Here is a 115343-nt window from a genome sequence, read left to right on the forward strand (position 1 = left end):
CGCTCGAACCGATCCTCCCGCCGGAGGGCATCGTGGCCGCGCGCCTGCGCGACGTCGCCGCGCGGGTGGCCGACCGACCTGCGGGGCGCGTCGATGTCGCCGGGGTCAAGGGATGCTCCGGCGCCGCGCTGGTCTCCGCCATGGCCCACGCGGGAACGAAGCGCATCGTTTACATCGCGTCGGATCTCGACGGCGCCCGCCGCGCCGCCCAAGACTGCGCCTTTCTCCTTCGCGGCGCCCCCGACGATGCGCGCGCCGAGGAGGCCGCGCTCGGCGATGTGCTCCTCTATGCGAGCCACGAGTCGTCTCCGTATGCCGATGTGAACCCGGATCGGCGTGCGTCGATGAGCCGCATGGCCACGCTCTTTCATCTGGCGCACCTGCCATGGCGGGTGCTGGCGATCCCGGCGAACGCGCTGGTCCGCAAGGTGGTGCCCGCCGAGGCCGTGCGGGCGGCGACCACGAAAATCGTCGCGGAGGAGGAGCTCGATCGCGAGTTCCTGGTCGTCAAGCTATCGGAGGCTGGCTACATCCGCGTGCCGGTGGTGGAAGATCCCGGCTCGTTCGCCGTGCGCGGCGCGCTGGTCGACGTGTGGCCCCCGAGCAGCGACGCGCCCCTTCGCATCGAGCTGTATGGCGACTTGGTCATCTCCATCAAGTCGTTCGACCCCTACGAGCAGCGCACCCTCAAGACCTCTGGCAAAGACGTCACCTTCCCCCATGTGTGGCTCCCGCCCGCACGCGAGGGCGTGCTCACCCGCGAGGCCACGGCGCGGGCGCGCGCGAGCGTGGTGCAGCTCGCCGAGTCCATCGACTGGCCCACCACCAAGACGCGCGCGCTCACCGAGGACGTGGTGAGCGGCCGCGCCTTCTTCGGCGCCGACGGCTTTCTGCCCGCGTACTACCCCGAGCTGTCCCCGCTGGTCTCGTTCTTCGGCGACGACGCGGTGGTGGTGCTCGAGGATCCGGCGGCCATCACCGCCGCCGTGCGCGACGAGCTCGAACGCGCCCAAGACGACGCCACCAACTACGGCCAGAGGCCGCACTTTCCGCCGTCCGCCTTCTACATCGACGAGCCCTCCGCCGCCGGCGAGCTCACGCGCCGGCGCGTGGTGACCCTGCACGCGACCCCCGTCCTCGGAGAGGCCACCTCCGGCGGGCTCGCGGCCTTCGCGGCCATCGCCGAGCCCTTCGATCTCGCCTCGCGCGATCACGACGATCTCGCGCGCGCCGTGAAAATGGCGCGCGCGTCCAAGGGCAAATCCGCCACCTTGGCGCCGCTGGTGCGCCGCATCCGCTACTGGCGCGAGCACGGATTGCGCGTGTTCATCGCCGCGCGCGCCCAGACGCAGGCCGAGCGCCTCACGTCCCTTTTGCATCACCAGGGCATCTCGTGCACCGCCAGGCTCGGCACCTTCGATCCCGCGTGGCTCGCCGATCCGAGCGGCGCCGAGATGGCGCAGATCATCGTCGGCCCGCTCTCACGCGGCGCGCTGCTCCCCGCCGAGGGCGTCGTGCTGGTCACCGAAGAGGAGATCTTCGGCGCGCGTGCGCACCGCCGCAAGGAGCGCCGCGCCACCGATCCCACCCGCCCGTTCCTCGAGGATCTTCGAAACCTGAATGTGGGCGATTTCGTCGTTCACGTGGAGCACGGGATCGGGCGCTACCTCGGGCTGGTGCACAAAGAGGTGGGCGGCCACACCGTCGATCTCCTGGTCGTCGAGTATGGCGGCGGCGACAAGCTGTACCTCCCCGCGTATCGGCTCAATCAAATCCAAAAATATTCGGGCGGCGAGAACGCGCAGCCCAAGGTCGATCGCCTGGGCGGCAGCACCTTCAGCCGCACCAAGGCGCGCGTGCAAAAAGCCGTGCGGCAAATGGCCGACGAGCTCTTGCGCCTCTACGCCGAGCGCAAGGCGCAGCCGGGCCACGCGCACGACCCCATCGACGACGATTACCGCGCCTTCGAGGCCACGTTCCCCTTCGACGAGACGCCGGATCAACAGCGCGCCATCTCCGAGGTGAACCGCGATCTGGACGAGGCGCGCCCGATGGATCGCCTGGTCTGCGGCGACGTGGGCTTCGGCAAGACGGAGATCGCCCTGCGCGCCGCGTTCCGGGTGGCCATGGCCGGAAAGCAGGTGGCGCTGCTCTGCCCGACCACCGTGCTCGCGCAGCAGCACTTCCGCACCTTCGAAGCGCGCATGCGCGATTACCCCATCACCATCGCGTCGATGAGCCGCTTCCAGACGAAGAAGGAGCAGGACGAGACGGTCGCGCGGCTCAAAGAGGGCAAGGTCGATATCGTCATCGGCACCCACCGGCTGCTCTCGAAGGACATTCACTTCAAAGATCTGGGGCTGCTCGTGGTCGACGAGGAGCAGCGCTTCGGCGTCACGCACAAAGAGCGGATCAAGCAAATCCGCGTGCAGGTCGACGTGCTCACCCTCACCGCCACGCCCATCCCGCGCACCTTGCAAATGGCGGTCACCGGGCTGCGCGATCTGTCGCTCATCACCACGCCGCCCGTCGATCGGCGCGCGGTGCGCACGTTGGTGACCCGCTTCGACGAGCAGGTCATTCGCGAGGCGGTGACCCGGGAGCTCTCGCGCGGCGGCCAGGTGTTCTACGTTCACAACCGCATCGAGGGGCTGTACGAAAAGGCCGGACGCCTGGCGGAGCTGGTGCCGCAAGCGCGCATCGCGGTGGCCCACGGGCAGATGACCAAGGGCGGCACCGCGCAGGAGAACGGGGCCCTCGAGCAGACCATGTTCGACTTCGTGGAGGGGCGCTACGACGTGCTGGCCGCCACGGCCATCGTCGAGAGCGGGCTCGATATTCCACGCGCCAATACGATCATCATCGACCGCGCCGATCTCTTCGGTCTGGCGCAGCTCTATCAGCTCCGCGGACGGGTGGGTCGCTCCAAGGAGCGCGCGTATTGCTACTTGGTCGTCCCGCCGCCGGAGAAGATGAGCGACGACGCGCGCGCCCGCATCGAGGCGCTGGAGCGCCACACCGAGCTGGGGAGCGGCTTTCAAATCGCGTCGCTCGATCTCGAGCTGCGCGGCGCCGGTGATCTGTTGGGCGGCGAGCAATCGGGCAATGTGGCCAGCGTGGGCTTCGACCTCTTCTGCCAGATGCTCGAGGAGGCGGTGCACGAGCTGCGCGGCGAGCCGGTGGTGCACGAGGTGGATCCGGAGCTGTCGTTCGACGTGCCCTCGCTCTTGCCCGAAGATTACGTGAGCGACGTGGGCGTGCGGCTGTCGCTCTACAAGCGGCTCGCGAGCGCCATGGATGAAGCGCACGTCGCGGAGATCGCCGAAGAGATGGAGGACCGCTTCGGCCCGCCGCCCGACGACGCGCGGAGGTTGGTGCAGCTCATGTCCATCAAGACGGAGCTGCGCCGCTTGCGCGCCCTCGGCTGCGAAGCCAACGCGCAAACGGTCACGCTCCACTTGCGCGAGGACACGCCGCTCGATCCGAAGAAAATCCTCGAGCTGGTGCGCTCGCCCCGCAGCCCTTATCGGCTGACCCCCGATATGCGCCTGTCCCGCCGCTTCGATGGGCAAGGCAACGGCCTCACCAACGCCGAGGCGCTCTTGCACGATCTCGGCAAGTGCCTCAAGGCGTGATGCGGTGTTCGCGCTCGGGCGAAGGTCCCGCCCGAGCTACGGTTTTTTGCTGCGCGAGATGAGAAAGAGCAGGAGCGCCCCGCCGCCGAGCGGGATCAGCACTGCAAGGCCGAAGAAGACGTATTCGGTGACGTGCACGGGAGACGCAGCGTAGCAAGGTTCGAGGCCTGGCTCCCAGCGCCGCGTGCGCTGTCAGGCTACGAGAGGTGCCTCGGCCGGAGCCGAAGAAAGCGAATGAGGCATCCGCATGCGCCGCTTGGCCAGCACGGACGCCTTCATCGCGGCCTGTCCGCCTTCGCGGAACTCGTCCGCGAGCGGGGTGGACTCGAGCAGCGCCCGAAGACGGATGCGGGCGCGGTGCAGGCGGGAGCGAACGGCGCTCGGGCTGGTGTCGAGCTGGGCGGCGATTTCGTCGAGGCCCAAGTCGAAGTGGTAATAAAGGACCACCACGTTTCGCTCGTTCTCCGTCAGCTCGGAGAGGGCGTGGCGGACTTGTTCGTCGCGCTCGTTGTTGGCGGCGCGCGCCTCGACGAGATCGGGAACTTCGGCCATGTGCGACAGGGGGAACGAGCCGAGCTCCTCGAGGTCCATCCCCTCGACGTGGCGGGCGCGATGGCGGCGCTGGGAGCGCATGACCATGAGCGCCTCGTTGGCGGTGACCCGATAAAGCCAGGTGGAGAAGCTCGCGTCGCCTCGGAACGAGCCGAGGCGGCGCGTGATCTGAATCAAGGTCGTTTGCAGAAGATCGCGCCGGTCTTCATCGCTCACGGGGTAGCGCTGGAGTTGGCGCTCGATATGGGGGCGGAGCGCTTGAACGAGCAAGTCGAGAGCGCCCGCTTCGCCGGCGACGGCGCGGCGGACCAAGGAGAGATCGGCGCATGCCATGGGTGATTTCTTCGCTCCCCGCGCTCACACGGCGACGAAAGCCGCGGTTTCGCGAGAGAGCCCGCGACAAAGGTCCAAATACGTGATGATTCCTACGAGCTTCCCGTTTTTGTGGGTCACGGGAAGGGCTCCGACTCGGTGATGGGCCATGAGCGCCATCAGGTCGGTGGTGTCCGCGTCGATGTCGACCCGCGGTGCGACGCCGAGGAGGAGCCGCGCCACGTTCATGCTGAGCGCCTCCTGCAGACTGCCGACGTACTCGTTGCCGACGAAGTATGGGATTCGAATGGTGCGAAGCTCACGATCGCTCAGGAGCCCGACCAGCGTCTCGTCATCATCGACGACCGGCAGGTAGCGGACCTCGAGCGATTGCAGAATGTCCACCGCCGCGCGAATCTTGGACGATGCGCGAACGGTGGGCGGCGCTGGATTCATGATGTCCACCGCCTTGATCGACGCGATCGACGCCCGAGCCTTCATTCCGACCTTGCGGTCGTCGTCTTTCTCGAAGACTTGGCTCGTACGTCGTGGGTCTTGGAGCTCCGGGATTTCGCGGAGACTCCCTGGAATGAAAGCGTGATTGTAAGAGGTCATGTTGACTCGTTTCGCACGGGCTTCGTGGGAACGACGTCACCACTCACGCGCAGGGCGCGCCCCAACGACTCGACGACGGGAACCGTCGTTCGACTGGTCACCAGCACAGGTTTTCACCCCTCCTCTCATGTCAATTCATGAGTACGGGTTGCATCGTAAGAACGACCTATAGAAAAGTGAAGGGCGATCGCACGCCAGACGAAACAACTCTCCGCGTCCTTCGCCGTCCGGCAAAACTTCGCGTAAACGTTGCAAATCGGTATTCGTGAAGGCATTTGCGAAGGAGGTTCCCGCAATGGCCGGCCGTGGCGCTGTTCGCGTGCGGATGTTCAGGTGAGAAGGGAGACTTGGGCATCGATCGTTGCACCAACGGCTACAGAATGCGTGGCTTGCGCGGCTACAAGCGGAAAATCGGCGTGGCCGGGAAGCTGCCGTTCGGACATCACGGGTTTGCACCCGAACGGCGCTACTCGCGATTCGCGAGCGACAATAAAAGCCAATAGCAATGGCCAGATTGCTGATTGGCTATCTTCGTTACGGCATTAATTGGCAACAATTGGTTTATCGGGGCCGACGTTCCGGGCTAATTTCCGGCGTTGCAGCCGCCGCCACATGTGGCGGCCGCGGCTACGCCGTTGGCTCACCACCCCAGTCCCGGCAAACCTTCCGTGCCTGAGGCAGTACCCTAAAGATGGCCGCCCTTGGCCTTACATTCGGCCTTTTTTGTGTCACAGAGATTTTTTATTGCCGAATCGGTCGCGTACGCGGGATGACTGCAAAACCTCGCCGCCTGGGCGCATTCGGGTGGCTGCGCGCCGGACCCCTGGCCCGGTGAGGGACCAGGTGACGGAGCGGGATCCGTCGGCTTTTTCCCGGGATTCGTAGAGGGCGTGCCCGACGCCGGCGGCTTCGGCTTCGCCGACGGACCGCTCGGCGGTTTGCGTGAATCGCCCTGCGGCGGCGTCAGGGTGGCGAGAGGGGCCAGCGGTGCATCCGGCTCGCTCGCACTGGCGGCTGGATGGTCGTCTTTGACCGCACCCGGTTGCGTGGTCGCATTCGTGACAGCCGGATCCGCCACCGCCGTTCCGGAGTCGACGGACGTGATGTCAATTTGCTTTTTGCACCCCGTGCCAAACGCGGAAACCAACGACACTCCGCCAACCACGCACATTACGAGGGCGACTGCACGAAAACGAGCACGCGTCACGGATTGCCACCTTTGCTTTTGCACGCGGCTGTTTGATTGGCACACATCGTTGCAGCACGGCTGTCGGTCCCCGCGCGCGCGCACCAAACACGCGCTGCGGCGCACTCCGGGGGCTCGCCGGGACGGGTGACCGGCGGCGGGGGCGGCGTGGTCACGGGCGGCGGCGGCGTGGTGGTCACGGGCGGCGGTGGCTGGGTCGGGATCACCGTGGGGATGACAGTGGGGAAGCCCGGCGGCACAGTGACGGCGCCTGCATCTTTAGCACCTCCCGGATGCTTGGTTGGCGTGCCGCCGCTACCACCTGGAGATCTCGTGGGCGTCGTCGGCGTCGTGTTCAACGGTGGTACCGATGGCGTTGGAGGCGTGGGCGGTGGGGTGCTCGCGGCCTGACTCGGCTCCGGCGTTGCGGAAGGTGTTGGCGTCGCGCTGGGCGTTCCACCGGATCCGGGCCCGAAGATGTTCGAGTCGGCGGGCTTCGCGCTTCCACCGCCACTGAAGACGCCGAGCCCCGCGGCCACCGCCACGCCGCACGCGAGCAGCGCCACCACCAGGATGCCCACGACGAGCCCCGTGCGCCCTCCCTTGGCCTCTGTGCGCGGCTGCGCGGGTGGACGATAGCCCGCGTTCGGGGGAGGGCCCCCATATTGCTGGGGCATGGCTTGCTGGGGCATGGCCGGCGCCGCGCCTTGGAAGCCTTGCTGCGGCGGGGGCGCTCCATAGCCACCCGGCACATCGACCTGCGCGCCAATCTCGGTCCGCCCGCGCGGCGACACCGCGCCGAGATCGCCGGTGTTGTAGCCGGGCGATGGCCCGGTCACATAACCCGCCGAGACGCCGGGCGCGGTGCTGTAGCCCCCCGAAGCATTGGGGCCGGCGCCGGGAGGACCAAACTGCGGAGCAGCGGCGCCCAGCGCGGCGGTCGCCGCATAAGGGAGCGCGGCGCCCGGCGGCGCGGGTGCTTCTTTGCTGCCGTTGCCGCTGAAGGCATCGAGGAACTCGCGCACGGTGGGAAAGCGCTGCGCGGGATCTTTGGCCAGCGCGCGCGTGATCGCGTTGCGCATCGACTGCGGAACGCGGGCGCCCATGGGCTGCGTCTCGATGGGCGCGGGGGGCTGCACCATGTGCTGCGTCGCCCACTCGTAGGCGGTGTTTCCGTGAAAGGGCAGGCGCCCGGTGAGCATCTCGTACGCCATGATGCCGAGCGAATAAATGTCGCTGCGCGCGTCGATGGGGCGCCCCGTGAACTGCTCCGGGCTCATATAGGGCGGGGTGCCGAGCACCATCCCGGCCTGCGTGAGCTTGCGCTCCTCTTTGTCCTCTTCCTTCTGGCGCTTGGCGATGCCGAAGTCGAGCACCTCGACCCAATCCTTCTGGCCGGCGCGATCGCAGAGGACCACGTTCTCGGGCTTCAAATCGCGGTGCACGATGTCGTGCTGGTGCGCCTCTTCGAGCGAGCCCACCACCTGCGTGAGGATCTTCTCGACCCGCGGCGGGGGCATCGGTCCTTCCTTCTCGAGGACCTCGGCCACGCTCTGCCCCTGCACGAACTCCATGACGATGTACAGGATGCCGTCATCGGTCTTGCCGAAGTCGTAGACCTGGATGGTGTTCGGGTGCTGAAGCTCCGCGATGGTGCCGCACTCGCGCTCGAATCGGGCGAGGATCTTCGGGTCGTGGGACAGGTGCGGGTGCAGGGTCTTGATGGCGACCTTGCGAACGGTCCCGCCGAGCATCTGCTCGCCCACGTAGACGACCCCCATCCCCCCTTCGCCGAGCACGCGAACGACCTTGTATCGACCCCCGATGGTCTGACCGACGAGCCCCTCGGCGCCTTTATCCGGAGAATTCACGGCGCAAGAATCGCACAGCTGGTGCCGCGCGGCAGAAATTAGTTAGGGCGCGCCAGCGTCCTTCCGGGTGTCGGTCGGCGGCCAAGGGAGCGACCAGCGCTGATCCGTCCCGCGGTCCCAGAGCTCGAGCCGCGTGCCGCGCGCGGTAGCCGGGAACATGACGCCGATGCGGCTGACCAGCTTCGCGTCGAAATCGACCCGATTCCGCTCCCGCCCGGCGTCCGTGCCGCCGTCGATGCCGGCGTTCACGAGGAGCGGGAAGTCGAATCGGGCGCGCTCGATGACCGTGGGGCCCTCGTAGAGCTCGATGGCAAAGCGCCCCATGACCCGGGGTGTGGCCTGGGGGGCCGGGAGCGCCACCTCGTGCATTCCCAGCAGAAACACATCGCCATGGTCATACCGCAGGTCGAAAATCCATTGACGGCGTTCGGACAGGGCCGGCGGATCCGGTGCGTAGCGCGCCTTTTTGGGGTCGAAGGGCGTGGTGTCGCTGGTCTTGCGGGCGAGGGCTGCGTCTGCCTTGGTGCCGCCTGCTTCGGCGGTGGTGCCGGAGAGGACCGCCAGCACCCAGACGATGCCCGCGAATACCAAGCTCAAGACGATGGTCGACCAAGAACGCACGACACAGCGGTATCCCATGCACGCGCGTCGCCGCCAAGCATCGTCCATAGGTCCCGGAGCTTTCCTTCGCCGAGGCTGAAGCTTCCTGGGGCTGGTAATCCGCCCGCGGCGTTTTGCGCGGGTGTGCTAGCGGACGCCTCGAGGAGGCCGCCAAGGCGAACGCGTGCGGCAAAAAGGGCGATTTGCGTGACCTCGTGAACCCGCCCCGACGGCAAACTTATCCGGGGCCCGGCGCCATAGATGCGGTCGCCAACCAGCGGCGCCTTGGCGTGGCTGGCGTGCACGCGGATCTGATGGGTGCGGCCCGTGCGCGGTGCGATCGCCAAGAGCGCAAAAGGCCCCGCGCGCGCCACGGTGCGAAAGGCGGTTTCGGCGTGGGTGGCCTCTTTGCCGTCCACCGCGCGGTAGCGGGGATCGGGGGCGCGCCCGATGGGAAAAGCCCATATCCCCTCCGCGGGCTCCGGCGCCTGGGCGGCGATGGCCACGTAACGGCGTTCGTAGCTGCCCTCGTCGCGTGCGCGTTTGGCCATCTCGCGCGCCCAGGGTGTGAGCGCGAAAACGACCACCCCGCTCACGTCGCGATCGAGCCGCGAGGTGGGGTGCACGGCCGCCGCGTCCATTTTGACGATGCGCGCGGCGTGCGCGAGCAAGGTGCCTTTGGTGCCCCCGTGGTCGGGGATGGTCGGCATGCCGGGGGGCTTGTCGAGCGCCAGCCAGTCGCGCGTTCGGTGGAGCACGCGCACATCGCCTTCGCCGGGCCGCGTGCTCGGATCGCGCACGGGGGCGATGCGCACTTCGTCGCCGGGCTTCACCGGTTCATCGCCGCGGAGAGCGCGGCGGCGCCCCACGAAGACGCGGCCATCGTCGAGGGCGCGCGCATCACCGCCCGCGGCGGCCACGATGGCCGCCACCGTCTTCGGATCTCCTTCGCGCACAATCCATCGCATGTTCGGTCGCTCGGTCGCGTTTTTCGCGTTTTTCGCTCGGTCGCGTTTTCGCGTTCCGCGTTTCGGTCGAAGCCCTATTTGAGCAAAAGGGGCGGCTTGGCGTGCAACCACGGGCGGAAGAGGGCCCAATCGTCGCATACGATTTCGCCCGAGCACGAGGCTTTGCCGCTGGTGTCGCGCGGATCACGCGGGTCACGGCCCTCGCCCCCGCCGTCGGCGGAACGAGCACCCGCGTCGGACGGGCGGGCGCCTGCATCGAGCGGACGGGCCGTGTCGAGCGGGCGAGCACCCGCGTCGGTCAGCGGGCGGAGCGCGCGGCATTCCTTGTTCACCAAGGCCGTCAAGTCGGCTTCGCTCATGCCCCAAAGGCGCGCGCACGCCACGGTGTCGACGCTGTCGGCGCCCGGCGCGGCGGCGTCGCCGCTCGCGGAGGTCAGGATCGACTTGGGCCGGGCGGGGCAGGCTTTTTTCGCGTACGCCATGGCGTGGTCGTCGGCCGCCGCGAAGCTGCCGTCGGGGAGCGAATGGAGCACCAGCAACGGCCCGGCGATGCGTCGCTCGGTGACGCCGCAGGCGGCGAGCGTGGGGGATGCCTCGAGCACGTAGGGACCGTTGGTGAGCAAATCGGGCCGTCCGTCGTCGTCGATGTCTTCGACGGAACCGAACTCGGGGGCGCGCGCGTAGGGCTCGATCTTCTTTCCTCCTTTGAGGGTCCACATGCGCCCATAAGGCGACGAGGCTCCGTCGCGCACCCAGCTGGAGCCGGTGAGGAGCACCTCGTCTTGGCCATCGCCGTCGAAATCGAACACGGTGGGCTGCTCCAGATCGAGCGAGCGATCCACGCTCGACACGAAGGGCGGCTGCGGCAGCGCCATGCGCTCCCCTTTTGCCGACACGTAGACCACGTCCCAGAGCACCTCGATCTCGGCCGACGCGTCCTTGGGGCGCACCCCGGAGGGGACCATCGCCCAGATGCCGCCCGAGCGCGCGGCCACGCAGTGCGCATCGCGGAACAGATCCGGCAGAAGCCAGCCGGAGGCGTCCGCCAGCTCCGCGCCCAGCTTGCGCGCCGCCGTGGCCTCGATTTCCTTGGCGATGCCCTCGCAAAGCGTCTCGCCGCGCGAGGCATCGGTGCCCGCGTCGTCCGCCTCCGATGGGCCGGCGTCGGGCTCCGAGTCCCCGGCGTCCGATGCGGGCGAGCTCGCGCCGTCGTGGTCACCTGCGCCCTCCGGCTTGCCCGCCGTGGACGAATTTCCCTGGATGATCTTTGCGACTCCAATCGCCAGGGCGAGCACGGCCACAATCACACCAAACGACAAGAGCACCCGAACTGCAGCGCCTCGCTCCGAGTAGGCTTCCTTCATTCGCGGCTCCCAGCCCACCCCTCGTCCGAGCTCCTCACGATGGGGGGCGGCGCCGGCGACTGCAGCGACGTCGCGTCCCGCAGCCGCTCCACCACGCCCCGATCACCGTCCACGCGCACCCGATCGCCCGTGCGGATCACGCGCGTCGCCCCCACCACGCTCACCACGCTGGGGACGCCGAACTCGCGCGCCACCACCGCCGCGTGCGAGAGCGGCCCGCCGAGCTCGGTCACCACCCCGGCGGCCATGAGGAAGAGCGGGGTCCAGCCCACGTCGGTGGTGTGCACGATCAGCACCTCCCCCGGCTCGAGCTCGCCCATGCGCTCGGCGCCGATGATCACGCGCGCCCGCCCCTCGACCACGCCGGCGCTCGCGGGCACCCCGCGGAGCAAATCGCCGCCCGATGGAGGCAGCACCACCGGCGGCGGCGCGCCAATGAAGGTCGCCGGCGGATCGGGGCGCGCCTGATCGCGCGCAAAATCCGCACGCCGCGCGCGCACCAGCGGCGCCAGATCGCGGCGCGACATTTCGAGGGCGCGCACGATCTCGTCCACGGTGAGGAAGAAGACGCTGTGCATGCCCGCCAGCGGCGAGCGCGACGCCTGCAGCGCGAGCTGATCTTGCAAGAGCTCCGGCGCGAGCCGCAGAAGGCGCCGGTCCGCGTCGAGGAAGACCTCGCGCAGCATGCCCAGCACGCGCGTCACCCAGGTGCGCATCCGCTCGCGCAGGCGCGCCGCCTTTTGGGCGCGCGCCACCAGGTGCCGCAGCAGCGTCTGCTCGAAGATGCCGAGGCGCGGCATCAGCTTTATCATTTCGGCGTCGGCGTGGGCGCGGGCGCGGGCGAGCGATGACTCCACCTCGCGCACCTGCCCGCGGATGGCCACGCGGAGCATGGTGAGCACGGGCCGCACGTCCTCGCGCCAGCGCGGGGTCGAGAGCTCCGCCTCGCGCACGGCGCGATCGCCGTACAGCTCGAGGAAGTTTTGCAGCGCGCGGCGGGTCGGGCCGTCGGGGATCGCGTCGAGCCCCACCGTCGACTCGCGGTCGATGGCCGCGAACGCCATCGGCTCGCGCCGCGCCAGCTCCGCGATGCGCATCATGCCGATGGCCGGGCGCGCGCTCTCCAGATCGCGGATGCCCGCGGTGAGCGCCTGCGCCAATCGCTCCGCCGCCAGCGGCCCGATGGTGGCCGGCAAGAACAGGCGCCCCGATTGGCCAGGCTGCGCCACCTGCGACAGAACGGCCTTCAGCGCCAAGTGCGTCCCCAGCGCGCTGGAGGCGCACGTCAGCATCACGGTGCCCGTGCGCTCGAGCAGCCCCTGCACATCGCGGATCGTGCGGGCCAGGCCTTCGTCGGGCAGGATCGCCAGATCGAGCGCGTTGTGCGCCTTCTCGGCCTTGGTCGCCGCCTCCTCGAAGGCGTTCACGTCGGCGTCGAGGCGGAGCTGCTCGCGCAACAGGCGCGAGGCGGTCAGCGGAAAGCGCGCGTAGAAGCCGCGCCGCGAGACGTCGGCCACCTGGTGCGCCACCTCTTCGCCGCCGGAGCCTCCCGCGAGCTCCACCAAGGTGCGCGGATCGAGCCATGGCACCTGGGCCGCGATGCGCATGAACTGCGTCAGGTTCAAATAGAAGCGGCCGTACACGTTGCCCACGAGGCGCGCATGGCGGGGCACGCTGCAGCCGAGGGCCGCGAAGGCGCGGCGAAAGCCTGCCTCGCTGAAGTCGCCCGCCACCGACCATGTGAGCGGCGTGGCGACTCCAGGGAGCGCTTCGCCCACATTGACATTGCTCCACACGGTGAGCTCGTTGCCGCCCTCGGGAAAACCATGGCCGGTGATGGGACGCGCCTGCACCACCCACGTGCGCTCCGCGTCGCAGGCGAACTCCACGTCCCATGGCCCCACGTCGAGCTTCTCCAGGCGCGAGGCCACGTCGGCGAGCTCCTCGACCCGGGCGGGCCCGAGCGCGGGACGATCCGGCTCCTGAACGGTGATCTCCTGCATGGTGCCGTCGACGACCACCAAGGCGCGCAGCTTTCGTGCGATCACCGCCTCGATGAGGCGACCGTGGGCATCGATGCGCAGCATGTCGGGCGTGCTCACGCCATCGACCACCGGAGAGCCCAGTCCCACCGCCGCATTGACGATGCGCTGATCCTTCGTCAGCCCGCCCGGCTCGGGCGCCCTCGTAAACATGACGCCCGCCGCCTCGGCCTGCACCATGCGCTGGACGACCACGCCCATCGACACGTCGCGAACACCGTGCGCCGCCAGGTAAGCGAGCGCGCGGCCCGAGGCGATCGAGGCCCACACCTCACGCACCGCGTGCGCCAGCGCCTCTTTTCCTTGCACCGCCAGGCATGTCTCGGCCAACCCCGCCATGGACACCAAGGCGCCATCTTCGCAGGTGGCGCTCGATCGCACGGCCAGACCCCAGGGCGCGTTGGGTCCCACGGTCTGCCACAGCTCGTCGAGCTCCTCCTCGAGGCCCTTGGGCAGCGGGGCATTCAGGAGCTCCTGGCGTGCCTCGGCGGCGCGGGTGGAGCCGCTGCGGCCGCCGGCGGCGCGGAGCAAGGAGCGCGGATCGCAGCCGGGGGAGAGCTCGCGCAAGGTGGCTTGGAAGGCTTGCTGCCCGATGATCCACGCTTCGGGGACGGGAAAGCCGTGCTTGACCAGCCACACCAAGCGCGCGGCCTTGCCGCCGATGGCGCGCGCGTCGTCGCCGCCGCGTTTGCGGGCGAGGGTCTCGAGCGAGGTAAGCCAGGGCGACGACATGGGGAGTCGCCGATATTACTCGGTTGTTCGTCCCTCACCGCGTGCGAGCACTTGGTCGTGCCAAAAAAGTAGCTCCAAGGCGCCAGGCCCGCGGTTGAACACGTAGTCGTGCGGCCCCGGCAAGACGGCAAAATCATGCGCGATGCCCGACGCACGCCATGCTTCGTGGGTGCGGTTCACGGCGCGGCGAAAACTGTCCCGTTCGCTCGTGGTGAGCCGCAATTTCATGGCCGGCCGGCGCCCGCGTGCGCTCTTGGCCAGCTCCGTCAGCTCGGCCGCGCCGGCCGCCGAATCGCGAATCGCAGGCTGCAGCGCGCCCACGGCGCCGAACGCTTCCGGTCTGCCCAGCCCCACGCGCAACGCCACGATGCCCCCGAGCGATACGCCGTCGATCCCCGTTGCCTCCGCCGACGCGAGCGCGGGCGTTTCTTTTCGCACGCGCGGAAGGAGCTCGGTCGCGAGCACCTTGCCGTAGTCGTTCATCGCTTCGGCACTGGACAGATCGATGTCCGGCACATACGGGCAGGCTACGATCAAGCCACCAAAGCGTCGCGCGGCCAGCGCGCGGTTCATCTCCGCGAGGTGCGCGTTCTCCACGAGCCCTTCGAAGTCCTGCTCGACCAACGGCGGCGATGCCATGCGTGCGAATGCGCGCTCCAACGCATAATCGCGCGGCCATCCCATCGCGCCGAGCGCGGGGCCTTTCATCGCCTCACCGCGACCATGCAGCGCAATCACCACCGGAAATCGTTGCTCCGGCGTAGGTCCGCGCGGCACCAGGATCACCGCTCGCTCGATCGGGCTCGGCATGACCCACTCGAGCAAGGTCACGCCCGTGCTGCCGCCGTCGGCGCTGGCTCGCGCCGCATCGCCGTCCGCTTCCACGGCAGCATCGCTCGCCGGCTGCGGCTCCGCCAACGCGGCGGGTCGTTCAGGCGAACGAATTTCTTCTGGTTTCTCGGGCTTTTTCGATGCATCGCGCCGGCAAGCCGCGCTCGCCAACGATCCCGTCAACGCCCCCATGCTCGAAACGAGAAGGGCGCGGCGGGAAATCATCCGTCACGTGCCTTCGGCACCCGGCAAGGCCGGTGTTTGCCCCGAGGCCCCCTTCACCAGATCCGACAAGGTGGGATCGGTGGCGAGCTGCTCGCGGAGCGCGCGCTTGATGGTGTCGAGCGCTTGGGGAGACAGACCGCCAAGGCCACCGGTTCCAGACAAATGCGAGACCGCTTGGTGGACCTTCAAGTCGAGGTAGCCATTCAGATCGATTTGACCCGCGCGAAGCCTCTCCAAGGGAGAGGTGGCGGTCGCCTCCACGGCACCAACCGAGCTTGCCTTCTCGGCTTTGTCGGCTTTGTCGACCTTCTCGGCCAATGTGGCCTCGAAGGACTGCCCTGATTTTCCCACCTCCGCCGTCGTAGTCGTCGGCAGTGTGGGCCCTCCTTTCCCGATTCGGTCGATGCCCATGGCGTCCTCTCTTGACGATACTTCCATTCCACCCACGTGCACATCGGTCGCCGGCAGGAAGACGTTTCGAACTTTATTTCCATCCGACCGTAAGCCGCCTCACGCGTTCTTCTTCGGGTAAACCGTCATTGTAAAAAAGCGTCCCCCGGAGAAACGCGAGCGAGATGTCGAGCGAAGGTGGGCCGCTCAACGCAAGCAAAGGAAAGACGCGGGGCGGGGCGCTCCCGTGCAGCGAAAGCTCCACTGCATCCAGCGAAAGATCGTCGCGGGTGCTGCGGGCAAGCACCGCGCGTAAAGGTGCGTTGGCGGAGGCATCGGCGCCTCGGCCTTCGAAGATCAAAGCCGTTGGAAAGCCCGGGCCCATGCCGCCGGTTCGGACTGGCTCGCGCGCGGGCCTGGCACTCGCGTCCAGCCATGCCACCATGGCGCCGTACGCGGCAGAGTTGCTCGGCTCCGTCCCCATCGGCGCCTCCTCGATCCAACCGACGGCCACGCCATCGCCCGACGGCGCCAGCGCGGGCGAACGCGAGTGCGCTGCGGTCGCGAGCACGCGCGCCTCCTCCGTGCGCTTGCCATCGTTTCCTCGCAGGATCGCCACGTACACGTCGGCGAATCCATCGTGGGGGCTATCGCGCGGATCGGAGTAGGCGAGCCACACGCGATCGCCTTGCACGAGCAAGGTCAGATCGCTGGCGTCGCCCGGCGCGCGGGTGATGCGCTCGAGCGATGACACCTTGAGCTCCGGCGAGACGCGCGCCGCATACACCTCTCCATTGCCATCGCGCGCATCGACCCACGCGACGATCCAACCATTTTGGACCCAGCCGACGGCCACGTCGCTTTTGTCGCCCTTGCCGGTGGTGAGCTGTTGCTCGCGCAGCTTCTTTCCATGACGATCCACGCGCGCCATGTGCACTTGCGGCTCGCCGCCATCGCGCGCCACCCAGACGATCGCCGCCTCGTCGGCCGAGCCGCCCGCCGCCAAGGCGACACCGCCCACGCTCAGCGCGCGATTGGTGACCACGGGCGGCTTATCGCGCGCGGCCACGCCTTTGGCGTCGAGCTCGAACAGGCGGATGGTGTCGCCCGATGGCGCGACCGGAATTTGTGCGGCCACCGCCTTCGATCCGCGCTCGCGATCGCGCGGGCGATTGAGCGCGGCGGGCGCGGGTCCCGCTTTCGACTTGGGGCGCTCTTCGGCCGCGGGCGGCGCCGAGACCAGGGCCAGCAAGGTTCCATCGCCCATGCGCGCGGCCGCCAGATCGGTGAACGCATCGTGCGCGGCGATGGTGGTCAATGTGAGCGGACGCGGCGCGTCGGGCGCAAGCGGGGTCGAGATGGGCGCGCGGTAAGCCGACGCGCGGGGCGCCAAGTGAACGGCTTGCACCTGGGTCGTGGGCTGCGCTGTCCCCGCGTCGGGGATGGCCGCGAGCGCCAAGCAGTCGCCCGGATCCTGCTTGCTGCACTGGAGCCCCCACGCCAGCGGTGCGTCGCGTTGCTCGCGAAGGCGCATGGCCTCCGACTGCACCGGGGCGAACTTTTCGTCGAGCCGCACGAACATGGGCATGGGCGACAAGGCGGCACATGCCTCCGCCGCGAGCGTGGACTGGCACGCGCGCCCGTTGACGAGCAGGCCGATCCCGCGGCCCGCGGGCACGAGCACCGGCGGGGTATCGCTTTGGACGTCCAGAGTGGCCGTCGCGTCCTGCACCAGCTTTCCGGATGGATCCAACTTGGTCACGTGAAGGCGGCCCGAGCGCCCCGTTCGACCCGACTCGTCCCACGCGAGCGCAGCCGTCTCGCCGTTGGCGCTCGGAACGAGGCCCACCAGCCGGGCACCTCCAATGGACGTCACCGCCGGAGCCGGGGGGCGCGGGCCGGTGCGCTCATCGAACGCCGCCGTCATGATCTGCGGATCGAATCCGGATCGATCGGTCCACGCGAAGACCCAGGCGTCGCCGACCTTGGCCACGTCGACGTCCGTGCCCACGAACGCGCGCGGTGCGATCGCCTCCGGCGCGCCAATGGGACGAGCGTCGCCGTCGAGCTTCATCCAAAGGAGGTTCCCTTTGTCCGAGCCAGCTTTGTCCGAGCCGGCCTTGTCCGCGCCAGCTTTGTCCGAGCCGACCTTGTCGGCCTTGTCCGCGCCAGCTTTGTCCGAGCCGCGCGTGACCAGCGCGAGCCCGGCGCCCATGGTGGTCGGAACGGCTTGCCAGCCGACCACGCCTTTGGCGAGCGGGGTCGGCACCCCGCGGGGGCGGCCATCGGGATCGAGCGCCACGCCGAGGATGTTGGCGGCCTGGTCGCGCGTCTCTTCCGCCCAGACGCAGATGGCGCCGCGCGGTGTGGCGATGACCTCGACCCATACGATGTTGTCGTTGGTGCGGGCCACCTCGATCGATTGCCCGCGCGGTGCGCCATCGTCGGCGATGCCCACGAGCTGAATCGATTCGCCGCGTTCGGTCAACGAGGTCCAGAGCGCCACGAACCCCGGGCGGTTCCCGGAGGTGGCACGCAAGGTCAGCATATCGACCTCGCCGGCGGCGGCGGCCACCACGCGCGCGGTGGCGAAGGGCCTTCCGCTCTCGGCCGCCAGCGGCTGGGCGATGATCTTTCGGCCGCCGGCCTCCACGATCATGTACGTGACCATGGCGGCGGCATCGCGGCGCGCCAGGAAGGGTCCAAGCGTTCGCTCGGGTACGGTCGTAATCCGATACGACTCCAGCTCGGGCCGGGAGACCTTCACGTCGCCCGACGGTGTCGGCCGCGTGTCATAAGGAGAGACACCCAGGGGCTCCCGGGCCTTGCCGCCGCCGCAGGCCCATGCGAGCGACGCTGCCACCATCCACGCACACCGCACGAAAAGCTTCATCGTCGAATGACTTGGTCCGAAAAGGTCTTCTTCAGGGTAATGACCCCCGCCTTGCTCCGTGGAAACGCGGCACCGGACAGCGCGCCGCGGATGCAGTCGAGGAGCACCTTGTCCTCGGGCGAACCCTTCGGCGCCTTCACGCCAATCAAGGTCCCTTCCTGATCGATCCCGAGCTCGACCCGGATCTCGGCGTGCGGGGTCTTGCGACGCTCCCGCGCGGCGGCCACGCAGGTCTCCACCTCGGCATGACGGGTCTCCACGGCCTCATCGATGTACGACGTAGCCTCCTGCGGCGTATTGGCAAAGGGCCGCCGCGTCTTGGCCGCATCGCCGCCCGCGGGGGGTGCTGCGCCGGGGGCACCCTCGCCCTCGCGCAACGCCACCGCCGGGTCCCCTTTTGCTCCTTTTGCAACCGGGGTCACATCGCGATGCGCCGGCGCAACAGCGGGCGCGCTCGCGACATCCGGGCTCTCGGTTCCAGAAGAAGAAGAAGAAGAAGGTGAGCCCTTCGCCTCCGTCGCACCGGTCGCCCCCGCGGTGTTGGCGTTCTGCGCACAAGCAAGCATGACCGAGGCCCCAACGAACCAAGCGCCCCATATCGTCCAGCTTTTTCGCATCCCCACCTTTTATCAGACCCTTCACGGCAGGGGGACGCGCGCGAACGCGCGCATGATTCGACGGAGGCGGGGCGGCGCTACGAGCGGAGCAAACGCCCGATGTGGGCCTTTTCCCAACGAAGTGCGCGCTCGAAGTGCCGGAAGTCCTTCTCGCGCTCGCGGAACTCCGGTGGATGAAGCTGCCGGTGGCCCTCGCCACCCTTGCGGTGCCGCTCGCTCGACTTGGCCGGGATCACGTGGTGGAGCATCTCGTGATAGACGATGTACGCCACGAAGTAGCGGGGAACCCAGGCCCGATCGAGCGCCGGGTGGATGCGAATCAGGCGCTCGGTTGCGCTGTAGCTTCCCAGCTTGATGGTCTGACGCGAGGTTCGCTTGGCGGGCTTGCGACCGGCCTTGCCCCACGTGATGAGCGCGTTGACCGAATTGTCGAAGTAGCGCGCGTTCAAGTCATCGAAAAGAGAAAGCAAATCGTGATGCTCGCCCGCGGTGACCAGCTTCTGGTGCCGCGAGCGGCGCGCCAAGCGACCGCCGTTCTCTTCGATGTAGTGCCCGATGCGAAGGCTGGAGTCGCGATCGCTGTGGGTCACGTAGCGCACGAGCGCGTTCACGATGCTCGGCGGCGCGTCCAAGAACATGTGGTGCACGCGGGCGCGGAGCATGCCTCGCTCCCAGCAGTGCGACACGATCGAGTGCCGGTTGTCGGTGATCGCCAGACTGACCGGTCCCGGGTAAGCCGCCATCAAGCGCCGCTCGAGCGCCTGCCGCGCGCCCTCGTGGATGAAGATGTGCGGTGACGCCGACGGAAAAAGATGAGAGAGCTGCGCGCTCATCCGCTCCGGCATGCGGATGGCTACCGCCCCCATGGGACGCGCCAGGGTTTTGCTGCGCGCGCCGTTGGAGGGCCGCTCATGGGACATGCCCCACGCGGTCGGCTGCAGCGTCAGTACGTTCCGGGCGCCCATGTGATGTCCTACAGGGCGAACTAGGAAATGGGTCCCGGGTTGTCAAGGAAGCGGAATTACCTAAGCAATTTCAAGCACATGGTCGTGAGGCCATTTACCCCCAAACCACCCTTTTTGTGGTAGGTAAATGTAGTCAAATATACTCTTGGTGTTTTCCCTTGACGCAGGACTCGGACCAGGCCAACGGCGGGGCTCTCTTCACCCACGGTCGTCTCGTTTGTCCAAGATGCGAGGGCGCCATTCGATGCGCTCACTTCGCGCCCCCTCGCTGCTACCTCGCATCGAGCGCTTGGACGAGGGGGGGAACTCGTCGCGGCCACGCTCGGGCCACGGGGACGATGCGGCCTCCCCCCGCAGGCGCTCCGCCTTGCGGCGCTTTCGTTCCTCTACGACCTCCACCTCGGGCACCTGGACGACGATGGGTCCCGGGCCCGATACGCGGGACTGACAGGCGAGACGTAACCCCACGATCTTGGCGACATTCCCGAGGTGCACGAGCTCTTGCGGTCGAATGGGCGACAGCGACTCGGCGCCGCGCACGACGGTGAGCCTGCACAAGCCACACGATGCGACCCCTCCGCACGACGTGGCAATGGGATACCCGTTCGATTGAAGCACCTCGAGGAGGTTGGCCCCCTCGGGTGCATCGAACGCAACATCGGCCCCGGCGATGCGAACCTTGGCGTGCACGGGTTCAGTATAGCGGCATCAAGCCGGCGTGCGACTGCTGCCCGGACGCCGCAAGAACTGGAGCGCCTTGGGATCGAGCACGAACCGAACGCGCGGGGCCTCCTCGCTCTTGATGCGAACGGATACGACCATCGCTTTCTCGACGTTGATCTGCAGTCCCACCAGCTCGCCAATCAGTCCCGAGAGATCCGGTTGATGCCCGATGAGCATCACGCGCTTGCGGCGAGCCGCCGATACCTCCCGAACCAACTCGAGGACTCGCGCCCCCATGGCCAGCTCGCGCCGGGTCTCGATGGGCGCCGCCAGCTGGCACTCGGTGTGGACAATCTCCGCCGTCTGCACGGCGCGCACGAGCGGGCTCGTGAGAATCACGCGGGGCACCTCGCCCTCGGCGATCAGCGCCCGCGCCACCTGCCGCACCCGCTCACGCCCGGCAACGGTCAGCGCACGATCGTCGTCCCGGCCGCTCGGGGCAGAGTCCTCCGCCGGCCCATGCCTCATGACGTAGAGCTTCATGGTTCGACGCTTATATCATCTCCCGCGCGCTGTCCCGACGGTCCGGTATGGGCCCGGTCCTAAGCCCGCATGCCCCGTGCGCGTGTCCGTGACCGATCCGGCCATCGGCAAACTGGGGGGGAATGGGAAGACGAGGCACCGGGGGCACGGCCTACGTCCACGCGCACGGGATACGGGAAGAGAAAGAAGAAACAAGAAAGCGAAGCTCAGTGCACCTTGGTCGGCGCCCCGTTCGGGGGCCGCTTGGCGCCTTCGGCCTTGGCCTTGGGGTCGTCCTTGTGCGGCGAGTCTTTGCCGGCGGGGGCGGGATCGGGGGCGCCGATGCGCTTTACGCCGTGCTTCTGCAGGATCATGTGCTCGAGCCGGTCCATGAGCTCGGGGTGCTGCTCGAGGTAGGTCTTGGCGTTCTCGCGACCTTGGCCGATGCGCTCCCCCTGGAACGAGAACCAGGCTCCGCTCTTCTCGACCAGCCCTTGGTCGGTGGCGAGGTCGATGATGTCACCCGCCCGGGAGATGCCCTGGCCGTAGAGAATGTCGAACTCCACCTCGCGGAACGGGGGCGCCATCTTGTTTTTGACGACCTTCACCCGGGTGCGATTGCCCACCACCATCGGGTCCTTGCGATCGCTCGAGGCGGCGGCCTCCTTGATGGCGCCGATGCGCCGGATGTCGAGGCGGATGGATGCGTAGAACTTGAGCGCGTTGCCGCCGGTGGTCGTCTCGGGCGAGCCGAACATGACGCCAATCTTCATGCGGATCTGGTTGATGAAGACCAGCAAGCAGTTGGAGCGCGACACGGTGGCCGTGAGCTTGCGCAGCGCTTGCGACATGAGGCGGGCCTGGGTGCCGACGTGGCTGTCGCCCATGTCCCCTTCGATTTCGGCCTTGGGCACCAGCGCGGCCACCGAGTCGACGACCACGATGTCCACCGCGTTGGAGCGCACCAGCATGTCGGCGATTTCGAGCGCCTGCTCGCCGAAGTCGGGCTGCGAGACCAAGAGCTCGTCGGTCTTCACCCCCAGGCGACGGGCGTACGTGGGATCGAGCGCGTGCTCCGCGTCGATGAAGGCCGCGACCCCGCCTTGCTTCTGCACATTGGCGATGGCGTGAAGGGTGAGCGTGGTCTTGCCGCTCGACTCCGGGCCGTACACTTCCATGATGCGGCCGCGCGGGTAGCCGCCGATGCCCAGCGCGAGGTCGAGGCCGATGCTTCCGGAGGGGACCACGGGCAGCTCGGGCTGGAACGTCTGCCCGTCTTTGAGCCGCATGATGGAGCCTTTTCCGTACTCCTTCTCGATGCTTGCGACCGCAAGCTCGATGGCCTTGCCTCGGTTCTTGTCGTCCTTTTTCTCGTCAATGCTCATGGCACGGCTCTCTTCTGACAGGGGTCGCGTTTGGCGCGAACATTCATACTGCCCCGATGTTCAGGTGTCTAGTACTAAGCACAGAGATGAAGACGACTCTACACACATGCGGGGGCGGCGACGCGCGTAGGAGCATGCGCGTCCGAGCGCGTCAACAGCCGCGAGCGATACGCTGGGAAACACTAGAGAAATGTGGGAATCAAGAAGTAACGATTCAATCAAGTCCAAATTGGACGGGGTACATGGTTTGCGTTAGGAAGGTGGCCATGAACCTCGCGGAACAGATCATCCACACCCCCTCGCCCCAAAAGGCTGAGGAAGCACGTATCCCGCAAGAGCCGCCACCTAGCAGGCGGCGCGAAGAGTATTCGGCGGAGGAATTCGCATCCGACGATGACCTCTACGCCAACTTGCCTTGTACGGACTGAGTTCGAAGTAAGGAAGCAACCTGCGGCCGGTCCTCCAGCGCGTCGTCGATGAGCTGCTAGCGCGACATTCCGATCATGTGTCTCTCGACGCGGTCGGTGAAGCGCTGGGCTCCCTGTCGGTCACGACAGATGAGATCGACGACCTGATAACGGCGCTCGAGGATGCGGGCCGGCGGGTCGAGAACGAAGACGAAGGAAGCGGCGTCGAACGCCTTCGACAGGTGTTGCCCGCGATCCGTGTGCTCAAAGCCCAGCTGGGTCGAGCACCCACCCCGGCCGAAATCTGCGCGCACACCGGCCTCTCGCCCTTTGCGGTGAGGCATGCGCTGGCCCTCGCGCGCGTGATGCGGCAATAACTCGGGCATGAAAACCTTCTCTCGAAGCGCCACCTTCGTCGCATCGGCCTTCGTTGTCGCAGCTTGCGTGGCGGGGTGTGGTCGCAACACGCCCGAACCCATGAGCAGCACCACCACGAGCGGCTCCGCGGCGGGGCCGACGAGCGTGGGTCCCGCACTGGACAAAGGCACGGCCGGCGCGGTGACGGGCGAGCCGGCCGAAGTGGGAAAGCCTGCCCCCGATTTCAGCCTGCGCGATCTCGACGGCAAGACGGTGAGCTTGCACGACTACCGCGGCAAGACGGTGGTGCTCGAGTGGTTCAACCCCGAGTGCCCGTTCGTGCGTGCAGCGCACACCAAGGCGTCGCTCAAGACATTCCCGGCCGACCAGATCTCCAAGGGCGTGGTGTGGCTCGCCATCAACTCGAACGCGGCTGGAAAACAAGGAAACGGCCTGGCCGTCAACACCGACGGCAAGAAGCGATACGGCATGCCGTACCCCATTTTGCTCGATGAAACGGGTGAAACCGGCAAGCGCTATGGGGCGACCAATACGCCACACATGTTCGTGATCGACTCACAGGGTGTGCTCGTCTACCAAGGCGCCATCGACAATTCGCCCGACGGCGAAGGCGAGTCCCCGCACGGCGGCAAACTCGTCAACTATGTGCAAGCCGCCCTGGGCGATCTCGGCGCAGGCCGTCCCATCGCCGTCCGGTCGACGAAGGCGTACGGCTGCACCGTGAAGTACTGACGAAGGCTACGACGGCACGATGGTGCGCAAGCTGTCCACCGCGTGAACGGGGGCAGCGTCGCCGGCCATCAGGTGGGCGATGGCCGAGTAGACCAGGCGCTGCGCGTCCACGCGGCCGAGCCCCGAGAAGGCGACGGACGTGACGGCGATGGTGTAGTGGCCGCCGGCGCCGTTCACCTCGACCTTGCTGTTCGGGATCTTCGACTCGATGGCGGAGGTGATGGCGGCGATCACGTCGCCTTTGAACGTCGTTTCGTGGTGGCTCATACGTCAATACCGGGCAATGTTCGGGTCCACGTCGCGCGACCAGGCATCGATGCCGCCTTCGACATTGAAGACGCGGGTGAACCCCGCGGAGAGAAAGCGCTCGGCCGCGGCGCGGCTTCGCATGCCGTGGTGGCAGTGAAAGACGATGGTGGCGTCCTTGGGGAGGCCTTGCAGGTAGTCGACCCCCGCGTCGTCCAGGTGGCGCGCGATATCGAGGCGGGCGATGGCGCGCTCCTCGGGGGTGCGCACGTCGAACAGCTCGAACTTCTCGCCGCGGTCGATCATGGCCTTCAACGCCTTCACCGACAGGGGCTGAACGCGCGGTGGGCTGTTGGGGTTGTCGATCTTGAAGCCCGCTTCGCCGCCCTCGCCCTGGACGAAGTCGATGTGAACGCCGTTGGCGCGGAGCGCGGAGCCCGGATCGAGCAGGAGCACCAGACCGTCGGCCTCCACCTCGATGTCACCCGGCTGCTTCTCGTCGATGAACAGCTCGTGCTCGAAGCTCGACGGAATGTGAAGGCGCGGGTGGTCCTCGGAGCCGCCCAGCGCATCTTTGAAGGCCCGAACGGCCGAGGGGCTCAGGGTCACCTTGGGGGCCGCGGACGATGCGGAAGATGCGGACGGTCCGGAGGCCGTCCCGCCGCCAGCACCTGCCGCACCTGCCCCACCTAGAAGGCTCGCAAGCTCGCCGGATGCGCGCATTTCGCGCACGATGTCGCAGCCGCCGACGAACTTACCGTCGACGTAAAGTTGCGGAATGGTCGGCCAACTGGAGAACGACTTGATTCCGTCGCGGATGGCGGGGTCCGAGAGCACATTTACCGTCTTGTAGCTCGGCAAAAACTCGTCGAGGATGTTGACCACCTGCGCCGAAAATCCGCATTGCGGAAAATGGCGGTTCCCCTTCATGAAGAGAACGACCCGGTTTTCGCTCACGATTTCAGCGATGTGTTGGTGCGTAGGGTTCGAACTGTCGTTTCGATCAGCCATCGTATGTTCCGAGCCATGCTATACGCGGACAGTTCCGTCAAGCCAGCCCTTCGGATGTCCCCCGCTTGCGGCGGCCGACTTTCAACGCAGCGGCTAATCCCGACCCCTCGATGACCGACACCCAAAAGCCACTGGCGATCCGTTGCAAGGGCCTCATCAAGGTCTATTCGACAAAACATTCGGAAATGGTGGTCGCCGTCAACCGGCTCGACCTAGAGGTCAAAGCCGGGGAGTGTTTTGGGCTGCTCGGCCCGAACGGTGCCGGCAAGACAACCACGGTCGAGATCCTGGAGGGCCTGCTCTCGCCGAACACCGGTGACGTGGAGCTCTTCGGCAAGACATGGGCCCAAGACGAGCCCTGGCTCCGGGAGCGGCTCGGCATTTCCCTGCAGCACACCCACCTGCCCGAGCGGCTGACCGTCCGCGAGACCGTGGAGCTTTTCCGCTCCTTTTACGCTCCCCGGGGCCGGAACGTGGACGAAACCATCGATCTGGTCGCCCTCAAGGACAAGGAGGACGCGCGCTTCGAGACCCTCTCGGGCGGTCAACGGCAGCGGCTGGCCGTGGCCTGTGCGCTGGTGGGCGATCCGCAGCTTCTCTTTCTCGACGAGCCGACCACCGGCCTCGATCCGCAATCGCGCCGGATGCTCTGGGAGGTGGTGCTCGCCTTCAAGCTTCAAGGAGGTTCGGTGCTGCTGACGACGCATTACATGGACGAGGCGGAGCGGCTCTGCGATCGGGTGGGGGTCATCGACCACGGGCAAATGATCGCGCTGGGCACGCCCAAAGAGCTCATCGAGTCCCTCGGCGGGCAGCAGATTGTCGAGTTCACATTGGAAGATGGCGTCGAGGTGAACCTCGAACCGCTCGGCGCGCTCCCCAGCGTGCACGGCGCTCGCTGGCACACGGGACGCGTTTCGCTCACCGTGTCGCAGCTCCACGAGGCGCTGCCGGCCTTGCTCGCGCACATCGATGGCATCGGCGGAAAGCTGACCAGCCTCTCGACGCACCACGCCACCCTCGAAGACGTGTTCGTCAACCTGACCGGAAGGCAGCTCCGTGAATAGCGCGCGCTTCTCCGCCCTTCGTGAGCTGGTGCTCATGCGCTGGCGGGTGTTCTACCGGGAGCCCGGAACCATGTTCTGGACCTTCGGATTGCCGGTGGTCCTCTCGATTGCCCTGGGCTTGGCCTTTCAAAACAAGGAGCCGGAGGCCGTCCCCGCCGCCGTCCAAGACGGGCCGCGCGCGGAGCACGTGCAGCAGGTGCTCGTCAAAAACCACGAGCTCATCGTCAAGAAGCTCCCCGCGGCCGAGGCCCACGAGGCGCTGCGCACGGGCAAGGTGCACGTGATCGTCATCCCGGGGGAGACCGCCGACGCCAAGGTCACCTACCGCTTCGATCCCACGCGCCCCGATAGCCGGCTCGCGCGTCTTCTGGTCGACGACACCCTTCAACGCGGCGAAGGCCGTCCCGACACGGTGCCGACGGCCAAGCAGCACGTGACCGAGCCCGGCTCGCGCTACATCGATTTTCTCATTCCGGGTTTGGTCGGCATGGGGCTCATGTCGAGCGGCCTTTGGGGCATCGGCTTTGCGCTGGCCGAAATGCGCACGCGCAAATTGCTGAAGCGTCTGGTCGCCACCCCGATGCGCAAGAGCGATTTCATGCTTTCGTTCTTGATCGTGCGCGCGGGGCTCTTGGTCATCGAGCTGCCTCCGCTGCTGGTGTTCTCGTATTTGGTCTTCAAGGTCGGGGTCGCCGGCTCGGTCCTCACGTTGCTCCTGGTGGCGCTCCTGGGGGCGCTGGTCTTTGCCGGCATGGGGCTGCTCTTCGCGTCGCGTTCGGAGAATCCGCAGATCGTCTCCGGGTTGATCAATGTGGCGACCTTTCCCATGTACCTCTGCTCCGGGGTGTTCTTCTCCACGGCGCGCTTCCCCGATTGGACGCAGCCGTTCGTGAAGTTCCTGCCGCTGACCGCCCTCATCGATGGGCTTCGCGCGGTGATGATCGACGGCGCCGGTTTCGCGCAAATCACCTCGCCGCTCATCGTGCTCGTCATCTGGGGTTTCCTCTGCTTCGCGGGCACGTTGAAGCTGTTTCGTTGGCGCTGACCGGCTGACTCGGGCACAATTGCCCGCATCTCCGGATGCAGCACGCTCGCCAGGCCTCCGTTCGGCTCATCGTCGATCGCGAGCATTACGATTATCTCGTAAAGGACGCGATCGAGCGCGCGCGCGTGAGCGTCTGGATCGCCACCGCGAACGTGAAAGAGATGATGGTCGAAGCGCCCATCGGCACCGCGGCACGCGCGCGCGGGCGCTACCACTCCATCCTCGAGACCTTCGACGCGCTCGCCAAACGCGGCGCGGACGTGCGGTTGCTCCACGCGGGCGTGCCTTCCCGTGCGTTTCGCGAGGCGCTGGCCAAGCAGCGGCGGCTCGTTCGCGGCGGGCTCGTGATGCGACGTTGTCCGCGCGTGCACTTGAAGGTGATCGCCATCGACGGGCGCATTCTCTACTTGGGCAGCGCGAACTTCACCGGGGCGGGCCTGGGTGCAAAGGGTGAAGGCCGCCGCAACTTCGAGCTCGGCATGGTGACGGATGACGACGTCATGCTGGACACGGTGCAAGCGCGGTTCGATACCATTTGGTCGGGCCGCGAATGTGGCGCATGCAAGCTTCGCGGTGTATGTCCAAAGCCGCTCGATACGCTTCGAGAACCTCGCCGCGGTCGGTAGCAACGAACCCGGCAAGCTGCATCCGCAGCACGAACGACACGACACATGGAACGAAAGAAGGCCGTTACATGAAGCTACGTCCGTACTTCTCTCGATTCGGGGTGGGGAATCTGGTTGCAGTCTCCGTGGTGCCGCTGCTGGCGGTGACGGCGGCGATGGCTGTGGGTTGCGGTGGGCCGAGCGCCTCGCCCAATGTGCCCGAGTCGGTGGCCACACCGATACCGAACACCTCGTGGAGCGGAAGAACGGCGTCGGGCGACTCGCCCGCGTCGGGGGTGACCACGTCCTCGCACGAAGCCCCCGCCCCCGCCGCGCGCCCCGCACCGGCACCGACCGTTGCACCGCAGGCCACACCGGCGCAGCCCGTCCCCGCAGGCCCTTGCGATGCTTGCCACGGGCTCGTCTCGAGCGAGCTCCAGGCCGCGCTCAACAAGCGCGTCGAGCAAGAAGCCCGCAAGTGCTACGAGCGGGTGCTGACGAACAACCCCGCCGCGCGCGCGTCCCTGGGCGTGGAGATCCGAGTCGGCCGTGACGGCACGTCCTGCGACACCGTCGTTCAATCCGACTCACCCGAGTGGCCGGGTCTCGCCGACTGCGTCGCCACCGAGTTCCGCCGCGGGGGCTTTCCGAATCCGGGGAACAACTCGTGTGTGATCGCGAAGGTGCCGATTCTGTTCACACCGCGGGTGCGGTAGTCACATAGCGGCGGACGGCGCGGGGGGACTCGGGGGGGCCTTCGATTTCGAGGTAAGGACGGCCGGGGGAGCGTCCGGGGAACGAGAAGCTCCCGGTGTTGGCATAGTGGGGGCCGAGGGCTTCGCGGTGCGTGTGGCCAAAGACGACGAGCTTGGAGCCGGTGACGTTGGCCACGCGCGCGGCGCCTGCGGCCAGGCGTTCGACGACGGAGCCGGTGTAACGATCGTAGCCGGTGGCCCAGCTGGCGAGCATGGCGATGGCGCCGAGGGAGAGCGCGGCGCCGCCGGCGAGCTTGTGACCGGAGACGAGCGCCATGGCGCCGCCGGTGGCGGTGACCGTGGCGAGCACGCGATCGAGGTAGCAGCGCGCAAAGGTGGCGCGCGCGCTGGCGAGCGTGGGGCGCGGTGAGTCGGAGAGGAGCTCGTCGAGCAGCTCGCGGGCGAGGCCGACCGACTCGGCGAAGGCCGGTGTGAGCGCCCTGCCCCGCGCGCGCTGATCTTCCAGGCCGAAACGCGCGCCACTCTTGCCGAGCGCGCCAAATGCGGTGTGGAAGAAGCGGTAGATGACGTGGGGCGCGCGCACGCCGTACCACTGGAACGACGAGAGAAAGAGCTTTAGCGGGGTTCCGTCGTTGGCATTGAGGTAGCGGTGCGCGCCGGTGGGTGCGATGAACTCCTCCACGAAGTGGACACCCAGGCTGGGGCCGGAGGCCAGAGGGTGCGCGGGCGCGTTGTCCGGATCGTAGAGGTGGCCATGCTCGATGTGGATGCCATGGTCGCGAAAGAACCACGGCGTCGTGCGCAAACGTGCGCGGGCGGAGGGCGCGATCCCGAGGGCCCCCGCGAGACGTCCCGCAAAGTCGTCCTCGCCGACCTCCGCGTCATGGTTGCCGGACACGAGCCAGAGCTCGCCGCCCTGGTCCACATGCCGGGCCAAGGCCGCCCGCAGGGGGGCGTGGGCCAGAATGGCTCCCTCCGCCGTGCGGTGCCGGTCCTCGTGCCGTGGGCTTTCAGCGGATAAATCCAGCAGATCGCCGGCAAACACGAAGCGATCCCCCGGGTGCCGGGCGAGGAGCGCGGCCAAATCGTCGACCACCGAGCGGGGCGTGTGCCGGAAAAGATGAATGTCACCGAGGACAAAAACGCGAGGGGTACGACGGGGGGGCATGGTGAATGAGGCCGCGGCGACGCGAACCCCATAGCATACTCATTGTCGATGCGAGCCACGGAGCCCCCGCGCACCGAAATCGTCTTCCCCGATCCGCGCGGTACACCGGAACCCGGTATCGTCGCCGTCGGAAGCGACTTCCGCCCGGGCACGTTGCTCCAAGCCTACCGCAGCGGCATCTTCCCCTGGCCGCACGGCCACCATGTGCTCTGGTTCTCACCCGATCCGCGCGCCATCTTGCCGCTCGAAGGCGAGCTGCACTGGTCGCGCAGCCTGCGCCGCACCTTGCGGCGCCATCCCTTCGAGGTCACCGTCGACCAAGCCTTCGTCGAGGTGATGCGCGCGTGCGGCTACACCCGCGACGCCACCTGGATCACGCCGGCGCTCGCGCGAGGCTACACCGCGCTGCACAAGCTGGGCTGGGCCCACAGCGTGGAGGTCTGGGAGCACCAAGGCGAGCGCCGCGAGCTGGTCGGCGGCATCTACGGCATGGCCATCGGCGGCTTGTTCGCCGGCGAATCCATGTTCCACACGCGCACCGACGCCTCGAAGATTGCCTTTGCCACCCTCGCCGGCCGCTTGCAGACGCGCGGCTTCGTGCTCTTCGACGTCCAAGTCATGAGCGATCACCTCGCCTCCCTCGGCTGCATCGACGTCTCCCGTCACGAGTACCTCGCGCGGTTGGAGCGCGCGCTCGAGGTCGATGTGGGGTTTTGAGGCGGGTCGATGCCCCGTTTCACGGCGGCGCGCCGGTGCGCCGGTGCGCTACGGAGGCGGCGGGTTGATCGGGGATGGCGTGATGGGGCGCGGAACGATGGGCGGAGTTTCGCCGTTGGGGGCGGGAGGGTCGGAGCGGCGGGGGAGCTCGCCGGTGTTCGGTGGGGGTTGCGAGACCGGGCCGGGGGTTTCGGTGGAGGTCGTCTCGGGTACTTTGGGTTGGACCCGGTGCTCGTCTGTGCATTGCGTCGCCGCGAAAAGGAGCGCGGCCGCCGACGCAACCACGACCAGGGGCGGGTAACGAAGCGGGGTCATGCGGATCTCCTTGCAGGGTCGTCGGCGCCGCGTACGGGACCGACAGCTCTGGGGGTGCATGGGCGGTGCCCTATGCGTCATTTCCCGCAATTCAACGACTTGGGAGCACCTGCGCCCGTTACAGGGGTGGTCCTTTGTGCCTCACTGAGGAAAAATGCAACGCGATGACGACGGCGCTGCCGAAGAACGAAGTTCACCTCTGGTGCGTGGCGTGGACCCGGTTGACCGATCCCGCGCTGCTGGCTCGCTACGAGAGCCTTTTGACCGAGGAAGAGACCACCTCCTACCGGCGCTTCTACTTCGAGGAAGGACGGCGCGAGTACCTGATGACGCGCGCGCTCGTGCGCGACGTGCTCTCGCGCTACGAGCCCGATGTCGCCCCCGCGAGGTGGCGGTTCGTGCGCTCCAGCTATGGGCGGCCGAGCATCGCGCCCGAGCTGGGGGTGCGCAATCTGGTGTTCAACCTTTCGAACACCAAGGGCCTCGTCGTGTGCGCCGTGGGACGCGATGAGTTGGGCTGCGACGTGGAGCCCATCGACCGGGGCGAAAAGGTGCTGCCCATCGCCGACAGCGTCTTTTCGCCAAACGAGCTCGCGACCTTGCGCGCCCTGCCCGAGGCGAAGCAAACGCGCCGCGCCATCGAGCTATGGACCCTGAAAGAGTCGTTCATCAAGGCGCGCGGAATGGGGCTCTCCTTGCCGCTCGACCGCTTCACCATGGTGTTCGAGGGCGATGCTAGCGCCACGCCGGCGGGCGCGTCGCCGGCGGGCGCATCGCCAACGAGCACCACGCCGGCGGGCGCGTCGCCGCGCATCGTCATTCGCATCGACCCGAGCATCGACATCGCCGGCCAGCGCTGGCAGCTCGCGCTCCTGCCCATGGAATCGCACCTGGTCGCGCTCTGCATGGAACGCGGCGGCTCCGACGCAGACAAGTCCGTGCTGGTCCGGCACATCGTGCCGCTCGAAGGATAAATCGCGGCTGCCACGTGAAGCGCGCCCCATCGCCCGCCGCGAGGATCAGCCGCGCAGCACCAGCGCCTGCGGCACCAGATCGATCTCGAGCGGAAGAACGCCCACCGGCTCCCCGTCGAGATCGATCAGAAAGACGCTGCGCGCGTCTTCGTTCTCGAGGTCCATGAAAATCTTGTCGCACGGCAGGTGCTGCACGCCTGGCTTCCCCAGGTGCTCGCCTTTGTAGATGCGCTGCGAGGTCATCGCAAAGGCGACCTTGGACGCCCCGCCGATGGAGACCACCTCGAACCGACCATCGTCGATCTCGGCCATCGGCGCGACCTTCATCCCAGACCCGAAATAGCGACCGTTGCAGATCGCAATCATATAGGTCGCGATGCGGTGCTCGCTCGTCTCGCCATTCAACGAAAGGCTGGTCCGCAGCCTCCCCTCGCGGCAGCGCGCCAGCGCGCGCAAGGACGAGCCGAAGTAGGCCGCCTTGCCGCCGAGCGCGCGCGACGTGCTGGCCACGTACTGATCGACCAGACCGCCCATCCCAGCGGACAGGATGTTCACGAAGTAACGCTCGCCGGGGGTGCCCTCGTGGGTCGTGTAGCGCGCGCGCCCCACGTCGATCCGGCGCGTTCGGCCCGAGGTGATGGCGGCGAGGTAGCGATCGAGGCGGTGCTCGACCCCGAGCACCCGCAAAAAATCGCCTCCCGTACCTTGGCCGATGATCGCCACCGGCACCTCGGGGAAGCCCGACGACAGCACCCCGTTGACGACCTCGTTGAACGTCCCGTCCCCACCGACCGCCACGATGAAGGGAGCGCCCGCGCGCGCCGCGTCCCGCGCGAGCTCGATCGCGTGCCCCGTGCGCTCGGTGAAGGACGACTGCACGGGGCCCAGCGCGGCCTCGATCGGCGCCAGCATGGCCGCGAAGGTTTGCCCCGTGCGCCCGCCACCGGATCGCGGGTTGACGACCAGCAGCGGGCGGACGGCGGCGCGGCTCATCGGGTGCTCGCGGGCGACGGCCAGACGATCCCGCGCGCGCGCAGATCGTCCACCGTGTCGACGAGGGTCTTCTGCGGATCGCGCGGGCTCCACCCGAGCACCGTCTCGGCGCGCGTGGAGTCGAGGTACCAGAAGTACTGCGCCATATCGAGGCTGACCGGATCGACCGACACGTCCAAGCCGAGCTGCGAGCTCACGCGCCCCAAAATTTCGGCGCCGCGGCGGGCGAAGAGCGGCGCGCGCGGGGTGGGGAGCCACGGGGCCTTCACGCCGGAGGCGCGCTCGAGGCGCTCGAAGAAGGCGCGCACGGTGAGGTTGATGGCGCCGAGCAGGTAGCGCTGCCCGGGCTCGCCCCGATCCATGGCCGCGCGCATCGCCTCGGCCGCGTCGCGCACGTCAACGAAGGAGAGACCGCCCGCAGGCACCGCCGGGATCTTTCGCTCCAGAAAGAGGCGCACGTCCTCGGTGGACGAGCCGCGCGTATCGCCCGGCCCCAAGAGGAGCGTGGGGTTCACGGAGACCACGGAGAAGCCCTCCGTGTTTCGCTCCAGTGCGGCCCGCTCGGCGAACAGCTTGGAGCGGTAGTACGGCCACCGCGAGAGCAGGGCGATGGGCGTCTCGTCCTCCTCGCTCCCGATGTGCGCGGGATATTCGCTGACGGCCACGGTGCCGCTGGTGGATGCGTACACGACCCGGGTGATGCCCGCGTCCTTGCACGCGTCGAGGGTAATCTTGGTGCCCTCCACGTGAAGCCGGCGAAGCTCCTCGGCGTCCTCCGGCTTGCGCGACACCTTGCCCGCGCAGTGAAAGAGCCCCTGGCAGCCCGCGGCCGCGTCGCGGACGCTCGCGGCATCGAGCACGTCGCCGCGCCGGACGGTGACACCGCGCGCCGCGAGCGATGGCTCCTCGCCGCGGCAAAGCGCGACCACGTCGTGTCCGTGCGCGAGGAGCGATTCGACCAGGTGGCCGCCCAGAAAACCGGCCCCGCCGGTGACGAGATAACGAGCCATGTCAGCGCCAGTCGATCACGAAAGCTGAAAGGCTTTCTGGAAGGTGAAAAGCAGCGAAACGTCGTTCGATTTGACGGCGCCCGAGAGGAACTCCGCCGGCCCCGGCAAATACGACTCGCGCACGATCTTGGTGAAGATCTCGGGGCTGGTCTTGAGCACGCAATCGGCCGTCCCGCTCTCGGGCTTGCCCAGCTTGATCTGGCACGACGCCCCGTCGATGAGCACCGTCCACTTGGCGAAGGCGTCGCCGCCCAAGGTGAAATAGAAGGAGACCGACTTGTCGACCTGCCCCGGAACGAAGCGCTCTTCGAGCTCCGAGAAGACCCCCACCAGCGGATGCTCCCGCTCCTTCTTCAAATCCTCGGCCGAGGAGCGCGCCAGATCGAGCACCTTGCCGTCGGAGAGCGCGAGCACCGCTTGGCGTGCGTAGCGCGCGACCTCGCGGGCCGCGTCTTGGGCGTTCATGCCGGCCGTGAGCCGGCGCATGTCGGCCACCGTGAGCGGCGGGCCGATTCGGGCCACGATGTTGCGGCGCGTGGGCAAAACGGCGCCCTTGCGCATCGATTCGAAGGTGCCGCCGAGGTACACGGGGAGGAGATCGACCCCGTGCGTGAGCGCCAAGTAGCCGACCAGCGGCTTGAACTCGCCCACCTCGCCGGTGGTGCTGCGCGTCCCCTCGGGGAAGACGAGCACCGTGCGACCGCGCTCGATGACATCGGCCGCCTGGCGAAGGCTCTGACGAAGGCCGTTTTTGCGGTCGAACGCCTGCAGGTTGGTGAAGTTCTCGAAGAACGCGCGCCGCAGGCCGCCCCCCTCGAAGAAGTAATCCTGCGCCGCCAACGAGACCACGTCCTCGCCGTACTTGCCCAGCGCGTGCCGCACGAAGCCCATGTCGAGGTGGCTCGCGTGGTTCGCCACCACGATGGTGTTCCGGTTGTGCGGAATGAACGCGCGCCCGGTGACCCGCGGCTGCATCACCTGTCCGTAGAAGGCGTCCTGCAGCTTGCCGATGAAGGCCTTGGCCGAGTCCTGAACGGCCGGGGGTAGGACGATGGGCTTGCGCTCGGTGGTCTCGATCTTCTTGAAGTGGCGCGCCGGCGGCGCATGGGCGCTCTCGCCGGCCAGCTTTTCGATATCGGCCACCGTACGGCAAGCTTGCAGCGCCACGGGGTCGATGGTGCTGCCCTTCGACTCGAGGGCCTCGAGCAGCTCGGTGAGCATGAGCGAGTCGAAGCCCAGATCGCCCTGCAAGGTCGCCTGCGGCTGCGCCTCTTCGAGGGAGCGACCGCTCACCGCCACGATGGCCTTGCGAACATAGCCCGCGGAGGCGGTGGCTTCATCGGCCGGCGCCGTGGCCGCCATCATGCGCCGCAGGATGGCCGCCACCTCGCCGCGCTTGATCTTGCGCGTGGAGGTGCGCGGCAAGGGCGCATCGTAGAGGTGAACGATGGAGGGCTGCTGCCCGTAAGGGAGCGCGGCGATGGCCGCGCGCAACGAGCGCGTCGCCCGATCGAGCCGCACGGAGCGCGGCGCATCGTCGTCGGGCGCGGGGACCGCGAGGCACGCCACGCGCTCGCTCCCCTTCGACTCGACCCCCACGATGCACAGCTCGGTCATGTGCGCCACGGGGCCGAGGCGGCGCTCGACGTCCTCGGGGTACACGTTTTCCCCGGTGGCGGTGACGATCACGTCTTTGAGGCGGCCCACGATCTCGAGCCGGCCTTGCTTGTCCAGCTTCCCGAGATCGCCCGTGTGGAGCCACCCTTGCGGATCGATCACGCGCGAGGTCGCCTCGGGATCCGTGTAGCCGGCCATCACGTTGGGGCCGCGCGCGATGACCTCGCCCACCCCGTGATCGTCGGGGTTGTCGATCTTGATCTCGACCCCCGGGATCGCCTTTCCAACCTGCCCCGACGGGGAGTTGGGCGACGACTTGGCCACCGTGAGCACCGGCGCCGCCTCGGTGAGGCCGTAGCCCTCGGTGAGCCGCAGGCCCAAGCCCGAGAACAAATCGTGCGTCTCCTTGGGGAGCGCCGCCCCGCCGGAGATGAGCCACTTGATGTTCCCGCCCAGCGCCTGGTGCACCGGCCCGAAGAGGACGCGCCCCGCGTCCACGCCCAAGGTCTTGCCCAGGAGCCGATTGAGCTCCGTGGCCCACTCGAACGCCGTCTCCGCCAGCGCGCCGCGCTCGCGCACCTGCGACAGGATGCGCCGCTCGAGCATCTGCCAGAGCGCCGGTACGCCCACCATGGCGGTCACGCGCCCCGCCTTGAGCCCGGCCGACAGACGATCGGCGTTCAGCTCGTCGAGGTACGCGATCTTCGCGCCGCGCGAGAGCGGCAGCAAGAGTCCGCAGGTGAACTCGAACGTATGGTGCAACGGGAGAACGCTGAGGAGGCGATCGCCCGCCTTGAGCGGGAAGATGGGCGCCAGCGCCGCGATGAGCGACGTGAAGTTCGCGTGCGTGAGCATCACGCCCTTCGGCGATCCGGTGGTTCCGCTGGTGTAGATCAGGCTCGCCACGTCCTCGGGCGTGATCTCCAGCCCTGCCTCGGGCTCCAGGATGGGCGCGTCGTCGGCGCCGGCGGAGGAGAACGCCGTGTGCAGATCCCACACGTCGAGCCCCGCGATGTCGAGCGGACGATCCGACAGCGCAAAGCGGGCGCCGCTCTCGGTCACCAGGTTGGCGACCATCGGCACCTCGAGGCCCGCGTCGACGGGGACCGCGATGGCGCCCGCGCACAGAATACCGAAGTAGGCGAAGGCCCACGCCGGATCGTTCTTGGCGGTGAGCAGCACGGCGTCGCCTTTTTTCACCCCCGCCTCCACGAGCCGCAGGCCCAGGGCGCGCGCGCGCTTTCGCAGATCGAGGTAGGTGATCCGCGAGAAGCCGTCCTCCTCGAAGCGCTGGAGCGCCGGCGACCGATCGTGCCGCTTGGCCATCTGATCGAGGAGGCTGACCAAGGTCTCGTGCGCGCGCAGCGCCTTGACCGGGCGTTTCAGCTTCTTCTCCATCTCGGGGAAGATCCACTTCTCGAGGCCGGGCATGTGGACCTTCATCATGAAGTCCGCCCAGTCGAGCGACTCCGGTTCCCAGAGCAGCTTTTCGCGGTCCGCGTCGGTGAGGCGCGCGTAGGCGGCGCGCGTGTTGGTGCAGTCGAACGGCCCGTTTCGCTCGGTGGTGAACGGGCTGTAGAGGCGCATCACCTCGGCGATGCGCTCCTCGCGCTTCTTCACCGCGTCGAGGGTGGCCGCCGCCGGCTTCAGCGCGGGCACCTGCGACAGGGCGCGCGAGAGGCTCCCGGCCGCCTGCGCGATGAAGGGCGAGCTCAATGTCTCGAACTCCTTCACCGACACGGGGGTGAGCTCCAAGTGCGACTGCAGGAAATTGAGGAACGGGTTCCCCTTCCCGCGCCGCTGGTAGTACTTGCGCTTGTAGAGCCCCACCAGCTCCCCGAACCGCGACGCCGAGCACGGGTTTCGATCCGACGCGGCGTACTGGTACACGGGCGCTTGCTTGCCCTCGAGCAGCTCGGCCAAGGACAGGATCATCCCCGACGTGACCATGTCGGTGGGGATGAAATCGAGCGGGATGTCGCGCGCCGGGGTCATGATCTGGCCCTGGATGGACATGTAAATGATGGGCACCGAGGTGCTGATGCCCTCGTTCCACCCGGGGAACGGGAACTTCACCGTGGTCTCGCAGCACGCGGGGCGGCCGATGGTGAAGGGAAGGCCTGAGCGGGCGATCACCTGCTCGCCGATGCTCTTCGTATAGGTGTAAATGTTTGGCCAGCCCCAGTGCGAGGCGCGGTCGTTGCCGGCTTCCACCAGCAGATCGCTGATGAACTTCCGTTTGACGCGCGAGAGCTCGTCCGCGAATGCCGGGCCTTCGCTCGGCTCACCGCGCTTTTGGAGGTTCTTGCGCGCTTGCTCCGCGAACTCGCTCTGGCGGAAAGCGTCTTCACAGCGGTGTTTTGCTTGGGCGATCAGCTCCAGGCACTCTTCGATCTCGCGATCGGGATCCCAGAGCTCGGCCCCCAGCTCGGTGGCGCGCGGAAAGGGATAGGTGCGCGGGTCGACTTCCTTGATGAGGCCGCGACGCCGCCCCGCCACGTAGCAGGTGCTCGTATGGAAGAGAGGTGCATCGCCCAAGGCCCGAGCGAGCGCGACCAAATTTTGGGCGCCGAAGGCGTTGGCGTCGAGGGCCTCGTCCAGCGGTGGGTTGAAATCGACCACGCCCGCCACATTGACCACCGCGTCAATCGTGCCGCGAAGCTCCCGCACCAGGGATCCGTCCACACCGCAAAGCGCACGCCCCACGTCTCCATCGACCGGAACGATCTTTTCCCGCAGGAACGGCTCGAAGCGGCTGCCGTGCCGTTCGCGAAGGGGCGCGAGGGCGTCGGAGGTGGCCACCTTGGCCCAGAAGCGCTCCTCGCTGGTCATGTCCTTGGAGGAGCGCACCAGGAGGAAGATTTTTCCGATGTCTGGATAGCGATCCAGCAACATCACCCAGAAGACTTTGCCGAGAAAGCCGGTGCCTCCCAGCACGAACAGGCGGCTGCCCTCGAGGACCGCGGCCACGTCGAGCGGAGACGCGCCAGGCTGCACGTCTCCGGGAGACTCCACATCGGACGTCTTCAATCCGAGATCGGTGACTCCGTTCTCGTAGGACGGCTCTTTTTGGTCTTGCTCGTTAGGCATACGCGTGCGGGGGATGTCCTACAACACCCATTTCGGGCTGGCAATGTCACAGGGTGGCCGCGCCCTCATGGATATCGGTGCAGGTGCGTCGCATCCGACCCAGGTACGCGGCCGACGATCCGCCGCGCGCGCATGGAACCACCGCGCGATGCCCGCGCGTACCGCTCGAGACCAGTGCAAGACCAGAGGACGAAGAACGTGAGACCAGTGCAAGACCAGAAGTGCGCCGCACGGCGACGCACGCGCTCAGAGTCTCCCCTCCACATCCATCGACGACCATTCCGATCGGTCGAGAGCTCCACCAAAAAAGAGATCCTCTCCCCCCCGTTTACGGCGATTACGAAACGCGATTAAGGGATCGCGAAAGACGATTTTCGATTTCGTCACTTTATTTGGAGAAGTGACCAACTGCACGACCATGGCCAGTGTGCTGACCAGCGCGATCACTGCCTAAAAATAGCGCGAATCGAGGTACGCTGCTCCCGGTCACGTGACGTCGGCCATCACGATGGGCGCGTAGTGCATCAATGTGATTTCCGGTGAGGAGGGGGCGGTCTCTTTCGCCATGTCGATGGCATCGGTCATGGTGCGAGCGGTTTCCCAGCCCAAAAGTTTGGGGATGTACTCGTTGTCGGCGCCGACCACGATGACCCGACCCAGGTGCTGCCGCCCGGCCTCGCCCCAGTACCACATGAAGAACGGGTGCGCGGGGTGGTACGCGTGCCCGGTCCGGTACATCTGCACGTAGGCGGGGTTGGCCGCGAACTTGGCCTCGTAGCGCTTGTGGAGCTCCATGGCGTCCCGGGTCTCCGGGAGCAGGTTGTGCACGAATTCGATGTACGAAGCGTGGTGCGCTTTGTCGAATTGGTCGGTGCAGGGGTGCGTGATGATCATGGTGCCCCCCTTTTTGACCAGGGGCTTGCCCCGGTAGGAGTTGAACAGGTAGCCCTGCGCCATCACCTGCACCAACAGCGGATTCAAAAAGGAGTGAACGTTGTAAGGGCTGATATATGGAATCCCGGACACCAGAATATCGGCCTGGCCCTTGATCGGCACCGCATACTGCTCGAAACACTTGGCCAGGGTGTGCTGGTGCACCGCCTCGGTCTCGCCGGCGAACACCCCGGTCACCCCGTAGGGTGAAGGGACGCGGTTGAAGATGGCCTGGCGGGCGGGCTGCGGGACCTTGGAGAGGGTGAAGGTCAAAGCCTTGAGGCCGGCACGCTCGGCGGGCGAAAGATCGTCCTCGTTCTTGGCGAGGAACTCGAGCGGCGTGTCGAACATGCGGTTGTTGATGGTCGTTTCGATGGTGAACACGTTGAGGTGCTTGTTCACCAGACGGCCCATGCGCTCCACGCTGGTGGCCAGCGCGCTCGCCTTCGGATCCATGTAGCTGTGGCAGTCGCGCATGACCCGCGGGTTGTGGTGCGCGCGCAAGCTCTTGTAGCCGCAAAGCCCCACGGTGACGGACTTGTGGCCGCCATCCATGGGGACGAGGTTCAAGTTCACATAGATGACGAGGTCGGCCTCGACCGCTTTGCGATTGAGCTCCACCGTCTCACCGTGATCGGTGACCCCCACCTCTTTCATGCCGTGGGGATCTTCCGCGTCGTGGTTGTAGAGCCGGTCGGGGTAGTAGGCATCGAAGATGCGATCGCCCACGATGTGCCGGATTTCGCTCCCGGTCATGCGGCGGTGCACGGAGGTGGCGATGATCATCTCCACGTCCTCCACGCCATGGTCGGCCAGCATTTCGAGCACCACGGTGAGCACGCGCTCGCGCACATCGGGGCGGCGCATGGGCGGGAGCGGAAGCGAAATGTCGTCGATGGCGATGACCACCTTCATCCCTGGCTTGAGCCGCGCGTGCAGCGGATCGGTGCCGTAGGGGTGGTTGATGGCGTAGCGGATGGCGGCGTCGACGTCTTTGAGCGCGGTCAGCGGCGGGCGCGGATAGATGACGCGGGTGCCGGGAGGCAAGTCGACCTCGACCAGGCGATCGCCGGCGAAGATGGTGCGCGGGGCGCTCTTGCGATCGAGGGTGACGACGAGGGGATGGGTCACGAAAGCCTCCAAGGACCAATGCGAAGGGGCCCGCGGGCTCCCTTGGCTTCGAGAGAAAGAACCGGCCAGCCATACGTATGCGCAAGGCGCTCGAGGCGCAGGTCGGGGTTCACGGCGGCGGGGTGTCCCACCACCGAGAGCATCGGTACGTCGGAGTAGCTGTCCGAGTACGCGAAGCAATGGTCGAGATCGTGACCGTTCGCGCGCGCGTGCTCACGAATGAGGCGCGCCTTCTCCGGCCCTGCCACCACGGGGCGGAGCAGCCGGCCAGTGGCCAAGCCGTCCTTGATCTCGAGGCGGTTGGCGATGACATGGGTGGCGCCGAGGTGATCGGCCAGGAGCTTCATGAGGAAGTCGAGCGCGCCGGAGATGAGCACCACATCGTGGCCCTGGTCGCGGCACTTCTTGACCAGATCGCGCGCCTCGGGGAACAAGGCAGGCTTGATGACCTTGTCGAAGGCTTCGTCGGCCAAGATGTGCAGCCGGTCTTGGCTCATGTCCTGGTAGACCGAGAAGAGCAGCTCGTTGAACACGCGCCGGTCGCGCATTTCGGCCAGCGCCATGCGCGGTCCCTGAATGGCGGCGCGCGCCAGCCGGCCCAGGCTATGAAGCGGGGTCCTCTGGTTCAGGAGGTAGAAGACGGTCGGGTGGACGAGGTTGGTCCGCACGAGGGTCCCGTCGACGTCGAAATAGCTGGCGGTCACGACGCGGCGGTTTTCTCGCGCCAACGCGATGGCGTCAATAGGTTCGCGCGCTGGAACGGGGCGGCAGGCCAGGAGCGTGCGCTACAGTGGCCCCATGGACCCCGTCGAGGCGAAGGTAAACCTGGGAGACTACGAGGTGACAACGCTTACCTACGCCGCGCCAAAGGCGGCCCATCGGCTGGTGCTCGCCCACGGCGCCGGCGCCGATCAGCGGCATGCCTTCATGGTGCGGGCGGCAAAGACCTTGGCCGCAGCCGGGATCGAGGTGACCACGTTCAACTTCGGCTACACCGAGCGAAAGCGAAAGGCGCCCGATCCGGCCGAGGTCCTGGAGCGGTGCTTCCGCGCGGTCGTCCACGCCCAGGCGCAGCGCGCTCCGGGCCCGCTGTTCCTCGGCGGGAAATCGATGGGCGGCCGCATAGCTTCGCAGATCGTGGCGGGCGGCAGTCTGGAGGCCGACGTGCGCGGTCTGGTGTTTCTAGGCTACCCGCTCCACCCGCCGGGCAAACCGACGCAGCTCCGGGTGGCGCACTGGCCCAAGGTCGACGTGCCCCAATTGTTCGTGCAGGGCACGCGCGACCCGTTCGGAACCGTCGAGGAGCTCACGACACACCTGCCGAAGCTGGGCGCACCCTCCACCGTGCACACGGTGGAACAAGGCGACCACTCGTTCGCCGTGCCGAAAAAACTGGGCGTGCCGCAAGACGAGATCGATGCGCGCATGTTCGCGGCCATCGCATCGTGGATCGAGTCAACCACCAGGGCGCAAAAACCGTAACCACTCCGCCTCATGGCACTGCCAGAAAAACAAAACCTGCATCACCCCTGGTGCCCCTAGAGCGACAAACAGTTTGAATTTACCAGCAATTACGCAGCCATCGCGCTCTCAGTCCGGTGAATGGCCTCGAGGTTGACGACGGCTGCGTGGCGGCGGAGGTCGAAGACATTTTTTCGGACTCCAAGGTATCGCGCACGGCACCCCTGCTTGCGAGAGAGGTGCGCAAGAGCGTGCTCCACCTTGACGCGCTCGCGTAAGCGTTCGCGCCCTTTGGACGAGGCCATGAGCTTTCGTAGGCGATGCTGCAGGGGTTCGTCGCGTGCGATGGCGACTTTGCGGCCACGACCCGGTGCCGCGGATGTACATTTCGCACGGAGTGGGCACCGGCCGCACGCTTCGGCGTCGAATTCGACGAAGTCACCGGGGGTAAACGATTTGGTTTGCCCGGTGGGGCAGGTGATCGTGTGCGAGCGCATGTTGATGGTGAAGGCGCTCTTCGGAAATAGCGTCCCGTTGCGTGAAACCCAAGGTTTGCAGAGCACTTCGCCGCCACGCGCGAAGACTTCGGAAGCCATAGGGCTGTTGATGTAGCCGCGATCGATCGAGAGCTGCGCAATCGTATTGCGCTGGGGGATGCGCGCGATGTCGGCCTGCAGACTCGGCAAGGCCTCCACCTCGGGACGATTGGCAGGCGTGATCGCGCATGCGACGATCAAGTTTGTATCCAGGTCGCAGGCAATGTGTCCCTTGTATCCGTTGAAGCGCTTCGCCTTGCTCTTGTGCCCATGGCGCATGTCCTTGTCTTCGACGGACACGCGCCTGTCTTCAGCGGTGCCCTTGCGAATGCGCGGCTTGTTATCGGGCGGTTCGGGCTCGAGGTCTTGCTCGCGCAATTGTCGGAGGGTTGCAAGCGGTTCAGCGAGCGGTGGTTCGCCCGCTTCCTCGCCGAGCTCGCGCGCAATCCATCGCTCGAGACCATCGAGTTGCTTCACGAGTGTCCCGATGGCGGCCGCTTTTTTCGCTGGATCGCTCCATTCGATGTCGAGACCGGCCTTGATACTCGTGTCGAGAAGCAGTGGAGCGCCCGCATGCCGAGCGATCTCTTCGGGCGTCATGTCCACCAAGCGGGCCGCACACGCAAGGACTTTGCGCGCGGCGTGCGCCAACAAGTTGAAGGTGTCCTCGACGCGGCCGGCCCCCTCCAGCGGTCGCGAATCGATCGCGATACGTAGCTGTTTCGGAAGTTTCTTCCAATCGAATGCCGCCGTTCGGCGAGCCAGCTCGATCGTGCGTTCGAGCAGCCGGCGATCCATATCGTGAGCCATGAGCCGCTGGCGGAATGCGGGCAGCGCGCCCTGAGAAAACGGCGGGTCATCCTCGCCGAGCACCCCGAGTACCATCTGCCATCGAGCATCGACAATCGAGAGTTCAACCGCCTGCGCGTCCGAGGCGCCCGTGTATGCCTGCAGTAAAATGACCATCGCCAGCAGCGCAGGCGCCACGGGCTGCTTTCCTTCGCCAGACTCGCGGTACATCCCCTCGAGCTCCGACTGGAAGGCGTCGTCAAACAGCTCGTGGCGGTGGGTACGCAGGAACGCGAAGAGCTTCCCCGTGCGCGTCATGCGACCGATGAGAAATTTCTCTCGCTTGCTCATCGATACACTCGGAGACCAACGAATCATGATCCTCACCACCTCCGCGGAGCACGACAGCATCCGCGGGACCGAAAAGATCACACCGTGATCTCCGTGTCGATCCCCCTCGCGCAAATGATCGAGAATCGTCGAGAAAACGAACTGATCGCTGCTCTAGCGCCCCTGGCGGTTAAAAAACCGTAACCACTCCGCCTCATGGCGCTGCCAGAAAAACAAAACCTGCATCACCCCCTGGTGCCCCTAGCGCCCCTGGCGGCTAAAAAACCGTAACCACTCCGCCTCATGGCGCTGCCAGAAAACAAAACCTGCATCACCCCTGGTGCCCCTAGCGCCCCTGGCGGTTAAAAAACCCTAACCACTCCGCCTCATGGCGCTGCCAGAAAACAAAACCTGCATCACCCCCTGGTGCCCCTAGCGCCCCTGGCGGTTAAAAAACCCTAACCACTCCGCCTCATGGCGCTGCCAGAAAACAAAACCTGCATCACCCCCTGGTGCCCCTAGCGCCCCTGGCGGTTAAAAAACCCTAACCACTCCGCCTCATGGCGCCGTTCACGCGTCGTCCGGCGTAACGCGCAACGTGGCGATCACGCCGAAGTGGTCGCTGGCGAAGGTGCCCTCGTACGGCTCTTGGAAGCAGAGACGCGCGTCGAGGGGCTCGCCGCGGCCTTGGTCATCGGGGCCTTGGACGAAGATGTAGTCGATGCGGCGATCGGGCTCGCGCGCGGGGGCGGCGAAGGGGTTGGAGCGGCAGAAGGTAGCGCCGCTGCTGCCGTCTCCGGCGATGGCGAAGGCGTCGGAGAAGTACACGCTGGTCCCGCCGAGCGAGGTGCGGCCGCGGAGGAAGCGGATCTCGTCGGAGTCGGGTTCGGCGTTGAAGTCGCCCATCAGGATGGCGGGGTACCCGTTGGGTTGCGCGAGGCCGCGCACTTGGTCGGTGATGTAGCGGATTTGCGCCTCGCGGACGTGGCCCTCGTCGAGCTTCCAATTCAGATGCGTGCAGAATACATGCAGCGATCCGAAGGGCGCCTTGATCTCGGCGAAGAGGAGGGAGCGGTGCTCATCGGTCTCGACGCGCGGGAGGGGGAAGTCCAACGTGCGGAGGATGGGCCAGCGGGACAAGAGGGCGATGCCCATGGGGTAAGGGCTCTCGACATTGCGGCCGAAGCAGGTGGTGTAATCGAGCCCATCGGCGATGATGCGCGCTTGGTCGAAGCCGAATTCCGGCGATGCGTCGAGGTCGCCCATGGCGGATGCAGGCTTGACCTGTACGACCTCCTGCAGCGCGATGATGTCCGCGTCGAGCTTGGCGAGCTCGGATCGGATGGTGATGAGCCTTTTTTCCCAAGGCTCCATGCGGTTCCAGATGTTCAGGGTGGCGACGCGTAACGGCACCCTTCCATCGAGTACGGGGCCATCGCCGCGGCGTCAAGAGGATGCCGGCCCCATCGTTCATGGAAACGGTCCTTGCGGGGGTGAACGGATGGCATGAACGCTGCTCCCATTCTCACACATGAACGCCGTCGAGGTTCACCGCCACGTCCGCGCGGCACTCACTGCCGCTGACGAACTAAGCCGACAAGAACACACCCAACAGGCGGATCGTGCGTCACAAACGCTGGCTGCATTGCGCACCACGCTCGGAAACATCGATCTGGCGCTGGGGCGCTCGCACCGGGCGAACGACGCCCTCGTGGACGAGCTTCACACGTTGGTCGTCAAGCTGCGTCGGCTGCAAGAAGTCCACGACCGTGCGCACGTTCATGCGCTGCTGGACGAGGTCAGCACCTTGGAAAAAAGCCTGCGCGAGCGCGCGATGGAGAGGGACACCCGGCCGCCCGTCGATGGCACCGAGAGGCCCTCGGAAGCGCCGGAGCGTCGCTCGCAAACGGGCAGGCCGGCGCCGCCGAAGAAGAAGACGCGCCCTTCGCTGCTGGCACACTTGGGGTTGGGCTTGGTGCCGAATCGTCCGCTTCGCGAGCTGCCCATCTGGCGGCTCCTGGGGCTGTGCGTCGTATTTGCAGCGGCCAGCTTGACCATGCTCCTGTCCGCACGAGGCAGCCGTTCGCGCAGGCGGTAGACGCTGGATCCGCGTTTCCACGCGACGAGCGCCGCCCTCCCAAGGTTGCGGCCATGCACGAAGAGGGCGGCTACACGCGAACGGCGCGGCGCTCGAGGGTGGTGGAGAAGACCGGCGGGGGCCCCGCCAATCGATCGATCAACTGGAGCAGACCGTGGACTTCGAAGGACGACGCGCGGACGTCGTCGAAGCGGCTGGCGATGGCCAAGTACGAGATGCGCGAGAGGGCGGGGCTGCGCATCAAGGTCGTGTAGAAGGCGCTCTTGGTCTTGGCCGCCTCGCCGCAGACCAAGATGAGATCGGGAAGGCGGCCGGCCGCGTGAAGCATTTCCACCGCTTCGTCACCGTTCGACGTGGGGCAGACCACGTAACCCGCGGAGCGCAAGAGCCGGGTCAGCCTTTCGCGCGCGGGGGCCTCGTCGTCCACGACCATCACATAGGCGCGCTTCACGCGAACCTCCTCCCTTTCTTCTTCTTCTTCGTCTTCGCGGCTCGTCTCGTTCGTCGCACTCCGGCCTTAGCAACCGACGTTCCGCGCCGTGCGACCGCTCGGAGCCGCCGAAACGGGCCTTTTGGAGGTCGGTATCGGCCTCGGCCTTGTGGCAAGCTGCTACGGGATCGCGGGACGGCGTGCGCGCATCGGGGTGAGCGTGCACCACGCATCGCGCGCCGCTCGTGATAGACGTTTTGCCCGATGGGCAGCTCAGACGGTTCCGGATCGAAGGCGCGCAGAGGGCGAGGGATGGCGCTTACCGCGCTGGCGCTCGCGCTACCGCTGCTGGGTTGCGATTCGGAGGAAAGCGCTAACCCGCGCTCTTCTTCGGCGGAGCTCTCCGAGCTACGCCGCGCGTCGGCGAAGGTGTCGCCCGACGCGCTCCTCGTGTACGTCGGCGACGATGGGGTGACATTCATGGACGGGGAGCCGCTCCTGACCGACGGCAAAATCGCCGAGCGCGCCCAAGCGTTCCACGCCCAGAACCCGCGCGGCCGCGTGATCGTGCAGTCGCACGAGGCCGCGCTCCACGGGCGCACGGTGCGGGTGCTCGAGCTCCTGGAGGAGGCCAAGATCCAGCATGTGACGGCTTCCGTGCGGCGCGCGGCTAGTCGTTGACGATGTCGACCAGCTCGATCTCGAACACGAGGGTCGCGTTGGCGGGGATTTTTGGCGGGGAGCCTTTGGCGCCGTAACCGAGCTCCGGAGGGATGGTGACCCGACGCAGGCCTCCGAGCTTCATGCCGACGATGGCGGTGTCGAAGCCCTTGATCACGGCGTTGGTGCCAAGTTGGAACTCGAGTGGCGTATCGCGACGGCGGGAGCTGTCGAACTCCGTTCCATCGGCCAAGGTGCCCACGTAGTGCACGCGCACGGTATCGCCGCGGCGCGCTTCTTTGCCGTCGCCGGGCCGGAGATCGGACATCAACAGCTGGGGTATGGCGCCCGAGGATTTTCGGGCGGCCGCCGACTTGGCGAACGCGCTGTCGTCCCGGGTGATGGACTCGAGCTGCTGGCAGCGAATGCCGTCCCACTTCCAAAGGTCGCCGCACACGGGATCGGCGGTGGGGCTGATGAACGGCGCAAGCGCAGCCGCCCCCGAGTCCGTCGGTGCCGGCAGGTTGACGGCCATGGGTCCATCGAGCTTGGCCGGGCGTGCGTGCGCCCACTCGCGCCCCGCACATGCCGCGAGTGGGGCGGCAATGACGATGACGGCGAGGAGCACGCCGCCCGTGGCGGACGCGCGCGAGCGTCCGGACTGCGGAAAATGCGTGCGGCGCGGGGCGAAGGACCGACTGAAGTAGCTGCGCAAACCCATGAGAGGTAGGCACTGTAGTCGAGATGCTCGCGTTGCGACCTTTTCTCGCCATGGCCATCGTGGCCTTCCACGGATGTGATCGGCAGGAGCGAATTCCGCCGCAGACGCACGCCACCGAGACGGATCGCCCCGCGACCCCCGAGCAATTGGCGCGCGCCCTGGGCAAAGACGCGGCAGCCTTGCTCCCCCCGGCCGACCCGGCCCCGGCAGCTGGCGACCTAAAAGCCGATCTGGAGCACTTTACGACGGTGGACGCGTGCGTGGCCGAGCGGGCGGCGATCGATCCGGTGGTGGGCGACGCGCTCCTCGCCGTGGGCTACGACATGCTCGTCCGGGACGCGTGCCGGGTGCTCGAGGCGACCAAGGCCAAGGATCCCAAGCGGTGCAGCGGCATCGACGCGAGCGCGCTCCGGGCGCGCTGCGAAGCCTCGGTGGCCATGGCCACCTCGAACCCCGACGGCTGCCCGTTCGACATTCCAGGCGATCCATCGCGCGGGCGCGATCCCACGTGCATCGCGGTGGCCTCGCGCGACGCGCGCCTTTGCGCCGGGGAGGCCGACGCCAAACGCCGGGCGTGCGAGGCGATGGCGAGCGGCGATCCCGCACGGTGCGGCGGCGATGCCGCGCGGAATGTCTGCGCGCGCGACGCGACGCGCTGGAAGGCGATGCTCGCGCCCTCGCTCGCCGGATCGCGGTCGCGCGAGTCTGTGTCGACGGCCAAGTGGGGGGCGCCGAGCGGGGTGCTCTCGCTCAAAGGCGCGGAAGGGACGCCCGATCCGCCGCAGTCGGCCACGGATTTGGCCATGGAGGTCGAGCGCGGGGTGGTGCTGGTGCGGGAGCTCGGCTCGATGCGCGTGCGCGTGGGCGTGCTGCAGGAGCTCGGCGCGATCCCGCGGGTGGCGAGCCCGGTGGGGCGGCCGCGCATCGGCTTCGAGCTTCGCGTGACGGCCGATGCGCCGAGCGAGGCGAAGATCGAGCGGCTCGAGCTGGAGGTTCCGGGGGCGCTGACGATGATCGTGCCGGGCGCGCGCTCCACGTTGAGGGCGCAGGTGCACAAGCTCGGCAAGGGGCGCGGTGGGGAGGTGCGGATCGTGCTCGAGGGCACCGTGGGGAGCGCGTCGGGCGCTTACGCCGTGCGCGTGGAGCTGGACACCTTCGTGCGCGACAAGGTCGGTCGCTAGGTCACACGCCCATCGGGAGGCGGCGGGCGAAGTTGGGGTCGAGGCGGGCGCGGTGCACCTTTTCGACGGCGAGCTCGATGTCGTACTCGATTCGCTTGAATTCGAACCGCTTGGCCTTGGTGTCGTAGACGGTGTAGCTCGCGCGGTTGTCGCCGTCGCGCGGTTGGCCGACGGAGCCGACCGAGACGATGTACTTGCGGTCGGGCTCCAGCTCGAAGTCGATGGGGGAGAGCTCGTCCACCGAGCTGCGCGTGAGGGCGAAGACCTTGCACAAATGCGAGTGCCCGATGAGGGTCAGGTGCCCGATTTTGTCGTAGATGGCGAGGCACTCGCGGGCCTGCTCGGGCGCGAAAATGTACTCGAACTCTTCGAGGCGCACGGGCGAGCCATGGCAAAGGAGCACGTTGATCGCGTCGAGCCGGTGCTCGTAGGGCAGCGACTTGAGCCACGTCATGTTCTCGGCCGAGAGCATGGCCGCGTGCGCATCGAGCGCGTGACGCGCCGCCTCGTAGTAGTACGAGTAGTCCATACGACCGGACACGGCCGCGTCATGGTTGCCCAAGATGGTTACCTTGGCCACCTCGCGCACCAGATCGGCACATTCGTTGGGGGAGCCGCCATATCCGACCGTATCGCCCAGACAATAGTAGGCGTCGATGCTTTCCCGGCGGTAGGCCTCGAGAACAGCGCTCAGCGCTTCGTGATTGGCATGGACGTCGCTGAAGATCCCGATGCGCATCGTCTATGGAAAGACTAAAGCTGCTTCGTTGAAATTGCACGAAATTGCAAGAATGGGTGCGAGGAGGGATTTGTGGTGAGCGACGAGAAGTTCGACCAGTCCGGCGACGGCAACGGCGAAAATGGCTTTTTGAATGGGGCTCCGGAGCGGGATACCCTGGTGGATCATCCGTCTTTGGCGGAAAAAGAAGAGGAGCTCGAGCCGATGCCCGCCAACGTGGCGGAGCTCTGCGCCGCCTGCGTCCGATTCGTCGGGTCGAAATATGGGGTGGCGCTCGATTTTTCCCCCGATACGCTGAGCTTGCTGGATCAATACGTGCGCGATGCGCGCCAAGAGGTGCGCGAAAAGCCGGAAACCCTTGATCTTCTGCAAGCGACCTTGGGGGCCTACCTCGGCGAGGTAATCCGCCGGGCGCATTTTGGCCTCTGGGACGCCGATCGCGAGCACGACGCGGTGCGCGTTTTGATGACGCGGGTGTATCTGAGCTTCAATCCCATCGGAATGGTTCGGGAAGCGCTGCTCGGCGAGCAAGCCCCCGGCTGGAACGCGCACCTCGAGGCCGATCCCGCCGAGCGCGAGGCGCTGGATGAGCGGCTCGCGCAGTTGCCCGAGGTCGACGAGGAAGAATTTTTCGCCCCCACGACCCGGTTCGACGTCGTCGAAATCGCGGTCGACGCGCTCGCGGCCCACATGCGCCATACGGGGCTTGGGGACGTTCGCTTCACCAAAGAAGACTACAAGTAGCGCGGGCGACGGCGCCCGTTTCGGGGACGTCACCTCGGGGCGATGGCGTCCGTTTCGGGACGTCACCTCGGGGCGATCGCGCCCGTTTCGGGACGTCACCTCGGGGCGATGGCGTCCGTTTCGGGACGTCAGAGCGAGGCGATAGCGTCGATTTCCAGGAGCCAGGGTGACTCCAGGGTTTGCGCCACGATGACGGTGAGGGCGGGGCTCGTGTCGCCGAGGATGCGGCGGCGGATGCGGCTGTTTGCCTCGGCTTGGTCGCGGTGGGTGAGGTAGGTCGTCACCTTCACGAGGTGCTCGAAGCCCATGCCGGCGGATTTCAGCACCTCGTGGATGTTGCTCCACACGGCCTCGCACTGCGCCTCGAAGTCGGTGGGGACCTCGCCGCCCGGCCGCTCGGGGATTTGGCCGCTGATGTAGAGGGTGCGCGCGGGGCCTTGCACTTCGAGGCCCTGGCTGTAGCCGCCGATGGGGGCGGAGATGGTTTCGGGGTTTCGTGCGAGCTTCATTCGTGGCTTCTTTCCAGGGGCAGGGGCTAGGGCTCGCGCGCGGGATCGGATTCGAGCTCGGGGCGGGCCCACGGCGGGGTGTCGCCGGTGGTAAGGGCCTCGGCGGCGCCCCCGGATTCCAACACGGCCGACGCAAATGCGCCGACCGTGGTGGGAAAGAACGGTAAGCAGCCGCCGGGGTGGATCGACGTGACCTCCGGATCGTTCGCCAGCGATGCCCACGCCTTGCGCCCCTCCTCCGCATCGAGCGCCTCGAGGAGGAGCGCCGCGTAAACGCGGCCGCTCGGGGAGCCGGTGCGAAGGAGCGCGTCGATTTCGGGGCGCGCGGCGGCGCCCCGATCGCGAAGCTCGGTGTAGGCGATCATCTCCGGCAGCCTTGCTGCAGCAAAGCCGACGGTGTGGATCACGACGTGCGGCGCATGGCGAAGAACGTCGAGGGAAGACGTGGGGTCCGGGCGCGAGGTCATGCCTCCGATGGAGACACACGACGGGGCTTTGGGCAATTCACCTCGATGAGGATGTTGCCCGGCCCCATGAAATAAAACGCGACGCCGCGGTTGGTGCTCATGACCTCACTGGGCTTCATGCCGCAGGCGAGCATCTCCTCGTGCTTGTGGTGCACGATGGCCACGTCGTCGACGTGGAAGCCGATGTGAAAGCCTTCGGGGTACGACTCGAGCTCGCGCTTGAGACGCTGCAGCACGAGCACCATGCCCTCGCGGTCCGAGAGAACGATGATGGCCGGCGAGGTGCGGTTGGTGCGGATCTCGAAATCGAAGTGGCGCTCGAGAAACTCGGCGACCTCGGGGACATTGGGGACCTGCAGGTCGAGATGATTCAGCTTCATTTGGGGATGATCCTCTTCGGGCGGAACGCACACGCGTCCCTAGCGCCGTGGGACCTCACCCAATCGAGGGGGATCAAGAGCTCCCAACCATTGGGAGTTGACCGGGGCTCACCGAACCGGTCTGCCGTTTTTCGACGGGGAGACTATGGATCGCGTCCGCCGGTTTGGCAACTCCTCCTCGAGTCGTGCCCCGCGTGCGCGCCGTGCCCGCGCTTCGGCGTCTGCGCGCGGCGCATCAGGGGACCGACGCGTCCGTTCCCCCCGGCTCGCTGATGCCCGGGAGCGACACGGGGCGCGGTGGATCGACCACGTCCCCGAAGAAGGTGCGCCACTCCACGGCGCCGCGGCCTCGGGAGAGCGCGGGCACGTCGACCCGCGCGTTCGGGGCGAGCCACGCGAGGGGGATGCCATCGAGCCACGCAAACTGCAGAACGTCGGTGGGGTTGATGAGCGTAAGGACCGGGCGCCCCTCGGGGAGGTGCTCGCCGGTGCGCAGCGCATGAAGCTCGGCGGGGTTCAGCAGGAGCTCCGCCGCTTGCCCCGGCAGCGCGCCCGTCGCAAAGCGCGGGGTGGCGGGGGGTGTGGCCAGGGCCGACGGCGCGAGATCGAGACGGCGCACGATGGCCGTCGCCGTGAAGACGACCGCGCCGCGCGTGGTCCACCGAAGCTCGGCGAACATGGGGACCTCGTCGACCCCGCAAAGCTGCGTGGAGGGCGGGGCGTTCATCATGTCGAGGAGCGCGCGGCAGATGAGCGTGCCGGCGTCGCCCGCGTCCGCGACCCGCGCGATCTCGAAGGTGGCACGGGCCGCGCGGTTCACGACCTCCGCTTTGCGGGTGCGGTACCCCAGCCGGCGCGCGCCCTCCCCCCCGCCGGTGACATCCGCCGGGGAAAGCGGCGAGACATCGAAGCGGCGCTCGCCCATCAGCGCGCGCAAGGTGCCCTGCCCTGCGATGCGGTAGCTCGCGCCATCCGCCAACACCACCACGTGCCCATAGCGATCGGCGCGCGCGCGCAGCTCGGTGCCCAGCGGCAGCACGAAGCCGGAGCTGGCGATGGCCATCCGCATGCGCGAGGCGCCCAGATCCAAGTTGAGCCGCGCCTCCGTCTTTTTGCGCGCCGCCTCGACGGCAGCCGCCACGTACTCGCCGCCCCGCGGAGGGGCAGGAAGGTCGACGGCGTGGAGCGTCGCGGCAATCGTGTATCCTGCAAGTTCTTTCGCCGAGAGCGCGTCGGCCGCCATGGCTTGATCGGGGCGCAGCGGCTGCGGGGGAACCCCTCCGTCGAACGGCACCACGGGGTTGGCGCTCGAGGTGGTCGTCGGAACATTGGCCAGCGGCGCGGGGACAGCGTTCGCCTGCGGGCTCGCGGGCGCATCGGACAGCTCGCCCGTGGGGTTGTTGTTCCCCCCGCGGCAGCTCCAAATCGTGCAAAGCGCGCACGACACGACCAACGCGACCGACGCGATGCGCATCATCGGACGAAGTCGGCGAGCACGCGCACCCCGGGGCCCAGCGGCGGTGCGCAGGGCGTGTGCTGCGTGTCGATGAGCACACTCTCCGCGTGGGGGTACACCTCTTTGAAGGCGTTGCAGTTGCCCGGCTCGTTGTCGAACGACGCGATCACATGGCCGACGCGGGCCAGGGTGGGGGCCACCTCGCGCTTGAAGGCTTCGTCGGGCATGGAGAACTCGGGCTTGAGCACGAGCTCGGTGCCCGGCACGCCAATGGGGAAGCCCAGATCGCGCAGGCTGCGAAAGGTGCCAAGGCCCATGTGCGGAAGGTCGCGGCCGGTTAGGTAGACGAGCGTCGCTCCTGCGGCGTAGCAATCCTTGGCAAAGGACACCGAGCCTGCGAGCGGGATGTCGTGGACCAAGTGTTCGTCCCGAAAAAAGCGGACTCGCCAATATTCTTGTGCTTCGGTCACCAGATCGCTTCGCGTCACGCCGAGGAGCCCCAAGGTGTCGGTCATCATGTACGCGAGGGACCGCGGATCGGCGTTGCGAAGGCCGGCGGCGAGCTCGGGCTCGCGCGAGGTCCAGTGCTCGGCGAGCTCCCGCAAAATGGCGGAGGTCCGGGGGCGGTTGTCCATCAAGGTGCCGTCGAGGTCGAACACCACGATGGGCGGCGGTCCGCTGCTGGGCTCGTGCGCACAGCGGGCCAGGATCGCGCCGAGAAGCTCGCTCTGCTCAGTGGCCGACAGACGCGGATAGACGGGACGTGGGCGAAAAATGGGCGAAGCCGTGGCCATTGGACCTGCGGATACCAGCTTGGCGTTTGCCGATGCAACTCGCAAGAGTCGCACCGAACACGCTCGCTTATGTGCCGCACGTGTCTATGCTACTCAAGTCGAGCTCATGGCGCAGGTTCAGCGGGATCATTACGAGGTGCTGGGCGTCGAGCGAAGCTCGTCGGCCGAGGAAATCAAGGCGGCCTTTCGCAAGCTGGCATCGTTGCACCACCCGGACAAAAACCCGAACGATCCGCAAGCCGCGCTCCGTTTCAAGGAAATCGCCGCCAGCTACCAGGTGCTGTCCGATCCACAGCGCCGCCAGCTTTACGACCGATTCGGGCACACGGCGGAGGCCTCCGGCTCGCCATTTTCGGCCAGCGGTCCCTTTGCCGGCGGTGTGGTCGACATCAGCGACATCGCGGTCGACGGGATTCTGGGCGATTTGCTCGGCGTCTTCGGCGTAGGGCGCGGGGACAAAGGGGACATCAAGCGGGAGCTGGAGATCTCCTTCGAGGAGGCGGCATTCGGCTGCGAGAAGAATCTGCAATACGAGCGGATCGTCACCTGCACGGAGTGCCGAGGGACCGCGTCGGCCCCGGGCCATGTGCCGGAGACGTGTCCCGCGTGCAACGGCCGCGGCCGCGTACGTTTTCAGCAGGGGATCTTGCCCATCGCGGTCGAGCGCACCTGCTCTCGCTGCCGTGGAAGCGGCAAAATGATCACGCACCCGTGCGGCACGTGCAAGGGCAGCGGCCTCGTGTCGAACAGCCACACCTTGGTGGTCACGGTGCCTCCGGGGGTCGACTCCGGCCAGACGCGGCTCGTCAGCGGCGCGGGAAATCGCCCGCGGCCCGATCGCGCGCCGGGCGATCTGGAGATCACCATCGCGGTGCGTCCGCACCCCTTCTTCCGACGCGCGGGCGACGACGTATCGTGTCAGGTGCCCATCACGTTCGCCCAAGCCGCGCTCGGCGGCGAGGTGGAGGTGCCCACACTGGACGGCAAGGGGAAGCTTCGGGTGCCGCAGGGCACACAACCTGGGAGCTTGCTCCGCATCAAGCAAAAAGGAATGCCACGACGAAGCGGAATCGGTCGTGGCGATCAGCTGGTCGAGGTTACAATCGAAGTTCCGACCTCCTTGAGCGAGCGACAGCGCGAGCTGCTCGAGCAACTCGCCAAGGAGCTGGGCGAAGACGTGCAACCCCAGAGGAAAACCTTCATGGAGAAGCTCAAGGACCTTTTCGGCTGATCTTAAATGCGACGTCCCTCCGGCTATTTGGGAAATCTCGTCAAAGCGCGCGAAGTCGGGGAGTACTTCGCCCTCCGTGCGGAGCTGCAAGAAGCTTCGGTCCAAGCCTTCCGCATCCTCGCCAGCGATCTCGAAGCACACAGCGCGCCCGCCGCCTTGGTGCGCGCCGTGAAGCGCGCAGGCCGCGACGAAGAACGTCACGCCCAGATGTCCGCGTCGCTCGCCCGCCGCCATGGCCATGACATCGCGAGCCCCACCTTCGAGCGCCCCGCCCCGCGCTCCATCGACGACGTCGCCATCGACAACGCCGTCGAGGGCTGCATCCGCGAAACCTTCCTGGCGCTCATCTCCACCCGCCAAGCCGAGACCGCAAAAGACGACACCATCCGCGCGGCGATGAAGACCATCGCCCGCGACGAATCCGAGCACGCCGCCCTGGCGTGGACGCTCGCCAGCTGGCTCGAGCCCAGGGTGCAAGGCGAAGCCCGCACCCGCTACGGCAAGGCCGCACGCGCGGCGATCCAGGATCTCCGCACCGAGGTGTACGCGCCCTACCCGGAGCCGCTGCGGCGGGTGGTGGGCCTCCCCTCCGTGCGCGACGCGCTGGCGCTCATCGACAGCCTCGATCGCACCATGTGGCAAAAGCTGGCGCTGTCGACGAACGGGGCGGGTCGGTAGTCTTGGCCGTAGGGCCTGCGCCGCGCGTGGCTATCCGAATTTCAATCGCACTCTTCGCCAGGCTATGGAGCCGGCGGCTCGCCGTGCTCGTCGAACATTCGAAGGGCCATCAGCCCATGCCCGACGGCGCCGCCCGCCCGGAGCGCGGCCGCGATGAAGACGGTCTCCGCCAGCTCCTCGCGGGTCGCGCCCGCTCGGCGCGCGTTTCCGGTGTGCACATCGATGCAATAGGCGCATTGCGTGGTCAGGGCGACGGCGATGGAGATCAGCTCACGGGATTTCTCGTCCAATGCGCCGCCCGCGCGCTCGGCGCTGGCCTTGAATGCGAGGAATGCGCGCGCCTCGGGTTCGGCGAGCTCGATGAGCTCCGGTGCAAGGGAAAGATCGTCGCGATGCGCATGACGGGGATCGTGCATGGGTTCTCCGTGGGTAAGTTCCGACATGGCGAGGCTCCCGCTCGCCGCTCTCAGCTCGGCTCGTGGTCCGTGCTGCCATCGCGGTGGCGGAGGAGCTCCTCGCGCAGTCTCGTGCGCGCGCGATGCAGGCGTGTCTTCATCGTGGCCACGTCGAGGCCGAGCGCCTGACACGTCTCGCGGCCCGTGAGCCCTTCGAGATCGCGCATCACCAGGACTTCGCGGTAGGGCCGGTCGAGGCTCGCGATCGCGCTGTGGACCGTTCGTACGAGCTCCCAGCGCTCGAGTGCCTCGTGCGGATTGGCGTGCTCCGAAACGGCGGCGCCGGTCTCGTCGAGCGATTCGAGGCGACTCGAACGCCGTTGCCGGACGAACGGCCGCAACATGCGCCGGCACGTATTCCGAATGACGCTCATGAGCCACGACAGCGCGCTCGGATCCTGGGCAACGTCGGGCCGCTTCGCGAGCTTGATGAACGCCTCCTGCACGGCGTCGTCGGCATCGTAGCCGTCGCGACACACGCGAAGCCCAAAGCGGTAGACGCGATCGTGGTACGTCCGCACGAGAACGGCGAGCGCCTCGTCATTGCCGTACGCGGCGGCGATGGCGATATCGGAGCGAGCGCCTTCGGTCATCGGTTTGGCATCGCCGGGCACGTCGATCGCCCCATCAAACGGTACCCGAGGCACGTGCCCGCGATGGCCGTGACCAGAAGATACGCCCCCACGGCCCCAAATGCCGCGACCCGAACGGCGAGCGACATCGGCGCCATGACGCTGCACGTCAACATCGCCAACCCCGCCAAACCCCGCAAAATCCTGTCATTTCGCCCAACGTTGCTCTTCATGGTGCCGTCCTTTTTCCGGGAGAAGGCCGGCCGGGGCGAAAAGGATTCACCTCCGCTTCGAAAATCGACGGGTTCGTGCCGGCAGTGCCCAAGGCGTGAACGGCCTGCCAGCCTGCCCTCCCGCGCGGATCTTCCTCGGGCCTGGGAACACAGGAAAAATCGTGCACCAGAACGGCAACGGCGAAAACGGTGCATCGACCGCTCTCGCCGTTGGCTGCTCCACGTGCGAGCGGGAGGAGGTCTCCCGACGTCGCAAGCCCGCACGTCGGACATCGCCATCCGACACACGAAGCTCGATACCGAGGCCTACCTCTCCTTGGAGAAGCACTCCCCTTCCCCGCGGTAGTGCCCCACCGTCCGCGAGAGCGCGGTCACGAAGGCCGCCAGATCGTTGATGCCGGCGGCGCTCCCCGTGCGGTACGGGCCCTCGGTTTTGGGGATGTCGACGAGCTTCACCGCCGAGAGCTCCTCCAAGGTGACGGTGCCGTCGTTGTTCTTGTCGGCGCCGGCGATGTGGTCGAAGCGCAGCTTGGCTTCTTTGTCTTGGAGATCGTCGTAGTAGAGGTGGTCGCCGTGGATGGTGAGATCCGGCGCGTCGGAGCCGCCGTTGGTCACGTTGACGCCCTCGACTTCTTTGCCTGCGACCGAGCCCTTGCACTCGTCGTAGAGGGTCCGCGTCTTGAAGCCCCAGGTGTACTTCTTGGTGACGGAGCCTTTGGTGGCCTCGGCGTCGACGTACACGGAGTAGCCGCCGGCGAGCATGATGGCTCGATCGGCGTCGGTTGCGGGTCCCTCGATGACGGTGTCCTCGGCGATGGGACCAATTTCGTAGCTGACGTGGTCGTAAGCATTGGCGGGCACATTGGGGAACTGCACGATAAACTTTTGACCGGGACGGGTCATATCGAAGAGCTTGGAGCCCGCCATTTGGGCCACCGGCGCGCTGCCTTTTCGCGCTACGCGGATATCGCGGAACACGACCAGGAACTTCTTGTAACGAATGGTCCAGAGGTCGGCGAACTTCTCCGCCGGGATCTGCTCCTCGATGTAGTCCTCGCCAAAGGTGGTGAAGGTGACGGTTCCTTTGCCGCCGCTGCCTCCGCCTTTGTCGTCGTCGGAGCTGCATGCCGCGAGCGACGCGACGAGAAGGGCGGCGCATAAGCCACGGGCGTAGTTGGTCATCGCATTCATCATGGGATCCTCATGGAAGAAGAAGGCACTACGGGGCGCTGTACGAGAACACGTACGCTTTCCCAACTTGCATTCCGCGAACGAGCGCATTGCGCGGGCGGAGCTCGACGACCGAGCCCTCCGATGGCATCCGCACGGGCTTGCCATCCGTGCTCGCGGGGAGCGATTCGAAATCGACCTCGGAGAACCACATCGGCACCTGGATGGAGACCGTCACGGTCCCGTCGGCGCCCATTTCGGTCTCGGTGAAGGGACAGCCTTTGAGATCGGGGGTCGGATGCTCCGAGTCGAGAAAGTCTTTGGCGTCGATCTCGGCCCGAAAGATCCGCGTGGCCCCCGCCTTGCTCGCCGTTCCCTCCACGACGGCCACGTGGCCGCCGAGCTCCTGCGCCATCGCACCGACGGGCGGGGCATTGAACGAGAAGGTGCCCGAGCGAACCAGACCGGTAACCCCGGCGCCATCGGGCAATGTCACGACCCCTGCGCGAAGATCGGACGAGGCGCTGGTGAGCATCTCCCCACGCGCGGTGCCCTCCGCATAGTGGCCAGGGTGTGCAAATGCTTCGCGAATGCCAAATAGCGAACGAATGGGCTCGAAGGGCGAGCGTCGCACGGGCGGCGGCGCGTACGAGAAAATAGGGCTGCCCTCGTAGTAGCGGAGCGCGCCCGTGGAGATCACCAGCTTCGAGAGCTGGACGTTCCATCCCTGCGCGTTGGTGAACGGTGCCGTCGCCTCCGCCCCCGCCGTGAGGCGCGTGTGCAGAACGATGCGCTTACCGGTGGTGCCGCTGTCCGAATCGCTGCAGGCGAGCGGGAGGCCCATGACCAGGGCGGCCGAGAGGCCGATGGCGAAAAAGGAACGAAGGGATGTGCGCGGCATGAGGACACCTAACGGCTAGGGCAGAGTCGAATCCGTCGAGGATCGAAGGTCGTGATTACAAATAGAGGCCGAGCGATACGAAAAAGGTGCGCGGTGGGCCCACCGTGACATGACGAGCCGGGATCAGGCTCGGGGTGGTGCTGCGATCGAAGTTGGACGCGTAGACGAATTGGCCGTCGAACCAGGATGCGTCGAGCAGGTTGTAGACATCGAGCGAGAGCTCCAGCTCTTTCAGCCGAAGCGCCGCAGTGGCGTCGACGAGGAAGACGTTCTTGCCGAATTCGCCGTAGGGAAGCGGACGGCGCACCAGCGCGTCGATGCCCGTGCCGATGCGGGCGACCAAATCGCGTTCGAAAAAATGCGCGATCGTTCGCTTTGCGCCGATGTCGCTTCGCACGACGATTTGGGGCACATAGGGGAGCAAATCGCCGTCGCCGTACGAGGTGTTCGAGCCGGTGAAGCTGGCGCGCGCATAGGTGAAGCTGCCGCTGTAGACGAACCACGAGTTGGGGCGCATGGTCACCTCGGCGGTGACACCATTGCGCTCCGTTCCGGGGACGATTTCGTTGCGCGCGGTGAGCGGGTCGAAGACGAGGTCTTCGTTGAGCGAGGTGTGGAACGCGGCGAGCGAGCCCTGGAGGTATTTGCCGTCTCCGAGGCGCAACCCCGCTTCGTAGCCTTTGACCTTGGTGAAGGGCGCGTTCTGACCGTCGGAGAGGCTGCGCGCTTGCGGGGAGCGGAACCCTTCGCCGTAGCTCGCCAGCGCGTGCAGGCTCGGAAAAATCGCATAGTCGGCGGTGATCTTTTTGCCGACGTGGGTCGACTGCGAGGTGCGGCTTTGGGAGGCCGTCGCCACGGTGCCGCCGCCCGATCCGCCGGGGATGGCGCGGTCTTCGGCCGAGTACGAGAGGCTGTCGACGCGAATGCCGCCGCGCAGGGCGAGGTGCGAAATGGGGTGAAGCGATGCGTCGAGATAGCCTGCGACATCCGTCGCGCGGATGGTGGCGTCGACCAACGTTTCGGTCGGTGTATCGTTGATTTGCGAGAGCCTTCGCTGCGATTGATCGATCCAATCGTTGCGGCCGAAGAAGCCCGCCTCGATGGCATCGCGCGACGAAAACAGCTTGAGGGGCTTTCGGTACGAGGCGGTGGCGCCGATCATGATGTCGTGCTGGATCTGCTGCGAGTTGTCGCTATCCAGCTGTTTTTTGCCGCCTCGTACGCTGTCGGCCAGATACCCCGTGAAATTCTGCCGCAATGTCAACGAACGAAAAACAACGAAGGGGGCGATACTCCACCGTCCCCCCTCCGTATCTTTGTGGAGCTCCGTCAGGAGCTGGGTGCGTGCCGACGATCCGCCTTGCTTGGGATCGTAGGTGCCGAAGCGATCGATGCGATGGGCATCGATATCGCTCTCCCGGAGCACGCCCGCCGAATCGAAACGCCCCGTATACGTCGTAGCCAAAAGACGGAGCGCAACGCCGTCGCCGAAATCATGCGCCATTTGGGCCATGAGCGAGCTACGTCGGGCCGCGCGATTCGGACCAAATCCGTCGGTCGAATAATCCTCGAAGGCGGCAAACGTCTCGTCGGGCGCGCCCTTGGGGTGATACGCGAGAAAGAGGCGGCGGGAGCCGAACGATCCGAGCGATCCTTTGGCGGTCACCCCGGGCTCGTCGTAGCCAAGCCGCATGCGGACGCTTCCGGCCACTGCAAAATCGCCCTGCCGGGGATCGTAGGGGCCGGGGGTGGCCTCCACTTGCTTCACCACCTCCGGCATGACGAAGTGCAAATCGGCATATCCCTGGCCGTGAATATTCGAAACTTCGTTGATGGGGATACCGCCGACCCAGAGCTCGAGGTCTTGGCCGTGCACCGCGTCGTAGCCGCGGAGGAAGATTTGATGGGCTTTGCCCTCGCCGCTGTGTTGCGTGATGAAGACGCCGGGCACCAGCTGAAGGAGATCGCTGCCCGTTCTGTGCGGCGCCAGGTCGATGACGTCTCGGCCGCGAACGACGTCGGATGCCGTTCGTGCGGGGGCTTGTCCTTGAACACGGACCGAGGCGATGCCGCGTGGGTCGTCTGCGGCGGCGGGGGCGGAGGCGGAGGATGCCGCGGCGGGGGACGATGAAGATGCGGCTTGCGGCGAGGATGGGGACGCGGCGGCGGGTGAGGCGCTGACCGCGGGTGGCGCGCTCGTGGCGCCGTGCGATGCGGGTGCGGCGCCGGCGGGGGCCGTGGGTGCGCTCGTGGCGCCTTCGGGGAGGGCGCCGAGGAATCGGACGGCGGCGCGCACGCGGGTGGCGACGGGCTTTCCGTCGCGCATGCCGGGAACGAAGCGCCATGCGCGGGCTGCCTCGATGGCGGCCGTGTCGAAGGCGGGGCCGAGGTGCTCTTCGACGCGCACGTCGGTCACCTTGCCTTCGACGTCGACGACGAGCTCGACTGGGACGACCACATCGTGAAGCTCCGGCCTTCCGGGCCAACGGGCGATCGGCTGCTCCAGCGGCTTGGGGGGCTCCACGTCATGGGCGCGGGCGCGGGCGGATAGGAGCGCGATGGCGAGAACGAAGCAGCCAGACAAGCGCGCAAAGCGATCTCGTGAAAACACGGCGGGTGTCCTCGTAGCACGAAGCTGCGCAAACGTGTCATGGTCGCAGTAGCACGATTAGATCAAATCGTGACACGATGGTAGCGCAAAAGGCGCGCACCCGAGCTCGCGTGCAAAAACTCGTACGAGCGGTCGCGCTCTCCGGATCCACCACGGCGTGAGCACGAGGGCGCCTCGGTCGGGCTCGTGGGCTCACGGGCTCACGGGCTGGAGAGGGCGGGCGCGTTGGCGCTTCGGTTGGATTTTCAAGCCTTGCGAAGGATGTCGCGCAGTTCGAACACCGCTTGGTGCTGGTCTTCGCGCGTCACGAAGGGCGCGAGCAACTCGAAGTCGAGCTCCGGCAGAAATCGGCTCCGCTCGATCCGTGCGTAGACGCCGTCGTTCAATCGATAGAGCTCGAACACACCGTCTTTGAAGAGCCAAACCTCGGGTACGTTGAACCCCTTGTAGACCTCGAGCTTGTCGACGAGCGGGTTCTTGGAAATCACCTCGAGCACGATGTCGGGGTACTCACCGTCGCGCATCGAGGTGCCCAGCCGGTAGCACTCGTCGGGTTCGGTGCCGCGCTCCTCCACCGCGCTCTGGAACGTCGTTGATCCGTAACCGACCAACGGAAGATGCCGCTCCAACGCGTAAAGCTCGACCAGCCGAGCGACGGTCGTCTTCCACAGCTCGTGTTTTCTCGAGGTGGTCATGAGCTCGAGCGCCCCCTTGCAGTACGTTATCCGCAGGTTTCGCCGATCGAGGAGCTCCCGAAGAATGACGTACTCCTTCCAGCTGATCCCCGTGAGCAACATCCTTTGCTCATCGAGCGACTCGCTGGGTCGCGTCACAGGAAGCGAGGCGGCAGCGACCATCGGCTGACAGCATACCCCTCGCCGAAAACTTGGCCATCCTCCCCCATCCGGAGGATCGATCCCACGATGCCGCGCCGCCCCGCTACCTCGTCCAAAGCGCCGAAGAATCCGCCTCCAACCGCCGAGCGACGCGCGCTCGGCGACCGGCGCACGACCCCCGATCGCCGCGAGATGCCACCGCGGCCGGAAGGGCGAAGGCACAACGGTGGACGCAGGGCCGGCGATCGCGAAGACGTTTGATCATCCGCGCCCCGCGCCTTTGCCGTCATTCCCCCCCGCCGCCCGATCGCGCGCAACGCGGGCCTTGAAGTCGTCGGCGCTCTCGTCGACGCCGCGCCACATGTAGCCGCCGCGGGAGCTCGGGACGACGAAGTCCGTGGGCTCGCTCGAGGGGGCTTGCTCCTCGCGGGCTTGACGCCCGGCCATCACCACCACCGCGATGGCGGCGCCCACGATGGCGGCGAGCGCCACGATGCCAAGCACGAAGAGCATCCTTTACCCCTCCGAATCGAGCGCGAGCGTAGTACGACGAGGTACTGTGACCACCCGGCAGAAAAACGCGGCCATCCTGATTGTCGCCGTTCTTGGAACCTTCGGCGCGCTCTTTCTACTCGAAAAGAGCCGGAGCTCTGCGGAGCGCGGTGGGACCCGGATTTTGGATGCGATCCCAGCGGATACGTTTCTTCTGGCGACGGTGGACGTGGAGCCGCTTCGGGGGTCTCCGCTGGCCGATCCGCTTCGGGCGCTCGGGCCGGGGATTGGAATGAACGGCAAGGAGCTGCAAGCGCAGTGCGGCTTCGATCCCTTCGATCGGCTGGACGCGCTCGCGTTGGCGATCCCCGAAGGCGAAGGGGTCGGCGACTTCGGCATCGTGAGCGCCGGGCGGATCGCGAAGGATGAGCTCTTGCGATGCGCGCGCACCCTCATGCAATCGCGCAGCGCACGGCTCGGCACGCGCGACGTCTCCGACTTTACCCTCGTCGAGGATCAAGGGACGTTCGCCGCGTCGCAAGGGAAGCTGGCGGTCCGCGATGGCGGGCCTTTTCTGCTCTCCCGCGAGCCTTGGCTCACCAGCATGATCGAGGCCTGGGACAAGAAGCGGCCGCGCATCGAGGCGAGCACGCGCCATATGGAGCTGCGAAAAGAGCTCTCCACGCCGCAAGCCCCCGTCGTGCTCGTGACCGCGCTGCTCCCCACCAAGCTGCGCGATCGACTCAAACGCGAGATGGCCACCAACCCGGGCGACGCGACCGACCCGTCCAATGCAACCATGCTCGGGGTCCTCGGGGTGGAGGCGGCCGGGCTCTCGCTCACCATGAGCTCCGGCAATGTCCTCGATCTCGCCGCCGAGCTGCGGTGTGAGACGGAACAGGATTGCACGATGGTCCGCGATCTCATCGTGAAGAAGCGCGACGAGTGGGCCTCCGATCTGCGATTGCGGTTCATTGGATTGGGCGCCGTCGCGCAAGGGCTCACGGTCGAGGCCAAGGGCACGCGCATCTCCGCGCGCACCCGCGTGGCCATGGACGATGCGCGAAGGCTCATCGATCGACTCCTTGAGCTTCGCTCCGCACCGCCAAACACCGCGCCCGGCGCACGCGCCCCCGCGCCCACCACGACGCCCGGCGCACGCGCTTCCGCGCCGACCACGGCGCCCAGCGCACGCACCTCCGCACCCAACCCGCCAACCACCACACCCAGCGCGCGCACCGCGGCGAGCTCCCCACCCCAGCGGCCCGTGCCCCCTGACAAGGACGCCGGCTCGCGATAGATTGGCCTCCCCATGGCCGACCGCAACGTCATCGAACTGACGGACGCGACCTTCGATCGCGAAGTGCTCGAGGCCGATATTCCAGTGTTGGTCGATTTCACGGCAACGTGGTGCCAGCCGTGCGTGGCGATTGGGGCCATGGTTTCGAAGATCGCGGATGAGAACGTTGGAAAATACAAAGTAGCCAAGGTCGACATCGACGATTGCCCGGAAATTGCGAAGCGCTATGGAATTCGCGGCGTTCCGACGGTGATGGTTTTCGAGAGCGGCACCAAAAAGCGCCAGCATGTCGGCGTGACGAATCAGGAGATGCTCCTCAAGCTTCTCGAGGCATGACCGCGGACTACATGCACCCAACGCGTACGACGGAGGCGACCCCTTCCAACTTCGAGCCCCCCATCTCGGGCTCACACGTGGCCGAAACCGGACGTCCCTCGGCCCCCACCCTTCCGCCCGAGAAGCGTGCCCAACGCGCGATCGGGAAACGGCCTCGCATGGGAACTTTTTTGCGTGTGCTCATCTTGGTCACGGCGCTCGCCCACGTCCCGGTGGCGGCGGCGTTCGCCGAGATGGCGCGGCGCCTCGGCTTGCCAGCGCCTTGGGCCATCGGGGCCATCGGCGCGGTGGGGGGCGTGGCGCTGTTCGTGGGGCGCTCGGGGGCCGGGCTTACCGATCGGCGGCGCTCGACCCTCTTTTTGCGCTTGGTCGACATTCCATTCTTCATCCACTGGTGCGCGGCCATCTTCGCCATCTTCCCCAGCGTCGCCGCCACCATCGCCATCCCATGGTTCGGCGTGCCCATGAGCGTGTACATGGGCGCGTACCTGACCGGCCTCGTGGTGGCGGGCTACGGCATTTTGATCCGCCGGCGATGGTTCGTGGTGAAGAACGTGACCCTCCCCATCCCCGGGCTCGATCCCAAGCTCGATGGCTTGCGCGTCGCGCACCTCTCGGATCTTCACATCGGCGCCATCACCCCCAAGAGCTGGGGCGATCGCTGGGTGCGCGCGGCCAACGAGCAAGGGGCCGATGTGGCGGTCATCACCGGCGATTTGGTCACCAGCGGGGTGGACTTCCACGAGGACATCGCCGCGGTGGTCGGCGGCCTTCGCGCCCCGCTCGGCGTCTTCGTCTCCATGGGCAACCACGATTATTTCGGCGAGGGCGAGCCGCTCATTTCCCTCCTGGAAGAGCGCGGCGCCGCGGTGCTTCGAAACGAAGGGCGCGTGCTCGAACGAAACGGCGCGAGCTTCTACCTCGCCGCCATCGACGATACGTGGACCCGCCGCGACGATCTCAAAAAGGCGCTCCAAGCGCGCCCGCAAGGGGCCGCGACGATCTTGCTCGCCCACGATCCGGAGCGATTTCTGCACGCCGCGAAGGCGAAGGTCGAGTTGACCTTGAGCGGGCACACGCACGGCGGGCAGATCGCCATCCCCTTCCTCGCGCGCGTGCTGTCGCTCTCGCACCTCACGCATCACTTCCACCTGGGCGTGTACCGCAAAGGACCGGCCACGCTCTATGTGCACCCCGGGCTCGGCACGACGGGTCCGCCCGTTCGCATCGGCGTGGCCCCCGCGGTGGTGATTCACACGCTGCGCGCGGCGTAAGACGTCTCCGGTCGTTGCGCCGCGGGCGACGGGGCCGCTGCGGGCGCCGCGGCCTGCGCGCGACGGAACGCGCCGATGAGCACTCCGCCGATGACGGCGGCCCCGCCCGCGATGTCCGTGAGGTGCACCTTCTCGCCGAGCACCAGCGCCCCCGAGGCCATGGCAAAGAACGGCACCAGCATCGAGAACGGCGCCACGGTGGCCGCACCGTATTTGCGAATCATCGATCCCCACACGCCGAACCCGACCAAGGTGGAGAGAAAAGCGATGTACACGAGCGCGCCAAAGGCGCTGAAGCTCATCGACCGAAGGGCGGCGTAGTCGGCCGAGGGCCCCTCGACGAGCAACGACACGACGATCAACATCGGCGTGGCCACCGCGCTCACCCACACCATGAAGCGCAGCATGTCCGGCGCGGCGGCCTTGCGCATGGCGATGTTCGCGCTGCCCCATGCCGCGGCCGACGCCACGCAGAGCGCAAAGGCACCCGCGGGACGATCGGGCCCCAGGCGCGAGGCCACCAGCACCATGCCGAGGGCCGCGATGACCATGCCGAGGATCTGGCGACCGGCCACGCGCTCGCGAAGGAACGCCACGGCAAATGCGGTGGTGAAGATCGCTTGGCTCTGGAGGACCAGCGCGGAGAGGCCGGACGGCATCCCCGAGGCCATGCCGGCGAACAAAAGCGAGAACTTCACCACGCCCAGGAGCACGGCCACGGCGAAGACCCAGCGCCAGGGCACCTGGGGGCGGCCTACGAAGAAGATGGCCGGAAAGGCGGAGAGACCAAAGCGCAGCGCGCAGAAGAGCACCGGGGGAAATTGCGCGAGGCCGACGTGGATGGCGATGAAGTTGAAGCCCCACACCGCCATCACCGCCACCGCCAGGGCCATATCTCGAGAACGCATGGTGTGCAGAACGATGGTGTCTCGAACCGTAAAGGACCAGCGAATGTTTCTACCGCATATCTTTAGCCGTGCTACACGATCGAGATGATTGAACTGGGCCGCCTTCGAGCGCTCTCGGCCGTCGCCACCTATGGAACGGTCTTCGCGGCCGCCGACGTGTTGCACTGCACGCCCTCGGCGGTGTCGCAACACATCGCCAAGCTCGAACAAGAGACGGGCACGAGCCTGTTCGAGAAAGACGGCCGCCGATTGCGGCTGACCGAGGCGGGCCGGCTGCTCTCGGAGCACGCGCTGCTGGTGCTCGGCGCGGTGGAGCGGGCGGAGGCCGCGCTCGCGGCCCATCACGGCACGGTGTGCGGGCGGGTGGCCATCGCCTCGTTTCCCACCGCGTGCCGCGCGCTGGTCCCGCTGGCCTTGAAGCGCCTCGCCAAGGAGCATCCGCAGCTCGACATGGCCATGCTCGAGGCCAACCCGCACCAGGCGCTCGACTTGCTCGCCCGCGGCGAGGCCGACATCGCGCTGGTCGATGAGTGGCCCGGGATCAGCTTGGAGTTTCCGCCCGGCGTCACGCGCACCGCGCTGGGGGAGGACTACGCCGATCTGGTGGTGCCGTCGAAGCACCCGCTCAGCGCTCGAAAGCGGCCCGTCCGCTGGAGCGAGCTCACGGACGAGCGCTGGATCGCGTCCACCCCCGGCACCATCTGCTACGACTGGGTCACCCGCGCGCTGCCCGGGGTGCGGCCGGCGTTCTTGGTCGACGAGTTCGAAACGCAGCTGAATCTGGTCGCCACCGGCTTGGCCGTCGCCATGGTGCCCAGGCTCGCGCGCATCTCCGTGCCCTCGGGGGTCACGATCCTTCCGCTCGATCCGATGCCCTCACGCCGCATCAGCGTGGTCTGGCGCGAGGCCTCCGGGAGGCGGCCCGCCCTCGAGGTCACCGCCACCGCGCTCCGCCAAGCTTGGGAGAAACGGGTGACGGCCAGCGGCTAAGCCCCCGGGCGCGCGCGGGCGCCCGAGCGCGATCAATCGCCTTCTTCGTCTTTGCCTTCGCCCTCGACGGGCACGTACTCCATGCGCGCCATGGGGATATCGCCTTTGTAGACCACCATGGGCGCGAGGGCGCGGGCGATGTCGCGCACCTGTACGGGCAGGCCCTCGAGGGTCATCATTTGGCTCCGGCCGATGCCGGCGAGCTTCAAGGCGCGTTCGAAGAGGGACGCGTCGGGCGCGGGCAAGGTGCGCAGGGGCGCGTCGTAGGGGAGGTTGCCCAGGGCGCGGGCCTCGGCCAGGGCTTCGCGCAGGCCGCCCATCTTGTCGACCAGCTTGTGGCCGAGCGCTTGCTGCCCGGTCCAGACGCGGCCCTGGCCGACGAGGTCGACCTCGGCTTTGGTCATATGGCGGCCGGCGGCCACGCGCTCCAGGAACTTATCGTAGAATTGTTGGACCTTGATCGCGAGCACCCGCCGCTCGTCCTCGGTGAACGGGCGGAAGAACGACTCGGCGTCGGCGCGCGGGGTGGTTTTGTAGACCTCGACGTTGATGCCCAGCTTCTTCAAAAGCTCGCTCACATCGGCTTTGCCGTAGAAGATGCCGATGGATCCGGTCACCGTGAGCGGCAGGGCATAGATGGTGCGGGCGGGCGTGGCGATGTAATAGCCGCCGCTGGCGGCGGAGGAGCCCATCGAGACGATGAGCGGCTTCTTCTTCGCCAGGAGCTCGAGCTCGCGCCACATCACGTCGGCGGACATGGAGGAGCCGCCGCCCGTCTCGATGCGAAGGACCACGCTCTTGACGGTGGGATCGTTCTTGAGCGCCGCGATGCTGTCCGCGATCGTGTACGAGCCGACCAGCTTCGAGTCGAGCAGCGGAATGGTCTCGGAGCGGCCGTCGACCATGTCGCCGTCGACCAAGAGGAGTCCCACCTTGTCGCGCGGGCCGAAGGTCTCCGGGACCTTCTTCGGCTCCTCGTATTCGCGGAGCGAGGTCCTCCCGCCCAGCATCTCGCTCATCACCCGATCGAGCTCGTCGTCGAAGGCGTACCCGTCGACGAAATTCGCCTCGCGCGCTTCGGCGGCCACGTAAGGGCCCTTGAGCGTCTCGGCGCGCACGCGCGCGTCGGTCATCTTTCGGCCGAGGGCGACGTTGCGGTTGAAGACGGCCTCGTATTGGCGCAGCAAGTCGGCGTGGTCTCGGCCTGCCGTGTCGCTCGAGTGCTCGTTGGTGAACATCTCGGGGGCCGATTTGTGCTCGCTCACCCGCAGCATGTCGGCGCGGATACCGAGGTTGTCGAGCAGCCCCTTGATATAGAGATACTGCGTCTTCAATCCGGAGTAGCGAAGCCCCCCCGCCGGGTTCACCACGGTGCGATCGGCGTTGGCGCAGACGTAGAGCGATTTGGCGCCGTTGTCCTCCCAGCTGCAAAGGACCTTCTTCTTCCGCGCGCGCAGGACGCGCACCGCGTCGGCCAGCTCCTCGGCGTGGGCGTACGAGGTGGCCGGCTCGGCCCGCAGGATCAAGGCGACCCCGGAGATGCTCGGATCGTCGGCGATCCTCCAGAGCTTGCGCAAGAGCGCGATGTGCGTCCGCGGGCCGGGGGTGCTCTCCAGGCGAATGGAGACCGCGCGCTGCCCGATTTGAATGCCGGGGGTGCGGTAACCGGCGATGGATGCGGTGCCAAACTCGCCGAGGCTATCGGTGCTCCCCAAGCCGTTGCCGAAGAGAACACCGCCGCCGAGGGTGGCCGGGCCCAGCGCGATCTCCAGCCCCGCCGTGCCCACCACCCCGCGCCGCGCGTCGTACGGCAGGTGCGCGACCTCCACGTCGCCGCGGAGCCTCCCCACGTAAGGGACGTCGACGCCGAGGGTCGCGCGCGGGATCCATTGATCGCTGTCCGCCAATTGGCTTCCGGCGAGATAGCGGAGCTCGAACCCCAGCTCCAGCTCGCGGCGGCCCGTGGGACGCAAGGCGGCCGCCAAGACGTAATTGGCGTCGAGCACGGGCTGTTGGCGATCGCCGAGCGGCGCGGTGCTGGGGCCATTGAAGTCGTGCGCGATGGCCGCGAACGACAATCGATCGATGGGCCGAACGGTGAACGAGGCGCTGAGGCCCGTCAGATCGTTCAAGTACGGGTTGCCCGAGTACGAGTGCTGAACGCTGAACCCCAGGGACAGCGCGTCGGACAGCTTGTAGCCGAGACCCCAGGTCACCCATGTCATATCGCGACCGCTGTAGGGAAAGCCGACCGTCCAAGGGGTCTGGAGATAGTCGACCCGCAGGCCGGTGCTCAGGCCGAGAAGGAGCGGCGTCGCCGCGCTGAACGCGTGGCCGCATCCGACGCGCTGGGGTGCATCGTGGCAACCGATGCCCGTCCATCGCAGCTCCCACGAGGGCATGTTCGCGAGGTTGGCGGGGTTGAGCGACAGGGACTCGGCCGTGTCCTCGCTGGCGGCGGATCGGCCGGGTGAGGAGAGACGGGCACCGCGGGTGGGCATGGGCTCGCCGGCCTTGGCCTCCTGACCGACCGACGGACAGACCAGCGCGGCAACGAGGGCAGTGAGCCATGCGCCTAGCCCCGCCTTCCGCATTTTTTTCGTCATGGGATCTCTCACACCAGAGTGGCCAGATCGCGGAGGATCCGTGCCTCCGCATCGAAGGTCTTTTTCACCTCCGACACGATCACCCGCTCACCGAGCTGTTTCAGCACGCGGGTGACGTTGAGCTCGACCTCCCCTTGGACCACTCGGCTGGTGACGCCATTGCCACCGGTGACGAGCGAGTACGTGCCCGAGGCTCGGAAGTATTTCTGCCACTCCGGCTTCAGGCTGGGGGTGATGATCCACTTGGACGAGTGGGTGTCGATCGAGTACGTCGAGCGCTCGTCCCACGCCAGCATGTCGAGGGTGACATAGGGCTGCGCGAAGGTCGGTACCTTGACGTTTGGCTTGTAGTTCCAGATGCGCTCCAGCACGCGGTTGTGGAGCTTGTGCGTCGTTTGCTCCACCCGGTCCACGTTGGGGAGGCCCTTTGCCATCTTATCGACCAGATTTGGCGACAAAATCGCGAGCTCGAGCGCATCGAGCGGGGCCTCGAACTCGTGTGTGATCTCGAACCGCATCGGGTGAGCCGGAGCATAGTCCAAACCTCCGCGGGTTCCGTTTCGATTTCGACGCGAAAACTTACTCGTCGGCGGGGTTGGCCAGCTTTCGAGCAAAAACGATGGCGTCTTTTCGCTCTCGGCCCACGACGAGGTGGTTCTGCAAAACGCCCGTCCGACGAAAGCCGTTGTAGACGAAGGCCGCCGACAGGCTGGCATCGTCGCTTGGTGCAAGGGCGAAGCAGCCCACCGTTCCGTCGGCCTGGAGCCGCTCGCACAAAGCCTTGAGCGCACCGGTCGTGCCCGCCCGTTCGCTGTCGTTCCGAGGCGATACGAGCAACTCGAGGAAGGCGTTGCCAAAGCACGCCTGCGACTCGGCCGACGCCACGAGCTCGAACCCACCGCGCGCCGTGAGCGCAAAATAGCGGCGGATGGCGCCCCGCCCGAACGGCTCGAAGGCGGTGAGCGCACGCCCCGAGCGCAGCGCGGACCCGATCGGCTTTCGCGTCTGCGCCTCCGCGATCTCCGAGAGCTTCACGGCGGGCAGCGCGCGCTCCGCGGCCTCCTTAACGAGCTTTTTCGCGCGGATGAGCGTTTTTTCAGCGAAGTCGTACGCCGTGGTGTCGGCGGGCGCCTCGACATCGTCCAGCGGGACGCGCTCCAGATCGAGCCAGGCCCGCGAGGCGATGGAGGCCCGCGCGAGCGATGGCCCGCCCTGAATGATCAGCCGCCGCTCGCTTTGAACCGGAACCCGCTGCGACGAGCTCGGGGGGCCCGACTTGGACTCCGGCGCATCGTCGATCGAGCATCCAAGGAGAAAGGCGTCGCTCCGCTTGTAGAAGGCCGGGATGTTCCCCTCCTTCGCGAACCCGAGCTTGACCCAGGTGGCCACCTCGTCGCGCTCGACCACCGTGTAAATTTTCTCCACACCTTCGCGGCGGGCGAGCGCGAGGACCAAGGTGCGCTTGGCCGGGGTCGGACCTGCACGAAAATCGATGACCCGCATCGTCTTCGAGCGGCGTTGCACCAGGAGGCAGAGCGACACCGCGTCGTTCTGAAAGAAAATGGCGCCATCCCCGCCGGCGCTCTTCCTGGTGCTGCTGCCGTTGCCGTTCTCGGTCTTGTCGGTCGCCGTTGCCCAAGCCCTTGCCGCCATAGCCGCCCCTTCCCCGAACAGGCCCTGCTCTCTGGTCTACACGTGTACATTTTCACGCCAAGAGAGCGTTTCAACTTTGAAATGCCGATACCACGCGCTTCGCGTCAAGGTCAACGGATGGAGCCAAAAAGCCAGCAATTCACCGCAGATCCATGACACCTCAAGTATGAAATGCGAATGAATTTACGCAGTCGCGCCGCGTATAGACAACGGGCCCATCCATGAGATACGCCGCTCGATAGGGGGGGCGGACGAATCTGACCATCGGCGAGTTGCCGAGTCCGATGAGTCCTCCATCCGCTGAAGGAGGGCTCGTCATGCGACCACCGTCTCGTTGCTCGCGTTCGCCTCGTTGGGCTCATTGGATTCGTTGGGCTCATTGGCCACGCTGGGCTCATTGGCCTCGTTGGATCCCTCGAGGCGCTCGAACATCGTGGGCTGCTGTTCCGATCGTCCTGGTTGTCATCACCATGGCGCTGTTTATTGGCTGTAGCGGGGGCTCGGGTCCTGGAGGGACATCGAACGAAGAGCCGGCCCCCGAAAACACCAGCGCCTCGAAGTCGGACCGAGCGCCGCCCGTAGCTGCGGCCGCGGGCAAGAAGGACATCACCGTCGATATGCTCGTTCCATCCGACGTATCCATCTCGGAGCTCGCGCTGGTGGGCGCCGAGGTGGACGTGGGGGAGCGCGCGCGCATTCTCACACCGCACGCGCGTTACGCGACCGTGGCGAACGTGGGCATGGTGGGGTCGGCGACGACCCTGATCGGGGCGAGCGCCGAAACGGGATCGCTCTACAGCGTGGGCAACGTGTCGTTGCGAGATGGCGCGTTCGTGCACGGTCGGTTGCGCACGGCCGGGCGGGTGCAGGGCGCCGGGCGATTTACGGTCGACTCGGGGGTCGAAGAGCTGCGTCCCGTGCCCACGCGCCATTTGATCCGGCGCGCGACCTTCGGGGCCATGGGCGGCTCGGTGGTGGTGGCCGCGGGCCAGAAGCGCGAAGCACCCGTGAGCCCGGGCTCCTACGATACCTTGCGGCTCGGCAAAGGGGCGCAGGCGACATTGCTCGGGGGCAACTACGCGTTTCGGAGCGTGGTGCTCGAATCGGGATCCACGCTCCGCATCGACAATACGCAAGGGGCCGTTTACCTGTACGTCGAGCGCGAGCTCGATCACGCGGGGACCATCGTGGAGGCCAAGGGCGGCTATCCGCGCTGGCTCGTCTCGTATGTCGGCAGCGGCACGGTGTTTTTGCGTTCGCCCTTTGCGGGGAGCGTGATCGCGCCCAATGGCACCATTCAGCTCGATGGGCACGGCGCACCGAGCGGGCGGCACGAGGGCGCGTTCTTCGGGCGCGCGGTGCACGTGGGGCCCGATGCGGAGATCCGGCTCCACGATTTTCCGTGGATCATTCGCGGGGTCCAGGTGGACAAGCCGCTGGTGTGCAGCGGCGATAGCGTTCATGTGAAGGTCGACGCCCCGGAGCCGGCGGCCCCGGAGCAGCCGGCCAAGGTGAGCATCGACGGGATGCCGCTGGGTGAGCTCTACGATCAGGTCCAGAGCGCGCCTGGAAAGCATATGTACTCGGTCACCGCGGTGGCGGCCGATGGCACCAAAGAGTCGCACGTGACGGAGGTCGACGTCTCGGGCTGCCCGACCACCACGCCGGTGCTTCCGAAGCTGTTCGCGCAAGAGAACATGTACCACCCGGACACCGTCGATCTGGCGGTGGTCAACGCCGCCGCCTTCCCGGGCGCGGACACCGTGTACGACTGGAGCTTCGGCGACGGCGCGTCGCTCTCCACGTCCCTGGCCTCCGTGTCCCACGACTACGCGAACGCGGTCCCCGTCGACCTCGAGCACAAGGCGTTCGACGTCTCCGTCACGGTTCGCCGCTCGGGCGCTTCCCCCGTGACGGCCAAGCGCACATTCGTGGTCTGGAGCACGTACGGCATCGCACGCGCGCGCGGGACCATCGAGCCGCCCGCCATGCCCATCGATCCGCAGTTCCGGATCGTGAGCGGGGCGGCCGGCTCCGAGGCCATGGGCGAGGTGCAGTTCGAAAATCGTGAGAGCGAGGCGCTCACGTACACCCAACGGCGCGTGGATCAAGTGCCGTGCAAGCCGGACGACGCCATCGTCTACGGCGCGAACGAGCCCGTCTCCGTCTCCGTCCCGCCCAAGGCGAAGGTGACGGACACCTTGCGGGTGGCGCAGGCGAGCCTGAGTGGATCGAGCTGCGGCGTCACCGTGCACTACTGGGGCGCGACGAGCAAAGGGCTGAAGGCTCGAACCAGCGTGCACTTCGAGCGACCCAGCGCCGTGGGGCAAGGCCTGCCGGTGCCGGATCAAATGGCACATTTGCTCAATTACGTGGCGGACAAGGGGCTGGCCACCAATCCGCACCGCATCAGCGAGGAGGAGATCGCCAAGGTGTACCGCGAGCGAAAGCTCCCCTCGTCCGCCGTCGATTACGTGCCGCCCAATACGCCGCTCACGTCGCTCGTGGAGCGCGTGCCGTGCGATCCCGACAACCCGGGCGCGCCGCCGCAACCCGGGTTCAGCTGCCAGCCCACCGGGCGCTGGGAGGGCACGGGACCGGGCGATCAGCCGCTCGAAGAGCACATTCAAAATGCGCTCAAGGGCGACACCATTCTGGTGCGAAGCTGCACGGGCATGGTGTCACCGCTGCTCGGCGCCGTGGATCCGCCGCAGAAGTTCACGCATAGCGGGATCATGACCAAGCATCGGTTCGAGATCACGCACTCGACCGGTGAAGACGATTACCTGGTCAAGGAGCACCCGAGCGGGGTCTTCGGCCAGCCGACCGACGGCTTTCAGGAGCAAGCGCTTCGGTATCTGTGGCCTGGAACCGTCACGGCGTCGGTGCGCGAGGCGTTCGCGGGCGACGGGAGGCCGGTGCAGACGCCCGAGGGCAAGCCGTGGAAGATCCGCGGCTTCGAGCGGTTGCAAGTGCGATGTCCGGGCGATGCGCAAATCGTCTATCCGCGCGTGCTCAAGCCGCCGCCCGAGTTCGAGGCGGCTACGCGTCCGAAGCTGATGGCCGCGGCCGACGCGGCGAAGACCCTCCACGGGCATTACCGGTTTCATGCCTATTCGAGCGCGCACGACACGGACGCGCCCGATCCCAACGGTCCGCAGCCCATCCCCGACGCATCGGGCCGCGAGCCCTTGTATGGGCAGACCCCCACCGTGTGCTCGTCGTTCGTGCGGCTGGCGCTGAAGAAGGCGGGGTTCGAGCTGGATCACGACAAGTCGTTCCCCAAGCCCAGCGACGTGCGAAACAACCCGCCCGACGGCATTTTCTTTTACGACGTGGACGAGCGGAAGCACGCGGGCAACGTGCTCTACACGGGCCTCTACAACACGGTGCAATACCAATTGTCGCAGGCGGCATCGGGCCTCGTGGACGAGGCATGGTGGCTGGGCACGCGCCCCTACGAGGGCGGCCTCTGGGGCAATGGGGCGGCCTTCGTCTCGGGTGCGTTTGCGCTGCTCGGCCCCGTCGCGGGCTGGGCAACCGACGCGCCGGACGACATCGGCAATCAAATCACCAACTGCTTCGCCTTCGACTATTGCTCGGAGGAGGCGAAGGACAGCGATGCCTGGAAGGAGCCCGGCAACGGCTTCGCCGTGAGCCCGGACAACCTGCTCGATCATTTGGACTCGCCGGCCACCGGGGGTCCTTATGGCTACAGCGAGCGGATGATTTACCGCGGTAAGGATTACCGTCCCATCTTCGAGTGGCGGCCCAATCTGGGTTCGCTGCCGCTCAATGTGATGGTGGCCACGCCCGAGGGCGCGGCCACGGCGTTCGCGCAGGTCGAGGTGCGCGGCTTTACGCTCAACCCGCTCAGCACGAACTTCTTCGGGCGGGTGCTCATCGAAGGCGTTCCGCGCGGCAACATCATGCTGCACGCGCAGAAATACATCGGCGACGAGCTTCGCGAGGGCGACGCGTGCTATGTGCCCGCCGATCCTGGCAACCCGAGCTCGCAGACCTTGCGGCTGGTGGACTGCAGCGACTTCGGGCGGTACCTCGACAACGTGGTCCGCACCGAGGCGCTGGTCACCCTCAAGCCGCCGCGCGCCGAGTTCCGAAATGTCGTCTTCGACGCGCAGGTGGATCTCAAGGACTGCGACTGCCTGAGCGAGGACGAGTGGTCGCACCCCGTGCTCCACCGGGTCTGCGTGGTGAACCCGCTCCACCGCGACGACGACGTGTGGATGGATCCCGGCGAGCTTTGCTCCGACGAGGTGGGTCTGCGCTTCCACGCGCACTGCCAGCTCAAGCCGGACAACCGCACCGTCCACGTCTGGCTCGACTACTGGTTCTACGAGAGCACGAGCCCCACGTGCGGCGGCAACGACTTGGAGGACGAGCGGCACCGCGAGTACGACGCGCCGCCCGACCAAACCATGTACCCGCCTACCGAGACGCTCAACAACAGCGGCCAGTGCGCCTTCTCGAGTTGCAACGATTTCGCCACCATCCGTAGCTTCTCGTTCCACAACCGCCGCGCGGATTGAGCCTTGGTGGACGAGTCCACGAAGGTCGATGAAGGCCAAAGGCCGGAGTGACGGCGAAATCGCAAACCGTGTGCGATCTCCGTGGACAAGCGTGTGAAAAATTGCACGCTTGTTCCACGGAGATGGAGATGTTCGACAATGTGCCCGTGACGCGCGCGGCCATGGCTTTTGCCAAGCTGGCCTGGCCGCTCGCTGGGGCTCTCGTGCTCGCCGGGTGCAGCAGCGCCCCGGGGCCGGGCACGTACTGCCAGTCGGGTCCGAAGTACGGGACCCAGTGTTACACATCGACCGGGACGGGAAATCCGGGCGCCCCCCTGGGCCCGGCGCCGCCGCCACAAGAGCGCTCCATGGAGCCTGGCGGGATGCGCTAATCCGCGGCGGACGGGGTGTGCGGCGCGCGGACTGAGACGCCTTAATCGGCGGGCGTGCGCGCCTCGCCGCGCGCGAGCAGGGCTCGGATGCGGGCCGCTTGCAGGCTCTCCGGGTGCTGCTGGAGAAATGCCCGAGCTCGAGCCTCGGCGGCGGCGCGCTTGCCGGAGCGGACGAGCGCGTCCAGGCGCAAGACTTCGGCTTCCTGCCGCAAGACGCCGTGCGGGAAGGCTCGTTGGTACAGGTCGAGGCCCATTGACGCTTCGGAGATTTGCCCCGCGGCAAGGAGCGAACGCACGCCGTCGAGCGCCTTCAACTCGGGCGCGATGGAGCGGGCGGACGATAGCGCAGGCGACGCAGGCGACGCAGGCGACGCAGGCGGCGGTCGTTGCGGGCTCGATGCGGCTTGCGCGCTGGCGTAGGCGTCGAGCAGCGCCGAGGGCGTGTTGTCCACCGCGGTGCGCGTCGAGACGGCGGGTGCGCCCCACTCGGCCATCGCCGGGTTCGTGGGGTTCACCGGGCTCGCAGACTCCATGCGCGCCAGGTTCCCCGGCGCGCTCGCGCGACGTGCGCGCGCTTGCGAGGGGAGCGCGGGCTCGGGAGGCGCGGTCGCGGCCTCGGGGGTCTCGCCACGGGTCGGCGGCGTCGAATCGTCCCCAGGTTGCCGCGATGTGCCCGACGCGCTGGATGCGCTCGACGCGCTGGATGCGCTCGACGCGCTGGATGCACTCGACGTCACTGGTGCGACGGCGGCGCTCGACGCAACGAGCGCAACGTGCGGCGCAACGGGGCGCGAGGCCATCGACTTTTCCACGGCGACGGTGCCCACGACCGAGCCCGAAACCACGAGGGCCGACCCGATCACCCACTTCGCCAAGGCCGAGCCACCGCCGACCTTGGCCGCGAGCCCAGCTCCCCCGGCCGCCGCCGTCATGGACGAAGCGCCCATCGACGCCGTGGACGAAGCGCCCATCGACGCCGTCGCAGACGATGCACCGAGCGACGCGGCCGCCCCGGTGCCAGCGGCAATGGCCGGCGGCGTTGCGGCGACGACGGCGGCGGTGATGCCGAGCGACGCCAGGAGCTTCGTCTCGGCCCCGAGCTGGGGCCCATCGTGGTCGGCCGAGCGAAAGGCTGCGCCGAAGGCATCGTCGCGATGCAAATCGCGCAAACGGGGGGGCTCAGTCATCGTACACCTGCTTCCCCCGCACGCAGCCGTGCAATGGTGGCCTCCACCAGCTCGCGGGCGCGCCGCAAACGCGACGCGACCGTCCCCTCGGGGAGATCGAGGGTGGCGGCGATTTCGTTCTTCGTCATTTGTTCGAGCTCGAACAAGATGAAGACGCTGCGCAGCTTCAGGGGCAAGGGATCGAGCACCTTATCGAGAAGTGCCCGATCCGCGATCGTTTGTTCAGGGCTCGCGCCGCCGCCCATATAAAGATCGATGTCCTCCGTTCCGGCGTGCCGTTTTCGCCTCTCCGCGCGCCGCTCGTTGGAGGCGATCCGAATGGCCGTGGCGAAAAGAAACGAGCGCTCACGATGCGGCGGCACCTTGCCGAGCTTTCGCGACACCGCCAGAAAGACCTTTTGCGTGGCGTCGTCCACGTCGCATGAAACCACGCCCAAACGCCGCAGCGAGCGCCACACGAAGGAGTGGTGCGTTTGCACCAGGCGTGCGACGCGGGCGGGATCGACGGGCTCGCAAGGCTCGTCCAAGAGCGCCTCTTCGGGCAACTCCGAATCGATGGAGAACTCGGCGGGCAGGAGGGCTTGGGACACGTGCTCGTCTCCCCTCATGTCCTCCATGAGCAGCCCCGGATCATGGGAAGTGGACACCCGCCGAAATTCCCACTTGGCCCACGATCTCCGGCACGGAAAAGGACGCGCCGTCCTCCGAGAAGGACGGGCGGGCCAGCGCGGGCCCCACGCCGCCTTGTAGCTCCAGGAATAGAAAACGGACGGGCCTCACCTCGGCCGAAAGAGCGAGCTCCGCTGCGGCCCACAGCGCATCCATCGAGCGCCCGCGCCAAGCATTCGCGATCTCGACCTGCATGCGCCCCACCTGCATCCGCGCGCACGTGCGCAGCGCCGCGGACACCGACGCGAAGAGCCGAAATGGGCAAACCTCGAGCTCCCCCCATTGAAGTCCATATTCGGCCCGCACCCCCTCGCGCGCTTGCTCGCTCGCCGGCAATGCCGAATAAGCCCCCAGACGCACCCGCGGCGCCACCATCGTCCCCTCGCGCGCCACCTCGATTTGTCCAAACCCGCCAAGCGCCGGCGCAAAATCGGGACCGACACCCCACTGCACCCTCGACGATGCACCAAAGCCGAAAATCACCTTCCACGAGGGCCGCACGGGCACACGCGCAGCAGAAGCAAGAGGCGAAGGAGAAGCAGGAGCAGGGGCAGGAAGAAGAAGAGGAGGCGCGGGCGGGGACGGCGGTGGCGCGTCCGGCAGCTGGGCGAGCGCCAGCCCGAGGGTCAGCGCAAAGGTGCTCCACATTTCGTCGCAGGTCGCGGCGGCGACGGTGCGGGTCGCGGGGGCTTCCTCGCCCGTGGTGAGCGCAAGGCGGCCCTCGAGCTCCAGGCCCGTGGAGCGCACATCGATTTCGACCTCGTAGGCGGGGGCGTCCGGCGCCTGAACCGCCTCCAGATCGCGCGCGCGAAGGTGCTCGGAGAAGGCGGCTTCGTCGTTGCACACGCTATTTGGCGCGAAGTGGACGCGCACGGGCGACGCGGCGCGCACGGGGCTGCTGAAGGTGAGGACCCCGAGCATCCCCAGTAAGGTAAGCAAGGCTTCGAATTTCACGGTGCTTGCGGATGAAGAGCGGCGCAGGCCGCGCCGAAGGAGTCGCTAGCCTGCACTGCTTCGTTGCCGCACGCCCATCAAATCATTCGTTCGATATCCGAACGGGAAGCGCCCAGCTTTTCCAGGGCCTCGCGGAGGCGCTCCCCTTGGACCGACACCAAGGTCGGCATTCCCCCCGAGAGCCCGAGCACGGAGAGGAAATCGATCCCACTGTCGAACGGGGCCGCCAGGGTCAACGTGTCGCGGTCGAGCACCATGGCCACGCGGGCGCGCGCTTGCCCCAGGAGCAAGAGGAGCGTCTTGTCGTAGCGGCCGTGGTGATCGGTCGCCTCCAAGAACGCCAGGTTGGGCGCCGGCCCCGAGAGCGGGATGATGGTGTAGCGGGCGGCAAGCTCGCGGGTCGCCTGCTCGATGGCCGAGAGCTCCTCGGCCGCTTCGTCGATGCAATGCCAGAGGGATGCGTCGGAGAGGCCGGTGGCGAGGTGGCGGACCACGATGCCAAAGAGGGACTGATCGCGCGGCCGAGCCCGCAGCGCCCGATCGAAGCGCGCCCCGATGGCGCTCGGTGCTCCAATGCGGGTATCGATGGCCCGCGCGTCGTCGTCGGCGCCGGGATAGGGCTCCTGCCCTCCCCGGATCCACTTGGCGGCGCTGCACAACCCGTCGAAGTCATTGTGGCACACGATGGTCTCCACCGGGCCGATGCGCGCCACCAGCTCCGGGGTCACCATTTCGGGGCAGGCGCCATGCTCGGCTTTGGTCGCCAGCATGAAGCGCGGGTCGAGCTTGTACTTGGCGTGCAGCACGTGATCGTGGTGGTCGACCCAGGCCACCAGCCGAGGGCCCAGCTGCTCGATGAAGGGGCGGGTGATGTCCGCGAAGCCACGACCAGATGCTTCCGAGGCGAAGGCAATGTCCAGCACGACCACGCGCCCGGAGACCTCCTTGGGTTTCGGCAACTTACGTGGGCTGGCGAACGCGAGGGTTGGATACAGCGCTGTCGCATTCATATGACGAGACCGTACAGCATCGGGGCTTTCATGGGCTCCACTCCATCGACTTGGGGGGCCGTGCATGTAGCACGGTCCGCGAGCCGACCCCGCCGCGCTTGCACGCTCCGGGCGGCGCACGATGACGGAGGGGCACTCGCGCGCGACGCCGCGCGCTCGTTCAAGAGCCCTTCTTCTTCCTTCTTCCTCAGCTCGCGAAGTGACAAGAGAAAGCCGCTCCGATATTCTGGCGCGAAATCATGAGCACCAAAGTTCTCGTGTTCGAAAGCGACGCAGCCTTCGCGAGCGAGCTTCGAAGCGAGCTGGGAAAACTCGGCTGTTCCACCTTGGTCGTGGACGATGGGAATGCAGGTTTGCAGCAGGCCGCGACCACCAAGCCCGATCTGATTCTCCTTTCGATCGAGCTCCCCAGGATGAACGGGTTTTCGGTCTGCAACAAGCTCAAGAAGGACACGAATCTCAAGGACATCCCGCTCATCATCATGTCGAGCGAGTCCAGCGACGAGACCTTCGAGCAGCACCGCAAGCTCCGCACCCGCGCGGAAGACTACGTTCACAAGCCGATCAGCTTTGGCGAGCTGGTGTCCCGGATCCAGCCGTTCGTACCGCTCCTCGCGCCGCCTTCCCAGGGCGGCGCGCGCGTGCAGGAAGCATCCCCGCCCAGCTCCCCCATCTCTCCCGTCTCTCCCGTCTCTTATCCGGGCATCGTGATCGACGACGACATCGAAGAAGAAGAGCTGCTCGCGGAAGAACCGGCGCGCCCCACCCAAGTGGAGCCCGAGCGGGCGGAGTCCAACGCCCTCGGCGAGATCTTTCGCGCGAGCGGGGACCACGCCCCCGTGTCGGCCGACGTCGAGGCGCTCACCGATGCCGCGTTTTACCGGATCACGGGGGGCGAATCGAACGGCGCCTCGGGCTTTGCGCAGCCGGAGCCAGAGCCGCCGTCGCGGCAAGACGAGCGGCGGCCGCCGAGCGTCCGCCCGGCCGCCGACGACCGTTTGACCCTGCGCATCGCGGAGCTCGAGCGCGAGCTCGCGACGGCGAAGAGCGAAAGCGGCGCGCTCCGCGAGGATCTCTTGAAGGCGCAGTCCGCCGGCGCCGAGACGCAGCGGCTGCAGCGCGAGGTCGATGATCTGAAGGCGCGCCTGGCCAGCAAAGGCGGCGGCGTGTCGAGCCGCGAGTTCCTGGATCTCCGCGAGAACCTGAACAAGAAGGACAAGGAGATCCTCGCGCTCAAGGAGTCGTTCTCGCGCAAGGACCGCGAGATCATCGAGATGCGCGAGAAGTCGCTGGCGCTCGAGCGGGCCAAAGGGGAGCTCGACGACGCGCTCCTGCAGCTCGAACGCGAGGCGGCCGATTCGCGCGATCGCATCGAGCAGCTCGCGGCCGACAAAGATCAGGCGAAGAAGGCCAGCGAAGATCACCGCACGCGCATGCAACGCGCCGTGGCCGAGAGCGAGGCGCGCGCGCAAGAGGCGCAAGAGCTGCGCTCCAAGTTCACCGAGGTGCAAGCGCAGCACGAGGCCGCGCTCGCGGCGCTCAAGGCCGAGCACGCGAACCACGTGACCGCCCTCACGCAGGAGCACGAGGACGCGGCCAACGCGGCGCTGGTGGCGGCGCACAACCAGTACGAAGAGGGCGTCGCGGCGCTGCGCAACCAGCACGCCATGGAGCTCCACGAGGCCGACGCCAAGCGCCAGCGCGATCTCGACGGCGCCGAGGCGCAGCGCATCGCCGATCTGGATCACCTGCGGCGCGAGCTGCAGAGCGAGCTGCACGAGCAGGCGGAGCAAGCCATCCGCGAGCGCGCGCAGGCCGTCTCCGAGCGCGAATCGGAGCTTCGCGAGCAATACTCCGCGCACGTCGAGGGCCTCCGCGCCGCGCACGCCGAAGAAGCCGCGAGCCTCCGCGCCGAGCACGCGTCCCAGCTGGCCGCCGCCGAAGAGCGCCGCGCCACCGACCTCGCCGACGCCGAGCGCCGCCGCGAGGCCGAAATCGACGCCGAGCAGCGCGGGTTCGCCGAGCGCCTGCGCGCGCACCAGCAAGAGGCCGACGAGTCGAAGGCCGCCGCCCTCGCGGCGCTCACCCTCGACAAAGATACGCGCATCGCCGCCATCGAGGGCGACCGCGATCAGCGCATCACGGCGCTCGAGCAAGATCGCGATCAGCGCATCACGGCGCTCGAGCAGGACCGCGATCAGCGCATCGGCGCCCTCGAGGAAGATCGCGACCAGCGCATCGCCACCTTGATCCAGGAGCGCGATCAGCGCATCGCCACCTTGATCCAGGAGCGCGATCACCACGTGAGCGCCCTCGAGCAAGATCGCGATCAGCGCATCGGCGCCCTCGAGCAAGACCGCGATCAGCGCATCGCCAGCCTGGTCCAGGAGCGCGATCAGCGCATCGCGAGCTTGGTGCGGGAGCACGAGCAGCGCGTGACGGAGCTCGAACAGGACCGCGATCAGCGCATTGGTGCCCTCGAGCAAGACCGCGACCAGCGCATCGGCGCACTCGAGCAAGACCGCGACCAGCGCATCGGCGCACTCGAGCAGGATCGCGACCAGCGCATCGCCAGCCTGGTCCAGGAGCGCGATCAGCGCATCGCGGGCTTGGTGCGGGAGCACGAGCAGCGCGTGACGGAGCTCGAACAGGACCGCGATCAGCGCATTGGTGCCCTCGAGCAGGATCGCGACCAACGCATTGACGCGCTCGAGCAGGATCGCGACCAGCGCATTGGTGCGCTGGAGAAGGATCGCGATCAGCGCATTGGCGCGCTGGAGCAAGATCGCGATCAGCGCATCGCGGAGCTGGAGCGCGAGCGGGACAATCGGATCGCGCTGCTCGAGCGCGATCGCGATCGCCGGCTGGAGGAGCTCACCGCACAGTACGAGGGACAGCTCCGGGACGCGGAGCAGCAGCACGCGGCGCGGGTCTCCGAGCTGGAGCGCGATCGCGACAGCCGGCTGGCCGCGCTGGAGACGCGCTACGCCCAGGAGCTCGCGGAGGAGCGCGAGCAAGGCGCCCGCGCTCGGGAGCAGGCGGCGCGCGAGATCGCGGCGCTCACCACCGAGTTGCAGAATACACGCGAACAGCTCTCGGCCATGACCGCCGCCAAGCGCGAGAACGACGCGAACAACGCCGCGCGCATCGCCGAGTTGGAGCGCGATGGGGCGGGCTTGCGCACGGTGCGCGAAGAGCTCGAGGGCGAGATCAAGAGCCTTCGCGACGCGAAGAGCGAGCTCGAAGCCGAGCGCAGGGAGCTGCAATCGACCCTGGAATCGACCCGCGAGCGCCTCTCGCACGAGACCGGGCGGGCAGACCGCGCGACCGAAAAGTGGAGCGCGGACCGCAACTCCCTCGAGCGCGCCAAGGATGCACTTGCGGTTGCGCTGGCCCAGATCGACGACGTGGAGGCGCGCTCGCTCTAGCGCGCCCTCCCAGGTCTGGACCGTGGTGGTAGGGGTGGCGCGCGTCGCGCTCCTTGCGATAGCCTTGGGCCATGGGGTGCAGGGGGAGCGCGTGGAGGGGAAGTGGGCGGATCTGCACGCGAATCGTCACCGCCAGCACCGTGCTCGTCGCCTCGGGATGCTCGGTGCTCTTCGGCTTGGACGATCATACGGCCAACCCCGGGGGCGAGGGCGGTGTGGACTCGAGCACGACCCTGCCGGACGGCGGCAAGCCGCTCGACGATAGCGGCGGCGGCTCGCACGATGCCGGCGTCGATGCGCCCGTGCCCTCGTGTGCCCGCGGGCTGACGAGCATCCTACGGATCAACCCTACGGCGGGCGAGGATTACTACAGCGCCCGGGGAAAGAAGAACAGCGTCCTCGAGGCGTACGTCACGGTCGAGCGCGGCCCTCTTCACATCTACGAAGGAAACCGCACCAACACCGCGCAGTCCTTCGTCATCAACTCCGCGAACATCGGCTCGTTCCAGGGCACGGGCTGGCAGCAGCACGGCATCGCCACCGCGGACGACACCAAAATGCTGTACGTCCAAACGCCGACGGACGGAGGCGCTTCTCAAATATGGGGAGCCCTGCGCGTCGATTCGGGCTTCCAGAATTTCTATACCTACTCCGAAACCAACGGCAGCCCCTCCATCAACAACACCGAGGTCTACGCCAACGCCACCGCGAGCCTCCTCTACTTTGCCTCGAGCCGCACCGGGCAATTCCGACTTTACCAAGCGACATCCACCGGCACGGCGACCTACAGCGCCGCCGCGCCCATCCCCGGTTTCGACGCATTTCCGGGCGAGCTTCGGGCGCCGGTCGTGAGCGAAGACGGAAAGACCATCTTCTTTGCGCGCCGCGACGGCGATGGATTGCGCCTTTATTCGGCCGTGCGCGATCGCGCCGATGCCGCGTTCACCGATCCACGACCCGTCTGCAATGTCGCCGCGTCGGGGGAGCAGCAATACCCCACGTGGCTCGCGAGCGACCATAGCCTGCTGTTCTTCGTCAAGATCGTCAACGACAAGTACGACCTTTGGCAGGCGAAGCCCGCGCTCTAGCTCCTGTTTCGAGGGTCGCGCCCTCGCGTCGTCACGCCATCACGAATCGTCACGAAAGCTCGGCCCGCCCCACCAGCTCCCGCGACAACTCACGCGCCCGCGCCACCACCCGCTCGCGATCGAGCTTCACGTGATCCCCGTGCCGCACGACGATTTCGCCGTCCACCAGCACCCAGCGCACGTCGCGCGCGCCGCACGCGTAGACCAGCTTCGAGAAGACGTCGCCCCCCGGCTCGGCGTGGGCACCATCGAGGCGCACGACCACCAGATCGGCGCACTTGCCCGCCTCGATGGAGCCGATGCGATCCCCGAGCCCCAGCGCCTTCGCCCCATCGAGCGTGGCCAGACGAAAGGCGCGCGGGGCCGGGAGCGTGGTCACCCCGGTGCGGATCTTCGCGAGCAGCGCGGCGTGGCGGAGCTCCACCCACGGATCGAGGTTGTTGTTGCACGGCGCCCCGTCGGCCCCCATGGCGAGCGGCACGCCCAGCGCATCCAGATCGGCGATGCGGGCGATGCCGGAGCCGAGCTTCAAGTTCGCGCTGGGGCAGTGCACGATGCGCGTGCCCTCGGAGGCCAAGGTGCGCGCTTCGTCGTCGGTGAGCTGCACGCCGTGCGCGAGGATGGTGCGCGGACCGAAGGCCCCCCAGCGCCGCAGGACGGCGATGTCGTCGTCGCCGAGGACCTCGCGAACGGCCTGGCGCTCGCCCGCGTGCTCGGCCGCATGGGTGTGGAACAGCACCCCGTCGGAGGCGCCCACGCGATCGGCCACGCCGCGCACCAGCGGCTCGCTGCACGAGAGCAGGAAGCGCGGCGCGTAGGCGTAGCGAAGACGTCCGCCGCCCTTGCCGTGCCACGCGGCGGCGAGGCGATCGCTCTCGCTCAAGCTCTCCGCCGTGGTCTCCTTGAGACCGGCCGGCACGTCGGCCCCCAAGTCCATCATGGTCTTGCCGCCGATGGCGCGCACGCCGCTGCGATCGCACGCGTCGAAGACGGCGTCGTAGTGGTGCACCGTGCCCATGTCGAGGATGGTCGTGGTGCCTGCGAGCATCATCTCGAGCAGCCCCAGCTCGGCGCTGGCGCGAAGGCTGTTCGCGTCGTGCGCCGCTTCGAGCGGCCAAATGCGTCGTTTGAGCCACTCGAGCAGCACCATGTCGTCGGCCATGCCTCGGAACATGACTTGGCAAAGGTGAACGTGCGCCTGCACGAAGCCGGGGATCACCGCACAACCGCGCGCATCGATGACCCGCGTCACGCCGCGCCGTGCTTGCGTGATGCGGGGTCCGCTTCCAACCTCAACAATGATCCCGCCGTCCACGAGGACATCCCCTTGGAGGACTTGCGCGTTGGTGCTCGCATCACACGTGACGATCGTTCCCCCGCGAATCAGCGTCTGCACCTGGTGCACGCTAACATAGAGGGAACGCGACAAGGCGCTGAACCTGATGCGGGCGCTAGGTCTGGCTAGGTCTGGGATGACAAAGAGACCACGGCGCGTCATCTCATTTTCGTACGAGCGATATCGGCGTCTTCCGCCTATAATCAGGACTCTGTGGTTTCGTGCTCCCCGCTAGCGGAATCCTCTAGCCCCCGCATTTTGGTTGTCGATGACAGCCCGACATTGCGGAAGGTCGTCGCGTCGATTCTCGAGCGACACGGGTATATCGCGCGCACGGCGCCCGACGGCGAGTCGGCGCTCGCGGCCCTTGCCAATGGGGCGCAAGACACCGAGTTGGTCCTGGTCGACTTCGTCATGCCGCGCATGAACGGGCTCGCATTTTGCCGTGAGCTCCGCAAGCGCTTTCCCGACCGCAAAGTCGGCGTGGTGTTGATGAGCGCCAAGGCCGACCGGATCCGTGAGAGCTTTTTGCAGCAAGCTGGCGCGCTCGATGCCATCACCAAGCCCTTCGATCCGCAGGCGCTGCTGCTCGTGATCGACAACGTGCTCCGCAAGGTGGACCACGCACCCGAGCCCGGCCCGGTGGCGGAAGGCGAGCTCGCCCCCCAATCCGCGCTGCGCCCCCCCTCCGATCCACCGGAGGACGCGAGCCTGGTGCGCGCGCGCGCGGTGGCCACCTTGTCGATGAATGTCGCGCGGGAGCTCACGCCCATCGTGGGAACCTTGGTTCCGGAGGCGCGGCACGAGCACATCTTCACGCACCTCAGTCGGAACCTCTCCGAGCCCACATTGCGCACGCTCGGCCGCGTGATCCGCGATGTCGATCTGGGGGAGGGAAAGCTGGTGCTGTCGGGCGATCTCAGCAGCCTGCCCATCGGCGCAGTTCTGCAGATGCTCCAAATGGAGAACCAGACGGGCGTGCTGGTGGTCGAAGGCGAAGACCGCACCATCGTCATGACCTTGCGCGAGGGCCTCATCGATCTGGTGCAATCGCGCGGCGCAGGCGATGAATTTCGGCTGGGGCGCTACTTCGTGGAGGCTGGGCTGGTCACGCCCGAGGAGCTCGAAGCCCTCTCGGCCACCCGCGCGAAGGCCGGGTCGACCAAGCTGCTCGGCGATACCTTGGTGGAGTCGAACAAAATTTCGCTGGCCGATCTGCGCAACGCGCTCATTCGCCAATCGAGCGAGCTCGTTTACGAGGCGCTTCGCTGGCAAAAAGGCCACTTCGAGTTCCGCCGCCGTCCACCGCCCACGTTGGCCGCGGCCTCGCGCCTCGGGCTGCCGGCGGCCCAAGTCGTCATGGAAGGCTTCCGCCGCGTGGACGAGTGGCGCCTCATCGAAGCGCGCGTCGGCCGCTTCGACGAAGTGCTGGTCCGCGATCCGGTGGCCATCGAAGCTTTGGGCGAAGGGCGCCTGGTCAAATCGGAGCGCTCCATTTTGGACTCCGTCGACGGCCGCCGCACCATCCGCGAAATCGTCTCCGCCGCGCACATGTCGAGCTTCGAAGGCTGCCGCATCCTCTTCCAGCTCATCGAGGCCCGCCTCGTCCGCCGGCGCCCGACGTGAGCTCCCCCCTCGATCCCTCGGCCACTTCCGGAGCCCCTGCCGCCGCTCCTTCTGGCAAGCGCGGCGGACTGCTGGTGCGCATCGATGGCCGCCCGCACTTCCTTCCCGCGCAAGCCGCGGTGGCCATCGACCCCATTCCGCCGATCGTCCGCGTCCCCGGCGCGCCGCCCCAAATGCTGGGCATCGCCACGCACGAGGGTGAAGTGCTGCCCGTCATCACCATCGGCGACGCCCCCACCGTCATGGTCGTCTGCCGCTATGGGGGCGAGCTTCTCGGCCTCGTAGGCCTCAACGTGGTCGGCGCCGGCATCTTCGAGTCGGCCCCCGGCCCGGGCGACTCCGTCTCGTTCCTGGGCGAAATCGCCGAGGACATCGACCTGTCGGAGATCTACACGGCGCTCCAAGGCGGTGCCTGGGCGGGCCGTTGGGGCGGATGATCCTTCGGCCTCGCCGGCGATGTCGTCGAACGTAGCAAAGGCGCCGCCCAAGGTCGATTTCGCTCATTCGAAGAATCGCGACTAGCGAATAGCGGTGCACGAGCGTCGCGATGCGCGAGCGATCGGGGGCGGCAAATCATTTAACGTAAGACGAGTTTCAAAGACCCGCGTTATGAAAATAGTGCAAATCCAAATGAATCTTGCCGCTCCAATTTCCCGCGCGGGCGAGAGCGCGACGTCGTTCGGCCTCACGGGCGACGAGCTTTACGAGGTGGTGGACCTCGCCGAGCTGCTCGACGGCGACTCGAAACATGGACCCGACCGTCGTGGCGACCGCGGGTGACGGTCGCTCGAAGGCGATTCGCGCGATCGTGCGGCCCGATACGCCGCAAGAGGTCCTCGATTATCGCCGCGGCGGTGGCCGGCCGTACGTATTTCGGCAGCTCCTCTGAGCTCAAACACGTTACTCTCGCGGCATGCCGATTGAACGATCCAAGCGTCATTTCATACGGCTCCTTCGCCGGTCGGTGAAGGGGGCGGCATCTTCGGCGGCCAGCCGGAACGCGGCGGAGGAGAGCGCGTTCTGGCTGGCGCACGAGCGGGCGCTCAATCGGTCGCGCGAGGCGGCGGAGGCCGCGCAGAGGATCGCGTCGGTGGTCGCCAAGCAGCGGGCGGCGGTGGATACGCTCTCGGATCGATCGCGGGCGGTGGCGGCCAGGGCGCAGGAGCTCTCGACGACGTTTGGCCGGGTCGCGGATGTGTTCGATCGGCTCGGATTGGTCGCGCTCAACGCGGGGCTCGAAGGGGCAAGGCTCGGTGAGACCGCGGGGCGCGCGGTGCTGCTCGTGAGCGACGAGGTGAGGACGCACGCCTTGCGCGGCGCGGAGGCCGTGCGCGAGCTGTCGTCGGCGCTCGGGGAAATGGGGACGGATCTCGCGCAGCTTCACGCGAGCTTCGAAGGGCCGCGCGAGGCCGCCGGCGAGATGGCGCAGCACGCGGCGCTGGCCGCCGGCGCCGCTTCGGACGCCGAGCGGGCGCTGGCGGAGATCGAAGCGAGGATCCGGCAGGCGACGGGCAGCGATCCCGAGACGGCGCGGGCGCTGGCGGAGGCCAACGACCATGTGCAGTCGCTCATGACCACCTTGGGTACGCTCGGGAGCAAGCTGTCGCACGACGATCTCATCTCGTCGATCCGGCCCATGCTGGAGCCCATCGCGCGCGTCCTCGCCGACGCCGAAGCCGACGACGAGCCCGAGCCGGAGCCGGAGGAGCCGCCCGCGGCGCGCGAAAAATCCGAGGGCACATGAGCGAGAACGTGGATCCGGAGCTGACCCGGCTGCTCATCTTGGAGCTGCGCCGGCACCTCCCCGCGCTCGAGAAGAAGCCGCCCAACCTGGAGGCGTGCCGGCGCACCCTCCACGCGCTCAAAGGCTCCGCCGGGCTCGCGGGCGAATCGGAGCTCGCCGCCTCCTTGCAGAGGCTCGAGCGGCGGGTGCGCGAAGGCGAGATCCCCGCCATCGTCGAGGCCTCGCACCTGGTGAAGCGCGCGGTCGAGCGGCTGGAGAGCGGGCACCGCTTCGCAGGATCCGCGTGGCCGGAGCCGCCTTCGGATCTGCGGCCGCAGGCCCTCGATCCCATGGTGCGCACCCAGTACACGGAGGAAATTTCGGACCGGCTGCGCGCCATCGATGCGGCGCTGGCCTTTGCCGGCGATCCGGTCGACGCGGCCATGGCCGCCTACCGGCACGTGCACACGATGAAGGGCGCCGCCAGCGCCGTGGGCGACGAGCCGATGAGTTGGTTCTGTCACGGGCTCGAAGAACGGCTCAAGAGCGCCACCGTGCACGAGCGCGCCGTGGCCGCGCTGCAGGAGCTCGGCGGCTTTCGCGCCGTGCTGGGCGCGCTGCTCGACGATCCGGAGACCGCCTTGCGCACCTTGCGCGGGATGCCGAGCAAAGGGCGCATCAGCACCTTACCGACCCCGCGCCCCTCCCAGCGCCCCGAGGAGGAGCCGCGCACCTTTGGCGTCGACGATGGAACCATCCGGGTCGAGGCGCAGTCGATCGATCGCCTGCTCGATCGATTCGTGGTGATCGGGCTCGCGCGCGAGCGCATCGCGGGGCAGGTCGAGCGCACGCGCGGGCGGGCGGGACGGCTCCGGCGGATGCGCGCGGAGCTGTCGGAGGCGCTGCGCCTCATCGGACCGCCGCGCCCTTGGGGCGCTCCGGCCGCCGCGCTCAAACGGGTGGACAAGGCCATCGCCACCTTGACCGATATGACGGACGAAATCGACCGCGCCGCCTACGAGATGCGCGCCGGCGATCTCGTCCTGAAAGACAGCGTGAGCGATGCGCGTGGGGAGCTCGCCGCCATGCGCCAGATGCCCGTGGGGCAGATGTTCGCGCGCATCGCCAGCGCGGTGGAGGCCGAGGCGAGGCGCTCGCGGCGCGAGGTGGTGGTGCGCATCGAGGGCGCGGAGGAGACCATCGATCGGCGGCTCTCGGAGATGCTCTTGGAGCCATGCTTGCAGATCGCACGCAATTCGGTGGCCCACGGGATCGAGCCCCCGCAGAACCGGACCGAGATGGGAAAGCCCTCGGCGGGCACCATCAAGCTCTCGGCCCGCAAAGGGGGCAGCCGCCTCACCATCACCATCTCGGACGACGGCCAAGGGGTCGACGTGACGGCCGTACGCAAGCGGGCGGTCGATGCCGGCGCCGTGGCCCCCGCGCTGGCCGATGCCGCCGATGACAACACCTTGCTGGCGCTCCTCTTTTTGCCGGGCTTCTCCACGCGCGAGACCTCGGACTTGCTGGCGGGGCGCGGCATCGGCCTCGACATCGCGCTGGGCTCGATCCAGCGGCTGCGCGGCGCCTTGCGCCTCTCGAGCCGGCATGGCGAGGGGTTCGCGGCGCGGGTCGAGATCCCCATCGAGACGGGGCTCGCCAGCGTGCTTTGGATCGGCGCGGGCGGCGAGGAGTACGCGGTGCCCGCGGCCAATGCGCGCGCGGTGCGCAAGAACGGTATGGAGAACGGGCCGCGCGTGCCGCACCTCTCGGCATGCTTGGAGGCGCGCACCAACGACCAGGCGCCGCTGGCGCTCGAAATCGGGCTCTACGACGATCCGCCGTATGCCGTGGGCATCGATTCGGTGGGCCGCACCGAGAAAGTGCTGGTGCGGCCACTGACCCCGCTCGTATCGACCATGGGGCCGTACGCCGGGGCCATCGTGCGCGAAGATGGCTCGCTGCGCTTGGCCATCGACGTGTATGCCCTCGCCCCACGCGCGCGCGCCTTGGGCGCGGTACCGGAAGCGCACACGAGCGTCTTTCCGCTCCGGGACGGAACCTGACCGCGCGCGCCGCTATACTCTCGGGTGATGCACCCCCTTCGAATCGAGTCGATGCGACCCGGCGACATCGCCGACGTGCTCGCCATCGATGCCGCCTCGTTCGAGAGCCATCGCGCGACCGAGGCCACCTTGCGCGAGGAATTGGCGCGCCCGTGGTCCCACCTCTGGGTGGCGCGCGCGGACTCGGACCGACCCTCCGCCTACATCATCGTGTGGCACGTGGCCGACGAGCTCCACGTCCTCAACGTGGCCACCGACCCCGCCTCGCGCCGAAGGGGGCACGCGCGCGCGCTCATGGAGCGCACCATCGAATACGGCCGGCGCGGCGACGTTCGCCTGGTGGTGCTCGAGGTGCGGCGCTCGAACCGGGCGGCGATCGCCCTGTACCGCACCTTGGGGTTCTTCGCGATGGCGCTCCGCGCCGGGTACTACTCCGACGGCGAGGACGCGATTGAAATGATGCTCCTCCTCGATCCGGGGACGCGGGAGATTCTCCAGCGCGAGGACGAGGTGCGAATCTGATGCGAGGCGGGCTCCTCGCGGGCTCCCCCGGGGGGAAGCGCTCGAGTTCGTGATACGACGAAGACATGCGTTCCAGGTCCATCTCTTTGCTGGTTGCGTCGACGGTTGCGATTTCGATGGGCACGTATGCAGGTGCTCAGCCGCGTTCGGGGCCGCCGGGACGGCCGGTCGCGCCGGCGGCGACGAGCCATGTGCCGGCGGCGGCGCCGGGGACGTTGGCGGCGGCGCTTCAAGCCGCGACGGCGACGGATTATCCGCGGGCGGAGAAGGAGCTTTTGGCCATTCGCGGCGCCGATCAACCGGCCGCGCAGATCGCGCTCGCGCGCATCATGCTCGAGCAAGGACGGTTCGGCGATGCCGAGAGGTATGCGCAACAGGCGGCCCAGAACGCGGCGCAGCGCGCGCTCGCGACCTCGGTGCGCGCGGAGGTCCTCTTTGCGACGGGCAAGGTGGCGGACGCCATCAAATTGCTGCAGCCCCTCAAGACCGAAAAGGGCGCGGGCGCGCGACGCGGGAAGCTGCTCCTCGGTGAATACCTGATCGCGAGCGGGCGGAGGAGCGATGCCGACGAGCCGCTCATGGCCATCATTCAGGAGTACAACGACAATACCATCGGCGATCGCGACGCCGAGGGCCTGGCGAGCGTGGCGCGTGCGGCCTATTTGCTGCGCAGCCCCAAGGACGCCAACAACGCCTTCAACGAGAGCGAGCGGGTCGACAAGAAGAATGTCACCACCTTGCTCTGGCGCGCCGAGGTCTTTCTCGACAAATACAATCCGGGCGACGCCGAGCAAGTCGTCAAAGAGGCGCTGGCCATCAGCCCCAAGCGCGCCGACGCCCTGGTGGCCATGGCCCGGGTCAAGCTCGAACAAACCCTCGACTTCGAGAGCGCCGAGCAGCTCGTCAAAGATGCCCTGGCCGTCCATCCCAAGCACGTGGGCGCCTACGCCGTGCGCGCAGGGCTGGCCTTGCACGACATGGACCTGGTGGGCGCGGAGTCGGCCATCGCGGCTGGCATGCAGATCAACCCCAACGATCTGGAGCTCTGGAGCCTGCGGGCGGCGGCCAAATTCCTCGGCGACGACCGCACCGGCTACGAGGCGGCCAAGCGCGAGGCGTTCGCGCGCAACAAGGAGTTCTCGCGCCTCTACGCCATCGTGGGCGACTACGCCGAGTGGGAGCATCGCTACGACGACATCGTCACCATGATGAAGGAGGCGACGAAGATCGATCCCCAGGACGAGAAAGCTTGGGCCCAGCTCGGCCTCACCCTCCTGCGCAGCGGCGATGAAACGGGCGGGCTCGATGCGCTGAAAAAGGCATGGGCCAAGGACCGTTACAACGTCCGCGTCTTCAATACGCTCAATTTGTACGAGCAGACGATCCCCAATACGTACGACAACACGCAGCTCGGCATTTTCAAGATTCGGTATTCCAAAGAAGAGCGCCCCGTCCTCGAGCGCTACGTGCCGCGGTTGCTCGGCGAAGCGTGGGGATCCATGAAGGCGCGCTACGGGTTCGTGCCCACCAACCCCGTGGGGGTCGAGCTCTATGGCACGCGCGAACAGTTCAGCGTGCGCACCAGCGGACTGCCCAACATCGGCATCCAGGGCGTTTGTTTCGGCCGGGTGGTGGCGGCCATGAGCCCGCGCAGCGAGCCATTCAACTGGGGTACGGTGGTGTGGCACGAGCTGGGGCACGTCTTTGCCATCCAGCTCTCGAAGAACCACGTCCCCCGGTGGTTCACCGAAGGGTTGAGCGAGTACGAGACCATCGCGCGAAGGCCCGAGTGGAAGCGCGAGCTCGATCCCGAGCTCTATCTGGCCATTCAACGCGGCTCGCTCCCGGGCGCCGTCGACATGAACCGCGCATTCACCCACGCCGAGGGCGCATCCGACGTGACGGTGGCGTACTACGCCGCGAGCCAGATGCTCGTCTTCACGGTGGAGCGCTTCGGCATGGCGAGCGTGGTGCGCGCGCTCAAACTCTGGGGCGAGGGCGCCCGCACGGCCGACGTCATTCAACGCGCGTTCGGCGTCTCCGCCGCGGAGTACGATCGAAGCTTCCGCGAGTGGTCGCTCGGGCGCATGGTGCGCTACAAAACCCAGTTCCTCTTCGACGATCATCCCAAGCCGCTCGAAGACGCCAAGGCGGCCGTCGCCAAGGCTCCGCAAGACGCCTCCGCCCACACAGAGCTCGCGCTGGCGTACACGCACGCACGCAAAGTGGATGAGGCCAAGCAGGAGCTCGAGAGCGCGCTCAAGCTCGATAAGGATCACAAGAAAGCGCACTATCTCTTCGCCAAGCTCGCCAAGAAAGAACCCGAGGTTGCCTTAGCGCATCTTCAAGCCGTTCAGCGCGCCGGTGGCGATGGGTTCTATGTGCAAATGGCGCTCGCCGATATCGCAGAGGCAAAGAAGGACAAGGCCGCTTATCGAAACGCACTGGAGAGCGCCTTTCACTACGATCCGAGCCAGTCGGAGCCGCTGAAGGGGCTGTTCGATCTCGCGCACGAAGAGAAGCGCGAGGCCGATGAGCTGGAGATTTTGCGCCAATTGGCACCGCTCGAACAGCACGATCGCAAAATTTGGCGCATGCTTCTCGAACGCCTGGTCGCGGCGAAGCGGTGGGACGAAGCCCGTGCGGTCGGCGAATCGGCTATCTTCATCGACGTCGAGCACCCCCTTACCCACATTGCGTACGCCCGCGCACTCTCCAATTCAGGCGATCGGAACAAAGCGATTTTCGAGCTGGAAAGTGCGCTCGCCAGCTCGCCTCCGGCCAAGGAAAAGGCGACGGCGCATGCGCTTCTCGCGATCGAATACGTGGCGCTCAAGAACGTCCCGGAAGCGCGTAAGCATCTAACGGAGGCACAAAGACTCGACCCCGACAATGCCGACGCAAAAGCCGTGAAGATTCCTTAGGAAGAGCCCTTTTCCTCTGCTCGAAGGCGAGGCGGTAGCGGTATCGTAATTAGAGGAGGTCATGACCATGTTGACCGGTCGCATGATGGATTTCCCTTTGACGGTGACGCACCTCCTCGAGCGTGTGCGAACCTTTTTCCCGGGCGTACAAGTCGTGAGCCGCCGCGGGGATCGTTCGCTCGAGCGGCGCACGTACAAAGACATCTACACGCGAGGCGTGCGCCTCGCGGCCGCGCTGGCGAAGCTCGGCGTGGGGCCAGGTGATCGCGTGGCGACGCTCTGCTGGAACCACGGAGAACACCTCGAGGCGTATTTGGCAGTGCCGGCCATGGGGGCGGTACTGCACACGTTAAATTTGCGGCTCGCACCATCCGAGATTGGGTACATCGCCAATCACGCGAAGGACCGCGTTCTCCTGGTCGACAAGTCGCTCCTCCCGCTCTATGCGAAGTTCAGGGCCGACGTCCCCTCCCTCGAGCACGTCTTCGTGCTCGACGGCAAGGAGGAGGGCCTAGGCCACTACGAGTCGCTCATCGCCAACTCCGATCCCTCGGGCTTCACATTTCCAAAGCTCGACGAGAACACGGCGGCGATGCTCTGTTACACCTCGGGCACCACGGGGAAAGCAAAAGGTGTACTCTACAGCCATCGCTCCACCGTGCTGCACGCGCTCGTGGCGTGCATGCGGGACAACCTGGGCATCGGCGAGGACGACGTGGTGTTGCCGGTGGTGCCGATGTTCCACGCGGCCGCGTGGGGGCTACCGTACGAGGCGGCGGCGACGGGGGCCAAATTGGTCTTCCCCGGTCCCCATTTGGATCCGGAGTCGATCCTCGATTTGATCGAGCGCGAGCGGGTGACGTTCGCCGGTGGGGTCCCGACGATCTGGATCGGCATTCTGGATCGGCTGGATCGCGAGCGAGGCCGCTGGGATCTATCTTCGCTGCGCCGCATGATCGTGGGCGGAGCGGCGGCGCCGCCGGCGATGATCGACGGCTTCGCCAAGAGGCACGGCATCGAGGTGATCCACGCGTGGGGAATGACCGAGATGAACCCCCTCGGAACCTTGGCCCGGGTCAAAGCCGGAATGGGGACCATTTCGGAGCAGAGGCACCTCGCCTATCGGTCGTCGCAGGGCTACCCCGTGGTGTTCGTGGAGCAGCGGCACGTGAGCGACGACGGCGCCGTTCTGCCGTGGGACAACGCCAGCATGGGCGAGCTCGAGGTGCGCGGGCCTTGGGTCGCGTCGACCTATTTCGGCGACGAAGGGGCCGATCGCTTCACCAACGACGGATGGTTCAAGACCGGCGATGTGGTGACCATCTGCCCGGAAGGCTATGTGCGGATCTGCGATCGCTCGAAGGACGTCATCAAGTCGGGCGGTGAATGGATCAGCAGCGTGGCGCTGGAGAGCGCGCTGATGGCGCACCCTGCGGTGCTGGAAGCCGCCGTGTTCGCGGCGACGCACCCGAAGTGGAGCGAGCGTCCCGTCGCGGCCGTGGTGTTTCGTGAGGGGATGCGCGCGTCGGAGGACGAGCTGGCCACGCACCTGGCGGCGACCTTTCCCAAGTATTGGCTGCCGGACGCCTATGTGGTGCTGCCGCAAATTCCGCGAACGTCGACCGGGAAGTTCCTCAAGACGAAGCTGCGGGACGACTTCGGGTCCATCCTGGAGAAGCAGGAAGAGCGGCTGACGGCTCCTCCGTAAGCGCACGTTCACGCGTCCTCGCGCCTCGACCGGCGTGCGTTCATGCGCATTGCAACTCCGCCGCGGCGTGCTGCGGCGCGGCTCGGTCAGTGTTTGGCGGCGGTGGTCGAGCCCGTTGGCTTCTCGCGTTGCGCTGCGGCGGGCGGAGCTTCGGCGTGCGCGTCCGCATCGACGTCATCGTCGGGATCGGCGACGGCGTCGAGGGCGCGCCAGGCTTCTCGCTTGAAGCTCTCCCACTCGCGCTCGTCGACGGTGTCGACCCGCTCGGAGAGGTCGGAGAAGATGGCGCGCTCCTTTTCGAGGGCCTGCAAGGCCTTGTACACGGTGGCTTGGCTCGCGCCCCGGGTGCGGTCGGCGAGCCGTTCGAGCGCGTGTGTCTTGCGCGCAACACCGTCGGCCGCCGCGCGCAGCATGAGGGCTACGGTCGGGCGCTCGCCGGACGCACCGTCATCGCGGGCGGCGAGCCACACGGCAGCGGGGTCGCGCCTCCGATCCGAGCGGGCCGCGTCGCGTGCTTTCGTGGCCTCGGGCGCCTTCGCCGAAGGTGCGGAGGCTTTCGCGACGGGTGCCTCGGCGTCGCGTGGCGCTCCGCCACGTGGCGCGCACGCCAAACAGACCGTTCCCAACAAGAAAAACATGACGAGCCATCGGGGTTCACGCGCCTCCAACTGCAGCACGCACTCTTCGATTGCAGCCCGCGTGCCTTACGCTCCCCGTGGCGCGCGCGCGACCAGCGCGATTCATTCCCCGCCCCTCTTTCATTTCTCGCTTTCTCGCTTTCTCGCTTTCTCGTTTCCGTTTCGTCGCCGGGTGGTCGCTCGCGCGCGGGGTGCCATGTTTGGCGTGCTGCTCTCGTTCGTGCGTTTTTCTCGCTTCTCACGTCATTCGCGTCTTCCGCAAACGGAGTACCCTTTGATGCTGCTACTGGGTATGCACGTCTCGCGCGAAGAAGCGCACTCGTCTTCTTCGGCGTTTGGATCGCAGAACACCGCGTAGACGTTGTCCACCGACGAGTCCTCGGTGATCGCACACTCCTTGCGCGGCGTGCACTCGATGGACGTGTAGCGCGCGCGATCGATGCTGTATGTGCCGCAGCAGACTTCGCCTCGCTTGCAGTCATTGGCGCCGTCGCAGCCCACCTTGATGCCGGTGCAAAGATCCAAACCGCCGCGGACCGCGCACGTGCGCACGGGCGTGGTGACCAGCGAGGCCACGCAGCAGTACTCCTTCTCGCGGGCGCAGTACGTGGGCTGATGCTCGATGTCCCCGCAGAGGATCCCGATCGGCGGTCTGGACGCGTCGACCGGGCCGGCGTCGTCGCGGGGCGGCTGCCCGCCCGCGTCTTTGCGGCCCGCATCGAGCTTGCCCGCGTCGAAGCCATCGCCGCCCGGCGCGATGGACCGATCGTCGACCGGCCCCGCGAAGAAATCCGAATCATTGGCCCCGCTGCAGGCGGCAAAGCTCACGGTCAGGCCGAGGCCCATCCAAACAAAACGAAGACTCCTGGTTCGCATGCGTGTTCTCCCCACGCGTGGTTCGGATGGAAGGCTGCAGCCCATCGTCCGAAGCTGCGTGCGCTGCGGCCTACGGCCTCGAGGGGCCCTTCGGCCGGCGAATCACGAACGTACGAGTCAACGGCAGTCAACGGCAGAAATGGTAGGCCGAGTTGACCGGATCGGTGCCCGTGCATCCTCCGGTCGCGCAATCGGCGCTCGTATTGCAGAGGTGAAGCTTCCCCCTCTCGCAAACGTCGACTTTGTCGCACGTGATCCGATCGAACTGGTTCTGGTTCTTCTCACTTGGATGCCCGCAGCAGCGGCGACCGTCCGGACAATCGCTGTCACCATCGCAATCGACGCGCAATTTCGTGGTGTTGCTGTTCGAAACGCATTCGCCCGGCTCTGTGGTGCAGGTGTAGCTCTTCACCCCCAGAAGGGTGGGCGTGGCGATGCAGCACGACGTGGTGTCGGGATCGCAGAACGTCTTGGGCGGGGCGTTGCCGTCCTCGCAGCGGATGCCCAGGTTCGAGCCCGCATCCGGCTCGGGCGGTGTCCCGCTGTCCACACGGGGATCGCGGCCTTGGCTCGCGTCCCCACGGCCGCCGTCCGCGCCCGGGAGCCCTCCGGTGTCCCCAGGCCCGGCAGGAGCGGAGAAAAAGTCGCTCGAGTTCGCTCCACCGCAACCGCTTGCCATCGCGAACCCCGCAACGGCGGACAGCGTCCCCAAGCGCAAGATGTAGCCAAACTTCATAGATCCTCCAACCCCTCCCCGGTCGTCCTGGTCATCTCGGTCGGCCAGCGGCATCGACGTGCGGAAAAGCTCGGTCGACGAGGCCAGTTTGCCATGGCACGACTATTTCGCAACGCATGGCCCGGCGCCCGGGACTCTGATAAAAGCGTGCGCCCCGCCGCGCACGGGCGGTGCATTCCGCATCGATCCGCGGATTTCGATCCACACCCACCATTCCCCAACGAACTTCATCCAACGCGGACTCGTCGAACGTGACCATGCCGATAGCCACCCCACAGGAACTGCAGCAACTGCCGCCCAGCGCCGATCGCGCGATGGACGCCCTCAGCCTCGCCGCCTTCGCCGCCGAGTCGAGCCAGACGAGGCATATCGTCCCGGCCACGGCGAGCGACTTCGAGGCGGCGATCAAGCTCGATAGCGTCAAGGTGCGCGGTCTGCTCGATCGGGTGGTCATGGGGCAGGATCCCGAGCTGGGGCTCGACGTGCTCCTCGAGAACGGGGCGCTGGCCGCGCTCTTTCCGGAGGTCGAGGCCATGGTCGGCTTCGGCGACGGCGAGTGGCGGCACAAGGACGTGTGGAAGCACACCAAGCAGGTGGTGCGCCAGGCGGTGCCGCGCCTCGAGGTGCGCTGGGCTTCGCTGTTTCACGACATCGGCAAGGTGAAGACGCGCTCCATCACCCCCGACGGCAAGGTCCACTTCTTCGGCCACGCCGAGGTGGGGACGCGCATGTTCGATCGCCTCGATCGCCGCGTGCAGCTCTTCTCGCCGGAGCCCGCGCTCAAGGAGACGGTGCGCTTTCTCATTCTGCATCACCTGCGCGCCAACCAGTACGAGTCCTCGTGGACCGACAGCGCCGTGCGCCGCTTTGCGCGCGAGCTCGGCGCCCACCTCGACGATCTCATTTGCCTGGCCCAAGCCGACATCACCACCAAGCGCCCGGAAAAGAAGCGCCGCGGGCTCTCGCAGATCGCCGAGCTCGCCGCGCGCATCCGCACCCTGGCCGAAGAAGACGCCAAGGTGCCGCCGCTCCCCTCCGGCGTGGGCGACGCCATCATGGTCGCATTCGCGCTCAAGCCGTCGCGCCTCATCGGCGAGATCAAGCGCGGCCTGGAGGAAGCCATCGCCTCCGGCGAAATTCCGTCGCACGAGGTCTGTGAGGTCTACGTGGAGTTCGTCCGCCTCAACAAAGAACGCTTCGGCATCGCGTAGCTCTCACGCAGCTGTCGCGCAGCGCGCAGCTGCTACGGCTGCGCCTGGCCGCGGGCTTCGATCTCGGCGATGGTGCGCCCGAGCGCGCCGTCGCGGACGAGGCACGGGTAGGCGGCGCACGATTTGACGCCGAGGAAGCCGCACCCGTAGGTGCCGTTGTACGTGCGCAAGAGGGCCGCGGTGCGCGCGTCACCCACGGAGCCGGCGCGCGGGAGCAGGACGCGCTTTCGATCGCAGCCGGTGGCGCTGCGGAGCTCGAGGGTCACGGCGAGCGAGGCGCTCGCCAGCGCGCGCACGGAGGGCTTCGTGAGCGATGACTTTGCGCGATCGGCGGAGGCGCGGAGTTGCGGGGAGGACGGGCCGTAGGCGATGTCGTAGAGGATGTCCGGCCCCGCGCTCTTCATCTTCTTCTCGAGCAGCGCGAACGCATGATCGGCCACGTCCCGGTCGCGTCCGACGGCGGCGTTGCGGACGTCTTCGTCGAACTTGAGATCGTCGATGGCCGTGATGTCCGCGTCGAGCCAGAGCTCTGCCTCGCGCATGGCGTCGCGGTGGTTGCGCGTGGCCGTGTACGCTTTTTGAAGCACGCGGTGGATGTCCGCGCGCTCCGGGTGCTCCTTTTCGAGCGCGGTGAGCTTCTCGATGGCCATCATCGCGTCGCCCTTGTCGACGAGATCCATCGCGGCGGCCACTTGCGCGTCGAGCCCCGGATCGCGCGAACCTGCGGGCTCGGCGGCCGCGGGCTCGCTCGATGCGGCGTCGGCGGCGTTCGCCTCGCCCGGCTTCTCGTGGGAGCCCGAGAGCATCGCGATCAAGAAAATGGCGCCGATGAGCACCATGGCCCCGAGCCCCGCGAACAGGAGCACCCGCGGATTTTCGCGCAGCGCAGCCGGGAGTACGCGCCGTTGGAGCCCCGTCGGCACCGCCTCGTTGAGGGGGCTCGCAATATAAGGAGGTGGCGGCGCCGCGTCCGGGTGCGAGCCGAGGGCTTCGCGCGCGTTGACCAGCGAGGCCCGATGCGCCGCCGTGCTCCCCGGGTTCGCGCTGGGGATGGCGCCGTAGGACGCGCTCCAGATCGCGTCGAGCGCATCGAGGAGATCTTTGGCGTCCTTGTAGCGCTGGGCCGCCTCTTTCTCGAGCATGTGAAAGACCACGCCCTCGACGTCGCGCGGGATCACCACCCCGGGTGCCTTCTGCGCGAACGGCGGGACGGGGGCCGTCACGTGCATGCCCAGCAAGGTGACCTTGCTCTCGTGATCGAACGGGCGCTCGCCGGCGAGCATCTCGTAGGTCATCACGCCCAGGGCGTAGATATCGGCGCTGGGGGTGACGTTTTGGCCGAGCGCTTGCTCCGGCGCCATGTACTCGGGGGTCCCGTACACCATGCCGAGCTGGGTCAGCGCTTGCCCCGCGGGGCCCGATTTGTTCTCCTCGTCGCGCGAGAGCTCGGCCACCGGCACCTTGGCGATGCCGAAGTCCAGCACCTTCACGAAATCCGGCTCGCCGTCGCGATCGATGAGCATCACGTTCTCGGGCTTGAGATCGCGGTGCACGATGCCGAGCGCGTGCGCGCGCTGGAGCGCCGCCGCGATCTGCCGCAGGATGCGCATGACCCGGCCGACGGCCAGCGGCCCGAGGGCGATGGCGTCGCGCAGGCTCTTGCCCTCGACGTACTCGAGGACGAGGAAGAACGAGCCGTCCTCCAGCTTTCCGAAATCGGTCGCGGTCGCCACATTGGGGTGGTCGATGTGCGCGGCCGCCATGGCTTCGCGCTCGAAGCGGGCGACGACCTCGGGCAGGCGGCTCATTTCGGCGTGCAGCACCTTCACTGCTAGCCGTTTGCGCATGTGGGTGTGCTCGGCCTGGTAGACCGCCCCCATGCCGCCCTCGCCGAGGAGCCGCTCGATCCTGTAGCGGCCACTGATCACCGTGCCGAGCAGGGATTCGGCGGGGCCCGCACGAGGGCTCTCGTTGCGAACCGAGTACGGTTCGTCTGCGGCGCCGTTCATGGGAGAATCCCTGCCGGGGACGACGTCGTCCTCACTCGGGGAATCTGTGGTTTCGCTCGACGACATAAAGCCCGGGGAGAACGATTATCACAGCTTATTCGTCGAGGCTCACCCCCAGCACGGCAAACGGGGACACGGTGTCATTTCCTACGGGCGGCACGAGCCGATCGCCGCCGCCTGCAAGCGTTGCCGCGCGCCCGGGGTCTTTGTAAAGGCTGCCGTTGAAGCCGAACCCAAAGCGTGAACCCACCTCGAGCGTGAGCTCCCAGGGCTTCCAAAAGCGGTACCCCACGCCGAACCCAAGCGGAATTTCCACGTGTCCGCCCCCCGCGCCACCCACCAAGGCATCGCGCCGCGCCCCATCGGTAATGATGAGCTCGCGATGGTAGCTCGGACCGTACACGCGCGCGTAGCCCGCCCCCAAAAACGCCCAGGCGTGCCATGCACCGCGGGGCCAGGGCGAGCCCACCTTGATGCGCAGCCCCGCCGCCGTCGTATGACGCATCGCTGCGTCCTCGCCATCGAGGCTCGCGGGCGTGACGTCGTGCGCAACATATGCGCCGATCCGGATCAGAGGAAGAAGGGCGACATGGCCCTGAAGCCCCACCACCGGCCCAAAGCCGCCTCCCCCTGCCCCACCGGGGTAGGTGCGCGCAACGCCGCCGGCTTGCACCCCGAGATCCCAGTGCAGCTGCGCAGCCGCCGGCGCCGGAGCCAGCCATGCCGCGAGCCCAAAGGCGCCGCCCGCGGCGTACGCCGTCCAGAAACGTGCGCGCCCCGCGAGACGTGCTCGCCCGGCGAGCGCCCGCCTATTTCCGATTTGCGAGCGCAAACCCGATGACGCCGATCGGGATCCGCAGTTTGCCAAAGACGGCGGGGCCGATTCCCGCGTCACCGTAACTTCGATACTGGGCTTCGACACCGATCACGCTCCACCCCACCGATAGCATCCCCATTGCGCGGGGCTCCACATCGATCCCACCGCCCGCCTGGATCCAGAAGCCGCTGGTCAGGTGCATCTGCTCGACTTGGATCCCAAACGTTCCGGGGGTGAAGTTCGAAAGATCGTAAAACGCGCCGACCGATGTGAACCACTGCCCGTGCACCCAAAGGATGCCCCCGCGCAGCCGCCCAAACGACACGGTGCGGGCGTGAATGTCCCCAAAAGCGCGTCCGAAGCCGCCCTCGAGGTTCGCGTCCCACGTCACGGCATGGGCGCCCAACGAGTCGAGGCTCTCGCCGCGCTCCTTGACCCCAGGCGTCGAGGACGCGCTCTCGCTCTTCGCGTCTTTCTCATTCGTGGGTGTCGCTTGCGCCGGATCGCCGGCTCCCGCCTGCGCTGGCGCGGGTTGTGCACCGCTCTGCGCTGCAGGTGCAGGTGCAGGTGCAGCCGGCGTGGACTGCGCCGCAGGTGCAGCCGGCGTGGATTGCGCCGATGCGACACCTGTAGCGACGACGAGGCTTGCAGCCAATGCAGTGGGCGCGAGGAATCGGAATCGGAAGGAGAGCGTACGCCGAGTCATTCCTTGTTTCCTTTGGTCGTCTCGTTGGATGCCACGGCGGCGCGAATCTCCGCCATGGCATCGAAATCCGAATCACCGGAGGGGTTGCCCTTCGCCGAAAATGCCGCGTTCTCGATGGCCTTGCCCGCACACGTCGCGAGGGGATCGACCGCCGGGTCCGAGGGCGACGGGGGCGCGAGATGCAGGGCCCCCGCGTGCACTTTCAGCCGAAGCCGCACGAACCCTTCGCTCTTTGCCAGCGAATCGATTTCGGGACATTCGGAGGCAATACGAAAAAGCGCGTCAGCGATGGCGGTGGGCGGAGGCTCACCGTGGCCAGGGGTGAGCGCGAGGGCCATTTCGAGCTGCGGACGTCCTGAACCGACGGAGAGTCGGACCGAAACCGGTTCGCGATACTGAACATCGGGCTTTGGCTTCGAACAGCCAAACGTGACGCCAATCGTGATCAGCGTGATCAACGCGATCGGTACGTTCGGACGGAACGCCAGCGCAGCGGCTCGAGCGATCCTTGGGAAAACAATCCGCATCCTGGCATTCCTGAACGTCGAAAGAACCTCGAAAAAACCGTGGAAAGATGGCCGGAGGTGGCCGACAAAAAGCAAAGAGGCCAGCTTCAGCCGACCTCTTTACCATCAACATTCATCCGTACAGACGAAAATTTCAGGGCGACTCGGAGTCTGCACACGACGTGAGGCCGGCGTCGGTCACCTTGCAGACGTAGGCCTTACGGAGAGCTCCAAAGAGGAAATAGTCGTTGCGCGCGACGACGACCTTGTCGGTTCCCGCGAGCGAGACACCGGAATAACCACAACCCATCGTGCTAGCGGCGCCGATGAGCGTTAGGGCGACGACGAGCATCCGCTTCATGTCACGGATTCTCGTTGGTCTGGCAGGAGGTGAGGCCCGCATCGGAGACCTTGCAGACATACGCCTTGCGGAGAATGCCGAAGAGGAATCCGTCATTACGTGCAACAACGACCTTATCTCCAGCAGCGCTGACGCCACCATACGAACATCCTGCCGCACTGCTGAGAGCTGCCACGGCCAGGACCAGAGCGATGCCTTTTTTCATGCGATTTCACCTCGAAAGAGCGTTTGTTTCCAGCGGGGGACGCAAACCCGACCCCCGACCCCCCAAAAGTGCACGGTGCAGTGAATTAGCTTAAGCTACGCGCTCAAGGGCATAGACGAGTACAATCGAGCAAGTCAAGTTCGTTTCGAATGATACTTCGTGTTCTCAATGCTCTCGCGTTCTTACGCCTCTAACGTTCCATCTCTTCCCTCGCCGCTTGCTCGACCGCGCAAAGGAATCGTCTTCGCCTCTGTAAGCGACTTAATTCGGGCGCGAGACGTACCAGTAGCCGAGTTAGTCGATCCGCTCCGGCGCGACGCCCGCGACGGCGCTAAGATGACATCCGCCCATCGACCTACCGCGACGAAGCGACACCGGAAAATATTCAAATGGCATCCTTCGAACAATTCGCCTCCCGCCCCGACGACGAAATCGACCTAGGCCTCGGCGCGGTTCTCATCGCGCGCGACGTCTATCCCGACCTGGATATCGAGCGAACCTTGGGGGCCTTCGATGAGTTGGCGCGGCCGCTGCAGGGGCTTGGCCTCGAGCATGCAAGCCCGCTGGCGCAGGCCGAGCACCTGCGCAGCCACCTGCACGTGACGTGCGGCTTCAACGGAAATGAGCGCGACTACTACGATGCGCGCAATAGCCTTATTTCCGATGTTCTCCAGCGTCGTTTGGGCATCCCCATCTCCTTGTCGGTGATCTATTGCGAAGTCGCCAAGCGGGTCGGCGTGTTCGCGCGCGGGGTGAGCTTCCCGGGACACTTTTTGGTGCGCATCGACCCCCCGTCGATGCGCGCCGCCGCAGCGCACACCACCTACGGGGCTGCCGACGTGCAAGCGGCGCACCTGGCGGACCTTGCCGATCTTTCCGAAGATATCGACCTGGAACCTGTGTTCGTCGACCCATTTTTTGGCTGCCGGGTGCTCGGCCCGCGCGATCTGTCCGCACTGCACGCCAAGACCATGGGCGACAGCCCGATGACCCCTGACACCTTGGCCGCCGCCACCCCCCGCGCCATCCTCCATCGCATGCTGGTCAACTTGCGCGCCGTGTACCTTTCGCGCGGGGACATGGCGCGCGCGATGTTGTCCATCGATCGCATCTTGTGTTTGACCCCCAACGCCACCGAGCCGCTGCGTGAACGCGGTCTTCTCTCGGCCCGCCTGGGGGCGCGCGAGCAAGCGCTGGCCGATCTGGAGCGCTTCTTGGAGCTGGCGCCGCACGCCGAAGATGCGCCCCAGATCCGGGCGCGGGTGGCGGCGCTGAAAAAGGAGCACACGACCCTCAACTGAGAACGCCTGGCGCGCCTGGCGCCCTAGCCCGCAGACGTGAGCGCCAGGTGAGGAGGATGTGTCGAATACGTGGCGGACGGCACGCTTGACGTAGGGGGTGAGTCGGGTCGATATGCTCGGCATCGTCCGATGCCGAAACCGATGCCGAAAGCAACATCCCGTTCCACCTCCCGGCAGGCAGCAAGCTCCGCGCCGGCGAAGGTTTCCCCCCGCAAAGCCTTCGAGGCCGCGCGCACCGTGCACCCCGTGGGCATCACGGGCAAGGAACGTCCCGTCGACATCGTGACCCATATGTTCCCGGCCTATGTGGGCCGCCAGGAACGAACGGCGTTCGAGTTGATGCGCCGGAGCATCGCCGAGGACTGTTGCACCTTCTTGACCTTGTCGGGCGCGATGACCCCGGCGGGGCTCCATCAGTCGTGCCTGATTCCTCTGCTCGATCGCGGGCTGGTGGACTGCATCACGACCACCGGAGCCAATTTGTATCATGACGCTCACCGCATCATCGGGCACCGCATTCGCGAGATCGAGCCCAACGCAGGCGACCTGCAATACCGGCTTGCGCGCATCATCCGTATTTACGATCTGGGCTTCTGGGAGGAGACGCTCCTCGAGACCGACAAGCTCTTCTCGGCCATCCTGCAGAAGCCGGAGTTCCAGAAGAAGATGACCACCACCGAGCTGCACTACCTGCTCGGCAAGAACATCGCGCGCATCGAAGACGCCCTCGGCGTCACCAGCCCGTCGCTGCTCTCAACGGCGTACCGCTATGGGGTACCGATCTTCGTGGGCGCGGTGCAGGACGGATCCATTTTCCTCAACATCGTCAAGTTGAAGAGGCTCCTCGGGCCGGCCTTCAAGCTCGAAATCGACGTGAACGACGATGTGTTCGAAATGGGCGCCATCCAGCGTCACTGTTTCTCGACCCTCGGCAAGCCGATGGCCATCTGGATCCTCGGCGGCGGCGTTCCAAAGAACTACACGCTCCAGGGCGAGCCGCTGCTCGATCAAATCCTGTCGGTGCCCACCCACGGCTTCGACATCGACGTGCAGTTCTGCGTCGATCCCGTCGACAACGGGGCGCTCAGCTCGTGCCCCGCGGGCGAGGGGCACACCTGGGGCAAGGTCTCCGCCGAGAGCGTGGCCTCGGGCTCCGTGTACGTGCACGCCGACGTGACCGCCGTCTTTCCGTGGCTCACCTATGCGCTGCTCTCCGATCCGCGCATCCACCGCCGCCACCGCCGCCTCTACGATGCGCGCGAGAAGGCCGTTCTCGGGCTTCAGGCCGAGGTGGAGAAGCGACGGAAGAAATTGCTTCCTACACTGAATTTTCCACTGCCAAAGGAAAATGTTGCAGATCGGCCCGTGAAGAAGGCCAAGGTCAAGGCGAAGGCGAAGAGCAAAAAGAAGCGATAGGCCCGCGGCTCCGCACCCCAACCGGCCCACCCCAACCCTGGGGGGAGCGTGACGGCGTTAGCGGTCGAAGACGAAGGTGCTCACGAGCTCGAAGAGGGCGAAGATTTTGGCGGAGTCTGTGGCTTCGAAGGCTACGCCGAAGCGGAGGGCCGGCGAGGGCGGGGAAGGGCGGACCCAGACGATGCGGGCGGGGATTTCTAGCGGGTCCCAGAGGGTGGGGGCGATGAAGGAGAGGGCGACCCGGTCGTTTTCTCGAAGGAGGGGGGAGGGTGGCGCGCTGGCGCGGCCGGACATTTCGAGGCCGGCGCCGCCGAGGCCAATGTCGTGAACGCGGGCCTCGCCTTGCCATCCGCCGGCGTGCGACATTCCCACGACGAAGCGCACAGGCTTGCGCTCGTGAACCCGGAAAGGGCGCTCTGCCGGTCCTTGCCCCATTGGCTCTTCCAACGGTAGCACCTTCTTCTGTCTTTTCTTTCGGCTCCTTGTGGCTCCCTGTGGCGTCTCGTCGCTTCGAGGTGCTCGTTCTGGGCCGCTGCTCCGTTCTCCGTTGGCGTAAGGAAGGCCAAACCGGTTACCATGGCACGGCGGAACGAAGAGAGACCGATCCATGACCCAGGACACCCGCAAAGATCCGCGTGCGAAGATCGTCAGCTTGAACGTCCGCTACAAGAGCGCGACCGTTGACGAATTCATCGAGAATCACTCGCACGACGTAAGCAAAGGGGGCATCTTCATCAAGACGTCCACGCCCTTTGCGCAAGGAACGCTGCTCAAATTCGAAATCCGGCTCGCCGGCGATCAAGCGGTGATCGCCGGGGTCGGTCGCGTCGTGTGGAAGCGCGAGCCTGCGCAGGCCAGCGCTGAGCGACCGGGCGGCATGGGCGTGAAGTTCATCAAGATCGATGAAAATTCACGCGCGGTCATCGATCGGCTGGTGGGCGCCAAGGAGGATGCCGGCTCCGCGTTCACCTCCGAGCTGAAAGAGCCTCTGGCCGCGCTTCGCGAGAAGACGGGCGGGGTGGTCTCGCCGGTGGGGGCCGCGCCGCGACCGGGCAAGTCCACGATTATGGGCATGGGATCGCTCCACCCGGACAATGCCGCCGCGGGAGGACCCCCGCGACCGGCGGCAGGAAATCCGGCGGAGCCGCGCACCGCAGCCGTGGGCGGGACGGCGACGGCAAAAGGTCCGGCGGCAGGTGCCACCAAGCCGGGGGGCGGCTTCTTCCCGACGACGCAATCCGAAGTGGAGATGCCTCCGCCGGAAGAGCGCACCATGATGAAGCAAGCCGCCGAGCTGCTGGAGGAGGCGCTCAAGGGCGCCGGCGGCTCCATGGAGGAAGTGGGGAACAATCCCCTCTTTGCGTCGACCCGGGCTGCGGTGCCCAAGCCTGCGCCGAGCGGCGTGGCGCCCATCGCGCCGAGCGGGCGCGCAAAAGCTCCGACCCCCGCCGCGGGGATCCCCGTTCCGCCCAAATCGGGCGTGGCCATCGGCGAGCCTCCTCCGTCGACCCGCAGCTTTGGCTCCGGCGGATCGACCACACCGGGCGTGCCTGCGCCTCCCGCGTCGGCCCCCGCACCGCTGCGGGTGAAGGCGCCTTCGTCGCCGCCGCCGCCGGTCGTGCCCAAGCCGCTCTCGGCGCCGCCGCCCGCGGTGGTCAAAGCGCCGTCGTCTCCGCCGCTCGGGCCCAAGCCGCTGTCGGCGCCGCCGCCGCGGCTCGCACCGTCGACTCCTGCGCCGGCCATCACGGCCCCGCCCCCGTCGGCACCTCGCTCCGCCACCGCGGCGATCCCCACGCCTCCGCCCTCGGCGCCCGCGCCGCTGCGGGTGCGCGCGCCCGGGAGCGATCTGGTCGACGATGTGTCGATCCCGAAGGCGCCGTCGGTGCCCGCCGCCGACTCGATGCGCACCACGGTGAAGACGAGCGCGTCGCAGGAGCTCGCCGAGACATTGGTGTCGCCCGCCGGCGCGGCGAGCGCGAGCCCCCCGCCACCCTCCGCGAGGCCGGAGAAGAAGGCCGACGAGGCGTCGGTACCTTCGTCCTTGATGGTGGAGTCGATCCTGAAGACGCCCACCGACGCGCCGCCGCCGGACGTCGTGAAGGACGGCGTGCGGCTGCCTTCGGACAAGCCGCCGGCCCTCGCGGGCATCGCCGCCAGCGCAGAAGCTCGAAGCGAGCCTCCGAAGGCCGGAGCGTCGGCGCCGCCGCCGTCGCTCAAGTCGAACACCACGAGCGCGCCGGTCGCGCGCGCCGTGAGCGAGCGCCCCGCGCCGCTTCGTTTGGCAGAGCCCGAGGAGCGCAGCGGGGGCGTCTCGGCCATGTCCAGCTTGCGCTCCGACAGCTCCGCCCAAGCGCTGAACAAAAAACCGAATTGGGTGCTGTGGGGCGGCCTCGTGGTCGTCGCGGCAGGCGCGTTGGTGTTCTTCTTTTTGAGCCAAGGTTCGTCGGGCGAGGGAAGCACGCCCACCGCAACCAGCGCGTCGGCTGCTCCGCCGTCACCGCCGCCGAGCGCACCCGAGCCTCCGCCCGCGCCCACGGAGACGGCCCCGATCGCCGCGACCACCGAGGCGGATGCCGGCGCAGCGGCCACCGCGATCGCCGATGCATCCGTGTCGAGCGCGGCCAAAGGCGCGGGGGCTGCTGCCGCTGCCGCGTCGGGCGCAGCGAGCGCGCCGGCCGCCGGGCAAGCTCCGGCCGCGCCCGCGTGGAAACCGCGTCCGCCGAAGCCGAAAGAGACGGCATCGACCGAGGAGCAATTTGGTGCGCCGCCCGGGGCGCCGTCCGCCACCGCGCCGGCCACCGGTCCGACCCCGGTGCCTACGCCCTCGTCGACCCCGACGGAGGGAAGTGGAAGCACGACACCTTCGCCCTCGGCCAGCGCGGCCCCGAAGGCGCCCAAGCCGGCTCCGTCCTCGTCGGCGCCGAAGCCGGCTCCCTCGGACGAATTGGAGAACCAGCTTTAGATTGCGGGCTGCCCCTTGCCCCTCGCCCCTCGTGATGCGGCGAGGGGCCGGGCGCCTACGGCTTGCAGTCGTCGTCGTAGAACAATTTTGCGTTCTTCGCGCAGGCGCACGCCTTCTCCGCGTCGGTCATGCACAAGCCGTAATCGGCGGCGCCGGCGACATTCATGCAGTTGCGCGCCGCGCCCGTGCACGAGCTCCCAGCGATTCCACCGCACCCCTCGTTGCGATCGGGCGCGCAGAAGCCGTTGCTCCCGGTCTGCTCGCAGCGCAATCCGTTCGAGCAGCTCCCCTGCCCCGAGCACACATCACCGATGTGACGGCATGCGGCGCTGCCACCGCCGGCGTCGTCGCCTGCGCCTCCACCATCGGACTTCGTATCACCTCCATCGGAGGGACCGGGGTTCGAGCTGCTGCTGCTGCATCCGACCGACGTGGCCGAAATGAACAGCCCAACGACGAGCGGCATGTACCGCAGTACGGAGTCGTTCATAAGTTAACCTCCTCATCTGCTTGTACACGCACCCGCGCGCGCAGCACCGCGCAAAACGATCAGCGCGGGCAGGTCTGGTCCAAGCCGATACATTTGCCCGGCGTGCCGTTCTTTTTCACGCAACAGAGCGTGTTCGGCGCACACCTCTCCTCGCATTGCGAGCACGCGCTGTAGCCGCACGCCACTCCATCGAAGCCATGACACGGCCCGCCTGCGCAGCATGTCGTCGCGTTGGCGGGGAGCTTTCCCGGACATGTGCTGGGCCCCGCGCCTGCCTCCCCGGGATCGACGTCGTCGGTGTCCGGATAATCGGCGTCGCTGGAGCCCCCACCGTCCACCGGACCGGGATCGGAGCCCGCATCTTTGCCATCGACGAAGAAGAGATCCGGCACCGCGTTGCAAGCCGCCATCGACGTGATGGCGAACGCGAAGCCAAGGCCGACACTCACGAGACGGCGTGGAAGCATCTTTCCAAGTTTACACCGCGAACGCGAACGCGAACTAGAACGTGGTCGTGAGGACCAACCGACCGCCCCCCGGCGCGGGTCGGCCCCCCAACCGAAGCTCACCGCGCGCGCCGTTCAAAAAATTCACGTTCGATCCCGCTCCGGTGCTGGCATTCGGATGAGGTTTCGACAGCAGAATATACGTACCTACCCCAATGCCCACCGCGCCGAGCCCCGCGAGCACCCCCGCGATCGGCCCCTCGGCTTGCGCGCGGCTTCGAATGCTCGATAGCTCGTCTTCGCGCTCGCCCGGGCACACGTTGTTGGGGCACGCGTCCTCGAGCTTCGAAATATCCGACTGGCGCAGCGCCAACGTCACACCGGCACCCACGAGAAGCGCAGCCCCCGCGCCCACCGCGATCCATCCTCCGGTGGTGCGCGCAGAAGACGATGACGACGACGACGCGGTCTGCGCGGGCGCTTCGGGCGCGGTTATGGCGGACGGCGGAGACGCGGGCGGCGGCAACGCAGTGCGGTGCTCCTCGTTCTTTGGCGCGGGCTTGGGATCGAGAGGAACGAGCAGCGAGAGCCGTGCTCGCTCGGGCAAGGTGATCTGCGTGCGAAACGGAACAGTGTCGGGAGCGCTGGCCGTCACGTCGTGGGTGCCGGGGTCGAGCGGGATCGGTTTACCCAACTCCGCGACCGGGAGCGGATCGCCGTCGATCCGCACCTCCGAGCTCGACGGAGCGCGCGGGCTGACCGTCAATGTCAACTGTGGGATGCGTTCGCCGAGGCTACTCGTGTGTCGTTTTGCATCACGGACCACTTCGAGATCTTTCGGATCCCCCGCGCCAAGATCGATGGCAGCCTGATACGCGCGCAACGCTTCCTTCAATTGGCCGAGTCCCTCGAGGCATGCGGCGATGCGGTAGCGAACGGGAACGGTATCTTTGACCTGGGCCACCCGCCGGAACTTCTCGAGGGCCTCCGCGAAGTTCCCTTTTTCTTCGGCGCGCAGGGCCTCGGCAAAGAGCTTGCGTGCGGCGGCGAGTCCGTTTTCACCCTGCTGCTGCTGCTGCTGCTGCTGCTGCTGCTGCGCATGGGCGGCGTTCTCGAAGGCCGCGGGAGCGAGCGGCAGCGCAAGCATGACCAAAAAGCGCACGCAGAAGCCTCGTCGGCGGGCTCCCTTGCGGGTGGTTTGCACGGGGGCGCGCCCTCGCTCGCGACTCGGGCAGAGGTGAATCCGAGTTCCGAACATGCTTCCAAGGTACCCCAGCCTACTTCAGGTCGTCGAGACGGGCCGAGGCCAACCGCCGATCCCCCGACCGCCGAAGTGGCGGGATGCGACACATTCATGCACGACCGCACCGAAGGCCGAACCGCGCATACACGGAAAGAGCATCAGAAAGACCTAGGGACACGTCCTCGTTCACGCATACGATACTCTCTTCGACACCATGACCGACCATGCATCGCGAGGCGAAACGGAAGTCAACACAGGGCTTCGCCCGCGCACTTTGGTAGCCATTCCGCGACTGACGGCCATCGCGGGGCCAGCCAAAGGGCGCGCATTTGCGATGGCCAATGCGCTCGCCACCGTAGGGCGCCACCCCACCAACGACATGGTGCTCGACGATCCGCGGGTCAGCGGCGTGCACCTGCAGTTGCAGCGGGTCGACGATCACATCCGGCTGCGCGACGCGGGGAGCACCAACGGCACCTGGCTCGGGCAGCACCGCGTGATGGAAATCGAGCTCGGTGCAGGCGCCGAGTTCACCGTGGGCTCCACCACGTTGCAGCTCGACGTCGACGACGCGGCCACCACGTCGCCCGTCAGCGTGCACGACTCGTTCGGCATGCTGGTCGGTCGTTCGACGGTCATGCGCGAGCTCTTCGCCACGCTCGAGCGCATCGCCCCCAAGGACATCGGGCTGCTCATTCAAGGCGAGACGGGGACGGGGAAAGAAGAGGTCGCGCGGGCCATCCACCTGAAGAGCCTGCGCGCCAACAAGCCGTTCATCGTGATCGACGCCACGGCCATCCCCGAGACGCTCGCCGACTCGCTGCTCTTCGGCCACGAGAAAGGCGCCTTCACGGGTGCAGCCGAACGACGCGTCGGTTTCTTCGAGGCCGCCGACGGCGGAACGATCTTCCTCGACGAGATTGGAGAGCTCTCGGCGCCGTTGCAGGCAAAGTTTCTACGGGTGCTGGAGCGGCACGAGCTCACGCGCGTGGGGGGACAAGTCCCCATCAAGGTGAACGTCCGAGTGGTGGCCGCCACGCACCGCGATCTGCGCCACGAGATCGAGGCGGGCCGCTTCCGAGAGGACCTCTACTATAGGCTCGCGCCCGTTCGCATTCTCCTCCCCGCGCTGCGCGATCGACCCGATGACATCCCGGTTCTCTGCGAGCGGCTGCTCTCCTACATCGGCGATGCGCGCTCAAGCCCGCTTGTCATCGACGCTTCGGCCGTGCAATTTTTATCGTCGCAACCCTGGCCAGGAAATGTGCGGGAGCTTCGCAACGTGCTCGCACGTGCAGCCGCACTCGCGACCGACAACGTGATTCGTCGGGCCGATGTGGCGGGTGAAGGCTTTGGCTTCCGCGGCATGCGCGAGGAGCGGACCCCGCTCGATCTGTCCGGTACCTTCGGCTCCGCGAAGGAACGTGCCATCGAACGCTTCGAGTCGGCGTACCTTGCCGCATTGATGAAGCGGTGCGCCGGAAATCTCTCGATGGCCTCGCGCGAAGCCGACCTGGCCCGACACCACCTCCGGGAACTGCTCCGCAAACGCGGGCTCTACGGCATACCGTGGGATCGCGAATCTGACGTGTGAGCCTCGCGTCCAAAGTAAGGGCGTGGAATAATCTTAATGCTTTCCTCATGGGCGCCCCGCTAAGAGACTCCGTGCAGAAGCTCCGAGCACAAGACCGGCTCGGGGGTAAGTACCTCCTGATCAAGCGCATCGCGCTTGGCGGGATGGGTCAAATCTGGATCGCCCGCAACGAGATGACGGACGCCGAGGTAGCGCTCAAGGTGCTCCGGGCGGACCTCGACAAGCGCATTCAGGTCGAGCCGCGGTTCCGGCACGAGGCCCGCCTGGGGGCGATGCTGTCTCACCGGAACATCGTCCGCATCTACGACTTGGTCGAGGACGCACAAGACGGCTCGCTCGTCCTGGTGATGGAGCTTCTGCGCGGCGAAACATTGCGGCGGCACTTGAAGAAGAAAGGGCCGCTCCCGGCGGAGGAGGCGATCGCCATCATCCTGCCGGTGCTCTCGGCGCTGGAGCATGCGCACGAGATGGGCGTGGTTCATCGCGACATCAAGCCGGCGAACATCTTCCTGGCCGTCGACCCCGATGGACACGTGACGCCAAAGCTCCTCGACTTTGGCATCGCCAAGCTCCCGCAAGGCGGCGGGGTGCTGACCCTCG

The 115343-nt window shown here is 67.0% G+C and carries 101 protein-coding genes and 3 pseudogenes (2 of these 104 running past the window's edge); 38 read left to right on the plus strand and 66 right to left on the minus strand.

Going from position 1 to position 115343, the window contains the following annotated elements:
• Positions 1-3635, plus strand: the 3' portion of a protein-coding gene (gene mfd, locus LZC94_40715) for a transcription-repair coupling factor (GenBank protein ID WXB14141.1). Its footprint begins 67 nt before the window's first position; 3635 of the gene's 3702 nt are visible here — the last part of the coding sequence; its start codon lies off the left edge, out of view; the stop codon is at positions 3633-3635.
• Between the two features lie 192 nt (positions 3636-3827).
• Here the strand turns inward: mfd and LZC94_40720 are convergent, their stop codons facing one another.
• The 16 genes from LZC94_40720 to LZC94_40795 form a co-directional block, all read right to left on the minus strand.
• Entirely contained in the window at positions 3828-4520 is a 693-nt protein-coding gene (locus tag LZC94_40720) for a sigma-70 family RNA polymerase sigma factor (protein WXB14142.1), read from the minus strand.
• Between the two features lie 24 nt (positions 4521-4544).
• The gene (locus tag LZC94_40725) at positions 4545-5114 is read right to left on the minus strand and encodes a CBS domain-containing protein (protein WXB14143.1); all 570 of its coding nucleotides are present in this window, start codon (positions 5112-5114) and stop codon (positions 4545-4547) included.
• A 1203-nt stretch (positions 5115-6317) separates the two neighbouring features.
• Positions 6318-8171 carry a protein kinase gene (locus LZC94_40730; protein WXB14144.1) on the minus strand — a complete coding sequence of 618 codons (1854 nt, stop codon included), beginning with the start codon at positions 8169-8171 and terminating at the stop codon, positions 6318-6320.
• A 42-nt stretch (positions 8172-8213) separates the two neighbouring features.
• Complete coding sequence (locus LZC94_40735) at positions 8214-8768, minus strand: hypothetical protein (protein WXB14145.1); 555 nt, start codon at positions 8766-8768, stop codon at positions 8214-8216.
• Complete coding sequence (locus LZC94_40740) at positions 8765-9739, minus strand: RluA family pseudouridine synthase (GenBank protein ID WXB14146.1); 975 nt, start codon at positions 9737-9739, stop codon at positions 8765-8767. Before LZC94_40740 ends, LZC94_40735 begins: the two co-directional genes overlap by 4 nt.
• A gap of 74 nt (positions 9740-9813) precedes the next feature.
• Positions 9814-11103, minus strand: coding sequence for a VCBS repeat-containing protein (locus LZC94_40745; protein WXB14147.1), 1290 nt, complete (start codon positions 11101-11103; stop codon positions 9814-9816).
• Positions 11100-13877 carry a phosphoenolpyruvate synthase gene (locus LZC94_40750; protein ID WXB14148.1) on the minus strand — a complete coding sequence of 926 codons (2778 nt, stop codon included), beginning with the start codon at positions 13875-13877 and terminating at the stop codon, positions 11100-11102. The genes LZC94_40745 and LZC94_40750 overlap by 4 nt, the downstream gene beginning before the upstream one ends.
• Before the next feature lie 15 nt (positions 13878-13892).
• On the minus strand, positions 13893-14795 hold the full coding sequence (locus LZC94_40755) for an esterase (GenBank protein ID WXB14149.1): 903 nt from the start codon (positions 14793-14795) through the stop codon (positions 13893-13895).
• 141 nt (positions 14796-14936) lie between these two features.
• Positions 14937-15344, minus strand: coding sequence for a hypothetical protein (locus LZC94_40760; GenBank protein ID WXB14150.1), 408 nt, complete (start codon positions 15342-15344; stop codon positions 14937-14939).
• Positions 15345-15417: 73 nt separating this feature from the next.
• Positions 15418-18216 (minus strand): hypothetical protein, encoded by a 2799-nt coding sequence (locus LZC94_40765; protein WXB14151.1) that lies wholly within the window; start codon positions 18214-18216, stop codon positions 15418-15420.
• Complete coding sequence (locus tag LZC94_40770; GenBank protein WXB14152.1) at positions 18213-18782, minus strand: hypothetical protein; 570 nt, start codon at positions 18780-18782, stop codon at positions 18213-18215. Before LZC94_40770 ends, LZC94_40765 begins: the two co-directional genes overlap by 4 nt.
• 128 nt (positions 18783-18910) lie before the next feature.
• Positions 18911-19798 (minus strand): hypothetical protein, encoded by an 888-nt coding sequence (locus tag LZC94_40775; protein ID WXB14153.1) that lies wholly within the window; start codon positions 19796-19798, stop codon positions 18911-18913.
• A 198-nt stretch (positions 19799-19996) separates the two neighbouring features.
• Positions 19997-20488 carry a (2Fe-2S)-binding protein gene (locus LZC94_40780; protein ID WXB14154.1) on the minus strand — a complete coding sequence of 164 codons (492 nt, stop codon included), beginning with the start codon at positions 20486-20488 and terminating at the stop codon, positions 19997-19999.
• Between the two features lie 18 nt (positions 20489-20506).
• The gene (gene sixA / locus LZC94_40785) at positions 20507-21004 is read right to left on the minus strand and encodes a phosphohistidine phosphatase SixA (protein WXB14155.1); all 498 of its coding nucleotides are present in this window, start codon (positions 21002-21004) and stop codon (positions 20507-20509) included.
• A 206-nt stretch (positions 21005-21210) separates the two neighbouring features.
• Complete coding sequence (gene recA, locus LZC94_40790; protein WXB14156.1) at positions 21211-22368, minus strand: recombinase RecA; 1158 nt, start codon at positions 22366-22368, stop codon at positions 21211-21213.
• 484 nt (positions 22369-22852) lie between these two features.
• Positions 22853-23269 carry a hypothetical protein gene (locus LZC94_40795; GenBank protein WXB14157.1) on the minus strand — a complete coding sequence of 139 codons (417 nt, stop codon included), beginning with the start codon at positions 23267-23269 and terminating at the stop codon, positions 22853-22855.
• Here LZC94_40795 and LZC94_40800 point away from each other — a divergent pair.
• On the plus strand, positions 23253-23885 hold the full coding sequence (locus LZC94_40800) for a thioredoxin family protein (protein WXB14158.1): 633 nt from the start codon (positions 23253-23255) through the stop codon (positions 23883-23885). The genes LZC94_40795 and LZC94_40800 overlap by 17 nt on opposite strands.
• 6 nt (positions 23886-23891) lie before the next feature.
• Here LZC94_40800 and LZC94_40805 read toward each other — a convergent pair whose 3' ends face one another.
• The 3 genes and pseudogenes from LZC94_40805 to grxD all read right to left on the minus strand — a co-directional run bounded on the left by LZC94_40805 (position 23892) and on the right by grxD (position 25061).
• Entirely contained in the window at positions 23892-24152 is a 261-nt protein-coding gene (locus tag LZC94_40805) for a BolA/IbaG family iron-sulfur metabolism protein (GenBank protein WXB14159.1), read from the minus strand.
• Positions 24153-24155: 3 nt separating this feature from the next.
• A complete protein-coding gene (locus tag LZC94_40810) occupies positions 24156-24437 on the minus strand; it encodes a hypothetical protein (GenBank protein ID WXB20311.1) in 282 nt (93 codons plus the stop codon).
• Positions 24438-24809: 372 nt separating this feature from the next.
• A pseudogene (gene grxD / locus LZC94_40815) lies at positions 24810-25061 on the minus strand (Grx4 family monothiol glutaredoxin).
• Positions 25062-25252: 191 nt separating this feature from the next.
• Here grxD and LZC94_40820 point away from each other — a divergent pair.
• The 4 genes from LZC94_40820 (at position 25253) to LZC94_40835 (ending at position 28575) form a co-directional block, all read left to right on the plus strand.
• A complete protein-coding gene (locus LZC94_40820; GenBank protein ID WXB14160.1) occupies positions 25253-26209 on the plus strand; it encodes an ABC transporter ATP-binding protein in 957 nt (318 codons plus the stop codon).
• Positions 26202-27254, plus strand: coding sequence for an ABC transporter permease (locus tag LZC94_40825; protein WXB14161.1), 1053 nt, complete (start codon positions 26202-26204; stop codon positions 27252-27254). The genes LZC94_40820 and LZC94_40825 overlap by 8 nt, the downstream gene beginning before the upstream one ends.
• Positions 27255-27289: 35 nt before the next feature.
• Positions 27290-27880: a phospholipase D family protein gene (locus LZC94_40830; protein WXB14162.1), complete on the plus strand. Its 591-nt coding sequence runs from the start codon at positions 27290-27292 to the stop codon at positions 27878-27880.
• 68 nt (positions 27881-27948) lie between these two features.
• Positions 27949-28575 (plus strand): hypothetical protein, encoded by a 627-nt coding sequence (locus LZC94_40835; GenBank protein WXB14163.1) that lies wholly within the window; start codon positions 27949-27951, stop codon positions 28573-28575.
• Here LZC94_40835 and LZC94_40840 read toward each other — a convergent pair.
• On the minus strand, positions 28556-29743 hold the full coding sequence (locus LZC94_40840; GenBank protein ID WXB14164.1) for a metallophosphoesterase: 1188 nt from the start codon (positions 29741-29743) through the stop codon (positions 28556-28558). The genes LZC94_40835 and LZC94_40840 overlap by 20 nt on opposite strands.
• A 48-nt stretch (positions 29744-29791) precedes the next feature.
• Between LZC94_40840 and aat the strand changes: the two genes are divergently transcribed.
• The gene (aat, locus tag LZC94_40845) at positions 29792-30460 is read left to right on the plus strand and encodes a leucyl/phenylalanyl-tRNA--protein transferase (protein WXB14165.1); all 669 of its coding nucleotides are present in this window, start codon (positions 29792-29794) and stop codon (positions 30458-30460) included.
• Positions 30461-30508: 48 nt separating this feature from the next.
• On the opposite strand, the gene LZC94_40850 is transcribed toward aat, so the two are convergent.
• Positions 30509-30775, minus strand: a complete 267-nt coding sequence (locus tag LZC94_40850; protein ID WXB14166.1) for a hypothetical protein — start codon at positions 30773-30775, stop codon at positions 30509-30511.
• Between the two features lie 164 nt (positions 30776-30939).
• On the opposite strand from LZC94_40850, the gene LZC94_40855 reads away from it, so the two are divergent.
• On the plus strand, positions 30940-31749 hold the full coding sequence (locus LZC94_40855) for a 4'-phosphopantetheinyl transferase superfamily protein (GenBank protein WXB14167.1): 810 nt from the start codon (positions 30940-30942) through the stop codon (positions 31747-31749).
• Positions 31750-31794: 45 nt separating this feature from the next.
• Here the strand turns inward: LZC94_40855 and LZC94_40860 are convergent, their stop codons facing one another.
• The 5 genes from LZC94_40860 to LZC94_40880 all read right to left on the minus strand — a co-directional run bounded on the left by LZC94_40860 (position 31795) and on the right by LZC94_40880 (position 41227).
• The gene (locus LZC94_40860; protein WXB14168.1) at positions 31795-32742 is read right to left on the minus strand and encodes a diacylglycerol kinase family lipid kinase; all 948 of its coding nucleotides are present in this window, start codon (positions 32740-32742) and stop codon (positions 31795-31797) included.
• The gene (locus LZC94_40865; protein ID WXB14169.1) at positions 32739-33752 is read right to left on the minus strand and encodes an NAD-dependent epimerase/dehydratase family protein; all 1014 of its coding nucleotides are present in this window, start codon (positions 33750-33752) and stop codon (positions 32739-32741) included. The genes LZC94_40860 and LZC94_40865 overlap by 4 nt, the downstream gene beginning before the upstream one ends.
• A 15-nt stretch (positions 33753-33767) precedes the next feature.
• On the minus strand, positions 33768-38459 hold the full coding sequence (locus LZC94_40870; protein ID WXB14170.1) for an AMP-binding protein: 4692 nt from the start codon (positions 38457-38459) through the stop codon (positions 33768-33770).
• A 486-nt stretch (positions 38460-38945) separates the two neighbouring features.
• The gene (locus LZC94_40875; GenBank protein ID WXB14171.1) at positions 38946-40523 is read right to left on the minus strand and encodes a nickel-dependent lactate racemase; all 1578 of its coding nucleotides are present in this window, start codon (positions 40521-40523) and stop codon (positions 38946-38948) included.
• Positions 40520-41227 (minus strand): HAD-IB family hydrolase, encoded by a 708-nt coding sequence (locus LZC94_40880; GenBank protein ID WXB14172.1) that lies wholly within the window; start codon positions 41225-41227, stop codon positions 40520-40522. Before LZC94_40880 ends, LZC94_40875 begins: the two co-directional genes overlap by 4 nt.
• A 94-nt stretch (positions 41228-41321) precedes the next feature.
• Here LZC94_40880 and LZC94_40885 point away from each other — a divergent pair, with 94 nt between their 5' ends.
• Complete coding sequence (locus LZC94_40885; GenBank protein WXB14173.1) at positions 41322-42005, plus strand: alpha/beta fold hydrolase; 684 nt, start codon at positions 41322-41324, stop codon at positions 42003-42005.
• 89 nt (positions 42006-42094) lie between these two features.
• On the opposite strand, the gene LZC94_40890 is transcribed toward LZC94_40885, so the two are convergent.
• A complete protein-coding gene (locus LZC94_40890; protein ID WXB14174.1) occupies positions 42095-43687 on the minus strand; it encodes an IS1182 family transposase in 1593 nt (530 codons plus the stop codon).
• 522 nt (positions 43688-44209) lie between these two features.
• Entirely contained in the window at positions 44210-45052 is an 843-nt protein-coding gene (locus LZC94_40895; protein WXB14175.1) for an endonuclease/exonuclease/phosphatase family protein, read from the minus strand.
• Between the two features lie 232 nt (positions 45053-45284).
• Here LZC94_40895 and LZC94_40900 point away from each other — a divergent pair, with 232 nt between their 5' ends.
• Positions 45285-45737, plus strand: coding sequence for a hypothetical protein (locus tag LZC94_40900; protein WXB14176.1), 453 nt, complete (start codon positions 45285-45287; stop codon positions 45735-45737).
• A 70-nt stretch (positions 45738-45807) separates the two neighbouring features.
• Here LZC94_40900 and LZC94_40905 read toward each other — a convergent pair whose 3' ends face one another.
• The gene (locus LZC94_40905; protein ID WXB14177.1) at positions 45808-46188 is read right to left on the minus strand and encodes a response regulator; all 381 of its coding nucleotides are present in this window, start codon (positions 46186-46188) and stop codon (positions 45808-45810) included.
• A 291-nt stretch (positions 46189-46479) separates the two neighbouring features.
• Between LZC94_40905 and LZC94_40910 the strand changes: the two genes are divergently transcribed.
• On the plus strand, positions 46480-46848 hold the full coding sequence (locus LZC94_40910; protein WXB14178.1) for a biopolymer transporter ExbD: 369 nt from the start codon (positions 46480-46482) through the stop codon (positions 46846-46848).
• On the opposite strand, the gene LZC94_40915 is transcribed toward LZC94_40910, so the two are convergent.
• A complete protein-coding gene (locus tag LZC94_40915) occupies positions 46838-47155 on the minus strand; it encodes an FKBP-type peptidyl-prolyl cis-trans isomerase (GenBank protein WXB20312.1) in 318 nt (105 codons plus the stop codon). The genes LZC94_40910 and LZC94_40915 overlap by 11 nt on opposite strands.
• A 425-nt stretch (positions 47156-47580) precedes the next feature.
• Between LZC94_40915 and LZC94_40920 the strand changes: the two genes are divergently transcribed.
• Entirely contained in the window at positions 47581-48729 is a 1149-nt protein-coding gene (locus tag LZC94_40920; protein WXB14179.1) for a hypothetical protein, read from the plus strand.
• A 1-nt stretch (position 48730) separates the two neighbouring features.
• On the opposite strand, the gene LZC94_40925 is transcribed toward LZC94_40920, so the two are convergent.
• Entirely contained in the window at positions 48731-49468 is a 738-nt protein-coding gene (locus tag LZC94_40925; protein ID WXB14180.1) for a metallophosphatase family protein, read from the minus strand.
• A gap of 75 nt (positions 49469-49543) precedes the next feature.
• Here LZC94_40925 and LZC94_40930 point away from each other — a divergent pair, with 75 nt between their 5' ends.
• A complete protein-coding gene (locus LZC94_40930; protein WXB14181.1) occupies positions 49544-50212 on the plus strand; it encodes a DUF6278 family protein in 669 nt (222 codons plus the stop codon).
• Positions 50213-50340: 128 nt separating this feature from the next.
• On the opposite strand, the gene LZC94_40935 is transcribed toward LZC94_40930, so the two are convergent.
• From LZC94_40935 to LZC94_40955, 5 genes are all read right to left on the minus strand, one after another.
• Positions 50341-50721 carry a RidA family protein gene (locus LZC94_40935; GenBank protein WXB14182.1) on the minus strand — a complete coding sequence of 127 codons (381 nt, stop codon included), beginning with the start codon at positions 50719-50721 and terminating at the stop codon, positions 50341-50343.
• A 26-nt stretch (positions 50722-50747) separates the two neighbouring features.
• Complete coding sequence (locus LZC94_40940) at positions 50748-51188, minus strand: hypothetical protein (GenBank protein ID WXB14183.1); 441 nt, start codon at positions 51186-51188, stop codon at positions 50748-50750.
• Positions 51185-51568: a VOC family protein gene (locus tag LZC94_40945; protein WXB14184.1), complete on the minus strand. Its 384-nt coding sequence runs from the start codon at positions 51566-51568 to the stop codon at positions 51185-51187. Before LZC94_40945 ends, LZC94_40940 begins: the two co-directional genes overlap by 4 nt.
• A 235-nt stretch (positions 51569-51803) precedes the next feature.
• Positions 51804-53045: a hypothetical protein gene (locus LZC94_40950; protein ID WXB14185.1), complete on the minus strand. Its 1242-nt coding sequence runs from the start codon at positions 53043-53045 to the stop codon at positions 51804-51806.
• On the minus strand, positions 53042-53818 hold the full coding sequence (locus LZC94_40955) for an HAD family hydrolase (GenBank protein WXB14186.1): 777 nt from the start codon (positions 53816-53818) through the stop codon (positions 53042-53044). Before LZC94_40955 ends, LZC94_40950 begins: the two co-directional genes overlap by 4 nt.
• Positions 53819-53924: 106 nt before the next feature.
• Here LZC94_40955 and dnaJ point away from each other — a divergent pair, with 106 nt between their 5' ends.
• A complete protein-coding gene (dnaJ, locus tag LZC94_40960; protein WXB14187.1) occupies positions 53925-55049 on the plus strand; it encodes a molecular chaperone DnaJ in 1125 nt (374 codons plus the stop codon).
• A gap of 6 nt (positions 55050-55055) precedes the next feature.
• Positions 55056-55727 carry a hypothetical protein gene (locus LZC94_40965; protein ID WXB14188.1) on the plus strand — a complete coding sequence of 224 codons (672 nt, stop codon included), beginning with the start codon at positions 55056-55058 and terminating at the stop codon, positions 55725-55727.
• A gap of 62 nt (positions 55728-55789) precedes the next feature.
• Here LZC94_40965 and LZC94_40970 read toward each other — a convergent pair whose 3' ends face one another.
• From LZC94_40970 to LZC94_41005, 8 genes are all read right to left on the minus strand, one after another.
• Positions 55790-56143: a carboxymuconolactone decarboxylase family protein gene (locus LZC94_40970; GenBank protein ID WXB14189.1), complete on the minus strand. Its 354-nt coding sequence runs from the start codon at positions 56141-56143 to the stop codon at positions 55790-55792.
• Positions 56144-56193: 50 nt separating this feature from the next.
• On the minus strand, positions 56194-56775 hold the full coding sequence (locus LZC94_40975; protein WXB14190.1) for a sigma-70 family RNA polymerase sigma factor: 582 nt from the start codon (positions 56773-56775) through the stop codon (positions 56194-56196).
• Positions 56772-56987: a DUF2892 domain-containing protein gene (locus LZC94_40980; protein ID WXB14191.1), complete on the minus strand. Its 216-nt coding sequence runs from the start codon at positions 56985-56987 to the stop codon at positions 56772-56774. The genes LZC94_40975 and LZC94_40980 overlap by 4 nt, the downstream gene beginning before the upstream one ends.
• Before the next feature lie 306 nt (positions 56988-57293).
• Positions 57294-58181: a hypothetical protein gene (locus LZC94_40985; protein ID WXB14192.1), complete on the minus strand. Its 888-nt coding sequence runs from the start codon at positions 58179-58181 to the stop codon at positions 57294-57296.
• 25 nt (positions 58182-58206) lie between these two features.
• Complete coding sequence (locus LZC94_40990; protein WXB14193.1) at positions 58207-59058, minus strand: hypothetical protein; 852 nt, start codon at positions 59056-59058, stop codon at positions 58207-58209.
• A gap of 55 nt (positions 59059-59113) precedes the next feature.
• Complete coding sequence (locus LZC94_40995; protein ID WXB14194.1) at positions 59114-61669, minus strand: TonB-dependent receptor; 2556 nt, start codon at positions 61667-61669, stop codon at positions 59114-59116.
• A gap of 245 nt (positions 61670-61914) precedes the next feature.
• On the minus strand, positions 61915-62502 hold the full coding sequence (locus LZC94_41000) for a Uma2 family endonuclease (GenBank protein WXB14195.1): 588 nt from the start codon (positions 62500-62502) through the stop codon (positions 61915-61917).
• 264 nt (positions 62503-62766) lie between these two features.
• Positions 62767-63018 carry a hypothetical protein gene (locus tag LZC94_41005; GenBank protein WXB14196.1) on the minus strand — a complete coding sequence of 84 codons (252 nt, stop codon included), beginning with the start codon at positions 63016-63018 and terminating at the stop codon, positions 62767-62769.
• A 46-nt stretch (positions 63019-63064) separates the two neighbouring features.
• Here LZC94_41005 and LZC94_41010 point away from each other — a divergent pair, with 46 nt between their 5' ends.
• From LZC94_41010 to LZC94_41020, 3 genes are all read left to right on the plus strand, one after another.
• Positions 63065-64297 carry a hypothetical protein gene (locus LZC94_41010; protein ID WXB14197.1) on the plus strand — a complete coding sequence of 411 codons (1233 nt, stop codon included), beginning with the start codon at positions 63065-63067 and terminating at the stop codon, positions 64295-64297.
• A 12-nt stretch (positions 64298-64309) separates the two neighbouring features.
• Positions 64310-64633: a thioredoxin family protein gene (locus tag LZC94_41015; protein WXB14198.1), complete on the plus strand. Its 324-nt coding sequence runs from the start codon at positions 64310-64312 to the stop codon at positions 64631-64633.
• 158 nt (positions 64634-64791) lie between these two features.
• Positions 64792-65907 carry a metallophosphoesterase gene (locus LZC94_41020; protein ID WXB14199.1) on the plus strand — a complete coding sequence of 372 codons (1116 nt, stop codon included), beginning with the start codon at positions 64792-64794 and terminating at the stop codon, positions 65905-65907.
• Here LZC94_41020 and LZC94_41025 read toward each other — a convergent pair.
• On the minus strand, positions 65886-66815 hold the full coding sequence (locus LZC94_41025; GenBank protein ID WXB14200.1) for an EamA family transporter: 930 nt from the start codon (positions 66813-66815) through the stop codon (positions 65886-65888). The genes LZC94_41020 and LZC94_41025 overlap by 22 nt on opposite strands.
• A gap of 84 nt (positions 66816-66899) precedes the next feature.
• Between LZC94_41025 and LZC94_41030 the strand changes: the two genes are divergently transcribed.
• Positions 66900-67805, plus strand: a complete 906-nt coding sequence (locus tag LZC94_41030) for a LysR family transcriptional regulator (GenBank protein WXB14201.1) — start codon at positions 66900-66902, stop codon at positions 67803-67805.
• A 32-nt stretch (positions 67806-67837) separates the two neighbouring features.
• Here the strand turns inward: LZC94_41030 and sppA are convergent, their stop codons facing one another.
• The 3 genes from sppA to LZC94_41045 all read right to left on the minus strand — a co-directional run bounded on the left by sppA (position 67838) and on the right by LZC94_41045 (position 72064).
• On the minus strand, positions 67838-70411 hold the full coding sequence (gene sppA, locus LZC94_41035; GenBank protein ID WXB14202.1) for a signal peptide peptidase SppA: 2574 nt from the start codon (positions 70409-70411) through the stop codon (positions 67838-67840).
• Positions 70412-70419: 8 nt separating this feature from the next.
• Complete coding sequence (locus tag LZC94_41040; protein ID WXB14203.1) at positions 70420-70929, minus strand: DUF2505 family protein; 510 nt, start codon at positions 70927-70929, stop codon at positions 70420-70422.
• Positions 70930-70990: 61 nt separating this feature from the next.
• A complete protein-coding gene (locus tag LZC94_41045; GenBank protein WXB14204.1) occupies positions 70991-72064 on the minus strand; it encodes a hypothetical protein in 1074 nt (357 codons plus the stop codon).
• A 470-nt stretch (positions 72065-72534) separates the two neighbouring features.
• On the opposite strand from LZC94_41045, the gene LZC94_41050 reads away from it, so the two are divergent.
• Both LZC94_41050 and LZC94_41055 read left to right on the plus strand, forming a co-directional pair.
• Positions 72535-76614 carry a hypothetical protein gene (locus LZC94_41050; GenBank protein ID WXB14205.1) on the plus strand — a complete coding sequence of 1360 codons (4080 nt, stop codon included), beginning with the start codon at positions 72535-72537 and terminating at the stop codon, positions 76612-76614.
• 47 nt (positions 76615-76661) lie between these two features.
• Positions 76662-76985: a hypothetical protein gene (locus LZC94_41055; GenBank protein ID WXB14206.1), complete on the plus strand. Its 324-nt coding sequence runs from the start codon at positions 76662-76664 to the stop codon at positions 76983-76985.
• Between the two features lie 41 nt (positions 76986-77026).
• Here the strand turns inward: LZC94_41055 and LZC94_41060 are convergent, their stop codons facing one another.
• The 4 genes from LZC94_41060 to LZC94_41075 form a co-directional block, all read right to left on the minus strand.
• Positions 77027-78172, minus strand: a complete 1146-nt coding sequence (locus LZC94_41060; GenBank protein ID WXB14207.1) for a hypothetical protein — start codon at positions 78170-78172, stop codon at positions 77027-77029.
• On the minus strand, positions 78169-78819 hold the full coding sequence (locus tag LZC94_41065) for an RNA polymerase sigma factor (protein ID WXB14208.1): 651 nt from the start codon (positions 78817-78819) through the stop codon (positions 78169-78171). Before LZC94_41065 ends, LZC94_41060 begins: the two co-directional genes overlap by 4 nt.
• Positions 78803-79795 carry a hypothetical protein gene (locus tag LZC94_41070; protein ID WXB14209.1) on the minus strand — a complete coding sequence of 331 codons (993 nt, stop codon included), beginning with the start codon at positions 79793-79795 and terminating at the stop codon, positions 78803-78805. The genes LZC94_41065 and LZC94_41070 overlap by 17 nt, the downstream gene beginning before the upstream one ends.
• A 77-nt stretch (positions 79796-79872) precedes the next feature.
• Positions 79873-80805, minus strand: a complete 933-nt coding sequence (locus LZC94_41075) for a hypothetical protein (GenBank protein ID WXB14210.1) — start codon at positions 80803-80805, stop codon at positions 79873-79875.
• A 239-nt stretch (positions 80806-81044) separates the two neighbouring features.
• On the opposite strand from LZC94_41075, the gene LZC94_41080 reads away from it, so the two are divergent.
• Positions 81045-84233 carry a response regulator gene (locus LZC94_41080; GenBank protein ID WXB14211.1) on the plus strand — a complete coding sequence of 1063 codons (3189 nt, stop codon included), beginning with the start codon at positions 81045-81047 and terminating at the stop codon, positions 84231-84233.
• Positions 84234-84304: 71 nt separating this feature from the next.
• Positions 84305-85321, plus strand: coding sequence for a hypothetical protein (locus LZC94_41085; GenBank protein ID WXB14212.1), 1017 nt, complete (start codon positions 84305-84307; stop codon positions 85319-85321).
• Between the two features lie 49 nt (positions 85322-85370).
• On the opposite strand, the gene LZC94_41090 is transcribed toward LZC94_41085, so the two are convergent.
• The gene (locus LZC94_41090; GenBank protein WXB14213.1) at positions 85371-86717 is read right to left on the minus strand and encodes a 5'-deoxyadenosine deaminase; all 1347 of its coding nucleotides are present in this window, start codon (positions 86715-86717) and stop codon (positions 85371-85373) included.
• Positions 86718-86939: 222 nt separating this feature from the next.
• Between LZC94_41090 and LZC94_41095 the strand changes: the two genes are divergently transcribed.
• The 8 genes from LZC94_41095 to LZC94_41130 all read left to right on the plus strand — a co-directional run bounded on the left by LZC94_41095 (position 86940) and on the right by LZC94_41130 (position 97226).
• Positions 86940-88283: a response regulator gene (locus tag LZC94_41095; GenBank protein ID WXB14214.1), complete on the plus strand. Its 1344-nt coding sequence runs from the start codon at positions 86940-86942 to the stop codon at positions 88281-88283.
• A complete protein-coding gene (locus tag LZC94_41100) occupies positions 88280-88720 on the plus strand; it encodes a chemotaxis protein CheW (GenBank protein WXB14215.1) in 441 nt (146 codons plus the stop codon). The genes LZC94_41095 and LZC94_41100 overlap by 4 nt, the downstream gene beginning before the upstream one ends.
• Positions 88721-88913: 193 nt before the next feature.
• Complete coding sequence (locus LZC94_41105) at positions 88914-89063, plus strand: hypothetical protein (protein WXB14216.1); 150 nt, start codon at positions 88914-88916, stop codon at positions 89061-89063.
• 133 nt (positions 89064-89196) lie between these two features.
• Positions 89197-90027 carry a methyl-accepting chemotaxis protein gene (locus LZC94_41110; protein WXB14217.1) on the plus strand — a complete coding sequence of 277 codons (831 nt, stop codon included), beginning with the start codon at positions 89197-89199 and terminating at the stop codon, positions 90025-90027.
• The gene (locus LZC94_41115; protein WXB14218.1) at positions 90024-92072 is read left to right on the plus strand and encodes an Hpt domain-containing protein; all 2049 of its coding nucleotides are present in this window, start codon (positions 90024-90026) and stop codon (positions 92070-92072) included. Before LZC94_41110 ends, LZC94_41115 begins: the two co-directional genes overlap by 4 nt.
• A 27-nt stretch (positions 92073-92099) precedes the next feature.
• Positions 92100-92594, plus strand: a complete 495-nt coding sequence (gene rimI / locus LZC94_41120; GenBank protein WXB14219.1) for a ribosomal protein S18-alanine N-acetyltransferase — start codon at positions 92100-92102, stop codon at positions 92592-92594.
• A gap of 116 nt (positions 92595-92710) precedes the next feature.
• On the plus strand, positions 92711-95518 hold the full coding sequence (locus tag LZC94_41125; GenBank protein ID WXB14220.1) for a tetratricopeptide repeat protein: 2808 nt from the start codon (positions 92711-92713) through the stop codon (positions 95516-95518).
• A 67-nt stretch (positions 95519-95585) separates the two neighbouring features.
• A complete protein-coding gene (locus LZC94_41130; protein WXB20313.1) occupies positions 95586-97226 on the plus strand; it encodes a long-chain fatty acid--CoA ligase in 1641 nt (546 codons plus the stop codon).
• 86 nt (positions 97227-97312) lie between these two features.
• On the opposite strand, the gene LZC94_41135 is transcribed toward LZC94_41130, so the two are convergent.
• From LZC94_41135 to LZC94_41145, 3 genes are all read right to left on the minus strand, one after another.
• The gene (locus tag LZC94_41135; GenBank protein ID WXB14221.1) at positions 97313-97864 is read right to left on the minus strand and encodes a hypothetical protein; all 552 of its coding nucleotides are present in this window, start codon (positions 97862-97864) and stop codon (positions 97313-97315) included.
• 243 nt (positions 97865-98107) lie between these two features.
• Positions 98108-98740: a hypothetical protein gene (locus LZC94_41140; protein WXB14222.1), complete on the minus strand. Its 633-nt coding sequence runs from the start codon at positions 98738-98740 to the stop codon at positions 98108-98110.
• Between the two features lie 127 nt (positions 98741-98867).
• Positions 98868-99476: a hypothetical protein gene (locus tag LZC94_41145; protein WXB14223.1), complete on the minus strand. Its 609-nt coding sequence runs from the start codon at positions 99474-99476 to the stop codon at positions 98868-98870.
• Between the two features lie 257 nt (positions 99477-99733).
• Between LZC94_41145 and LZC94_41150 the strand changes: the two genes are divergently transcribed.
• Positions 99734-100687, plus strand: a complete 954-nt coding sequence (locus LZC94_41150; GenBank protein WXB20314.1) for an HDIG domain-containing protein — start codon at positions 99734-99736, stop codon at positions 100685-100687.
• A gap of 32 nt (positions 100688-100719) precedes the next feature.
• Here the strand turns inward: LZC94_41150 and LZC94_41155 are convergent, their stop codons facing one another.
• The 6 genes from LZC94_41155 to LZC94_41180 form a co-directional block, all read right to left on the minus strand.
• On the minus strand, positions 100720-102696 hold the full coding sequence (locus LZC94_41155) for a serine/threonine protein kinase (GenBank protein ID WXB14224.1): 1977 nt from the start codon (positions 102694-102696) through the stop codon (positions 100720-100722).
• A 94-nt stretch (positions 102697-102790) separates the two neighbouring features.
• Positions 102791-103528 carry a hypothetical protein gene (locus tag LZC94_41160; GenBank protein ID WXB14225.1) on the minus strand — a complete coding sequence of 246 codons (738 nt, stop codon included), beginning with the start codon at positions 103526-103528 and terminating at the stop codon, positions 102791-102793.
• Positions 103506-104219, minus strand: a complete 714-nt coding sequence (locus LZC94_41165) for a hypothetical protein (protein WXB14226.1) — start codon at positions 104217-104219, stop codon at positions 103506-103508. Before LZC94_41165 ends, LZC94_41160 begins: the two co-directional genes overlap by 23 nt.
• Positions 104216-104821 (minus strand): hypothetical protein, encoded by a 606-nt coding sequence (locus tag LZC94_41170; protein ID WXB14227.1) that lies wholly within the window; start codon positions 104819-104821, stop codon positions 104216-104218. The genes LZC94_41165 and LZC94_41170 overlap by 4 nt, the downstream gene beginning before the upstream one ends.
• Before the next feature lie 58 nt (positions 104822-104879).
• Positions 104880-105086 (minus strand): hypothetical protein, encoded by a 207-nt coding sequence (locus tag LZC94_41175; GenBank protein WXB14228.1) that lies wholly within the window; start codon positions 105084-105086, stop codon positions 104880-104882.
• Between the two features lies 1 nt (position 105087).
• Entirely contained in the window at positions 105088-105291 is a 204-nt protein-coding gene (locus LZC94_41180; GenBank protein ID WXB14229.1) for a hypothetical protein, read from the minus strand.
• Between the two features lie 389 nt (positions 105292-105680).
• On the opposite strand from LZC94_41180, the gene LZC94_41185 reads away from it, so the two are divergent.
• Positions 105681-106592 carry a tetratricopeptide repeat protein gene (locus LZC94_41185; GenBank protein WXB14230.1) on the plus strand — a complete coding sequence of 304 codons (912 nt, stop codon included), beginning with the start codon at positions 105681-105683 and terminating at the stop codon, positions 106590-106592.
• Between the two features lie 141 nt (positions 106593-106733).
• Positions 106734-108008 carry a deoxyhypusine synthase family protein gene (locus LZC94_41190; GenBank protein ID WXB14231.1) on the plus strand — a complete coding sequence of 425 codons (1275 nt, stop codon included), beginning with the start codon at positions 106734-106736 and terminating at the stop codon, positions 108006-108008.
• 57 nt (positions 108009-108065) lie between these two features.
• Here LZC94_41190 and LZC94_41195 read toward each other — a convergent pair whose 3' ends face one another.
• Positions 108066-108443 carry a PilZ domain-containing protein gene (locus LZC94_41195; protein ID WXB14232.1) on the minus strand — a complete coding sequence of 126 codons (378 nt, stop codon included), beginning with the start codon at positions 108441-108443 and terminating at the stop codon, positions 108066-108068.
• Positions 108444-108615: 172 nt separating this feature from the next.
• Between LZC94_41195 and LZC94_41200 the strand changes: the two are divergent.
• Together LZC94_41200 and LZC94_41205 are read left to right on the plus strand one after the other, a co-directional pair.
• Positions 108616-108885: pseudogene (locus LZC94_41200) on the plus strand (PilZ domain-containing protein).
• Between the two features lie 726 nt (positions 108886-109611).
• Positions 109612-109719, plus strand: a pseudogene (locus tag LZC94_41205) (energy transducer TonB).
• A 1306-nt stretch (positions 109720-111025) separates the two neighbouring features.
• On the opposite strand, the gene LZC94_41210 reads toward LZC94_41205, so the two are convergent.
• The 3 genes from LZC94_41210 to LZC94_41220 are packed head-to-tail and all read right to left on the minus strand — an operon-like array spanning position 111026 to position 113068.
• On the minus strand, positions 111026-111460 hold the full coding sequence (locus LZC94_41210) for a hypothetical protein (GenBank protein ID WXB14233.1): 435 nt from the start codon (positions 111458-111460) through the stop codon (positions 111026-111028).
• A 59-nt stretch (positions 111461-111519) separates the two neighbouring features.
• Positions 111520-111909 carry a hypothetical protein gene (locus LZC94_41215; GenBank protein WXB14234.1) on the minus strand — a complete coding sequence of 130 codons (390 nt, stop codon included), beginning with the start codon at positions 111907-111909 and terminating at the stop codon, positions 111520-111522.
• A gap of 52 nt (positions 111910-111961) precedes the next feature.
• On the minus strand, positions 111962-113068 hold the full coding sequence (locus LZC94_41220) for a hypothetical protein (GenBank protein WXB14235.1): 1107 nt from the start codon (positions 113066-113068) through the stop codon (positions 111962-111964).
• 295 nt (positions 113069-113363) lie between these two features.
• Between LZC94_41220 and LZC94_41225 the strand changes: the two genes are divergently transcribed.
• Together LZC94_41225 and LZC94_41230 are read left to right on the plus strand one after the other, a co-directional pair.
• A complete protein-coding gene (locus LZC94_41225; protein WXB14236.1) occupies positions 113364-114743 on the plus strand; it encodes a sigma 54-interacting transcriptional regulator in 1380 nt (459 codons plus the stop codon).
• Between the two features lie 71 nt (positions 114744-114814).
• Positions 114815-115343, plus strand: partial view of a protein kinase gene (locus LZC94_41230; GenBank protein WXB14237.1) — the beginning only. 1055 nt of this gene lie beyond the right edge of the window; 529 of the gene's 1584 nt are visible here — the first part of the coding sequence; its start codon is at positions 114815-114817; its stop codon lies off the right edge, out of view.

The sequence above is a fragment of the Sorangiineae bacterium MSr11954 genome (assembly GCA_037157815.1).
Lineage (GTDB): Bacteria > Myxococcota_A > Polyangia > Polyangiales > Polyangiaceae > Pendulispora > Pendulispora albinea.

Excerpts from the sequence above, each read along its gene's own strand:
- LZC94_41115 (WXB14218.1), top strand. The coding sequence starts at position 90,024 with ATGAGCGAGAACGTGGATCCGGAGCTGACCCGGCTGCTCATCTTGGAG.
- LZC94_40810 (WXB20311.1), bottom strand. The coding sequence starts at position 24,437 with ATGATCGACCGCGGCGAGAAGTTCGAGCTGTTCGACGTGCGCACCCCC.
- LZC94_41190 (WXB14231.1), top strand. The coding sequence starts at position 106,734 with ATGCCGAAAGCAACATCCCGTTCCACCTCCCGGCAGGCAGCAAGCTCC.
- LZC94_40745 (WXB14147.1), bottom strand. The coding sequence starts at position 11,103 with ATGAAGGAAGCCTACTCGGAGCGAGGCGCTGCAGTTCGGGTGCTCTTG.
- LZC94_40725 (WXB14143.1), bottom strand. The coding sequence starts at position 5,114 with ATGACCTCTTACAATCACGCTTTCATTCCAGGGAGTCTCCGCGAAATC.
- LZC94_41150 (WXB20314.1), top strand. The coding sequence starts at position 99,734 with ATGCCGATAGCCACCCCACAGGAACTGCAGCAACTGCCGCCCAGCGCC.
- LZC94_40830 (WXB14162.1), top strand. The coding sequence starts at position 27,290 with ATGCAGCACGCTCGCCAGGCCTCCGTTCGGCTCATCGTCGATCGCGAG.
- LZC94_40955 (WXB14186.1), bottom strand. The coding sequence starts at position 53,818 with ATGGCCACGGCTTCGCCCATTTTTCGCCCACGTCCCGTCTATCCGCGT.
- LZC94_41105 (WXB14216.1), top strand. The coding sequence starts at position 88,914 with ATGAATCTTGCCGCTCCAATTTCCCGCGCGGGCGAGAGCGCGACGTCG.
- LZC94_40850 (WXB14166.1), bottom strand. The coding sequence starts at position 30,775 with ATGACCCCGCTTCGTTACCCGCCCCTGGTCGTGGTTGCGTCGGCGGCC.
- LZC94_40885 (WXB14173.1), top strand. The coding sequence starts at position 41,322 with ATGGACCCCGTCGAGGCGAAGGTAAACCTGGGAGACTACGAGGTGACA.
- LZC94_41165 (WXB14226.1), bottom strand. The coding sequence starts at position 104,219 with ATGACTCGGCGTACGCTCTCCTTCCGATTCCGATTCCTCGCGCCCACT.
- LZC94_40855 (WXB14167.1), top strand. The coding sequence starts at position 30,940 with ATGACGACGGCGCTGCCGAAGAACGAAGTTCACCTCTGGTGCGTGGCG.
- LZC94_41110 (WXB14217.1), top strand. The coding sequence starts at position 89,197 with ATGCCGATTGAACGATCCAAGCGTCATTTCATACGGCTCCTTCGCCGG.
- LZC94_41140 (WXB14222.1), bottom strand. The coding sequence starts at position 98,740 with ATGCGAACCAGGAGTCTTCGTTTTGTTTGGATGGGCCTCGGCCTGACC.
- LZC94_40800 (WXB14158.1), top strand. The coding sequence starts at position 23,253 with ATGAGCAGCACCACCACGAGCGGCTCCGCGGCGGGGCCGACGAGCGTG.
- LZC94_40945 (WXB14184.1), bottom strand. The coding sequence starts at position 51,568 with ATGAAGCTGAATCATCTCGACCTGCAGGTCCCCAATGTCCCCGAGGTC.
- LZC94_40760 (WXB14150.1), bottom strand. The coding sequence starts at position 15,344 with ATGGGCATCGACCGAATCGGGAAAGGAGGGCCCACACTGCCGACGACT.
- sixA (WXB14155.1), bottom strand. The coding sequence starts at position 21,004 with ATGAAGCTCTACGTCATGAGGCATGGGCCGGCGGAGGACTCTGCCCCG.
- LZC94_40950 (WXB14185.1), bottom strand. The coding sequence starts at position 53,045 with ATGATGCGCATCGCGTCGGTCGCGTTGGTCGTGTCGTGCGCGCTTTGC.
- LZC94_41050 (WXB14205.1), top strand. The coding sequence starts at position 72,535 with ATGGCGCTGTTTATTGGCTGTAGCGGGGGCTCGGGTCCTGGAGGGACA.
- LZC94_41045 (WXB14204.1), bottom strand. The coding sequence starts at position 72,064 with ATGGCGGCAAGGGCTTGGGCAACGGCGACCGACAAGACCGAGAACGGC.
- LZC94_40750 (WXB14148.1), bottom strand. The coding sequence starts at position 13,877 with ATGTCGTCGCCCTGGCTTACCTCGCTCGAGACCCTCGCCCGCAAACGC.
- LZC94_40965 (WXB14188.1), top strand. The coding sequence starts at position 55,056 with ATGCGACGTCCCTCCGGCTATTTGGGAAATCTCGTCAAAGCGCGCGAA.
- LZC94_41025 (WXB14200.1), bottom strand. The coding sequence starts at position 66,815 with ATGCGTTCTCGAGATATGGCCCTGGCGGTGGCGGTGATGGCGGTGTGG.
- dnaJ (WXB14187.1), top strand. The coding sequence starts at position 53,925 with ATGGCGCAGGTTCAGCGGGATCATTACGAGGTGCTGGGCGTCGAGCGA.
- LZC94_40770 (WXB14152.1), bottom strand. The coding sequence starts at position 18,782 with ATGCTTGCTTGTGCGCAGAACGCCAACACCGCGGGGGCGACCGGTGCG.
- sppA (WXB14202.1), bottom strand. The coding sequence starts at position 70,411 with ATGACGAAAAAAATGCGGAAGGCGGGGCTAGGCGCATGGCTCACTGCC.
- LZC94_40910 (WXB14178.1), top strand. The coding sequence starts at position 46,480 with ATGGCGCTTACCGCGCTGGCGCTCGCGCTACCGCTGCTGGGTTGCGAT.
- LZC94_41015 (WXB14198.1), top strand. The coding sequence starts at position 64,310 with ATGGCCGACCGCAACGTCATCGAACTGACGGACGCGACCTTCGATCGC.
- LZC94_40980 (WXB14191.1), bottom strand. The coding sequence starts at position 56,987 with ATGAAGAGCAACGTTGGGCGAAATGACAGGATTTTGCGGGGTTTGGCG.
- LZC94_41155 (WXB14224.1), bottom strand. The coding sequence starts at position 102,696 with ATGAACGGCGCCGCAGACGAACCGTACTCGGTTCGCAACGAGAGCCCT.
- LZC94_41225 (WXB14236.1), top strand. The coding sequence starts at position 113,364 with ATGACCGACCATGCATCGCGAGGCGAAACGGAAGTCAACACAGGGCTT.
- LZC94_40865 (WXB14169.1), bottom strand. The coding sequence starts at position 33,752 with ATGGCTCGTTATCTCGTCACCGGCGGGGCCGGTTTTCTGGGCGGCCAC.
- LZC94_41080 (WXB14211.1), top strand. The coding sequence starts at position 81,045 with ATGAGCACCAAAGTTCTCGTGTTCGAAAGCGACGCAGCCTTCGCGAGC.
- LZC94_40775 (WXB14153.1), bottom strand. The coding sequence starts at position 19,798 with ATGGGCGCCCGGAACGTACTGACGCTGCAGCCGACCGCGTGGGGCATG.
- LZC94_40740 (WXB14146.1), bottom strand. The coding sequence starts at position 9,739 with ATGCGATGGATTGTGCGCGAAGGAGATCCGAAGACGGTGGCGGCCATC.
- LZC94_41210 (WXB14233.1), bottom strand. The coding sequence starts at position 111,460 with ATGAACGACTCCGTACTGCGGTACATGCCGCTCGTCGTTGGGCTGTTC.
- LZC94_41030 (WXB14201.1), top strand. The coding sequence starts at position 66,900 with ATGATTGAACTGGGCCGCCTTCGAGCGCTCTCGGCCGTCGCCACCTAT.
- aat (WXB14165.1), top strand. The coding sequence starts at position 29,792 with ATGCGAGCCACGGAGCCCCCGCGCACCGAAATCGTCTTCCCCGATCCG.
- LZC94_41040 (WXB14203.1), bottom strand. The coding sequence starts at position 70,929 with ATGCGGTTCGAGATCACACACGAGTTCGAGGCCCCGCTCGATGCGCTC.
- LZC94_40820 (WXB14160.1), top strand. The coding sequence starts at position 25,253 with ATGACCGACACCCAAAAGCCACTGGCGATCCGTTGCAAGGGCCTCATC.
- LZC94_40975 (WXB14190.1), bottom strand. The coding sequence starts at position 56,775 with ATGACCGAAGGCGCTCGCTCCGATATCGCCATCGCCGCCGCGTACGGC.
- LZC94_40890 (WXB14174.1), bottom strand. The coding sequence starts at position 43,687 with ATGATTCGTTGGTCTCCGAGTGTATCGATGAGCAAGCGAGAGAAATTT.
- LZC94_41145 (WXB14223.1), bottom strand. The coding sequence starts at position 99,476 with ATGAAGTTTGGCTACATCTTGCGCTTGGGGACGCTGTCCGCCGTTGCG.
- LZC94_41075 (WXB14210.1), bottom strand. The coding sequence starts at position 80,805 with ATGAATGCGACAGCGCTGTATCCAACCCTCGCGTTCGCCAGCCCACGT.
- LZC94_41060 (WXB14207.1), bottom strand. The coding sequence starts at position 78,172 with ATGACTGAGCCCCCCCGTTTGCGCGATTTGCATCGCGACGATGCCTTC.
- LZC94_41005 (WXB14196.1), bottom strand. The coding sequence starts at position 63,018 with ATGCTCTTCGTGCTTGGCATCGTGGCGCTCGCCGCCATCGTGGGCGCC.
- LZC94_40915 (WXB20312.1), bottom strand. The coding sequence starts at position 47,155 with ATGTCCGATCTCCGGCCCGGCGACGGCAAAGAAGCGCGCCGCGGCGAT.
- LZC94_40940 (WXB14183.1), bottom strand. The coding sequence starts at position 51,188 with ATGACCTCGCGCCCGGACCCCACGTCTTCCCTCGACGTTCTTCGCCAT.
- LZC94_41185 (WXB14230.1), top strand. The coding sequence starts at position 105,681 with ATGGCATCCTTCGAACAATTCGCCTCCCGCCCCGACGACGAAATCGAC.
- recA (WXB14156.1), bottom strand. The coding sequence starts at position 22,368 with ATGAGCATTGACGAGAAAAAGGACGACAAGAACCGAGGCAAGGCCATC.
- LZC94_40870 (WXB14170.1), bottom strand. The coding sequence starts at position 38,459 with ATGCCTAACGAGCAAGACCAAAAAGAGCCGTCCTACGAGAACGGAGTC.
- LZC94_40805 (WXB14159.1), bottom strand. The coding sequence starts at position 24,152 with ATGAGCCACCACGAAACGACGTTCAAAGGCGACGTGATCGCCGCCATC.
- LZC94_40765 (WXB14151.1), bottom strand. The coding sequence starts at position 18,216 with ATGAAGCTTTTCGTGCGGTGTGCGTGGATGGTGGCAGCGTCGCTCGCA.
- LZC94_40720 (WXB14142.1), bottom strand. The coding sequence starts at position 4,520 with ATGGCATGCGCCGATCTCTCCTTGGTCCGCCGCGCCGTCGCCGGCGAA.
- LZC94_41195 (WXB14232.1), bottom strand. The coding sequence starts at position 108,443 with ATGGGGCAAGGACCGGCAGAGCGCCCTTTCCGGGTTCACGAGCGCAAG.
- LZC94_41085 (WXB14212.1), top strand. The coding sequence starts at position 84,305 with ATGGGGTGCAGGGGGAGCGCGTGGAGGGGAAGTGGGCGGATCTGCACG.
- rimI (WXB14219.1), top strand. The coding sequence starts at position 92,100 with ATGCACCCCCTTCGAATCGAGTCGATGCGACCCGGCGACATCGCCGAC.
- LZC94_41135 (WXB14221.1), bottom strand. The coding sequence starts at position 97,864 with ATGTTTTTCTTGTTGGGAACGGTCTGTTTGGCGTGCGCGCCACGTGGC.
- LZC94_40925 (WXB14180.1), bottom strand. The coding sequence starts at position 49,468 with ATGCGCATCGGGATCTTCAGCGACGTCCATGCCAATCACGAAGCGCTG.
- LZC94_41130 (WXB20313.1), top strand. The coding sequence starts at position 95,586 with ATGTTGACCGGTCGCATGATGGATTTCCCTTTGACGGTGACGCACCTC.
- LZC94_40985 (WXB14192.1), bottom strand. The coding sequence starts at position 58,181 with ATGATGAATGCGATGACCAACTACGCCCGTGGCTTATGCGCCGCCCTT.
- LZC94_41180 (WXB14229.1), bottom strand. The coding sequence starts at position 105,291 with ATGAAAAAAGGCATCGCTCTGGTCCTGGCCGTGGCAGCTCTCAGCAGT.
- LZC94_41020 (WXB14199.1), top strand. The coding sequence starts at position 64,792 with ATGGGAACTTTTTTGCGTGTGCTCATCTTGGTCACGGCGCTCGCCCAC.
- LZC94_40835 (WXB14163.1), top strand. The coding sequence starts at position 27,949 with ATGAAGCTACGTCCGTACTTCTCTCGATTCGGGGTGGGGAATCTGGTT.
- LZC94_41175 (WXB14228.1), bottom strand. The coding sequence starts at position 105,086 with ATGAAGCGGATGCTCGTCGTCGCCCTAACGCTCATCGGCGCCGCTAGC.
- LZC94_40970 (WXB14189.1), bottom strand. The coding sequence starts at position 56,143 with ATGCACGATCCCCGTCATGCGCATCGCGACGATCTTTCCCTTGCACCG.
- LZC94_40990 (WXB14193.1), bottom strand. The coding sequence starts at position 59,058 with ATGCCGCGCACATCCCTTCGTTCCTTTTTCGCCATCGGCCTCTCGGCC.
- LZC94_40935 (WXB14182.1), bottom strand. The coding sequence starts at position 50,721 with ATGAAGCTCGCACGAAACCCCGAAACCATCTCCGCCCCCATCGGCGGC.
- LZC94_40840 (WXB14164.1), bottom strand. The coding sequence starts at position 29,743 with ATGCCCCCCCGTCGTACCCCTCGCGTTTTTGTCCTCGGTGACATTCAT.
- LZC94_40860 (WXB14168.1), bottom strand. The coding sequence starts at position 32,742 with ATGAGCCGCGCCGCCGTCCGCCCGCTGCTGGTCGTCAACCCGCGATCC.
- LZC94_41125 (WXB14220.1), top strand. The coding sequence starts at position 92,711 with ATGGGCACGTATGCAGGTGCTCAGCCGCGTTCGGGGCCGCCGGGACGG.